This is a genomic window from Saccharothrix sp. BKS2, assembly GCF_047689505.1.
GTDB classification, from domain to species: Bacteria; Actinomycetota; Actinomycetes; order Mycobacteriales; family Pseudonocardiaceae; genus Actinosynnema; species Actinosynnema lopnurensis.
Window position 1 is genome coordinate 170126 of record NZ_JAUQOL010000006.1, and the last position, 112856, is coordinate 282981.

At 73.2% G+C, this 112856-nt stretch carries 118 protein-coding genes, 3 tRNA genes, 1 pseudogene and 1 riboswitch (2 of these 123 running past the window's edge); of the genes and pseudogenes, 58 read left to right on the forward strand and 64 right to left on the reverse strand.

The features are described from left to right. From Q5530_RS14315 to Q5530_RS14330, 4 genes are all read left to right on the forward strand, one after another. Positions 1-20 carry the 3' portion of a hypothetical protein gene (locus Q5530_RS14315; RefSeq protein WP_380636221.1) on the forward strand. 388 nt of this gene lie to the left of the window's left edge, so the window shows 20 of its 408 coding nt (coding positions 389-408); its start codon lies off the left edge, out of view; its stop codon occupies positions 18-20. Positions 21-54: 34 nt separating this feature from the next. Then, positions 55-465 carry a hypothetical protein gene (locus Q5530_RS14320; protein WP_415362665.1) on the forward strand — a complete coding sequence of 137 codons (411 nt, stop codon included), beginning with the start codon at positions 55-57 and terminating at the stop codon, positions 463-465. Beyond that, positions 462-1517 carry an anthranilate phosphoribosyltransferase gene (trpD, locus tag Q5530_RS14325; RefSeq protein ID WP_380636218.1) on the forward strand — a complete coding sequence of 352 codons (1056 nt, stop codon included), beginning with the start codon at positions 462-464 and terminating at the stop codon, positions 1515-1517. Before Q5530_RS14320 ends, trpD begins: the two co-directional genes overlap by 4 nt. A gap of 224 nt (positions 1518-1741) precedes the next feature. Continuing rightward, the gene (locus Q5530_RS14330) at positions 1742-2407 is read left to right on the forward strand and encodes a lysophospholipid acyltransferase family protein (RefSeq protein ID WP_415362666.1); all 666 of its coding nucleotides are present in this window, start codon (positions 1742-1744) and stop codon (positions 2405-2407) included. Positions 2408-2485: 78 nt separating this feature from the next. Here the strand turns inward: Q5530_RS14330 and Q5530_RS14335 are convergent, their stop codons facing one another. Both Q5530_RS14335 and coxB read right to left on the reverse strand, forming a co-directional pair. Next, on the reverse strand, positions 2486-2902 hold the full coding sequence (locus Q5530_RS14335) for a cytochrome c oxidase subunit 4 (protein WP_415362667.1): 417 nt from the start codon (positions 2900-2902) through the stop codon (positions 2486-2488). Positions 2903-2914: 12 nt separating this feature from the next. Further along, positions 2915-3850 (reverse strand): cytochrome c oxidase subunit II, encoded by a 936-nt coding sequence (gene coxB, locus Q5530_RS14340; protein ID WP_415362668.1) that lies wholly within the window; start codon positions 3848-3850, stop codon positions 2915-2917. A gap of 193 nt (positions 3851-4043) precedes the next feature. Here coxB and asnB point away from each other — a divergent pair, with 193 nt between their 5' ends. Together asnB and Q5530_RS14350 are read left to right on the forward strand one after the other, a co-directional pair. Further along, positions 4044-5972, forward strand: a complete 1929-nt coding sequence (gene asnB / locus Q5530_RS14345; protein WP_380636211.1) for an asparagine synthase (glutamine-hydrolyzing) — start codon at positions 4044-4046, stop codon at positions 5970-5972. Positions 5973-6089: 117 nt separating this feature from the next. Then, positions 6090-6260: a hypothetical protein gene (locus Q5530_RS14350; RefSeq protein WP_415362669.1), complete on the forward strand. Its 171-nt coding sequence runs from the start codon at positions 6090-6092 to the stop codon at positions 6258-6260. Between the two features lie 85 nt (positions 6261-6345). On the opposite strand, the gene Q5530_RS14355 is transcribed toward Q5530_RS14350, so the two are convergent. Next, the gene (locus Q5530_RS14355) at positions 6346-6717 is read right to left on the reverse strand and encodes a HesB/IscA family protein (RefSeq protein ID WP_380636206.1); all 372 of its coding nucleotides are present in this window, start codon (positions 6715-6717) and stop codon (positions 6346-6348) included. 87 nt (positions 6718-6804) lie between these two features. Continuing rightward, a complete protein-coding gene (locus tag Q5530_RS14360) occupies positions 6805-7821 on the reverse strand; it encodes a glycerate kinase (RefSeq protein ID WP_415362670.1) in 1017 nt (338 codons plus the stop codon). Positions 7822-7863: 42 nt separating this feature from the next. Here Q5530_RS14360 and Q5530_RS14365 point away from each other — a divergent pair, with 42 nt between their 5' ends. Together Q5530_RS14365 and Q5530_RS14370 are read left to right on the forward strand one after the other, a co-directional pair. Next, positions 7864-8505 (forward strand): DUF3043 domain-containing protein, encoded by a 642-nt coding sequence (locus tag Q5530_RS14365; RefSeq protein ID WP_380636201.1) that lies wholly within the window; start codon positions 7864-7866, stop codon positions 8503-8505. A gap of 195 nt (positions 8506-8700) precedes the next feature. After that, positions 8701-9687 (forward strand): aldo/keto reductase family protein, encoded by a 987-nt coding sequence (locus Q5530_RS14370; protein ID WP_415362671.1) that lies wholly within the window; start codon positions 8701-8703, stop codon positions 9685-9687. A gap of 230 nt (positions 9688-9917) precedes the next feature. On the opposite strand, the gene Q5530_RS14375 is transcribed toward Q5530_RS14370, so the two are convergent. Both Q5530_RS14375 and Q5530_RS14380 read right to left on the reverse strand, forming a co-directional pair. Then, entirely contained in the window at positions 9918-10409 is a 492-nt protein-coding gene (locus Q5530_RS14375; protein ID WP_415362672.1) for an XRE family transcriptional regulator, read from the reverse strand. Between the two features lie 85 nt (positions 10410-10494). After that, complete coding sequence (locus Q5530_RS14380; RefSeq protein WP_415362673.1) at positions 10495-11697, reverse strand: helix-turn-helix domain-containing protein; 1203 nt, start codon at positions 11695-11697, stop codon at positions 10495-10497. A gap of 316 nt (positions 11698-12013) precedes the next feature. Here Q5530_RS14380 and Q5530_RS14385 point away from each other — a divergent pair, with 316 nt between their 5' ends. Next, on the forward strand, positions 12014-12571 hold the full coding sequence (locus tag Q5530_RS14385) for a hypothetical protein (protein ID WP_415362674.1): 558 nt from the start codon (positions 12014-12016) through the stop codon (positions 12569-12571). Between the two features lie 7 nt (positions 12572-12578). Here the strand turns inward: Q5530_RS14385 and Q5530_RS14390 are convergent, their stop codons facing one another. Further along, the gene (locus Q5530_RS14390) at positions 12579-12779 is read right to left on the reverse strand and encodes a hypothetical protein (protein ID WP_380636194.1); all 201 of its coding nucleotides are present in this window, start codon (positions 12777-12779) and stop codon (positions 12579-12581) included. A gap of 77 nt (positions 12780-12856) precedes the next feature. Between Q5530_RS14390 and cobU the strand changes: the two genes are divergently transcribed. The 3 genes from cobU to Q5530_RS14405 all read left to right on the forward strand — a co-directional run bounded on the left by cobU (position 12857) and on the right by Q5530_RS14405 (position 15265). Further along, on the forward strand, positions 12857-13414 hold the full coding sequence (gene cobU / locus Q5530_RS14395) for a bifunctional adenosylcobinamide kinase/adenosylcobinamide-phosphate guanylyltransferase (protein WP_415362675.1): 558 nt from the start codon (positions 12857-12859) through the stop codon (positions 13412-13414). Next, entirely contained in the window at positions 13411-14448 is a 1038-nt protein-coding gene (gene cobT, locus Q5530_RS14400) for a nicotinate-nucleotide--dimethylbenzimidazole phosphoribosyltransferase (protein ID WP_380636191.1), read from the forward strand. The genes cobU and cobT overlap by 4 nt, the downstream gene beginning before the upstream one ends. Positions 14449-14554: 106 nt before the next feature. Next, positions 14555-15265 (forward strand): adenosylcobinamide-GDP ribazoletransferase, encoded by a 711-nt coding sequence (locus Q5530_RS14405; RefSeq protein ID WP_415362676.1) that lies wholly within the window; start codon positions 14555-14557, stop codon positions 15263-15265. Here Q5530_RS14405 and Q5530_RS14410 read toward each other — a convergent pair. Both Q5530_RS14410 and Q5530_RS14415 read right to left on the reverse strand, forming a co-directional pair. Next, complete coding sequence (locus tag Q5530_RS14410; RefSeq protein ID WP_415362677.1) at positions 15258-16361, reverse strand: branched-chain amino acid aminotransferase; 1104 nt, start codon at positions 16359-16361, stop codon at positions 15258-15260. The genes Q5530_RS14405 and Q5530_RS14410 overlap by 8 nt on opposite strands. A gap of 75 nt (positions 16362-16436) precedes the next feature. Then, a complete protein-coding gene (locus tag Q5530_RS14415) occupies positions 16437-17642 on the reverse strand; it encodes an amino acid permease (RefSeq protein WP_415362678.1) in 1206 nt (401 codons plus the stop codon). A 194-nt stretch (positions 17643-17836) separates the two neighbouring features. Between Q5530_RS14415 and Q5530_RS14420 the strand changes: the two genes are divergently transcribed. Then, on the forward strand, positions 17837-19333 hold the full coding sequence (locus tag Q5530_RS14420; protein WP_415362679.1) for a leucyl aminopeptidase: 1497 nt from the start codon (positions 17837-17839) through the stop codon (positions 19331-19333). Between the two features lie 42 nt (positions 19334-19375). Here the strand turns inward: Q5530_RS14420 and Q5530_RS14425 are convergent, their stop codons facing one another. Next, entirely contained in the window at positions 19376-19696 is a 321-nt protein-coding gene (locus Q5530_RS14425) for an oxidoreductase (protein ID WP_380636185.1), read from the reverse strand. Between the two features lie 175 nt (positions 19697-19871). On the opposite strand from Q5530_RS14425, the gene lpdA reads away from it, so the two are divergent. The 7 genes from lpdA to Q5530_RS14460 all read left to right on the forward strand — a co-directional run bounded on the left by lpdA (position 19872) and on the right by Q5530_RS14460 (position 27655). Next, positions 19872-21242: a dihydrolipoyl dehydrogenase gene (lpdA, locus tag Q5530_RS14430; RefSeq protein WP_380636183.1), complete on the forward strand. Its 1371-nt coding sequence runs from the start codon at positions 19872-19874 to the stop codon at positions 21240-21242. Positions 21243-21296: 54 nt separating this feature from the next. Then, positions 21297-23042 carry a 2-oxoglutarate dehydrogenase, E2 component, dihydrolipoamide succinyltransferase gene (gene sucB, locus Q5530_RS14435; protein ID WP_415362680.1) on the forward strand — a complete coding sequence of 582 codons (1746 nt, stop codon included), beginning with the start codon at positions 21297-21299 and terminating at the stop codon, positions 23040-23042. A 521-nt stretch (positions 23043-23563) separates the two neighbouring features. Continuing rightward, complete coding sequence (locus Q5530_RS14440) at positions 23564-24460, forward strand: TIGR01777 family oxidoreductase (RefSeq protein ID WP_415362682.1); 897 nt, start codon at positions 23564-23566, stop codon at positions 24458-24460. Between the two features lie 41 nt (positions 24461-24501). Then, entirely contained in the window at positions 24502-25161 is a 660-nt protein-coding gene (locus tag Q5530_RS14445; protein ID WP_415362683.1) for a phosphatase PAP2 family protein, read from the forward strand. Then, a complete protein-coding gene (lipB, locus tag Q5530_RS14450) occupies positions 25158-25901 on the forward strand; it encodes a lipoyl(octanoyl) transferase LipB (protein ID WP_415362684.1) in 744 nt (247 codons plus the stop codon). Before Q5530_RS14445 ends, lipB begins: the two co-directional genes overlap by 4 nt. A gap of 205 nt (positions 25902-26106) precedes the next feature. Then, complete coding sequence (locus Q5530_RS14455; protein ID WP_415362685.1) at positions 26107-27126, forward strand: serine hydrolase; 1020 nt, start codon at positions 26107-26109, stop codon at positions 27124-27126. A 1-nt stretch (position 27127) separates the two neighbouring features. Continuing rightward, a complete protein-coding gene (locus Q5530_RS14460) occupies positions 27128-27655 on the forward strand; it encodes an ArsR/SmtB family transcription factor (protein ID WP_415362686.1) in 528 nt (175 codons plus the stop codon). A gap of 78 nt (positions 27656-27733) precedes the next feature. Here Q5530_RS14460 and Q5530_RS14465 read toward each other — a convergent pair whose 3' ends face one another. Both Q5530_RS14465 and Q5530_RS14470 read right to left on the reverse strand, forming a co-directional pair. Then, positions 27734-28666: an LLM class F420-dependent oxidoreductase gene (locus Q5530_RS14465; RefSeq protein ID WP_415362688.1), complete on the reverse strand. Its 933-nt coding sequence runs from the start codon at positions 28664-28666 to the stop codon at positions 27734-27736. 241 nt (positions 28667-28907) lie between these two features. After that, positions 28908-29498, reverse strand: a pseudogene (locus tag Q5530_RS14470) (TetR/AcrR family transcriptional regulator); the annotation flags it as partial. 131 nt (positions 29499-29629) lie between these two features. On the opposite strand from Q5530_RS14470, the gene Q5530_RS14475 reads away from it, so the two are divergent. Genes Q5530_RS14475 through lipA form a run of 3 tightly spaced genes read left to right on the forward strand, consistent with a single transcriptional unit; the run spans position 29630 to position 32086 of the window. Then, complete coding sequence (locus tag Q5530_RS14475; RefSeq protein WP_415362690.1) at positions 29630-30121, forward strand: hypothetical protein; 492 nt, start codon at positions 29630-29632, stop codon at positions 30119-30121. Between the two features lie 18 nt (positions 30122-30139). Further along, positions 30140-31066, forward strand: coding sequence for an oxidoreductase (locus Q5530_RS14480; RefSeq protein ID WP_415362692.1), 927 nt, complete (start codon positions 30140-30142; stop codon positions 31064-31066). Positions 31067-31081: 15 nt separating this feature from the next. Continuing rightward, the gene (gene lipA / locus Q5530_RS14485) at positions 31082-32086 is read left to right on the forward strand and encodes a lipoyl synthase (protein WP_415362694.1); all 1005 of its coding nucleotides are present in this window, start codon (positions 31082-31084) and stop codon (positions 32084-32086) included. Between the two features lie 62 nt (positions 32087-32148). On the opposite strand, the gene Q5530_RS14490 is transcribed toward lipA, so the two are convergent. The 7 genes from Q5530_RS14490 to Q5530_RS14520 form a co-directional block, all read right to left on the reverse strand. Beyond that, positions 32149-33180 carry a saccharopine dehydrogenase family protein gene (locus Q5530_RS14490; RefSeq protein WP_415362695.1) on the reverse strand — a complete coding sequence of 344 codons (1032 nt, stop codon included), beginning with the start codon at positions 33178-33180 and terminating at the stop codon, positions 32149-32151. A 37-nt stretch (positions 33181-33217) separates the two neighbouring features. Next, a complete protein-coding gene (locus tag Q5530_RS14495) occupies positions 33218-33373 on the reverse strand; it encodes a hypothetical protein (RefSeq protein WP_415362696.1) in 156 nt (51 codons plus the stop codon). A gap of 438 nt (positions 33374-33811) precedes the next feature. Then, positions 33812-34405: a hypothetical protein gene (locus Q5530_RS14500; protein ID WP_415362698.1), complete on the reverse strand. Its 594-nt coding sequence runs from the start codon at positions 34403-34405 to the stop codon at positions 33812-33814. After that, positions 34393-35019 (reverse strand): NucA/NucB deoxyribonuclease domain-containing protein, encoded by a 627-nt coding sequence (locus Q5530_RS14505; RefSeq protein ID WP_415362700.1) that lies wholly within the window; start codon positions 35017-35019, stop codon positions 34393-34395. Before Q5530_RS14505 ends, Q5530_RS14500 begins: the two co-directional genes overlap by 13 nt. Before the next feature lie 315 nt (positions 35020-35334). Continuing rightward, a tRNA-Val gene (locus Q5530_RS14510) sits at positions 35335-35406 on the reverse strand. 16 nt (positions 35407-35422) lie between these two features. Then, positions 35423-35911, reverse strand: a complete 489-nt coding sequence (locus tag Q5530_RS14515) for a peroxiredoxin (protein WP_415362701.1) — start codon at positions 35909-35911, stop codon at positions 35423-35425. 69 nt (positions 35912-35980) lie between these two features. Then, complete coding sequence (locus tag Q5530_RS14520) at positions 35981-36412, reverse strand: DUF3052 domain-containing protein (RefSeq protein ID WP_415362703.1); 432 nt, start codon at positions 36410-36412, stop codon at positions 35981-35983. A gap of 261 nt (positions 36413-36673) precedes the next feature. Between Q5530_RS14520 and aceE the strand changes: the two genes are divergently transcribed. The 3 genes from aceE (at position 36674) to Q5530_RS14535 (ending at position 42851) form a co-directional block, all read left to right on the forward strand. Beyond that, positions 36674-39460: a pyruvate dehydrogenase (acetyl-transferring), homodimeric type gene (gene aceE, locus Q5530_RS14525; protein WP_415362705.1), complete on the forward strand. Its 2787-nt coding sequence runs from the start codon at positions 36674-36676 to the stop codon at positions 39458-39460. Positions 39461-39618: 158 nt separating this feature from the next. Further along, the gene (locus tag Q5530_RS14530) at positions 39619-41616 is read left to right on the forward strand and encodes a substrate-binding domain-containing protein (RefSeq protein WP_415362707.1); all 1998 of its coding nucleotides are present in this window, start codon (positions 39619-39621) and stop codon (positions 41614-41616) included. Beyond that, on the forward strand, positions 41613-42851 hold the full coding sequence (locus tag Q5530_RS14535; protein ID WP_415362709.1) for an ABC transporter substrate-binding protein: 1239 nt from the start codon (positions 41613-41615) through the stop codon (positions 42849-42851). Before Q5530_RS14530 ends, Q5530_RS14535 begins: the two co-directional genes overlap by 4 nt. Here Q5530_RS14535 and pnuC read toward each other — a convergent pair. Further along, a complete protein-coding gene (gene pnuC, locus Q5530_RS14540) occupies positions 42848-43477 on the reverse strand; it encodes a nicotinamide riboside transporter PnuC (RefSeq protein WP_380636151.1) in 630 nt (209 codons plus the stop codon). The genes Q5530_RS14535 and pnuC overlap by 4 nt on opposite strands. Before the next feature lie 50 nt (positions 43478-43527). After that, positions 43528-43651, reverse strand: a riboswitch (FMN riboswitch). A gap of 110 nt (positions 43652-43761) precedes the next feature. Between pnuC and Q5530_RS14545 the strand changes: the two genes are divergently transcribed. Beyond that, complete coding sequence (locus Q5530_RS14545) at positions 43762-45009, forward strand: phytase (RefSeq protein WP_415362710.1); 1248 nt, start codon at positions 43762-43764, stop codon at positions 45007-45009. 416 nt (positions 45010-45425) lie between these two features. Here Q5530_RS14545 and Q5530_RS14550 read toward each other — a convergent pair whose 3' ends face one another. Then, positions 45426-46937 (reverse strand): alpha/beta fold hydrolase, encoded by a 1512-nt coding sequence (locus Q5530_RS14550; protein ID WP_415362711.1) that lies wholly within the window; start codon positions 46935-46937, stop codon positions 45426-45428. A gap of 138 nt (positions 46938-47075) precedes the next feature. Between Q5530_RS14550 and Q5530_RS14555 the strand changes: the two genes are divergently transcribed. The 6 genes from Q5530_RS14555 to Q5530_RS14580 all read left to right on the forward strand — a co-directional run bounded on the left by Q5530_RS14555 (position 47076) and on the right by Q5530_RS14580 (position 53546). Further along, the gene (locus Q5530_RS14555; protein WP_415362712.1) at positions 47076-48326 is read left to right on the forward strand and encodes a PucR family transcriptional regulator; all 1251 of its coding nucleotides are present in this window, start codon (positions 47076-47078) and stop codon (positions 48324-48326) included. Between the two features lie 271 nt (positions 48327-48597). Next, positions 48598-49545: an ACP S-malonyltransferase gene (locus tag Q5530_RS14560; RefSeq protein WP_415362714.1), complete on the forward strand. Its 948-nt coding sequence runs from the start codon at positions 48598-48600 to the stop codon at positions 49543-49545. Then, the gene (locus tag Q5530_RS14565; RefSeq protein WP_415362716.1) at positions 49542-50519 is read left to right on the forward strand and encodes a beta-ketoacyl-ACP synthase III; all 978 of its coding nucleotides are present in this window, start codon (positions 49542-49544) and stop codon (positions 50517-50519) included. The genes Q5530_RS14560 and Q5530_RS14565 overlap by 4 nt, the downstream gene beginning before the upstream one ends. 61 nt (positions 50520-50580) lie before the next feature. After that, positions 50581-50820 carry an acyl carrier protein gene (locus Q5530_RS14570; RefSeq protein WP_380643295.1) on the forward strand — a complete coding sequence of 80 codons (240 nt, stop codon included), beginning with the start codon at positions 50581-50583 and terminating at the stop codon, positions 50818-50820. Then, a complete protein-coding gene (locus Q5530_RS14575; protein ID WP_415362717.1) occupies positions 50817-52052 on the forward strand; it encodes a beta-ketoacyl-[acyl-carrier-protein] synthase family protein in 1236 nt (411 codons plus the stop codon). The genes Q5530_RS14570 and Q5530_RS14575 overlap by 4 nt, the downstream gene beginning before the upstream one ends. Before the next feature lie 63 nt (positions 52053-52115). Beyond that, positions 52116-53546: an acyl-CoA carboxylase subunit beta gene (locus Q5530_RS14580; RefSeq protein ID WP_415362719.1), complete on the forward strand. Its 1431-nt coding sequence runs from the start codon at positions 52116-52118 to the stop codon at positions 53544-53546. Positions 53547-53760: 214 nt separating this feature from the next. Here the strand turns inward: Q5530_RS14580 and Q5530_RS14585 are convergent, their stop codons facing one another. Then, entirely contained in the window at positions 53761-54339 is a 579-nt protein-coding gene (locus Q5530_RS14585) for a hypothetical protein (RefSeq protein ID WP_415362721.1), read from the reverse strand. Between the two features lie 499 nt (positions 54340-54838). Here Q5530_RS14585 and lanKC point away from each other — a divergent pair, with 499 nt between their 5' ends. From lanKC to Q5530_RS14605, 4 genes are all read left to right on the forward strand, one after another. After that, positions 54839-57373: a class III lanthionine synthetase LanKC gene (gene lanKC / locus Q5530_RS14590; RefSeq protein ID WP_415362722.1), complete on the forward strand. Its 2535-nt coding sequence runs from the start codon at positions 54839-54841 to the stop codon at positions 57371-57373. 39 nt (positions 57374-57412) lie between these two features. Then, entirely contained in the window at positions 57413-57577 is a 165-nt protein-coding gene (locus Q5530_RS14595) for a SapB/AmfS family lanthipeptide (protein WP_380643305.1), read from the forward strand. Between the two features lie 127 nt (positions 57578-57704). Next, positions 57705-59297, forward strand: coding sequence for an ABC transporter ATP-binding protein (locus tag Q5530_RS14600; protein ID WP_415362723.1), 1593 nt, complete (start codon positions 57705-57707; stop codon positions 59295-59297). Further along, positions 59297-60994, forward strand: a complete 1698-nt coding sequence (locus Q5530_RS14605; protein ID WP_415362724.1) for an ABC transporter ATP-binding protein — start codon at positions 59297-59299, stop codon at positions 60992-60994. The genes Q5530_RS14600 and Q5530_RS14605 overlap by 1 nt, the downstream gene beginning before the upstream one ends. Before the next feature lie 28 nt (positions 60995-61022). Here Q5530_RS14605 and Q5530_RS14610 read toward each other — a convergent pair whose 3' ends face one another. Next, positions 61023-61526: a DUF3145 domain-containing protein gene (locus tag Q5530_RS14610; RefSeq protein ID WP_415362726.1), complete on the reverse strand. Its 504-nt coding sequence runs from the start codon at positions 61524-61526 to the stop codon at positions 61023-61025. A 489-nt stretch (positions 61527-62015) separates the two neighbouring features. Here Q5530_RS14610 and Q5530_RS14615 point away from each other — a divergent pair, with 489 nt between their 5' ends. Further along, a complete protein-coding gene (locus Q5530_RS14615; protein WP_415362728.1) occupies positions 62016-63260 on the forward strand; it encodes a hypothetical protein in 1245 nt (414 codons plus the stop codon). 93 nt (positions 63261-63353) lie between these two features. Here the strand turns inward: Q5530_RS14615 and Q5530_RS14620 are convergent, their stop codons facing one another. From Q5530_RS14620 to Q5530_RS14635, 4 genes are all read right to left on the reverse strand, one after another. Beyond that, positions 63354-63725, reverse strand: a complete 372-nt coding sequence (locus Q5530_RS14620) for a hypothetical protein (protein WP_380643312.1) — start codon at positions 63723-63725, stop codon at positions 63354-63356. A 118-nt stretch (positions 63726-63843) separates the two neighbouring features. Beyond that, the gene (locus tag Q5530_RS14625) at positions 63844-65205 is read right to left on the reverse strand and encodes a dihydrolipoyl dehydrogenase family protein (protein ID WP_380643322.1); all 1362 of its coding nucleotides are present in this window, start codon (positions 65203-65205) and stop codon (positions 63844-63846) included. 54 nt (positions 65206-65259) lie between these two features. After that, positions 65260-65826, reverse strand: a complete 567-nt coding sequence (locus Q5530_RS14630; RefSeq protein WP_415362729.1) for a TetR/AcrR family transcriptional regulator — start codon at positions 65824-65826, stop codon at positions 65260-65262. Between the two features lie 225 nt (positions 65827-66051). Then, positions 66052-66711 (reverse strand): hypothetical protein, encoded by a 660-nt coding sequence (locus Q5530_RS14635; protein WP_380643316.1) that lies wholly within the window; start codon positions 66709-66711, stop codon positions 66052-66054. 602 nt (positions 66712-67313) lie between these two features. On the opposite strand from Q5530_RS14635, the gene Q5530_RS14640 reads away from it, so the two are divergent. Beyond that, complete coding sequence (locus Q5530_RS14640) at positions 67314-69563, forward strand: HelD family protein (RefSeq protein WP_415362730.1); 2250 nt, start codon at positions 67314-67316, stop codon at positions 69561-69563. A 48-nt stretch (positions 69564-69611) separates the two neighbouring features. Here the strand turns inward: Q5530_RS14640 and crcB are convergent, their stop codons facing one another. The 3 genes from crcB to Q5530_RS14655 are packed head-to-tail and all read right to left on the reverse strand — an operon-like array spanning position 69612 to position 70721. Beyond that, positions 69612-69944, reverse strand: coding sequence for a fluoride efflux transporter CrcB (gene crcB, locus Q5530_RS14645; RefSeq protein WP_415362731.1), 333 nt, complete (start codon positions 69942-69944; stop codon positions 69612-69614). Next, positions 69941-70294, reverse strand: a complete 354-nt coding sequence (locus tag Q5530_RS14650) for a fluoride efflux transporter FluC (protein ID WP_415362733.1) — start codon at positions 70292-70294, stop codon at positions 69941-69943. The genes crcB and Q5530_RS14650 overlap by 4 nt, the downstream gene beginning before the upstream one ends. Beyond that, complete coding sequence (locus Q5530_RS14655) at positions 70284-70721, reverse strand: MarR family winged helix-turn-helix transcriptional regulator (protein ID WP_380636487.1); 438 nt, start codon at positions 70719-70721, stop codon at positions 70284-70286. The genes Q5530_RS14650 and Q5530_RS14655 overlap by 11 nt, the downstream gene beginning before the upstream one ends. Before the next feature lie 251 nt (positions 70722-70972). Between Q5530_RS14655 and Q5530_RS14660 the strand changes: the two genes are divergently transcribed. Both Q5530_RS14660 and Q5530_RS14665 read left to right on the forward strand, forming a co-directional pair. Continuing rightward, positions 70973-71779, forward strand: a complete 807-nt coding sequence (locus Q5530_RS14660; protein WP_415362734.1) for an SAM-dependent methyltransferase — start codon at positions 70973-70975, stop codon at positions 71777-71779. Between the two features lie 6 nt (positions 71780-71785). Then, a complete protein-coding gene (locus Q5530_RS14665) occupies positions 71786-73804 on the forward strand; it encodes a diguanylate cyclase domain-containing protein (protein ID WP_415362735.1) in 2019 nt (672 codons plus the stop codon). 48 nt (positions 73805-73852) lie between these two features. On the opposite strand, the gene Q5530_RS14670 is transcribed toward Q5530_RS14665, so the two are convergent. The 5 genes from Q5530_RS14670 to Q5530_RS14690 form a co-directional block, all read right to left on the reverse strand. Further along, positions 73853-75220, reverse strand: a complete 1368-nt coding sequence (locus Q5530_RS14670; protein ID WP_380636497.1) for an NAD(P)(+) transhydrogenase (Re/Si-specific) subunit beta — start codon at positions 75218-75220, stop codon at positions 73853-73855. Next, a complete protein-coding gene (locus tag Q5530_RS14675; protein ID WP_380636500.1) occupies positions 75217-75492 on the reverse strand; it encodes an NAD(P) transhydrogenase subunit alpha in 276 nt (91 codons plus the stop codon). Before Q5530_RS14675 ends, Q5530_RS14670 begins: the two co-directional genes overlap by 4 nt. Beyond that, positions 75489-76586, reverse strand: a complete 1098-nt coding sequence (locus Q5530_RS14680) for a Re/Si-specific NAD(P)(+) transhydrogenase subunit alpha (RefSeq protein WP_415362737.1) — start codon at positions 76584-76586, stop codon at positions 75489-75491. Before Q5530_RS14680 ends, Q5530_RS14675 begins: the two co-directional genes overlap by 4 nt. Before the next feature lie 86 nt (positions 76587-76672). Then, positions 76673-77836 carry a nitric oxide synthase oxygenase gene (locus Q5530_RS14685; protein WP_415362739.1) on the reverse strand — a complete coding sequence of 388 codons (1164 nt, stop codon included), beginning with the start codon at positions 77834-77836 and terminating at the stop codon, positions 76673-76675. A 170-nt stretch (positions 77837-78006) separates the two neighbouring features. After that, positions 78007-79137 (reverse strand): FAD-dependent monooxygenase, encoded by a 1131-nt coding sequence (locus Q5530_RS14690; protein ID WP_415362740.1) that lies wholly within the window; start codon positions 79135-79137, stop codon positions 78007-78009. A 61-nt stretch (positions 79138-79198) separates the two neighbouring features. Here Q5530_RS14690 and Q5530_RS14695 point away from each other — a divergent pair, with 61 nt between their 5' ends. Beyond that, positions 79199-79783, forward strand: coding sequence for a TetR/AcrR family transcriptional regulator (locus tag Q5530_RS14695; RefSeq protein ID WP_415362742.1), 585 nt, complete (start codon positions 79199-79201; stop codon positions 79781-79783). A gap of 77 nt (positions 79784-79860) precedes the next feature. Here the strand turns inward: Q5530_RS14695 and Q5530_RS14700 are convergent, their stop codons facing one another. From Q5530_RS14700 to Q5530_RS14710, 3 genes are read right to left on the reverse strand one after another with little or no spacing between them, the layout of a single operon-like run. Beyond that, on the reverse strand, positions 79861-80100 hold the full coding sequence (locus Q5530_RS14700) for a helix-turn-helix transcriptional regulator (RefSeq protein WP_380636509.1): 240 nt from the start codon (positions 80098-80100) through the stop codon (positions 79861-79863). A gap of 15 nt (positions 80101-80115) precedes the next feature. Next, entirely contained in the window at positions 80116-80967 is an 852-nt protein-coding gene (locus Q5530_RS14705) for an ABC transporter permease (RefSeq protein WP_415362743.1), read from the reverse strand. After that, a complete protein-coding gene (locus Q5530_RS14710; RefSeq protein ID WP_415363059.1) occupies positions 80964-81839 on the reverse strand; it encodes an ABC transporter ATP-binding protein in 876 nt (291 codons plus the stop codon). Before Q5530_RS14710 ends, Q5530_RS14705 begins: the two co-directional genes overlap by 4 nt. Positions 81840-82026: 187 nt before the next feature. On the opposite strand from Q5530_RS14710, the gene Q5530_RS14715 reads away from it, so the two are divergent. Together Q5530_RS14715 and Q5530_RS14720 are read left to right on the forward strand one after the other, a co-directional pair. Beyond that, entirely contained in the window at positions 82027-83226 is a 1200-nt protein-coding gene (locus Q5530_RS14715) for a cytochrome P450 (protein ID WP_415362745.1), read from the forward strand. Next, on the forward strand, positions 83223-83417 hold the full coding sequence (locus tag Q5530_RS14720) for a ferredoxin (RefSeq protein WP_380636514.1): 195 nt from the start codon (positions 83223-83225) through the stop codon (positions 83415-83417). The genes Q5530_RS14715 and Q5530_RS14720 overlap by 4 nt, the downstream gene beginning before the upstream one ends. Positions 83418-83484: 67 nt before the next feature. Here Q5530_RS14720 and Q5530_RS14725 read toward each other — a convergent pair whose 3' ends face one another. Next, positions 83485-83832, reverse strand: a complete 348-nt coding sequence (locus tag Q5530_RS14725) for a type II toxin-antitoxin system PemK/MazF family toxin (protein ID WP_415362746.1) — start codon at positions 83830-83832, stop codon at positions 83485-83487. After that, positions 83819-84049 (reverse strand): ribbon-helix-helix domain-containing protein, encoded by a 231-nt coding sequence (locus tag Q5530_RS14730; RefSeq protein WP_380636516.1) that lies wholly within the window; start codon positions 84047-84049, stop codon positions 83819-83821. The genes Q5530_RS14725 and Q5530_RS14730 overlap by 14 nt, the downstream gene beginning before the upstream one ends. Positions 84050-84177: 128 nt before the next feature. On the opposite strand from Q5530_RS14730, the gene Q5530_RS14735 reads away from it, so the two are divergent. The 3 genes from Q5530_RS14735 to Q5530_RS14745 all read left to right on the forward strand — a co-directional run bounded on the left by Q5530_RS14735 (position 84178) and on the right by Q5530_RS14745 (position 85493). Next, positions 84178-84576 (forward strand): hypothetical protein, encoded by a 399-nt coding sequence (locus tag Q5530_RS14735; RefSeq protein ID WP_415362748.1) that lies wholly within the window; start codon positions 84178-84180, stop codon positions 84574-84576. Between the two features lie 147 nt (positions 84577-84723). Next, on the forward strand, positions 84724-84993 hold the full coding sequence (locus tag Q5530_RS14740) for a DUF1778 domain-containing protein (RefSeq protein WP_380636519.1): 270 nt from the start codon (positions 84724-84726) through the stop codon (positions 84991-84993). Next, complete coding sequence (locus Q5530_RS14745; protein ID WP_415362750.1) at positions 84990-85493, forward strand: hypothetical protein; 504 nt, start codon at positions 84990-84992, stop codon at positions 85491-85493. The genes Q5530_RS14740 and Q5530_RS14745 overlap by 4 nt, the downstream gene beginning before the upstream one ends. A 296-nt stretch (positions 85494-85789) precedes the next feature. Here the strand turns inward: Q5530_RS14745 and Q5530_RS14750 are convergent. The 3 genes from Q5530_RS14750 to Q5530_RS14760 form a co-directional block, all read right to left on the reverse strand. Beyond that, positions 85790-85864: transfer RNA gene (locus Q5530_RS14750), tRNA-Ile, on the reverse strand. Between the two features lie 85 nt (positions 85865-85949). Beyond that, a complete protein-coding gene (locus tag Q5530_RS14755; RefSeq protein WP_415362752.1) occupies positions 85950-86837 on the reverse strand; it encodes an oxygenase MpaB family protein in 888 nt (295 codons plus the stop codon). A gap of 119 nt (positions 86838-86956) precedes the next feature. Continuing rightward, positions 86957-87028: transfer RNA gene (locus Q5530_RS14760), tRNA-Asn, on the reverse strand. Positions 87029-87163: 135 nt separating this feature from the next. Here Q5530_RS14760 and Q5530_RS14765 point away from each other — a divergent pair. Next, positions 87164-87427, forward strand: coding sequence for a hypothetical protein (locus tag Q5530_RS14765; protein WP_415362753.1), 264 nt, complete (start codon positions 87164-87166; stop codon positions 87425-87427). Positions 87428-87642: 215 nt separating this feature from the next. Here the strand turns inward: Q5530_RS14765 and Q5530_RS14770 are convergent, their stop codons facing one another. The 3 genes from Q5530_RS14770 to dnaG are packed head-to-tail and all read right to left on the reverse strand — an operon-like array spanning position 87643 to position 90848. Beyond that, on the reverse strand, positions 87643-88389 hold the full coding sequence (locus Q5530_RS14770) for a trans-aconitate 2-methyltransferase (protein ID WP_415363061.1): 747 nt from the start codon (positions 88387-88389) through the stop codon (positions 87643-87645). Between the two features lie 42 nt (positions 88390-88431). Then, positions 88432-88959 carry a hypothetical protein gene (locus Q5530_RS14775; protein WP_415362755.1) on the reverse strand — a complete coding sequence of 176 codons (528 nt, stop codon included), beginning with the start codon at positions 88957-88959 and terminating at the stop codon, positions 88432-88434. Continuing rightward, positions 88956-90848 (reverse strand): DNA primase, encoded by a 1893-nt coding sequence (gene dnaG, locus Q5530_RS14780; protein WP_380636561.1) that lies wholly within the window; start codon positions 90846-90848, stop codon positions 88956-88958. Before dnaG ends, Q5530_RS14775 begins: the two co-directional genes overlap by 4 nt. A gap of 34 nt (positions 90849-90882) precedes the next feature. On the opposite strand from dnaG, the gene Q5530_RS14785 reads away from it, so the two are divergent. Next, positions 90883-91797, forward strand: coding sequence for a sigma-70 family RNA polymerase sigma factor (locus Q5530_RS14785; protein WP_415362757.1), 915 nt, complete (start codon positions 90883-90885; stop codon positions 91795-91797). Positions 91798-91834: 37 nt separating this feature from the next. On the opposite strand, the gene Q5530_RS14790 is transcribed toward Q5530_RS14785, so the two are convergent. The 4 genes from Q5530_RS14790 to Q5530_RS14805 form a co-directional block, all read right to left on the reverse strand. After that, positions 91835-92881: a serpin family protein gene (locus tag Q5530_RS14790; RefSeq protein ID WP_415362759.1), complete on the reverse strand. Its 1047-nt coding sequence runs from the start codon at positions 92879-92881 to the stop codon at positions 91835-91837. Further along, on the reverse strand, positions 92860-93078 hold the full coding sequence (locus Q5530_RS14795; RefSeq protein WP_415362761.1) for a hypothetical protein: 219 nt from the start codon (positions 93076-93078) through the stop codon (positions 92860-92862). Before Q5530_RS14795 ends, Q5530_RS14790 begins: the two co-directional genes overlap by 22 nt. Positions 93079-93098: 20 nt before the next feature. Beyond that, a complete protein-coding gene (locus Q5530_RS14800; RefSeq protein WP_415362763.1) occupies positions 93099-94355 on the reverse strand; it encodes a deoxyguanosinetriphosphate triphosphohydrolase in 1257 nt (418 codons plus the stop codon). Positions 94356-94435: 80 nt separating this feature from the next. Then, complete coding sequence (locus Q5530_RS14805) at positions 94436-95074, reverse strand: YdcF family protein (RefSeq protein WP_380636580.1); 639 nt, start codon at positions 95072-95074, stop codon at positions 94436-94438. Between the two features lie 53 nt (positions 95075-95127). Here Q5530_RS14805 and Q5530_RS14810 point away from each other — a divergent pair, with 53 nt between their 5' ends. Together Q5530_RS14810 and Q5530_RS14815 are read left to right on the forward strand one after the other, a co-directional pair. Then, entirely contained in the window at positions 95128-95859 is a 732-nt protein-coding gene (locus Q5530_RS14810) for a Type 1 glutamine amidotransferase-like domain-containing protein (protein ID WP_380636585.1), read from the forward strand. A 16-nt stretch (positions 95860-95875) separates the two neighbouring features. Continuing rightward, entirely contained in the window at positions 95876-96724 is an 849-nt protein-coding gene (locus Q5530_RS14815) for a hypothetical protein (RefSeq protein ID WP_415362765.1), read from the forward strand. Positions 96725-96873: 149 nt separating this feature from the next. On the opposite strand, the gene Q5530_RS14820 is transcribed toward Q5530_RS14815, so the two are convergent. From Q5530_RS14820 to Q5530_RS14835, 4 genes are all read right to left on the reverse strand, one after another. Beyond that, positions 96874-98337 (reverse strand): SulP family inorganic anion transporter, encoded by a 1464-nt coding sequence (locus Q5530_RS14820; RefSeq protein WP_380636596.1) that lies wholly within the window; start codon positions 98335-98337, stop codon positions 96874-96876. 28 nt (positions 98338-98365) lie between these two features. Next, positions 98366-98953, reverse strand: a complete 588-nt coding sequence (locus Q5530_RS14825; protein WP_415362767.1) for a carbonic anhydrase — start codon at positions 98951-98953, stop codon at positions 98366-98368. Positions 98954-99009: 56 nt separating this feature from the next. Beyond that, positions 99010-99351, reverse strand: coding sequence for a hypothetical protein (locus Q5530_RS14830; protein ID WP_415362768.1), 342 nt, complete (start codon positions 99349-99351; stop codon positions 99010-99012). Between the two features lie 153 nt (positions 99352-99504). Next, a complete protein-coding gene (locus Q5530_RS14835) occupies positions 99505-99927 on the reverse strand; it encodes an anthrone oxygenase family protein (protein ID WP_415362770.1) in 423 nt (140 codons plus the stop codon). A gap of 174 nt (positions 99928-100101) precedes the next feature. On the opposite strand from Q5530_RS14835, the gene Q5530_RS14840 reads away from it, so the two are divergent. Then, the gene (locus Q5530_RS14840) at positions 100102-101007 is read left to right on the forward strand and encodes an AraC family transcriptional regulator (RefSeq protein WP_415362772.1); all 906 of its coding nucleotides are present in this window, start codon (positions 100102-100104) and stop codon (positions 101005-101007) included. On the opposite strand, the gene Q5530_RS14845 is transcribed toward Q5530_RS14840, so the two are convergent. Both Q5530_RS14845 and Q5530_RS14850 read right to left on the reverse strand, forming a co-directional pair. After that, a complete protein-coding gene (locus tag Q5530_RS14845) occupies positions 100994-102379 on the reverse strand; it encodes a glycine--tRNA ligase (RefSeq protein WP_415362774.1) in 1386 nt (461 codons plus the stop codon). The genes Q5530_RS14840 and Q5530_RS14845 overlap by 14 nt on opposite strands. A gap of 239 nt (positions 102380-102618) precedes the next feature. Next, positions 102619-102999, reverse strand: coding sequence for an antibiotic biosynthesis monooxygenase family protein (locus Q5530_RS14850; RefSeq protein ID WP_380636609.1), 381 nt, complete (start codon positions 102997-102999; stop codon positions 102619-102621). Positions 103000-103016: 17 nt separating this feature from the next. Between Q5530_RS14850 and Q5530_RS14855 the strand changes: the two genes are divergently transcribed. The 3 genes from Q5530_RS14855 to Q5530_RS14865 are packed head-to-tail and all read left to right on the forward strand — an operon-like array spanning position 103017 to position 104157. Further along, a complete protein-coding gene (locus Q5530_RS14855) occupies positions 103017-103283 on the forward strand; it encodes a hypothetical protein (RefSeq protein WP_415362775.1) in 267 nt (88 codons plus the stop codon). Positions 103284-103327: 44 nt separating this feature from the next. Then, positions 103328-103729 (forward strand): ArsR/SmtB family transcription factor, encoded by a 402-nt coding sequence (locus Q5530_RS14860; RefSeq protein ID WP_415362777.1) that lies wholly within the window; start codon positions 103328-103330, stop codon positions 103727-103729. Continuing rightward, on the forward strand, positions 103726-104157 hold the full coding sequence (locus Q5530_RS14865; protein ID WP_380636616.1) for a Fur family transcriptional regulator: 432 nt from the start codon (positions 103726-103728) through the stop codon (positions 104155-104157). Before Q5530_RS14860 ends, Q5530_RS14865 begins: the two co-directional genes overlap by 4 nt. 12 nt (positions 104158-104169) lie before the next feature. On the opposite strand, the gene Q5530_RS14870 is transcribed toward Q5530_RS14865, so the two are convergent. From Q5530_RS14870 to Q5530_RS14880, 3 genes are all read right to left on the reverse strand, one after another. Beyond that, positions 104170-104928: a TIGR03943 family putative permease subunit gene (locus Q5530_RS14870; RefSeq protein WP_415362778.1), complete on the reverse strand. Its 759-nt coding sequence runs from the start codon at positions 104926-104928 to the stop codon at positions 104170-104172. Beyond that, positions 104925-105935: a permease gene (locus tag Q5530_RS14875; protein WP_415362779.1), complete on the reverse strand. Its 1011-nt coding sequence runs from the start codon at positions 105933-105935 to the stop codon at positions 104925-104927. The genes Q5530_RS14870 and Q5530_RS14875 overlap by 4 nt, the downstream gene beginning before the upstream one ends. A 144-nt stretch (positions 105936-106079) precedes the next feature. Next, a complete protein-coding gene (locus tag Q5530_RS14880; RefSeq protein ID WP_415362780.1) occupies positions 106080-106517 on the reverse strand; it encodes a hypothetical protein in 438 nt (145 codons plus the stop codon). A gap of 184 nt (positions 106518-106701) precedes the next feature. Here Q5530_RS14880 and Q5530_RS14885 point away from each other — a divergent pair, with 184 nt between their 5' ends. Then, positions 106702-107211: a hypothetical protein gene (locus tag Q5530_RS14885; protein ID WP_415362782.1), complete on the forward strand. Its 510-nt coding sequence runs from the start codon at positions 106702-106704 to the stop codon at positions 107209-107211. A 44-nt stretch (positions 107212-107255) separates the two neighbouring features. Then, entirely contained in the window at positions 107256-108503 is a 1248-nt protein-coding gene (locus tag Q5530_RS14890) for a hypothetical protein (protein WP_415362784.1), read from the forward strand. 81 nt (positions 108504-108584) lie between these two features. Here the strand turns inward: Q5530_RS14890 and Q5530_RS14895 are convergent, their stop codons facing one another. From Q5530_RS14895 to era, 5 genes are all read right to left on the reverse strand, one after another. Further along, complete coding sequence (locus Q5530_RS14895; RefSeq protein ID WP_380636625.1) at positions 108585-108845, reverse strand: hypothetical protein; 261 nt, start codon at positions 108843-108845, stop codon at positions 108585-108587. Next, the gene (locus tag Q5530_RS14900; RefSeq protein ID WP_380636941.1) at positions 108845-109210 is read right to left on the reverse strand and encodes a hypothetical protein; all 366 of its coding nucleotides are present in this window, start codon (positions 109208-109210) and stop codon (positions 108845-108847) included. Before Q5530_RS14900 ends, Q5530_RS14895 begins: the two co-directional genes overlap by 1 nt. A 113-nt stretch (positions 109211-109323) precedes the next feature. Beyond that, a complete protein-coding gene (locus Q5530_RS14905; RefSeq protein ID WP_415362785.1) occupies positions 109324-110175 on the reverse strand; it encodes an isoprenyl transferase in 852 nt (283 codons plus the stop codon). Positions 110176-110214: 39 nt separating this feature from the next. After that, on the reverse strand, positions 110215-110967 hold the full coding sequence (gene recO / locus Q5530_RS14910) for a DNA repair protein RecO (RefSeq protein ID WP_380636628.1): 753 nt from the start codon (positions 110965-110967) through the stop codon (positions 110215-110217). Further along, positions 110968-111864: a GTPase Era gene (gene era, locus Q5530_RS14915; RefSeq protein ID WP_415362786.1), complete on the reverse strand. Its 897-nt coding sequence runs from the start codon at positions 111862-111864 to the stop codon at positions 110968-110970. It lies immediately after the preceding gene. A 153-nt stretch (positions 111865-112017) separates the two neighbouring features. Here era and Q5530_RS14920 point away from each other — a divergent pair, with 153 nt between their 5' ends. After that, positions 112018-112856 carry the 5' portion of a C39 family peptidase gene (locus Q5530_RS14920; protein WP_415362788.1) on the forward strand. Its footprint extends 16 nt past the window's final position, so only the first 839 of its 855 coding nucleotides appear in the window; it begins with the start codon at positions 112018-112020; its stop codon lies off the right edge, out of view.

Below are 112856 nucleotides of genomic sequence, written 5' to 3' on the forward strand. Positions count from 1 at the left end.
GTCAGCCGGATAGCATCTGAGCCACCTGCACCCGACCCGCCGGAGGACGCGCAGATGAGCACGCAGAAGACCCGGATCCTGGTGTTCAGCCACCGCCCCGAGGTGCGTGAGACGATCGTCACCGCGGTGGGCCGCCGTCCCGCGCCGGACCTGGGCCGCGTCGAGTACGTCGAGGTGGGGGCGGTGGCCGACGTCCTGTACGAGATGGACAACGGCGGGATCGACCTCGCCATCCTCGACGGCGAGGCGCAGCCGACCGGCGGCATGGGGCTGTCGCGCCAGCTCAAGAACGAGATCACGGACTGTCCCCCGATCGTGGTGGCGGTCCGGCGCAAGGACGACCGCTGGCTGGCGACGTGGTCGCAGGCGGACGCGGTGCTGGTGCACCCGCTCGACCCGCTGGCCGCCGCCGAGACCGTGGCCGAGGTGCTGCGCTCGACGGCGTTGCCGGTAGTGCGCGGTTGACCACCGTGGAGCGCACCTGGCCGTTGCTGCTGAACCAGCTCCTCGCCGGGGCCGACCTGTCCGAGGAGGACACGTCCTGGGCGATGGACCAGGTCATGACCGGGGCCGCGACCCCGGCGCAGGTGGCGGGCTTCGCGGTGGCGCTGCGCGCGAAGGGCGAGACGCCCGAGGAGGTCGACGGCCTCGCCAAGATGATGCTGCACCACGCCCGCCGGTTCGAGGTGCCCGGACGGGCGGCGGACATCGTCGGCACGGGCGGTGACCACTCCGGCTCGGTGAACATCTCGACGATGGCGACGCTGGTCGCCGCCTCCGCCGGGGTGCCCGTGGTCAAGCACGGCAACCGCGCGGCGTCGTCCCAGTGCGGGACGGCGGACGTGCTGGAGGCGCTGGGCGTGGCCATCGACCTGCCGCCGCTCGGCGTGCAGCGGACCGTGACCGAGCTGGGCATCGGGTTCTGCTTCGCGCCGGTGTTCCACCCCGGCTTCCGGTACGCGGGCGCGCCCCGCCGGGAGATCGGCATCCCGACCGTGTTCAACCTGCTCGGGCCGCTGACGAACCCGGCGCAGCCCCGCGTGGGCCTGATCGGGTGCGCGCGGGAGAACGCGGCGCCGCTGATCGCGGGCGTCATGGCGCGCCGGGGCAACACCGCGCTGGTCGTGCGCGGCGACGACGGCCTGGACGAGATCACCACCACGACCACGACCGCGGTCTGGGTGGTCGACGGCGGCGAGGTGCGGCGGGACCGGATCGACCCGTCGCGGCTGGGTGTCGCGCCGGCGCTGCCCGAGGACCTCAGGGGCGGGGACGCCTCGGTGAACGCCGAGGTCGTGCGCGAGCTGGTGGGCGGGAAGCCGGGCGCGGTGCGCGACGCGGTGGTGCTCAACGCGGCAGGCGCGATCGCGGCGCACGGCGGGCTGTCCGGCGACCTGGAGGCGGACCTGCTGGCGGCGCTGGGGCGCGCCGCCGCGGCGATCGACTCCGGCGCGGCGGCGGACCTGCTGCGGCGGTGGGCGGCCCGGTCGACGGAGCTGAAGGCGACGCTGGGCTAGGGGCGGGCCGGCGGACGACCCGTCGCCCGCGGGCCCCGACCGACAGGCCCCGGACGGCGGGACCTCGACGGCGAGACCTCGACGCCCGGCGACGCGCCCGAGTGGCGAACTCGGTGTGCACGAGTGTTCGACACGGTGCGCACGAGTGTTCGACACGCGGCGGGCGGTCGAGACGCGGAACACCTTTCGACCACGCCGCACGGGGCTGGGTCCATGCTTGGACCATGCTCTACACGGTGATGAAGCGCGTGGTGGCGCCCACGGCACGCCTGGTCTACCGACCCTCGGTCGAGGGGCTGGAGAACCTGCCCGCGACCGGCCCCGTGATCCTGGCGCCGAACCACCTCTCGTTCATCGACAGCGTGGTCATCCCCGTGGTGGTCCCGCGCCGCGTCTCCTTCCTCGCCAAGGCCGAGTACTTCGACGGCAAGGGCGTCAAGGGCGCCCTCTCCCGCTACTTCTTCGGCTCCCTCGGCCACGTCCCCGTGCGCCGGGGCGCCGGCCGGGCCGCCAGGGCCTCCCTGGACACCGCCAGGGCCGTGCTGGACGCCGGCGGCGCGTTCGCCATCTACCCGGAGGGCACGCGGTCGCTGGACGGCCGCCTGCACCGCGGGCGCACGGGCGTCGCGCGCCTGGCCCTGGAGTCCGGCGCGCCGGTCGTCCCGGTGGGGCTCGTCGGCACCGACGAGGTGCAGCCGGTGGACGCGCGGCTGCCCCGGGTCCGGCCGGTGACCATCCGGTTCGGCGAGCCGCTGCGCTTCGAGCGCTACGCGGGTCTCCAGGACTCGCTGCCGGTGCTCCGCGCGGTCACCGACGAGATCGTCTACCGGATCCTGGAGCTGTCCGGGCAGGAGTACGTGGACCGGTACCAGAACACCGCCGCGGCCTGACACCCCGCGAGCAGCCCGAACGCGAAAAGAGGGCCGCCACCCCGTCCGGGTGGCGGCCCTCTTCGCGTTCAGGGGACCTCAGTCGTGGCCCGGGCCCGTGTGGTACTCGAACACCAGGCCGCCGACCGCGATCAGGACCAGCACGATCGCGATCACCAGCAGCCAGATGTGCCAGAACGCCAGCGCCAGGCCGGCCAGCGCCGCGGCGGCCGCCAGGCCGATCGGCCAGTAGCTGCCGGGGCTGAAGAAGCCCAGCTCACCGGCGCCGTCGCTGACCTCGGCGTCCGCGTTGTCCTCCGGCCGCACCTCGATGCGGCGGGCGACGAAGCGGAAGTACGTGCCCACGATCAGCGCCAGGCCGCCGGTCAGCGCGAGCGCCACCGTGCCGGTGGGCTCGACGTAGTTGGTGTCGGCCCAGGTCCAGTAGCCGTACACGACGGCCATCAGGAACGAGAACGCCATCACCAAGTCGAAAATGCGTGCTTCGACCTTCATCGCGGCGTCCTCCTAGTTCCCGCCGCCGGACGCCTGACGCGCGTCCCGGTCGGTGTCGAAGGGCTTGGTGGTCACGGCGTACGGGGTGCACAGCTCGCCGCAGTCCAGCTCGGTCAGCGCCTCGGCCGCCGTGTACGGCTGGCCGGTCGCCTCGTTGGTCTGCTTGCGCAGGTCCATGTACCGGTCGAAGTCACCCTGCTCCAGCGCCCTGACCTCGAAGTTCATCACCGCGTGGTAGGTGCCGCACAGCTCGGCGCAGCGGCCGACGAACGAGCCCGTCCGGTCGATCCGCTCGATCTCGAACGAGTTGTCCTGGTTGTTCTTCTTCGGCTCCGGGAACACGTCCCGCTTGAAGTGGAACTCGGGCACGAAGAACGAGTGGATGACGTCCGTCGACTCCAGGTTGAACCGGATCGAGCGACCCTGCGGCAGCACCAGCAGCGGGATCTCGCCCGGCGTGCCGACGGTGCTCACCGGCAGCTCGGCGTTGTCCTCCAGCTTGTGCTCCGGGTAGCGGAACTCCCAGTTCCACTGGAAGCCGATCACGTCGACCGTGACGTCGGGGTCGTCGGTCTCCCGGATGACGTAGTTCTGCGTCACCGCGGTGAAGTAGAACAGCACGGCGACGATGATCGTCGGCACGACGACCAGGACGATCTCCAGCGGCAGGTTGTAGGCGACCTGGCGCGGCAGTTCCTCGCTCTTCTTGCGGTGGAACGCCACCGACCAGAGGATCAGGCCCCACACGATGACGCCGACCGCGAGCGCGGCGACGACGGACCACGTCCACAGCTCGCGCATCGCCTCGGCCTGGGGGGTGACCCCAACCGGCCAGCCGAAGCGCATCACCTCTTCCGTGGAGCAACCCGTGGCCCCGACGCCGACCAGGCCGACCAGCCCTCCGACCTTCGCCGGCCGGGCTGCCCTGGTGCCCTCCTTCAGGCCCACTGCTCGCCGCCTCCTCGCTACTTCCAATGCTCGCGGGCAAGGGGAAACCGCCCTTGCCGGATCATGCGGGAGCGTAACCCAGCACTACGGGGCACACCCCTCGGGGGCCGCACCCGTGCGGTGCAGTTTCGGTCACACGGAGCGGCCCCGGCATACTGGGTTCTTCTCCACACGACTCGAAAGGTGTTACGGCGTGTGCGGCCTGGTAGGACTGGTTTGCCCTGGCGAAGACGAGGCACAGCGAGCGCGCTCGGCGGTGGCGGGGGCATTGCGCTGCATGCGGCACCGCGGCCCCGACGAGAGCGGCACGTGGCAGGGCGGTGAGGTCGTCTTCGGCTTCAACCGCCTGTCCATCATCGACATCGAGCACTCGCACCAGCCGCTGCACTGGGGACCCCCCGAGGCGCAGGGCCGGTACGCGATCCTGTTCAACGGAGAGATCTACAACTACCTGGAGCTGCGGGCGGAGCTGACCAAGCAGTTCGGCGCGCAGTTCAACACCGACGGCGACACCGAGACCATCGTGGCGGCCTACCACTACTGGGGCCCGTCGGCGGTGGCGAAGCTGCGCGGCATGTTCGCCTTCCTGATCTGGGACAAGGCGCGGCGCGTGGTCTTCGGCGCGCGCGACCCGTTCGGCATCAAGCCGCTGTACTACGCCGCCGGACCCGGCGGGGTGGCGTTCTCCAGCGAGAAGAAGTCCGTGCTGGAGCTGGCGCCGGCCATCGGCATCCGGCCGGAGGTCGACAAGAAGGCCCTCCAGCACTACTTCATCCTCCAGTACGTGCCCGAGCCGGAGTCGCTCCACACCCGGGTTCACCGCATCGAGTCAGGCACCTCGTTCACGGTCACGCCGGGTGGCGAGCCGGTGGTCGAGCGGTACTTCCCGGCCACGTTCCGGCCCCGCGCGGTGCGCGGCCAGGCCGACGAGGACCGCCTGTACGACGAGATCACCGAGGCGCTGCGGGACTCGGTGGCCAAGCACATGCGCGCGGACGTGACGGTCGGCTCGTTCCTGTCCGGCGGCATCGACTCGACGGTGGTCGCGGCGCTGGCCAAGGAGCACAACCCGGACCTGATCACCTTCACCACCGGCTTCCAGCGGCAGGGCTACTCGGAGATCGACGTGGCCGCCGAGTCGGCCGCCGCGATCGGCGTGAAGCACGTGGTCCGGGCGGTGACGGCGCAGGAGATGATGGACGCGCTGCCGCTGATCACCTGGTACCTGGACGACCCGGTGGCCGACCCGGCGCTGGTGCCGCTGTGGTTCATCGCGAGCGAGGCGCGGAAGCACGTGAAGGTCGTGCTGTCGGGCGAGGGCGCGGACGAGCTGTTCGGCGGCTACACGATCTACCGCGAGCCGCTGTCGCTGGCGCCGTTCGACAAGGTGCCGGACGCGCTGCGCAAGGCCATGGGCAAGGTGTCCACGAAGATCCCGCAGGGCGTGCGCGGCAAGGACCTGCTGCGGCGGGGCGCGCTGACCCTGGAGGAGCGCTACTACGGCAACGCCCGCATCTTCATGGACGACCAGCTGCGGCAGGTGCTGCGCACCTACGACCCGGCCGTGTCGCACCGGGACGTGACCGCCCAGCCGTACCGCGAGTCGGCGGACTGGGACCCGGTGACCCGGATGCAGCACGTCGACCTGTTCACCTGGCTGCGCGGCGACATCCTGGTCAAGGCCGACAAGGTGACCATGGCGAACTCGCTGGAGCTGCGGGTGCCGTTCCTGGACAACGAGGTGTTCCGGATCGCCTCGCAGGTGCCCTCGGAGCTCAAGCTCACCCGGGAGACCACCAAGCACGCGCTGCGCCGGGCGATCCGCGACATCGTGCCCGCGCACGTGCTCAACCGGCGCAAGCTGGGCTTCCCGGTGCCGATCCGGCACTGGCTGAAGGACGAGATGCACGACTGGGCGGTGGACCACGTGCGCCAGTCGCAGACCGACCAGTACCTCGACAAGGACGCGGTGCTGCGGGTCATCGAGGAGCACCGGTCGGGCGTGGCGGACAACAGCCGCCGGATCTGGGCGCTGCTGATGTTCATGATCTGGCACGGGATCTTCGTCGAGGGCCGGATCCGCCCGGCCGTGCCGGAGCCGCACTACCCGGTCAAGCTCTGACCCGTCCCGGTGAGGGCCCCGTCGCCGCCGGGGGCTCTCACCGGCACCAGGGCCCGACGGGGGACTACCGCCCAGTAGGGCTGTTGTCAAGCGTTTTTCACGAATACGGTCGTTCGGGTGAGCATCCCTGAGGCGAACACCCTGGCCGAGCTGATCGACGACTGCACCGCGCTCCCGGAGGAGCTGACGGGGACCGGGACGACGACGCCCGAGCCGGGCGCCGCGGCCCCCTGGCGGGTGGACGAGGCGAACTACGCGCAGGTCGTCGACCTGGACGCCTACGTCTGACGGACCTCAGGGGCGTCTGAGCGGGCCCCCTGGACGAACGAAAGGCCCCCGCCGAGGCGGGGGCCTTCTCGCGTCCGGCGACGGATCAGTGGAACGAGTCGCCGCAGGCGCAGGAGCCGCCCGCGTTCGGGTTGTCGATGGTGAAACCCTGCTTCTCGATCGTGTCCACGAAGTCGATCACCGCACCCTCGACGTACGGGGCGCTCATGCGGTCGACGGCGACCTTGAGGCCGCCGAAGTCGCGCAGGGCGTCGCCGTCCAGCGCGCGCTCGTCGAAGAACAGCTGGTAACGCAGCCCCGCACAGCCACCGGGCTGGACGGCGATGCGCAGGTGCATGTCGTCGCGCCCCTCCTGGTCGAGCAGCGCCTTGGCCTTGGCGGCCGCCGAGTCGGTCAGCGTCACACCGTGGGTCGGCGGGGCGTCCGGAGTCGTGGTTGCGTCCTGAGCGGTCGACATGGCTCTCCCTCAGAGGTCCTTTGCGGGCATCTCTACCCGGGCAACACGGGCAGCACCCGCTTTGTTCCGTCACCCATGGTCCCACAGCTAGGTGGAGCGGCGGTGTGACCACTGCCTCGCGACGTGGGCGGCCAGGTCGGCGAGGGTGCCCGCCGGGTCCGCCAGGCTGCGCTCGACCGACCCGGCGTGCTCGGCGACCGCGTGGGCGTCCTGGACGCCGACCCCCGCCGCCTCCCGCCGGCCGACCGACACCTGCCCGGCGAGCACCACGCACGGCAGCCCGCGCTCGGCCGCGCCCCGGGCCACGGCGGTGACGAGCTTGCCGCGCAGCGACTGCCAGTCGAAGCTCCCCTCCCCCGTGACCACCAGGTCGGCGTGCTCCAGCGCCGCGTCGAGCCTGGTCAGCTCGCGGACCAGGCCCGCGCCGGACACGGTGGTCGCGCCCAGCGCCATCAGCGCCGCGCCGAGGCCGCCGGCGGCGCCCGCGCCGGGCCGGTCGCGCACGTCCGCCAGCTCCGCCATGGCCGCGAGCCGGGCCTCCAGGCGCTCCACCGCCTCGGGTGACGCGCCCTTCTGCGGACCGAACGTGCGGGCCGAGCCGTGCGGGCCGAGCAGCGGGTTCTCCACGTCCGAGGCGGCCACCAGCCGGGCGGTGACGGGGCCGGCGGTGGCGCGCATCCCCTCACCGCCGTCCGTGGTGCCCGAGCCGCCGAGGCCGACCACGACGGTGCGCGCCTCCCGCGCGGCGTTGAGCAGCTCGCCGACGCCCCGGGTGGTGGCGGTCTCGGCGCCGCCCGGTCGCCGGTCGGGTGGGATGAGGTGCAGGCCGCACGCCTGGGCGGACTCCAGGTAGGCGGTGTCCCCGTGCTCCAGCCACCGGGCCTCCACGGGGTCGCCCAGCGGGCCGGTGACGGTGGTCACGCGCACGACGCCGCCGAGCGCGGCGTGCAGCACGTCCACGAAGCCGGGGCCGCCGTCGGCCAGCGGCCGCAGGTGCAGCTCGTCGTCGGGCGCGGTGCGGCGCCAGCCCGCGGCCACGGCGTCGGCGACCTGGCGGGCGGTCAGCGTGCCGCCGAAGCAGTCGGGCGCAATCACAACTCGCACCTCGCGAACAGTACTGATCCGGGCATCTCCTACTCTGGTGAGGTGAGGTTCCTGCGCCGCAACGCCGACGAAGCCGCTGAGACCGCCACCACCGAGGACATCGCCCCGGAGGTGACCGCCGCGGACCCCGGGCGCACGCCCGGAAAGGGTCGGCCCACGCCCAAGCGCCGCGAGGCCGAGGGCAAGCGGCGCGGCCCGGTGCCGCCGCCGCCCCGCACGCAGCGCGAGGCGTTCAAGCGGTCGCGCGGGAGCGGGAGCAAGGTGTCGAAGGAGGAGCGCCGCGCCGCGGCCGTCGAGCGCCGTCAGCGCATGATGGCCGGCGAGGACAAGTACCTCCTGCCGCGCGACCGCGGCCCGGTGAAGGCGTACATCCGGGACGTGGTCGACTCGCGCCGCAACCTCATGGGCCTGTTCATGCCGCTGGCGATCCTGGTGTTCGTCGCGCTGCTCGTGCCGTCACCCGCGATCCAGCAGTACGCCACGCTGCTGACCACGTTCATGCTGCTCGCGATGGTCGTGGAGGGCTTCGTGCTGGGCCGGCTGGTCACCCGGCGGGTGAGGCTGAGGTTCCCGACCGACACCTCGCGCGGCCTGTCGATCGGCTGGTACTCGTTCATCCGGGCCAGCCAGCTGCGCCGCCTCCGCGTGCCGAAGCCGCGCGTGAGGCCGGGCGACAAGGTCTGAGGTCTTCACGGGGGTCGAGGCGGGCATCCGGAGCAGTTGGTCAGCCGGAACCTGGACGCGGCCCGGCAAGCGGTTCACCGGATCGCCCGGTCCCTCGGTGCGGTCCAAGGTTCCGGACCGGGCTCGGGGGCAGGGGTCCCGCTGACGCCAACAGTTAATTAGCTTGCCGAACGAATCCTCATTAGACTTGTCGGCATGGAGTTCCGACGCCTCGGCCGCAGTGGCCTGAACATCAGCGAGATCTCGTACGGCAACTGGCTCACCCACGGTTCCCAGGTCGAGGAGGAGCAGGCCACCGCCTGCGTGCACGCCGCGCTCGACGCGGGCATCACCACCTTCGACACCGCGGACGTCTACGCCAACACCAAGGCCGAGTCCGTGCTGGGCCGCGCGCTGGCCGGGCAGCGCCGCGAGTCGTTGGAGATCTTCACGAAGGTCTTCTGGCCCACGGGCCCCGGCGGCCTCAACGACAAGGGCCTGGGGCGCAAGCACATCGCCGAGTCCATCAACGGCTCGCTCAAGCGGCTCCAGACCGACTACGTCGACCTCTACCAGGCGCACCGGTTCGACCGGACCGTGCCGCTGGAGGAGACCATGCTCGCCTTCGCCGACCTGGTGCGGCAGGGCAAGGTGCTCTACATCGGCGTCTCCGAGTGGAACGCGGAGCAGATCGCCCGGGGCGCGGCGCTGGCCCGTGAGCTGAAGATCCCGTTCATCTCCAACCAGCCGCAGTACTCGATGCTGTGGCGCATCATCGAGTCCCAGGTGGTGCCGACCTCGGAGCGCGAGGGCATCAGCCAGATCGTGTGGTCGCCCATCGCGCAGGGCGTGCTGACCGGCAAGTACCTGCCGGGCCAGCAGCCGCCGCAGGGCTCGCGCGCGACCGACGAGACCGGCTCGAAGTTCATCGCGCGCTTCATGAAGGACGACGTGCTGGAGAAGGTGCAGAAGCTCAAGCCGCTCGCCGACGAGGCCGGGCTGTCGCTGGCCCAGCTCGCGGTGGCCTGGGTGCTCCAGAACCCGAACGTGGCGTCCGCGATCATCGGCGCGTCCCGGCCGGAGCAGGTGCACGAGAACGTGAAGGCCGCCGGCGTGAAGCTGGAGGACGAGCTGCTGGCGAAGATCGACGAGGTGCTGGGCGACTCCGTCGAGACCGACCCGCGCCTGACCATCACGCCGTGACCCCGGTCGGCCCCCGCCCCGCGCCTCGGGGCGGGGGCCGGCACCCCACCGCACCGGCCTCACGTCGCTCCTCGACCCGGCCGCGGTGGGTCAGCGCTCACGTCCCGGCAGGCGGGCGAGGGGCTTCCGGAGGTTCAACAACCGGCTTCCCCACGCGACCGACGAGGACCAGCCTGACCCGTCACCTCCAGCGGTCGACCGAGCCGCACAGCACCGGGGCCGCCGGGGCGTCAACTCCCCGAACCCAGAACCGGTGCCAAACGCTGGAGCAGGTAGCCCGCGCACCAGCGCGCCTCGGTATCCTTCGGGTCGACGGCCTCCTTGGCGAGCTTGGCGGCGAGCCTCCTGGGTTCCGGCGCGGTGGTGGGGTCGTCCGCGACCGCCAAGGCGACGGCCCAGGCGCACTGAGTCAGCCGGGAGACCTCGGAGGCCAGGCAGAGCCGCCGCACTGCGGCATCGGTGTCCAGCACACCGACGACGACATCGGCGTTCTCCCGGCCGGGCAGGAACCCCAGGATGCTCACCGCGTTGGCCCTTAGTGTCGAGGTCTCCCCGCTGACGGCCCACCGCCGAAAGTTCTCGACGGCTTTCGGCCCCACGACCGGAGCCACGGCCGCGTCGATGGAACTGGACGTGGGTCCCTGGGCGAAGATGTCCGGATCTCCGGCCTCCACCGCCGCCCGGATGTGCCGCAGGTGTTCGGGACCTTCGATCTTCTTCAACCTCGGGTGGTTGATGTCCGGTCGGTGCACGCCGATCCCCCAGCGCTCGGTTCGTATGCCACCACTCCAACGCCGCGAATACCCGCTAAGCGGAAATTCCGCACCACGCGGCGAAACCGCGAAGCGTTTCAGTGCTGCGTGCCTCCTGTCGGGCGATCACCCGAACGGTCTCGTGCACCATCGGGTGATAGCGGGTCTGACTCGGTGCGATCTTCTTCGCCGTCTGCAACGACCCCAGCGCCTTGGCGCGGTCACCGTGGATGAGCCACCCACGGGACAGGTCGATGTAGTGGTGACCCGCGCGTTCCCTGGGCGCGTCACGTGGAATCGTGAACGTTCCCGCGCGCTTCACCGCCTCGGTGCCGTCGTTCAACTCGACGGCCAGGCCGACCGACCAGATGTTGACGTTGGTCGGCCCGAAGCACAGGCGGTAGTCGTCGCGGTCCCGCCCGATCCGGTCCGCCGTCTCCCTGGCTTCGCCCAAGTGGTCGTCCGCCAACTCCCGGTTGCCGGCGCGGGCCGCGGCGAGAGCCGATTTCAGGTGCAGGCTCCCCCACATCGACAACAGCGGGGCATCGTTCTCGCCGACTTCTCGCTCGATGGTGGACCGCCGCTTTTCGAGGAACCGCAGCGCCGATGCGTAGTCGGCGGTGCCGATGAGTTCACCGGCCCGCTGGTAGTCGCCCGCGAGCACGGCCAACTCGTCGCCGGAACGCGCGGCGGCCCACTCGTAGCGTTCGACGGTCAACGAAGCGAGATCGGTGTACCCCAACTTGTAGACCACCTGACCCGCGGCCGCGTAGGCCTCGGCCAACAACCCGAAAGCACGCTCACGGGCCGAGTCGGTCGAGGTGAACACCGCGGCCCGCAGTTCCGCCATGATCCCCGGGATCTCAGCGCCCAGTTCGGCGAGGCTGACGGCGTGTCGCAACCTCGACGCCCTGGCCACGTCCTTCGATATCTCGCCCAGCTCCCTGACTTCGACGTCCTCCACCGGCTCGATCATGTAGGCGGCCAGTTCCCGGCGAATGGCGCTGACCGAGGCGTACATGTCGTGTTCGTCTTTGTTGGTCCGCGGATAAGGTTGACCTAGCAATTCGGCAACACTCAGGCCGAAAGCGCGAGCGCAAGCGCTCACGAACGCGGAAGATGCCGGAGCCCGACCCTGCTCGACCGCCTTCACCAGACTGATCGAAACATGCGCCCTCTGCGCGAGGGCGGCCTGCGTCCAGCCCTTCAACTTCCTCTCCTGGGCCACGCGCGAGCCCAAACCCTTCGAGTTGTCCACCGCTCGCCTGCCCTTCGCCGATGGGAAGCCACCAGTCATGAGGCTACGTCCTCCCGGCCGTGGACCGTCGACTTTTGGCACCTCCTTGGCCCTTGTGGCGCTTGATCATCCCTAGCGTGCCGGTCACGCATCGCAGTTCGACCCGGGGTCGAGAGCAGGGCCCAGAGACCGGGCGTCGGCGGTGTGGACAGTGCCGAAAGAGGCAGAGGGGCCATCGGCACGTGGTGATGCAGGAGGAAACGGAAAGATGACAACACCGATGCCATCAACACGAACAGCGCTCACGACGGAAAAGAACAAAGTCCCCTACATCGCGATGTGGAGCGGGGAAACGGCGGAGGACCCGCGACTGGTCGAACTCCCGAACGGCGCCGGCATCGCCTACGCGGACGAGATCCTCGGCGACCGCGACAGCCGGGGCGTCCTGTGGGACCGCGCGACGGTCAACCCCGGCCAAGGCACACCCCGGTTCGCGCAGATCCACGTCCACCGCCAACGCCGCGCCATGCGCAAACTCCTGTGCCAGGTCTGCGCCGGACCTGCCGACCAGGACGACCACGGCGTCCTCTGGCTCATCCCCAACCGCACCCGCCACTGGCCGGACTGGCCCGAGGGGATGCTCGTCGCCGAACCACCGATCTGCCGACCCTGCCTGAGCCTGTCGGTCCGCGTCTGCCCCGCCCTGCGCGCGGAGGGCCACCTCGTCATCCGCGCACGCGAACACCCGACCTACGGCGTAGAGGGCTTCCGCTACCGAACCGGCCCCACCCCCGTCGACCACGGCACCACGTCGTTCACCGACCCGGCCATCCGCTGGACCCTGGCCTCGAAACTCGTGCGCACACTCCACCACTGCACGGTCCCGAAAGCCTGAGGAAGACCTACTCCGCCGGCGCCAGGGACATCGGCCCGTAGACCTCCGACTCGGCCCGCAGCAGCGTCACCTGCGCCACGCCGGCCTCCCGCAACTCCTGCCACACCTCGCCGAACCACTCCTCGGCCTCGCCCTGGTCGGCGAACGCCGCGACCGGGCCGTCGACCTCCCGGCCCTCCACGTCCTGGTACCGCCACCGGTACTCCACAACGACCTCCTCCCCGGATGCCCTGCGGGTAACGTTCCCGGTCAGGCTATGGCCTCGCCGAGCGGATGGGGTGTGGTGTGACGCGTCGGACACTGGTCCTGGGCGGTGCGCGGTCGGGCAAGTCGGCCCACGCCGAGGGGCTGCTCACCGACGCGGTGGTGACCTACGTCGCCACCGCCCGCCGCTACCCCGACGACGCCGACTGGGAGGAGCGGATCGCCCGGCACGTCGCCCGCAGACCGCTCACTTGGACCACGGTGGAGGCGCCCGCGCCCGGCGACCTGCCCGCGCTGCTCACCGCCACCACCCCGGACGACCCGCCGATCCTGGTCGACGACCTGGCCACCTGGCTCACCGGCGTGCTGGACGACGCCGACGCGTGGGAGGGCCGCGGCCTGGCGCGGGCCGAGGCGGGGTGCGCCGAGCTGGTGCGCGCGGTCGGGCGCACGCGCAGCCGGCTGGTCCTCGTCTCCGCCGAGGTCGGCCTCGGCGTCGTGCCCGGGACCCGCTCTGGCAGGCTCTTCCGCGATCAGCTCGGCTCGCTCAACGCGCGGCTGGCCGAGGTGTGCGACGAGGTGCTGCTGGTCGTCGCCGGGATCCCCCTGCACTTGCGCGAAGCCGGAGGTAGTCGGTGACCATCGAGTTCCCGCCCGTCGAGCCGCCCAGCGGAAACGCGCGCCGCCAGGCGGTGAGCCGCCACGCGGTGCTGACCAAGCCCGTGGGCTCGCTGGGCAGGCTGGAGGAGCTGGGCGCCTGGGTGGCGGCCTGCCAGGGCGAGTGCCCGCCGCGGCCGTTCACCCGGCCCCGCGTGGTGGTGTTCGCCGGTGACCACGGGGTGGCGCGGCACGGCGTGTCCGCCTACCCGAGCGAGGTCACCGGGCAGATGGTGGCCAACTTCCTGGCCGGCGGCGCGGCGGTGAACGTGCTGGCCAACGTGGCGGGCGCGACCGTGCGCGTGGTCGACGTGGCGGTGGACTCCGACACCGCCGTCGGCGACGAGAAGGTGCGGCGCGGCTCCGGGTCGATCGACCGCGAGGACGCGCTGACCCCCGAGGAGGCCGAACGCGCGGTCGAGGTCGGCCGCAAGCTGGTGGACGACGAGGTCGACGGCGGCGCGGACCTGCTCATCGCCGGTGACATGGGCATCGGCAACACGACGCCGGCGGCGGTGCTGATCGCCGCGCTGACCGGGTCGGAGCCGGTGGCCGTGGTCGGCCGGGGCACCGGGGTCGACGACCGGGGCTGGATGCGCAAGACCGCCGCGATCCGGGACGCGCTGCGCCGCGCCCGGCCGGTGATCAACGACCCGGTGGCGCTGCTGGGCAGGTCCTCGGGCGCGGACATCGCCGCGATGGCGGGCTTCCTGGCCCAGGCGGCGGTGCGGAAGACGCCCGTGGTGCTGGACGGCGTGGTGACCGGCGCGGCGGCCGTGGTCGCGGAGGAGCTGGCGCCGGGGGCCCGCGAGTGGTGGGTGGCCGGACACCTGTCGGCGGAGCCCGCGCACGCGCTGGCGCTCAACCACCTGGGCCTGGAACCGCTGCTGGAGTTCGACATGCGGCTGGGCGAGGGTTCGGGCGCGGTGGCCGCGCTGCCGCTGGTGGTGATGGCCACCCGGGTGCTGGCCGAGATGGCGACCTTCGACAGCGCGGGCATCTCCGGGCCGGCGTGACGAACAGGACGGGCACGACGAGCACGACGCGCGGCACGAGCGGCACGAGCGGCACGAGCGGCACGCGCGGCACGAGCGTGGCGGCACCCACCCCGAGGCCGGCCTGATGCGCCTGGCGCTGTCGCTGCTCACCGTGCTGCCCGTCCGCGTCGTCGGCGAGGTCGACGCGCGGGCCGCCCGCCGGGCCATCGCCCTCGCCCCCCTGGTGGGCCTCCTGCTCGGCGCGGTCGCCGCGGGCCTGCTGGCCGTGCTGCCGGGCCTGCTCGGCGGCTTCCTCGTGGTCGGCTTCCTCGCGCTGGCCACCCGCGGGATGCACCTCGACGGGCTCGCGGACACCGCCGACGGGCTGGGCTGCTACGGGCCGCCCGAGCGGGCGCTGGCCGTCATGCGCGACGGCGGCGCGGGGCCGTTCGCCGTGGTCGCGCTGGTCGTGGTGCTGGGCGCGGAGGCCGCCGCCCTGCCGGTGGTCGGGTGGGGCGCGGTGGTGCTCGCGGTGACCGCCGGGCGGGCCGCCTTCGCGCTGTGCTGCCTGCGCGGTGTCCCGGCGGCCCGGCCCGAGGGGCTGGGCGCGCTGGTGGCCGGCTCCCAGCCGTGGTGGGTGGCCGCCGGGTGGTGGGTCGCGCTGGCGGTGGGCGGGTTCCTCGTCCACCCGTGGCGCGGCCCGGCCGCGGTCGTGCTCGCGGCCGGGCTCGTGCTGCTGCTGATCAGGCACACGCGCAGGCGCTTCGGCGGGATCACCGGCGACGTGCTCGGCGCGGCCTGCGAGACCGCCACGCTGGTGGTGCTGGCGGTCTGCGCCCTCCAGCCGCTCAGTTGATCTTCGTCATCCAGCCGTGCGGGTCCTCGACCAGGCCCTGCTGGATGCCGGTCAGGTGCCGGCGCAGCTTCATCGACACCTCGCCGGTGCGGCCGCCGGAGATCGAGAACTCGCCGTCCGCGTGCTTGACGTGCCCGACCGGCGTGATCACCGCGGCCGTGCCGCAGGCGAACACCTCGGTCAGCTCGCCGGACTCCGCCTTCTTCTCCCACTCCTCGGTGGAGATCCGGCGCTCCTCGACGCCGTGGCCGAAGTCCCGCGCGAGCCGGAGCAGCGAGTCTCGGGTGATGCCCGGCAGCAGCGAGCCGGTCAGCTCCGGCGTCACCACGCGCGCGTCGTCACCGGAGCCGAGGACGAAGAACAGGTTCATCCCGCCCATCTCCTCGACCCACCGGCGCTCCACCGCGTCCAGCCACACGACCTGGTCGCAGCCCTCCGAGGCGGCCTGCGCCTGCGCCACCAGGGACGCCGCGTAGTTGCCCGCGAACTTGGCCGCGCCGGTGCCGCCGGGGGCCGCGCGGACGTACTCGGTCGAGAGCCACACCGTGACCGGCTTCAGGCCACCGGTGAAGTACGAGCCGGCGGGCGAGGCGATGAGCACGTAGAGGTACTCCCCCGACGGCCGCACGCCCAGGCCCTTCTCGGTGGCGAACAGGTAGGGCCGCAGGTACAGCGACTCCTCGCCGCCGGAGGCGGGCACCCAGCGCTCGTCCACGGCCAGCAGTTCCCGGAGCGAGCCGAGGAACAGCTCGTCGGGCAGTTCGGGCATCGCCATGCGGCGGGCCGAGGCGCGGAAGCGCTCGGCGTTCGCCTGAGGGCGGAAGGAGGCGACCGAGCCGTCGGGCCGGCGGTACGCCTTGAGCCCTTCGAAGATCGCCTGGCCGTAGTGCAGCACCATGGCCGCCGGGTCCAGCTCCAGCGAGTGGTAGGGCTCGACCGCCGCGTCGTGCCAGCCCTGTTCGCGGTTCCAGCGGATCGTCACCATGTGGTCGGTGAAGTGCTGCCCGAAGCCCGGCTTCGCGAGTACCTCCGCCACGCGTTCCGGGGTCGCCGGCTGCGGGTTGGGGGTCCGGGTAAAAGGCAACGCTGTCGTCATGGCAGCACAGTAGCCGCCCCGTGGACATCGGAAAATCGCCGTCCCGACGCTCGGACGTCCGACCATCCGGTCGGGCTACCGGACGGCCTGCCGGACCCGACCCAACGCAATCGCGCCGGTACCCAGCGCGAGGGCCGCGCCGGTGACGAACAGCGCCTCCGTCGGCGCGCTCATCGCCAGCAGCACCGACAGCCCGAGGCCCAGGCACGCGGTGCGCATGGGCCACGTCCGGTCCTCCTGGAGCAGCACGCGCGCCGAGGCGTTCGTGAAGCCGTAGTAGAACGCCGTGCCGCACGCGCCGACCGCGAGCGCGGTGGCCGGCGTCAGCGCGACCACGCCGAGCACGGCCGACGCCACGCCCACCACCTCCAGCGGCCAGCTCGCGCGCACCGGCGGCAGGTCGCCGGTCTCGACCAGGCCGACGAGCGTGCGGCGGGCCGAGCCGAGCACGAAGAACAGCGAGGACACCGCGGCCACGGTGGCGCCCACGGCGAGCACGGGCAGCAGCGCGCGGCCGTCGGCGGCGACCAGGGCGTCCCGCAGCGGCGCGGGCGAGAGCGCCAGCCGCGCCGGGCCGAGCTGGTGCAGCAGCGCCGCGCCCACGGCGACGGACACCACCAGCACGACCACCACCACCGCCGGGACGGCGAAGCGCAGCACGCGGTCGGAGAACACCCGGTCGCCCGGCAGCGGCGCGGTGATCCGCTCGAACCCGGTGAACAGCACGAACAGCAGGGAACCGGCGCTCATCAGGCCCTCGAACCCCGGGCCGCCGGTGGTCCCGACCGGGTTCGCCGGCGGGGCGACCGCGAAGCACACCAGGACCACCAGCGCGAGCGTGCCGAGCACCACCGCGGCGGCGGCCACGCTCGGGCCGGTGCGCCAGCGGAAGCCCGACGCGCCGAGCGCCGCGGTCACCACGAGCAGGCCGACCGCCGCGGCGACCCGGTGGTCGGGGACGACGTAGGCGCCGAACGCGCCGGCCAGCGCGGCGGCCACCCCGGCCCGGCCGACCAGGTGGGCGCTCGCGCCGATGCGCGCGGGCCACGGGCCGAGCTGGTTGCGGATGTAGGCGTAGCCGCCGGGTGCGTCCGGGTAGGCGCGGTGCTGGTCGGCGGTGGAGAACGCGCAGCACAGCGCGGTGACCGCGGCGAGGACCAGGGCCACGGGGAACCAGGGGCCCGCCGCGGCCGCGGCGGGGGCGAACCCCGCGAGCACGCCGACCCCCAGGGTCGCGCCGAGGGCGAGCACCACGGCCCCGGCACGGGGCGTGATTGTCACCGGTACACGGTGACATACGGATCAGGTGACGGCTAACCCTCGTGCGGTTTACCCCCGAACGTGTTAATTGTTACTCGTTGCTATCGAAGGTGCGGCCGCCAAGTGCAGGAACGAGCCCCTTAGCATTCGACTCGATCTATTCCGCATCCCGACGCACGACCAGGAAGTGCCGGGAGGACCGTCGAGGAGCCGCAGTGACCGCCCCCAAACTCGTCATCACCGACAGTGATCTGAGCACCACCGACGTCGACGCCGTCGTGGTGGGCACCATCCAGGGCCCGGAGGGGCTCGTCCTGGCCGGCGGTGCGGAGGCGGTCGACGCCGCGTTCGACGGCGGCGTGCTCGGCGTGCTGGTCGCCCTGGGCGCGACCGGCAGGCAGGACGAGGTCGTGACGCTGCCGACGCTCGGCCGGATCGCCGCACCCGTGGTGGTCGCGGCGGGGCTGGGCAAGCCGGCCGCCGACGGCTCCGTCACCGAGGACCAGGTGCGCCGCGCGTCCGGCGCGGCGGCGCGGGCCCTGGCCGGCAAGAAGCGCGCCGTGACCGCGCTGTCCGCGCTGCACCTCGGCCCGGCCGTCGAGGGCACCGTGCTCGGCGCGTACTCGTTCACCGCCTACAAGTCCGACAAGGGCGACGCCCCGGTCGCGCGGGTGGACCTCGTCGCGCCCGCCCAGGGCCCCGTCCGGGCGCACCGGGCGACGGTCAAGGCGTCCACCGCGATCGCCGAGGCCGTGACCGCCACTCGCGACCTGGTCAACACCCCGCCGAACGACCTGTTCCCGGCCTCGTTCGCCGAGCGCGCCGCCGCGCTGGCCCGGACCGAGGGCCTGGAGGTCGAGGTGCTGGACGAGAAGGCGCTGCGCAAGCAGGGCTTCGGCGGCATCCTCGGCGTCGGCGGCGGGTCGAGCCGCCCGCCGCGCCTGGTCCGCGTCACCTACCGCGGCCCGAAGGCGACCAAGAAGGTCGCGCTGGTCGGCAAGGGCATCACCTTCGACACCGGCGGCATCTCGATCAAGCCCGCGCCGGGCATGGACGAGATGACCTCGGACATGGGCGGCGCGGCGGCCGTGATCGCCACCGTGGTGCTGGCCGCGAAGCTGAAGTTCCCGCTGGAGGTCACCGCGTGGGCGCCGATGGCGGAGAACATGCCGTCCGGCACCGCCTACCGGCCCGGTGACGTGCTGACCATGTACGGCGGCAAGACCGTCGAGGTGCTCAACACCGACGCCGAGGGCAGGCTCATCCTGTCCGACGCGATCGCGCGGGCCTGCGAGGAGGGGCCGGACTACCTGATCGAGACCTCCACGCTGACCGGCGCCCAGGTCGTGTCGCTGGGCAAGCGGACCGCGGGCGTGATGGGCACCGAGGAGTTCCGCGACCGGGTGGCCGCGCTGGGCCGCGCGGTGGGCGAGCAGGCGTGGGCCATGCCGCTGCCGGAGGAGCTGCGCGCCGACCTGGAGTCGCGGGTGGCCGACCTGGCGAACGTGGCCGGGCACCGGTTCGGCGGGATGCTGACCGCCGGGATCTTCCTGCGCGAGTTCGTGGCCGAGGGCGTGACCTGGGCGCACATCGACGTGGCCGGGCCGTCGTTCCACACCGGCGGCCCGTACGGCTACACCACCAAGGGCGGCACGGGCGTGCCGGTGCGCACCCTCGCCGCGGTGCTGGCGGACATCGCCGCGAACGGCTGACCGACCGCGACCGGCCGGCTACCGACCGCCGGCCGGTCGCGCTCAGCCCCGGTTCTCCTTGCGCCGCGAGTACTCGCGCATCCGCTTGGGGTAGCCGACGATGCCCGCGTCGTAGATCGGGATCTTCAGCTTCTTCGCCAACCGCCGCGCGCCGTCCTCGCCGTCGATGCGCCGGCGCGTCCACTCGCCGTCGTGGGCCACCAGCACTACCGTGGTCTCGGTCACGGTCGTCTTCGGCTCGACGTACGCCTCCACGCCCCGGCGTGACGAAGCCCACTGCTCCATGTGGGTGGTGTCGGTGGACGTGGCTGCCCGCAGCACGCCAGGACGCTGCTTCCTGCGAAAACGGTCGAAAAGACCCACCCGGCCACCTCCTGACGGCGTTCCCTCCCACCATCGTGCCGGCGCGGAGGTGAAGCCGGGGGCAAGTCCTCCGAACAGGACACCGCGTCGCCGTTGTCGGCACCGTAGTGACAAGATGGCCAGCACACGCGCGCACCCGCGCGGAGTAAGGCATCAAGCTCTCCAGGGAGATCCCGTGACCGACACCTCCGCCGACCTCGTGATCCTCGGTGGCGGCTCGGGCGGCTACGCCTGCGCGTTCCGCGCTGCGGAGCTCGGCCTGTCCGTCATCCTGGTCGAGAAGGACAAGCTGGGGGGCACCTGCCTGCACCGCGGCTGCATCCCGACCAAGGCGCTGCTGCACGCGGCGGAGGTCGCGGACAACGCCCGCGAGGGTGACCAGTTCGGGGTGAAGTCCTCGCTGGAGGGCATCGACGTCGCGGGCGTGAACTCCTACAAGGACGGTGTGGTCAGCCGCCTCTACAAGGGTCTCCAGGGCCTGGCCAAGGCCAACAAGGTCACCCTGGTCGAGGGCGCCGGCACGTTCGTCGGCGACCGGACCGTCGAGGTCGACGGCAAGCGCTACACGGGCAAGAACGTCGTGCTGGCGACCGGGTCCTACGCCCGCAGCCTGCCCGGCCTGGAGATCGGCGGCCGGGTCATCACGAGTGACCAGGCCCTGAACCTCGACTTCGTGCCCGAGAAGGTCGTGGTGCTCGGCGGCGGCGTCATCGGCGTCGAGTTCGCCAGCGTGTGGTCCTCCTTCGGCGCCGACGTCACCATCGTCGAGGCGCTGCCCCGCCTGGTCCCGGCCGAGGACGAGTACGCGTCCAAGCAGCTGGAGCGCGCGTTCCGCCGCCGCGGCATCAAGTTCAAGACCGGCGTGAAGTTCACCGGCGCCACCCAGAACGACTCGGGCGTCTCGGTCACCCTGGAGTCCGGCGACGTGCTGGAGGCGGACCTGCTGCTGGTCGCCGTCGGTCGCGGCCCCAACACCGCGGGCCACGGCTACGAGGAGGCCGGCGTCGCGATCGAGCGCGGCTTCGTCGTCACCGACGAGCGCCTGAAGACCAGCCTGGACGGCGTCTACGCGGTCGGCGACATCGTGCGCGGCCTCCAGCTCGCGCACCGCGGCTTCCAGCAGGGCATCTTCGTCGCCGAGGAGATCGCCGGGCAGAACCCCAAGGTCATCGACGAGGCGGGCATCCCACGCGTCACCTACTGCAAGCCCGAGGTCGCCTCGGTGGGCCTGACCGAGGCCGCCGCCAAGGAGAAGTACGGCTCCGCGGAGACGTTCGTCTACGACCTCGCGGGCAACGGCAAGAGCCAGATCCTGAAGACCGCCGGTGGCGTCAAGCTCGTGAAGGCGCCCGATGGCCCGGTGGTCGGTGTCACCATGGTCGGCGAGCGGGTCGGCGAGCTGATCGGTGAAGCCCAGCTGATCTACAGCTGGGAGGCGTACCCCGAGGACGTGGCGCCGTTGATCCACGCCCACCCGACCCAGACTGAAGCCCTCGGCGAAGCCTTCCTCGCCTTGGCCGGCAAGCCGCTGCACGTGCACGGCTGACCGTCGCACCCCAGTCAGCCGAACTTCGACCCACGCACGAGGAGTCAGCGAACGATGGCCTTCTCCGTCCAAATGCCCGCACTCGGCGAGAGCGTCACCGAGGGCACGGTCACCCGCTGGTTGAAGCAGGAGGGTGACCGCGTCGAGGTCGACGAGCCGTTGCTGGAGGTGTCCACCGACAAGGTCGACACCGAGATCCCCTCCCCGGCGGCGGGCGTGCTCCAGAAGATCGTCGCCCAGGAGGACGAGACCGTCGAGGTCGGCGCCGAGCTGGCCGTCATCGGCGACGGCTCGGACACCGGTTCCGACGACTCGACCTCCGGCGGCGGCGCCGCGCCCGCCGAGGAGGCCCAGCCGGAGCCGCAGTCCACCCCGGAGCCCGAGCCGGAAGAGGCCCCCCGGCAGGAGGAGGCCCCGAAGCAGTCCGGCGGTTCCTCCGACGGCACCCCGGTGACCATGCCCGCCCTGGGCGAGAGCGTCACCGAGGGCACCGTGACCCGCTGGCTGAAGTCCGTCGGCGACTCCGTCGAGATCGACGAGCCGCTGCTGGAGGTGTCCACCGACAAGGTCGACACCGAGATCCCCTCCCCGGTGGCCGGCACCCTGCTGGAGATCAGCGCCGGCGAGGACGAGACCGTCGAGGTCGGCGGGCAGCTCGCGGTGATCGGCTCGGGCTCCCCCGCCGCCGAGACCCCCGAGCCCGAGCCGAAGCGGGAGGAGCCGAAGCAGCAGGAGGCGGCTCCCCAGCAGCAGGCCCCCCAGCCCCCCGCCCCCCGGCAGGAGCAGGAGAAGGCCCCCGAGCAGGAGAAGGCCCCCGCCCAGCAGGAGCCGAAGCAGGAGGAGTCGGCCAACGGCGCCCCGTACGTGACGCCGCTGGTGCGCAAGCTGGCCTCGGAGCACGACATCGACCTGGCCTCGCTGAAGGGCACCGGCGTCGGCGGCCGCATCCGCAAGCAGGACGTGCTGGCCGCCGTCGAGGCCAAGAAGGCCCCCGAGCCCGCCCCCCAGAAGGCCCAGGCACCGGCCGCGTCCGCCCCGGCGCAGCGCGTCGCCACCCCGGCCCCCGACACCAGCGGCAAGCGCGGCACCGCGCAGAAGCTGCCCCGCCTGCGGCAGATCGTGGCCCAGCGCACCCGCGAGTCGCTCCAGGTCTCGGCGCAGCTCACCCAGGTGTTCGAGGTGGACGTCACCAAGATCGCCCGGCTGCGCAACCGGGCCAAGGCCGCGTTCGAGCAGCGCGAGGGCGCCAAGCTCACGTTCCTGCCGTTCTTCGCCAAGGCGGCGGTGGAGGCGCTCAAGCAGCACCCGGTGCTGAACGCCTCCATCGACGAGGAGAAGAAGGAGGTCGTCTACCACGGCGCCGAGCACCTGGGCATCGCGATCGACACCGAGCGGGGCCTGCTGAACGCGGTCATCGCCAACGCGGGCGACCTCAACCTGGCGGGCCTGTCGCACAAGATCGGCGACCTCGCCTCGCGGGCGCGCGCGAACAAGTTGACGCCGGACGAGCTCACCGGCGGCACCTTCTCGCTGACCAACCTGGGCAGCAACGGCGCCCTGTTCGACACCCCGATCATCCAGCAGCCGCAGGTCGGCATCCTGGGCGTCGGCGTGGTGAAGAAGCGCCCCGTCGTGATCACCGACGAGAGCGGCGACGACACCATCGCCATCCGCTCCATGACCTACCTGGCGCTGACCTACGACCACCGCCTGGTGGACGGAGCCGACGCCGGCCGCTTCCTCACCACCGTCAAGAACCGCCTGGAAGAAGGCGCCTTCGAGGCCGACCTCGGTCTCTGACACCACAACACACCCGGAGGCCGCCCCCACACCAGGGGGCGGCCTCTGGCCTTGTCACCACCCCCGCGCCAGCGCACACCCTCCCCGAGTTCGTGTCCTCCCGTATGGCCTGGGCGCAGCCCTACCGCGCTTGTCAAGGGGTCCGCACGCCCTTCGCGGACCCCTTGACAAGGGTGGTTGCCTCAGGCAGGCCATACGGGAGGACACGAGCGGACGCCCTTCCCCCCCGGCGGCCTGCCCAGCGGCGAGCGACCGCTCTTGTCTTTCCGCTCTTGTCCCTTCAGCCCGTGAACCACACGAACGCAGAACTCACCAGCCCTGAACGTTCGACACGGTGGTCCTGAACGTGCAACTCGGGAGTCCTGAACGTACGACACGCCCGACCTGAACGTACGACTCGTGAGGTCTGAACGTACGACTCGCGGGTGGGAGCGCTCCCGGGACCGGGGGACGGGCGGGCGTGGCGCGGGTGACACCCGACCCGCTGTGCAACCGGGCGGACACTGAGAGACGATCAACCCATGCGTGTCGTGGTGGCGGGTTCCTCGGGTCTGATCGGCACCAGCCTGGTGGCCGCCTTGCGCGGCGCCGGGCACGAGGTGCTGCGGCTGGTCCGCCGACCTCCCGCGGCCCCGGACGAGCGCGGCTGGGACCCGCCCGCCGGGCGCATCGACCCGGGCACCTTCGACGGCGTCGACGCGGTGGTCAACCTCTGCGGCGCGGGCGTGGCCGACAAGCGCTGGAACGACGCCCGCAAGCAGGTCCTCCTGGACAGCCGCACCGTGCCCACCGAGGTCCTGGCCGCCGCGGTGGCCGAGCACGGCGTCCCCGCCCTCGTGAACTCCAGCGCCGTGGGCTACTACGGCGACACCGGGGACGAGCTGGTCGACGAGACGACCCCCTCCGGCACCGGCTTCCTCGCCGACCTGTGCCGCCGCTGGGAGGCCGCCACCGCACCGGCCGAGAACGCCGCCCGCGTCGCCACCCTCCGCACCGGCCTGGTGATCAGCCCCTCCGGCGGCCTGTTCGGCCGCATCAGGCCGCTGTTCTCCCTCTTCCTGGGCGGCCGCCTGGGCAACGGCCGCCAGTACATGCCGTGGATCTCGCTGGACGACGCGATCGCGGGGATCAGGTTCGTGGTGGAGCACGACGTCCGGGGCCCGGTGAACCTCACCGCGCCCAGCCCCGTCACCAACGCCGAGTTCACCCGCACCCTCGGGCACGCGCTGAACCGCCCCGCCCCCTGGGTGGCCCCGCCGTTCGCGCTCAAGCTCGCCCTCGGCCAACTCGCCGAGGAGGGCCTCCTGGCCGGCCAGCGCGCCGTGCCCCGCGTCCTCGAACAGCACGGCTTCCAGTTCCTGCACCCCGCCCTGGGCGGCGCCGTGGCAACGGCCGCCCACAAGCAGGTGGGCAACTAGGCGGACAGCACAGCCACACAAACACGCAGCACAGCAGGCAGGTGGACGAATCCGATGACCGAACCCACCGGCACCCGGCCGTGATCGCGGTCCTGATCGGTCTCGCGCTGGCGCTGGCCTCGCTGGTCCTGGGCCTGTCGGTGCGCCGCGAGGTGCCCGCGCTGGACCGGGACCTGCACCTGGCGGCCGCCGACCTGGGCCCGGCCTTCACCCACGCCGCCACCGTGATCAGCTTCGTGCTCAGCCCCGGCCTGGCGACGATCGCGGTCGCCTCCCTGGCCCTGCGCGCCCTCCTGTCCCGGGACGGGCTCGTGCTGCGCGCCGCCGTGCTGCTGGCCGTGTCCTGGTCGACCGTCCTCGCCCGCTACGGCTACGAGCGCGTCCGCCCGATCGAGTACCCGAAGTGGGCCTACCCGAGCGGGCACGTCACCGCCGTCACCGCGGTCGCCTTCACCGGCGTGGTGCTGGTGGTCAGGCTCGCCCGCCGCCACCTCCGGCACGCGGTCGCCCTCGCCGCCACGGCGGTGGCGCTGACCGCCGCCAGCCGGGTGGTGCTGGAGATGCACTGGTTCACCGACACCGCGGGCGCGGTGCTCGCCGTGGTCGGGACGGGGCTGGTCACGGCCCACGTGCTGCGGCTGCTGCCCCCACCTCCGGCCGGTGCCGCCGCGACCGCCGCTGGGCGTAGGGTCGAGACGTGAGCAGTCCTGACCCCTCCTGCCGCGCCTCCTCCGACCAGGTCGAGGTGCGCGAGCTGGGCACCATCGACTACCTGGCCGCCTGGGACCTGCAACGCGAGCTCGCCGAGGCGCGCGCCGCCGGCACCACCGGCGACACGCTGCTGCTGCTGGAGCACCCGTCCGTCTACACCTGCGGGCGGCGCACCGAGCCCGAGGAGCGCCCCACGGGCGGCGACGTCCCGGTCATCGACGTCGACCGCGGCGGCAAGATCACCTGGCACGGTCCCGGCCAGCTGGTCGGCTACCCGATCATCGGCCTGGCCGAGCCGCTGGACGTCGTGCAGTACGTGCGCCGCCTGGAGCAGGCCCTGATCCACGTCTGCGACCAGCTGGGCGTGCGCACGGGCCGCGTGGAGGGCCGCAGCGGCGTGTGGCTGCCCGCCGACGACCGGGGCGGCGAGCGCAAGGTCGCGGCCATCGGCATCCGGGTGCAGCGCGGCGTGACCCTGCACGGTTTCGAGATCAACTGCAACGCCGACCTGGCCGCGTTCGCCGACATCATCCCGTGCGGCATCCGCGACGCCGGCGTGGCCTCGCTGTCGCACGAGCTGGACCGGGACGTCACGGTGGCCGAGGTGCTGCCGCTGGCCCGGCGGGCCGTGATCGACGCCCTGAACGGCGACCTGCCGCTGACCGACCGCACGCTGACGCGCCGCGACCCGGTGGCCGCCGGCGTCACCTTCGCGGTCCGCACCAGCTGAAACAACCCCCGCGACCCCGCGAGGCCGCCCCCGGCGCCACCCTCCCAGCCGCCCGCCGAACGACTCGCCGAACGACTCGCCGACCCGTTCGGCGAGCGGGTCGGCGAACAGCTCAACGAGCCACCGCCGAAACCCTACAGCTGACACGACGCACCCCTCCCCTCTAGTATTCCGGAATTACGGACCAACAGAGGGGAGAATCGTCGTGCTCCTGACCCGACGACACCTGCTCTGCGCGTGCGGCGTGGCAGGCGCCTCCGCGCTCCTGCCCACCGCCCCCGCCCGGGCACAGGCCCGACCGGACGACTGGCTGTCCTGGTTCCGCGCCCACCGCCGCCACGTCGCCGTCGCCGTGGACGACGGCCGGGGCGGCCGGGTCGCGCACCGGGCGTTCGAACCCCAACCGCTGGCCTCCGCCGTGAAGGTGGTGCACCTGGCCGGGTACGCGAAAGCCGTGGCGACCGGCGCGGCGAACCCGGACGACCGGGTCCGCGTCGGCGACTGGGAGCAGTACTACCTCGGCCTCGACGGTGGTGCCCACCAGGCGTCCCTGCGCGCCCTGGGCATCCCGTCCTCCAACGGGGTCACCGCCGACGACCCGCAGCACCGCGTCACGCTGGACGACCTGGTCACGTCGATGATCCGGTACAGCGACAACGCCGCCACCGACCTCCTGCGGTACCGGCTGGGCGAGCGCGTGCTGCGCTCGGCGGCCGCCCGGCACGGCTGGCCGGGCGCCCCGGTGCCCGAGCTCCTGGGCGACGTGCTGCGGCTGGTCCTGGGCCGCCCGGTGAGCGTCGAGCGGTACCTGCGGGACCCGCAGCTCCAACTGGAGGTGATCGGCAGGTTCCCCGACCTGCCCGCCACCTACGAGGGCCAGCGGCCGTGGGCCCGGACGACGTGGGCGGGCACGGCCGCCGGGCTGCGCCGGGCGCACCGGTCGCTGTCCGACGTCGACCTGGCCCGGGGGTACCTGGAGCAGGCCCTGGGCGGCGACCTGCCGCCGGGCGTGGCCGGGATCGGCTTCAAGGGCGGGTCGCTGCCCGGCATCGTCACCGTGGGCATGAGCGTGCGCTGGGAGGACGGGCGGGTCGGCAGCGCGGCGGTGCTGACCGAGGAGGTCGACGAGCAGGAGTTCGCCCGTGCGGCCGACCTGGTGCACCTGGTCCGACGGGCCCTGCTGGAGCCCGGCGTGCTGCGGGAATTCCAGGCGGCCCTCTCCTAGGATGGCAGCGGTGGACCTGGTGCAGCGGCTGGCGGAGCTGGAGCGGCGCGTAGCCGCCCTGGAGGGCGACGAGCGCGCCCCCGCCGAGCTGCCCGCACCCCACGGCGGCACCCGCGGCAGCACCACCACCGACGACGGCACCACCGACGACGGCGGCGCGTTCGGCTACGGCGGCCAGGTGGCGCTCGGCGACGGCCAGGTGTCCTGGCGGATCGACGTGACGCCCGAGCACGCGCTGTCGCTGGCCGACCGCCCCCGCGTCGAGGTGCTGTCCGCGCTGGCCCACCCGGCCCGCGTGGAGATCGTGCGCACCCTGCTCGGGCAGGGCGCGCAACCGGCCGCCGCGCTCCAGGAGGCGGCCCGGCTCGGGTCGACCGGCCAGCTGTACCACCACCTCAAGGCGCTGACCGGGTCCGGCGTGGTGGAGCAGGACAAGCGCGGGAGCTACCGCCTGCGGCCCTCGGCCGCGATCCCCGTGCTCGTCCTGCTCACCGCCGCCGCCGACGTGGCCGGTCAGCTGCGCGGCTGACCCACCGGCCGCAAGCCCACCCGGAACCCCGGTCGTGACCTCACCCGGAACCCCGGCCGCAATCCCACCCGCAACACCTCAGCCGCGCAGCGCGGGCGCCACCTCGGCCGCGATGAACTCGACGTGGTCGAGGTCGGCCAGGTCCAGCACCTGGAGGTAGGCGCGGGTGATCCCGGTCCGCTCCCGCCACGTGCCCAGCCTGTCCACGACCTCGGCGGGCGTGCCGGCCAGGCCGTTCTCCCGCAGCTCGTCGACCTCGCGGCCGATGGCGGCCGCCCGGCGCGCCACCTCGGCGTCGTCGCGGCCCACGCACACCACCAGCGCGGCGGAGCGGGTGATCTCCACCGGGTCCCGCCCGATGGCCGCGCACGCGGCCTCGACGCGCCCGAACTGCTCGACCGCCTTGTCCGCGTCGACGAACGGCAGGTTGAACTCGTCGGCGTACTTCGCCGCCAGCGCGGGCGTGCGCTTGGGCCCCGTGCCGCCGATGAGCACCGGGATGCGGCCCGCGGGCTTGGGCAGCGCCGGCGAGTCGGTGAGCCGGTAGTGCTCGCCCTGGAACGAGTAGGTCTCCCCCACCGGCGTGCGCCACAGGCCGGTGATGACCTCCAACTGCTCGGCGTACCGGTCGAAGCGCTCGCCGGTGGACGGGAACGGCAGGCCGTAGGCGGTGTGCTCCTCCTCGTACCAGCCCGCGCCGAGGCCGAACTCGACCCGGCCGCCCGACATCCGGTCGACCTGCGCCACGCTGATGGCCAGCGGGCCGGGGTGGCGGAAGGTGGCGGCGGTCATCAGCGTGCCCAGCCGGATGGACGAGGTGTCCCGGGCGAGGCCGGCGAGGGTGATCCAGGCGTCGGTCGGGCCGGGCAGGCCGTCGCCGTCGCCCATCTTCAGGTAGTGGTCGGAGCGGAAGAACGCGTCGTAGCCGGCGGCCTCGGCGGTGCGCGCCACGGCCAGCAGGTCGTCGTAGGAAGCCCCCTGCTGGGGCTCGGTGAAGATGCGGAGTTCCACCGCTCTTACGCTAATCGGCACAGCGGCGCGTCCGCGATCCGGCCGCCCCGGTCGGCACCGGCGAACGCGGCCCACCACCCGGGCCACACCGATCGGCCCCGGTCAGCCCCGATCAGCGCCGCCGCGAGCGCTTCCCCTCACGCCGGGAAGAACCCTCCCGGGCACCCTCCCCGTCCCGAGAGCCATCCCGCGAACCGTCCCGAGAGCCGTCCCGCGAGCCATCCCGCTCCCGCGGCAGGTCCTCGCGCACCCGCAGCCCCTCCACCACCCGGACGATGGTCCGCTCGACCTCCGCGCCGGCCTTGCGCGGATCGGCCGCGCCCGCGATCGTGCTCGCGCCCGCCGACAGCGCGCCGAACAGCAGCCGGGTCATGGTCTCCACCGGCAGCTGCTCCAGCTCCCCGGACTCCACCAGCACCTCGATCGTGGAGCGCAGCAACCCGTAGCTGAAGTGCTCCTCGGCCTCGCGCCACCGCTCCCAGCCCATCACCACCGGCGCCTCGTGGATGACGATCCGCTGGTAGCGGGGCTCCAGGCACACCCGCACGTACGCGCGCAGGCCCGCGATGGCGGTGTCCCACGGCTCGCCGGGCGCGCTGACGATCTCGGTGAGCTTGAGCATGAAGTCGTTCTCCACCGCGTCGAAGGCGGCCTCGAACAGGGCCTGCTTGCCGCTGAAGTGGTGGTAGAGCGCACCTTTGGTCAGCCGCGCCCGCTTGGTCACCTCGTCCAGCGAGGTGCCCGCGTAACCGCGCTTGGTGAACAGCTCCACCGCGGAGTCCACGAGCGCCTTCCTCGTCGACTCCGAGTACTCCAACCGCCTCGACCGCACTGTCACCACGTTCACAACCGTACGACATACCGACGGTACGTACCCGTGGTATGTTCAACGCATCGGGCATACCGGCGGTATGTGGAAGACCCCAGGTATGACCGCGATCACCACGAGCGAGGAGGCGTGAGATGAGCTGGACCGACTTCTACCGACGCCGCGACGCCCTGGACGCCGTGCTCCGCGAGGCCGCCGGCGACCCCTCGGCGCCCCTGGCCCCCGACCGCGAGCTGTTCGCCGACGAGGGCGAACTGCTCCTGGCCCTGCACTACCGGTGGATGCGGGCGCTCACCGGCCGCCTCGGGGTGGCCCTGGAGAGCGAGACCGACGACCGGGTGGAGATCGTCACCCGCACGTGGCGCGCGCTGGCCGCCGAGCAGCCGGTGCTGCGCGCCGTGCTCGACGCCCACCTGGCCGCCGCCGCGGCCGCCGGGTCGGTCGAGGCCACCGACGCCGTCGAGCGCGAGCACCGCGTGGTGGCGCTGACCGCGGGCCTGGCCGAGCTGTCCGAGCCGGCCGACGAGATCGCCCGCGTCGGCGCGGCGTTCACCCGGCTGATCCGCTCCGCGCCCCCGACCGCCGTCACCCCCGGCCGCTCCCGCCGGTTCGCCAAGAGCGCCTGACGCGGGTAGGTGTTACGCATGGCGAAGTGGACCGAAGCGGACATCCCCGACCAGACCGGTCGCACCGTCCTGGTGACCGGCGCGAACTCGGGCCTGGGCCTGCGCACGGCCGAGGTGCTCGGCGCGCGGGGCGCCCGGGTGCTGCTCGCCTGCCGGTCCCCCGAACGCGGGCAGCGCGCCCTGGAGCGGGTGCTCGCGGCGGGCGCCAAGGCCGAGCTGGTGCGGCTGGACCTGGCCGACCTGTCGTCGGTGCGCGAGGCCGCCGCGGCGGTGCGCGAGCGCACCGACGACGCGCTGGACGTGCTGGTCAACAACGCGGGCGTGATGGCGGTGCCGCTGGGCCGCACCGCGGACGGCTTCGAGCGCCAGTTCGGCACCAACCACCTGGGCCACGCCGCGCTGACGTGGCTGCTGATGCCCGCGCTGCGCACGCGGCCGGGCGCCCGGGTCGTGACCGTGTCCAGCCTCGCCCACCAGACCGGCTCGATCGACTTCGCCGACCCCGACTACGAGGTCCGCCGCTACTCGGCGTGGGGCGCGTACGGGCAGTCCAAGCTGGCGAACCTGCTGTTCAGCCGGGAGCTGGCCCGCCGCGCCGCGCTCGCCCGCCTGGACGTGACGTCCGTCGCCGCCCACCCCGGCATCACCGCCACCGAGCTGAGCGCGAACACCGCCCGCTCGCGCGGCAACGCGCTGTTCGGGCTGGGCGCGAAGGCGTTCAACCTGGTCTCCCAGTCGACCGACCAGGGGACGTTGCCGCAGCTCTACGCGGCGACCGCGCCCGACGTCGAACCCGGCGGCTACTACGGCCCCGACGGGTTCCGCGGCCTGCGCGGGCACCCGGCCCCGTCCGGGTCCACCGCGGCGGCCCGCGACGAGCTCGCGGCGAGCCGGTTGTGGGACCTGACGGCCGAGCTCACGGGCGTCGAGCCCGACCCGGCGTGACGTAAAGTCGATGTCGTGACCGTCGTACCTGAAGGTCGGAAGCTGCTGCGGCTGGAAGTCCGCAACAGCCAAACGCCCATCGAGAAGAAGCCCTCGTGGATCAAGACCAAGGCGAAGATGGGCCCCGAGTACCGGGAGCTCAAGGGCCTGGTCAAGCGCGAGGGCCTGCACACGGTGTGCGAGGAAGCCGGTTGTCCCAACATCTACGAGTGCTGGGAAGACCGCGAGGCCACGTTCCTGATCGGTGGCGAGCAGTGCACGAGGCGCTGCGACTTCTGCCAGATCGACACGGGCAAGCCCGCCGACCTGGACCGCGACGAACCGCGGCGGGTGGCGGAGTCGGTGCAGGCCATGGGCCTGCGGTACTCGACCGTGACGGGCGTCGCGCGCGACGACCTGCCCGACGGCGGCGCGTGGCTGTACGCGGAGACCGTCCGGCAGATCCACGAGCTGAACCCGGGCACCGGCGTCGAGCTGCTGATCCCGGACTTCAACGCGGTGCCGGAGCAGCTGGCCGAGGTCTTCGCCTCGCGCCCCGAGGTGCTGGCGCACAACCTGGAGACCGTGCCGCGGATCTTCAAGCGCATCCGCCCGGCGTTCCGCTACGAGCGGTCGCTGGAGGTCATCACCGCCGCCCGCGAGGCGGGGCTGGTGACGAAGTCCAACCTGATCCTGGGCATGGGCGAAACGCCGGACGAGGTGACCGAGGCGCTGTCGGACCTGTACGACGCGGGCTGCGAGATCATCACCATCACGCAGTACCTGCGGCCCTCGCCCCGCCACCACCCGGTGGAGCGGTGGGTCAAGCCGGAGGAGTTCGTGACGCACAAGGAGACCGCCGAGTCGATCGGCTTCTCCGGCGTCATGGCCGGTCCCCTGGTGCGCTCGTCCTACCGGGCCGGCCGGCTGTACGCGCAGGCCGTGCAGCAGCGCGGCGACGTGCTGCCGGAGGGGCTGCGCCACCTGCTGGAGGCGGGCGGCGCGGCGCAGGAGATCACCTCGCTGCTGTCGAACCGCTGAGGGCCCCCACCCCCGACTGAACCAACCCCGGCCCAGCCGGCCGGACCTCACCCCACCTCGGGTCACCCCACCTCGGCGGGCCCGCTGACCACCACGCCGTCCAGCGCCCGGACGTAGTCGCTCCCGAACGCGCTGGACGGCGTGTGCGCGCCCGGCGGCACCGCGGGCAGCCGGTGGACCGCCTTGACCACCGAGTCGGCGGTGAGGTCGTAGGCGTTGGGCCCGGTGAGCGCGGCCCGGACGCGCCGCCCCTCGCCGTCCCACGCCTCCCCGAACACCTCGCTGCGCGTGCCGCGCCGCGTGCGCTCGTCGGGCCCGCCGATCCTCCTGGCCAGCGCCTTGCCGACGCGCTGGGCCAGCGGCGTGCGCAGCAGGGGCGCGGCCAGCGGTTGCAGCGCGCCCAGCCCCAGGGGCACCGTGGTGAACGTGGTGACGTTCGGGATGCCGGTGGACCGGTAGGCCGTGCTGACGTCACCCCACGGGATGGCGCCGACACCGCGGGCCCGGTCGCGGAAGTGGGCGACCCGGCGCCGGTGGGCCAGCGGCACGTCCCGGATCTCCCCGCCGACCCTGGCCCGCCCGCCGAACGCGGACCCCTCCACGGCGGTCTGCGCGGTCCCCGCACTGGCGCCGCCCTGGACGACGAAGGCGAGGTCGAGGTGCGTGGCGGTCGGCAGGGCGCGCTTCAGCATCGCCGCGACGCAGTCGGTGGGCACCACGTCGAAGCCGATGCCGGGCAGCAGCACCACCCCGGCCTCCACCGCCTCCTCGTGCCGCCGACCGATGCCCTCGAAGACGTCGATCTCCCCGGTGATGTCGAGGTAGTGCGCGCCGGTCCTGAGGCAGGCGTCCACCATCGGCCGCGAGGTCGACGAGAACGGTCCGGCGCAGTGGGCGACGGCGTCGATGCCCTCCAGCCCGCGCTCGGCATCCTGGAGGCCGAAGACGCGGTGCTCCAGCCCCAGTCGCTCGGCGAGCGGCCGCACCTTCTCCGCGGACCGCCCGGCCAGCACCGGCCGTTCCCCGCGCTCGACCGCGAGCCGGGCGACGAGCGCCCCCGTGAAGCCGCTGACCCCGTAGACCATCCACCTCATACGGGGAACCTACCAACGGGTAACAACCAGCGCGACCTCAGGCCGAAGACCGCCGCCGCACCACCGCGCCGCCCACCCCGAGCAACACCCCCACCACCGCGACCGGCGCGGCCCAGGCCAGCCGCTCCGCGCGCAGCCGGTCGCAGATCCCGACGAACGCCGTGCTCTCCGCAGCGACCGTCCTGGGCGACATGGCGACACGCTACGAGCCCTGGTCACACAGGACCGCAACACCCTCCGTCACCGCAAGGAAGGAAACCAGTGGCATCGTGGCTGGATCTCGCCACCGCGACCATGCAGGCCGTAGCCGTGGCGGTCCTGCGGTCGCGCCGATCACGACCCTGTGAAGAGGATCAGCGCGGAACCACCGCTGTCGGCCGGCGCGCCGGCCGACAGCGGGATCGGGTACGCCGAGGAGTTCGAGGACGACGCGCCGGCGGCCCACCTCCGGAGGAGTTCGGAGCGACGGCCACCGCGGAGATCTCCTCCATCCAGTCCGCGGTGGGCAAGACGTCCCGCCAGTCGACCCACGCCTCCCGGCCGCGCAGGGTCAGCCGGTTGACCATCTCCCGCACGGACCCTGGTCTTTCCGCGCATGACCAATGAAGACGTCGGCCACGCCGGCTCGCTGTCACGACTCCCTGCCGCCCTCAACGCCTCCGGCGAGTACGTCGGGGTCGGGAATGCGGTAGGTCGGCAACCGGGCAGCGAGCCACGCCTGGTCGAACGCGACGCCGGTCCGCTGCTCGACGACGGCCAGCGAAGTCGCCCGCAGCTTGCCGACCTCGAACGGCACCGCAGTGGCCCAGTCCGGCACGAGGTCACCGGGGTCACCGGCGTCGACGCGCACGGGGTCGAAGTACGCGGTCACCTCGCTGCCGGCGGCTTCGGTGATGCGGAACAAACCGTTCACGTTCCAGTGCACGGAGAAGAACGTCGCGCCGTCCGCGCAGGCACGGCGGGCAATTCCGGGGACGGTGCCGCTCCAGCCGTTGTTCTCCAGGGCGATGACGTGTTCCTGGTGCTCGGAGACCTGGATGCGGAAGAAGCCGGGGTCATCGAGAGCGGCGTTCTCGGCCTCGAGGGTGGTCATGAGCCGGCTCTGGGCCGGGTCGCCACCATAAGCGCGCACGACTTCCCGCACGGTGGAGCCCTTGACGACGGCGAAGGTGAGCACCACGTCCTGGTGCTCGATCCAGTCGTAGGCGTCGATCAGCTGGTGCATGACCGGTCCTCGGCGGTGTCGTTCCCGGCGTAGGCGCCGGTAGCGATTTTCTCGGAGTCGGTGATGACGACGATGAAGGCGTCACCTTGGGCGATGTCGGCCCGACGGTACTCCTGGCGCAGGGTGCCGCCTTGGCAGTTCTGCTCGCGGAGCGGCACTTCCTCGGTGCGGACGGTGGCCCACTGACCGCCCTCGACGCTGGAGGCGAAGGCGTACTCGTCGCAGCTGCCGTCCGAGAAGGTCTTGGTGAACACGCCCGGGCCACAGACGGTGTTGCGCTTGGTCTGGTCGGTCCCGGGGGCGTCCTTGTGGAGGATGGCCGGCTTGCCCTCGCTCCAGGCGAGCTGGATGTTGCGGGCTATGTACGGCATCTTCTCGGCGCTGAACAGCACGATCTTGAGGCCGTCGCACGACCTGTCCCCCAGGAGCTGGTCCGCGGTGCACCGATCGGTGCGCGGCCTGACGGCCGGGGCGACGACATAGCCCGGCTCGGTCGAGCCGCCGAGATCGGAGACGGCATCCCGTACGTCGTCGAGCAGCGTGGGACCGAAGAGGATGACGACGACGCCGATCACGAGGACGGGTAACAGGCCGGTTGAGCGGGTCTTGGCCACGGTGAAGGCTCCCTCGTGAGGCGGTGGGACTTCACCCAGCTTGTCGACCCCGTGACCCGCGCACGGGCAGCGTCAGGGTTGGTTCACTCGTTCGTGGCCGCCACTCCCGCCGGTCGCCTGTCTCGACCGGGTCACCGCACCTCGATGGCCGCAGAATCCCCCTCCACCGGCGCTGTCGCCGTGTTGCCCCGGCCACCCAGCACCTGCCACGATCCTGCGATCGGGCGCCGAGATGATCGTATTCACTTGGATCGAGTGATAAAAAACCACGCATCGAGAAATTCTCGACGCGTGGTGTGGACGAGGTCGACGCAGTGGGCGCGGCAGGGTTCGAACCTGCGACCGCTCGGGTGTAAACCGAGTGCTCTTCCGCTGAGCTACGCGCCCCGGACGGGAACCGGGTTCAGGCCGGGGACGAGGGCTGGGACGAGGGCTGGGACAGCGCCGCCACGGCCCTCTGCCACGCCCCCTGGTCCCGGGGCTCCCCCGGCCCGTTCACTTCGGTGTACCGCAAGACCCCCGCCCGGTCCACCAGGAAAGTACCCCGGTTCGCCATCCCGGACTTCTCGTTGAACACGCCGTACGCCCGCGCCACCGCCCCGTGCGGCCAGAAGTCCGACAGGAGCGGGAACCGGTAGTCCTGCTCCCTCGCCCACGCCTTGAGGCTGAACGGTGTGTCCACCGACACACCGAGCACCTGCACGCCCTCCTGCTCGTACACCGCCAGCTCGTCCCGCAGCCGGCACAGCTCGCCGGTGCAGATGCCGCTGAACGCGAACGGGTAGAAGACCACCAGGACGTGCCGGTCACCCCGGAACGACGACAGGGTCACCGGCTGCTTGTCGTAGTCGTCGAGCGTGAAGTCCGGGGCCAGGGCGCCGACCTCGACCATGAACCAGCCTCCAGTGGGCACGACTCGGGAACGGGCCCCACCGCAGGGGAGCCCGCCGACGAGCCTAGCTCAGCGCTTGCTCTTGGCCGACTTCGGCGACACCAGCCTCGTCGCGGACCAGTCGCCGCTGATGTTGATGTTGGAGGTCTGGGCGAGCCCCGCCGTGGACACGGCCTCGGCGATGTCGCTGGGCTCCACGTGCCCGGTCCGCCCGGTCTTGGGCGTCAGCACCCAGATCGTGCCCTCGTCGGCCAGCGGCGTGGTGGCGTTGATCAGGGCGTCTGCCAGGTCACCGTCCTCGTCCCGCCACCACATCAGGACCACGTCCACGACCTCGTCGTCGTCCTCGTCGAGCAGTTCGCTCCCGATCCGCTCCTCGACCGCGGCGCGGAGGTCGTCGTCGACGTCCTCGTCCCAGCCGATCTCCTGGACAACGGCGCCCGGTTCGATCCCGAGCCTGTCGGCGACACCGATCTTGCCGGCGTCTTCCGCGGCGACCACGGCTTCCACTCCTCCAAGTACACAAGAGCGGCAGTCGGGGTACGACTGCCGCGCGATGTCACTACCAGTCGCGGCTAGGGAACACCGTCAGCACCGCCACGCGCAACCGTAAGTGCCAAGACACGCCGCATCGGGTACCCCGGGATGCGGTGCCCGGAAGCCATGAGGCACGCTCTGCACACCTCCTATTCGCGCGCGCGAGGGACACGATCCAGAACTACTCACCGGTAGCGGTGTCGGGGACGTGACCACAAGGCAACGATGGGAGCCGAGAAGACCCCGGAACGAGGAGATCCCTTGGCCCCGCAGAACCCCCCAGAGCGGGTACGCGTCATCCGTGACGGCTTGGCCGCCCACCTCCCCGACATCGACCCGGAGGAGACCGCGGAGTGGCTGGAGTCGTTCGACGCAGCGCTCAAGGGCGGCGGGCAGCAGCGCGCCCGTTACCTGATGCTGCGGCTGCTCCAGCGGGCCAGGGAGAGCCAGGTCGGCGTACCTTCGCTGACCAGCACGGACTACGTCAACACCATCCCCACCGAGCGCGAGCCGTGGTTCCCCGGTGACGAGGAGGTCGAGCGCCGGTACCGGGCGTGGGTCCGGTGGAACGCGGCGATGCTGGTGCACCGCGCCCAGCGCCCCGGCGTGGGTGTCGGTGGTCACATCTCGACCTACGCCTCCTCCGCGAGCCTCTACGAGGTCGGTTTCAACCACTTCTTCCGCGGCAAGGACCACCCCGGCGGCGGCGACCACGTGTTCATCCAGGGCCACGCCTCCCCCGGCGTGTACGCCCGCGCGTTCCTGGAGGGCCGGCTCTCGACCCACCAGCTCGACGGCTTCCGCCAGGAGCTGTCGCACGCGGGTCCGGGCGGCGGCCTGCCGTCGTACCCGCACCCGCGGCTGATGCCGGACTTCTGGGAGTTCCCGACCGTCTCCATGGGCCTGGGCCCGATGAACGCGATCTACCAGGCGCGGTTCAACCGCTACCTGCGCGACCGCGGTTTCAAGGACACCTCCGACCAGCACGTCTGGGCGTTCCTCGGCGACGGCGAGATGGACGAGCCGGAGTCGCGCGGCCTGCTCCAGATCGCCGCGAACGAGCAGCTGGACAACCTGACCTTCGTGGTCAACTGCAACCTCCAGCGCCTGGACGGCCCGGTCCGCGGCAACGGCAAGATCATCCAGGAGCTGGAGGCGTTCTTCCGCGGCGCGGGCTGGAACGTCATCAAGGTCATCTGGGGCCGCGAGTGGGACTCGCTGCTGCACGCCGACCGCGACGGCGCCCTGGTCAACCTGATGAACACCACGCCGGACGGCGACTACCAGACCTACAAGGCCAACGACGGCGCGTACGTCCGGGAGCACTTCTTCGGCCGCGACCCGCGGACGAAGGACCTGGTCACGCCCATGTCCGACGACGAGGTGTGGAACCTCAAGCGCGGCGGCCACGACTACCGCAAGGTCTACGCGGCGTACAAGGCGGCGGTGGACCACCACGGCCAGCCGACGGTCATCCTCGCCAAGACCATCAAGGGCTACGGCCTGGGCCCGCACTTCGCGGCGCGCAACGCCACGCACCAGATGAAGAAGATGACCCACGAGGACCTCAAGCTCTTCCGGGACAGCCTGCGCATCCCGATCGAGGACAAGGACCTCGACCCGTACCTGCCGCCGTACTACCACCCCGGCCAGGACTCCCCGGAGATCCAGTACCTGCTGGAGCGCCGCAAGCAGCTCGGCGGGTTCGTGCCGGAGCGGCGCGGCCGGGCCAAGCCGCTGGTGCTGCCGGGCGACAAGGTCTACGACGTGGTGCGCAGGGGCTCGGGCAAGCAGGAGGTCGCCACCACGATGGCGTTCGTCCGGCTGGTCCGCGACCTGGCCAAGGACCCGGAGATCGGCAACCGGATCGTGCCGATCATCCCGGACGAGGCGCGCACGTTCGGCATGGACTCGATGTTCCCGGCGCAGAAGATCTACAACCCGAACGGCCAGCTCTACACCTCCGTGGACGCCCAGCTGATGCTGGCCTACAAGGAGAGCGAGCAGGGCCAGATCCTGCACGAGGGCATCAACGAGGCGGGCTCCACCGCGTCGTTCACGGCCGCCGGCACGTCCTACGCCACGCACGGCGAGCCGATGATCCCGATCTACATCTTCTACTCGATGTTCGGGTTCCAGCGGACCGGCGACGGCCTGTGGGCGGCCGCCGACCAGATGGCGCGCGGCTTCGTGCTGGGCGCCACGGCCGGCCGCACCACGCTGACCGGCGAGGGCCTCCAGCACGCGGACGGCCACTCGCTGCTGCTGGCGCACACCAACCCGGCGGTGGTGGCCTACGACCCGGCGTGGTCGTTCGAGGTCGCGCACATCGTCAAGGACGGCTTGCGGCGGATGTACGGCGAGGACGCCGAGAACGTCTTCTACTACATGACCGTCTACAACGAGCCCTACCAGCAGCCGGCCGAGCCCGAGGGCCTGGACGTGGACGGCCTGCTCAAGGGCCTGTACCGGTACCGGGCGGCCGAGGGGTCGGGCGGGCCGCGGGCCCAGCTCCTATCCTCCGGCGTGGCCGGGCCGTGGGCGGTCGAGGCCCAGCGGGTGCTGGCCGAGGAGTGGGGCGTGCACGCCGACGTGTGGTCGGCGACGTCGTACTCGGAGCTGCGCCGCGACGCGGTGGAGGCCGACCGGCACAACCTGCTGCACCCCGACCGGGAGCCGCGCGTGCCGTACGTGACGCGGGCGCTGGCCGGTTCGGAGGGCCCCGTGGTGGCGGTGTCGGACTGGATGACCGCGGTGCCGGACCTGATCCGCCCGTACGTGCCGACCGACATGACCACGCTGGGCACCGACGGGTTCGGCTTCTCCGACACCCGCCCGGCGACGCGGCGGCACTTCCTGGTCGACACCGAGTCGATCGTGGTGGCCACCCTGGCGGCGCTGGCGCGGCGCGGCGAGGTCGACCGGTCGGTGGTGGTCGAGGCGGCCCGGAAGTACCGCATCGACGACGTCACCGCGGCCGGCCCGTCCACGCAGGACGCCGGCCTGGCCTGAGCGGTACCCGCCGAAGGGGGTGGTCCGAACGGGCCACCCCCTTCCGCTTGTCCGCACTACTGCGGGTCCGACCAGCGCAAACCTCGCGTCGTTCCGGGCGACGGGAAGAGCCGGCCCCCTAGACTGGGCGCACAGCCCAGGGTCCAACGAGGGGTCGGATGGGGACGCCGCAGCACGCCCTGCACCGCACGGTCCTGGTCGTCGACGTGTCCGGTTTCAGCCGGCGGAGCCGCAACCGCCAGGAGGAGGTCCGCCGGGGCCTGTACGAGGCGCTGGAGACCGCGTTCGACGAGTGCGGCCTGGACTGGTCGGCCACCCACCACGAGGACCGCGGCGACGGCGTGCTGGTGCTGATCCCGCCGAGCGTGCCCAAGAGCCGGGTGGTCCGCACCCTGCCGCACGCGCTGGCGGGCGAGCTGCGCCGGCACAACGCCTCCCGCGCCGAGGACGCCCGCATCCGGCTGCGGGTCGCGGTGACCGCGGGCGAGGTGCGGCACGACGCGCACGGCGTGGTGGGCGACGAGGTGAACCTCGCGTTCCGGCTGCTGGAGTCGGCGCCGCTGCGGGAGGCGCTGGACCGCACGCCCGGCGTGGTGGCGCTGATGGTGTCGCGCCGGTTCTTCGAGGACGTCGTCCGCGACGACCCGGCCACCGACCCGGACGCCTACCGGCGGGTCGAGGTGGTGGTCAAGGAGTTCCGCGGCGCCGCGTGGGTGACCGCGCCCGGCGGCGGCGCACCCGCGCCGAGCCCGCGCAGGCGCACCAGCCACCGCCGCAAGCGCGGCAGGCCGAAGCGGGCGGTGCCGGCCCTGGTCGTGCTGGTGCTCGCGCTCACCACCACCGACGCGTTCGCCGCCGTGCCGGTCGAGGTGCCGCCGTGCCCGGCGCCGGTGCAGCTCAACGTGCTCACCTCGGCGGAGAAGGAGCGGGTGATCACGAGCCTGGCGGTGGACTTCGAGAAGGGCTCGCGGGAGTTCACCCCGCACGGCTGCAAGGGCGTGGGCGTGCAGGTGACCACGGGCACCTCGGCGCGCGAGGCGGCCGACGCGCTCAGCCGGGGCTGGCAGGACGGGGACCACGTCGGGCAGGGCACCGAGCCGCACGTCTGGCTGCCGGACGCCTCCTTCGAGGTCGACGACGTGGACCGCGCCCTGGACCCGGGCGCCCGGATCGCGCTGGACCGGCGCGCGTCGGTCGCCCGGTCCCCCGTGGTGCTGGGCGCGTCCGCGGCGCTGGCCGAGCGGATCGAGGAGGACGACCGGGAGTTCCGGTGGCAGGGCGTCGCGCAGGTGGCGCTGGCCGCGCCGGACACCTCGTCCGGGGCGGGCCTGGCCGCCGCGGCGGCGCTGGCGCACGCCGAGCTGGGCACGCTGCGGCTGGACGCGGGCGACGTGCCGCTGCGGCTGCGCGGGACGACGCGGCGGGTGACGGACGCGCCGCCGTGCGCGGGCGACGTGGCCCTGGTGGCGTCGGAGAAGACCGTGGCGGACGACGAGGACTGCCGGCTGCTGTACCCGCGAGGCGCGGGCGTGGTCCTGGACCACCCGTTCGTGGTGGTGGAGCGCACCGACCTGCCGACCAACGAGCGCCGGCGGCGCGTCGTGCGGCGGTTCGAGGAGCACCTGCGGTCCGACGGGGCGCAGGCCGCGATGCGGCGGGCGGGCTTCCGCGACGCGAACGGCACGCCGGGGCTGGTGGGCGACCCCCGGTCCAGGCCGCCCGCCGAGGTGGTCGGGGTGCCGGACGGGCAGGCCCTGCGCCGGGCCTGGGAGGCGGCGGCGCGGCCGGCGGTGGTCGCGCTGGCCGCGGACGAGGCGGGGGCGGGGCTGGTCGCCTCGCTGGAGGGCCTGCTGACGCCACGGGACCGGCTGGTGCGGCTGCCGCTGACGGCCGGGGTGCTGGAGGAGGCCGTGCGCGCGGGGGCGCGGGTGGCGGTGCTGGCGGCGGCGGGGCCGGTCCCCCCGGCGGAGCGCGGCACGAGCGGGCCGCTGCGGGTGGTGGCGGTCGGGTTGGCCGAGGGCGCCTGCGCGCCCGCCACGGCGCTGGCCGGGGCCGCTCGGGCGCACGGGGGCCCCTGCGAGGAGGTCGCGGGGCGGGAGGGCCCGCAGATCGCCCTGGAGGGCGTCGCGCGGGGCATCTGGGGAGGACAGACGTGATCCGGTTGTTCGCGGCCCTGGTGCTGCTCCTGACGGCCTGCACGGGCGTCTCCGCCGACACGACCGACGACGAGGGGGCGATCACCTTCGTCGACGGCCTGGACACCTCGTCGGGGCGGCAGGTCCACCGGCTGGTGGAGCTCTGGAACGAGGCGAACCCGCTGGAGGAGGTGACGTTCGTGGAGATGTCGCACTCCACCGACGTCCACCGGGCCCAGCTGATGACCCGGGCGCAGGACCTGGCCGGCGAGCGCGGGGGCTACGAGAGCCGGTGCTACGACGTGATGAACCTGGACACGGTGTGGACGCCGGCGTTCGCCGAGTCCGGCTACCTGGAGCCCCTGCCCGCCGCCGAGTTCGACGCCGACCGGATGCTGCCCCAGGCGGTGGGGCAGCTCCGGGTCGGGCCCGACGGGCAACGGCTGTGGGCGGTGCCGTGGCGGGTGGACGCCGGGTTCCTGTTCTACCGCCGGGACGTGCTCGACGCCGAGGGCGAGCGGCCGCCGCGCACCTGGGCGGAGCTGCGGCGGCTCGCGGTCGAGGTGGCGCCCCGGCACGACCTGGTCGGGTACGTCGGGCAGTTCGCCGACTACGAGGGTCTCGTGGTCAACGCCATGGAGGCGATCTGGGCCAACGGGGGCGACCCGCTGCTGCCCGACCGGCCGGAGGCCAAGGCCGGGGTGGAGTTCCTGGCGCGCGGCTTCGAGGAGGGGTGGATCCCCCGGGAGGCGACGGGGTACCGGGAGGAGGACAGCCGCGAGGTGTTCCAGGCCGGGAAAGCGCTGTTCATGCGGAACTGGCCCTACGTGCGGCCCAGGCTGGAGGGGCCGGACTCGGCGGTGGCCGGCCGGTGGGGCGCGGTGCGGCTGCCCGGACCGAGCGCGCTGGGCGGGTGGAACCTCGCGGTGTCGCGGTGCTCGACCAACCAGCGGACCGCGCGCGAGTTCATCCGGTTCCTCACCCGCGAGCAGACCCAGCGGGAGCTGTTCGAGCTGGCGGGCTGGGCCCCGAGCCGCGCCGGGCTGTACCCCGGGGACGGTGCGGCCCGCCCCTGGGAAGCCGTGCTCGGGGAGTCGGTCCGCACCGCCCTGCCGCGCCCCACCTCCGCCTACTACGACGAGCTGGCCAGCGTCATGCGGGCACGGCTGCGACTGGCGCTGGCCCAGCCGTCCAGCATCGACAGCCTGATGGACGACCTCGCCGAACAGGTCCAGGAGGTGCGCAAGGGGCGTTAGGCGGCCTTCGCGACCTCGGCCGCGGACCGGTTGGCCTCCCGGTTCCAGTCGATCCAGCCGCGGATCACCAGCACCGCGAAGACCGTGTAGACGGCGGCGCTGAAGTACAGCCCGGACTGGAGCTGCAACGGCACGCCGATCGCGTCGACCACCAGCCAGACCAGCCAGAACTCCACCAGGCCCAGGCCCTGGAGGGTGAAGGCGAGCACGGTGCCGATGAAGATCGCGGCGTCCGGCCAGGGCGCCCAGCTCGCGCCGGTGGCCTGGAGGACCAGCGCGAACGCGACCGTGCCGACCACGAACGCGCCCAGCACGGCCAGCCGCTCCCCGGTGCTGCCCCGGCGGACCACGACGCCGAACACGGGGTCGCGCCTGCGGGTCCACGCCCACCAGCCGTAGAGGGTGATCAGCGCGATCACCACCTGCCGCGCGGCCGTGCCGCCCAGGTGGGCCGACACGTAGACGACGAACAGCAGCGTCACCGACACCAGCTGCACCGGCCACGTCCACAGCGAGCGCCGCTGCGCCAGCCAGACCACGACCAGGGCGAAGACCTGCCCCGCGAACTCCGCCCAGGAGACCTTCTGGCCCAGCACCGTGAAGCCCTGATCCATCAAGACGTGCACCGCGTCCTCCCTCTGCCGACAGGCCGGTCCGGGGCAGGGCACGCCAACGGCACGCGCGCCTCCCCTCCGGACTTTCACCGTCGGCCCCGGAGTCCCACCGGGTCAACCACCCTGGCGGGCGGGTCGCGGGCTGTCACCGCCGGTTCGGACTTCCACCGAGCCCCGGAGCGCATGTCTGCTCACCGCGTCGAACACCGCTCCGCACCCTCCTGTTCCCCCGGTGACCAACGGCACAGAACCCGCGGTTCGGCTGCCGTGCACCGGGGCCGCCTACCCTGCGTCGAATGCGAATCCCGCTGGTGGTCGCCCTGGTCCCGTTGCTGCTCGCCGCCGCGCCCGCCGAGGGGGTGGTGGTGCCGGTGGCGCAGACGCGCGCCTTCGCGGACGACGCGTCCGGCGCGCCCGCGAACGCCGACGCCGACGACCCGGCCGTGTGGGTGCACCCCCGCACGCCGGGGCGCAGCGTGGTGCTCGGGACGCTGAAGGAGGGCGGGCTGGCCGCGTTCGACCTGTCCGGGCGCACGCTCGGCCTGTACCCGGCGCCCGCCGCGCCCGCGCCCGGCGCCGCGCCCGGCCGGTACAACAACGTGGACGTGCTCAGCCGGGCGACCGTCGGCGGCCGGGCCCGCGACCTGGCGTTCGTCAGCGACCGCGGGCGCGACCGGGTGCGGGTCTACGAGGTCGACGGGCGCGGCTCGGCGGCGGGCGCGGGCGTGGTGCGGGACGTGACCGACCCCGCCGCGCGGCCGGTGTTCTCCGGCTCCGAGGAGGAGGTCGACGGGCAGCGCACGGTGTACGGGCTGGCCGCCGGGGTCGTCGGGCGCACGCCCGTGGTGGTGGTGAACCGGCGGAACGAGACGCGGGTGGCGCTGCTGCGCGTCGTGCCGGCCGCCGGCGGGACCGTGGGCACCTCGGTGGTGTCGACCCTGGACCTGCCCTCGTCGTTCCCGCTGCCCGGCGGCGGGGTGTGGGCGCCGTGCGGCGAGCCCGGCGAGGGCCCGCAACTGGAGGGCATGGTGGTGGACTCCCGGCACGGGGTGCTGTACGCGGCGCAGGAGGACGTGGGCGTGTGGCGGGTGCCGCTGCGGGCGTCCGGGTTCGGCGAGCCGGTGCTGGTCGACCGGGTGCGTTCCTTCGGGGTGCCGCAGACCTACGACCCCGTCGCGGAGGAGTGCGCGGTCTCCGGGCCCGACCCGGGGGTCGGCGGCCGGGTGCTGGAGGCGGACGCGGAGGGCCTGACCGTGGCGGGCGGCTACCTGATCGCCTCCAGCCAGGGCGACTCGCGGTTCGTGGCCTACGAGCGGACCGGGCGCAACCGGTACGTCGGGTCGTTCGCGGTGGGCGCGGGCCGGGGCAACGACTCGGTGGAGCACTCGGACGGCGCGCACGCGGTGACCGCCGACCTGGGGCCGCGCTACCCGGAGGGGCTGCTGGTCATGCACGACGGCGAGCGCCGGCCCGCCGCCGGGGAGTCGGACACGACCGGGTTCGCCTACGTCAGCTGGGCGGACGTGCTGGACGAGCTGGGCTGAGGCGCGATCGACCGGAGGCCCCCGCCGGACGGGGGCCTCCGGCACCGGCCGGCTTCGGGGAGCCGGCCCCCGAGAGGTCGGCCGGCGCCGGCCTGACCCGTCGGTGGTCCCGGGGCGGCGGCACGGCCCGCGCCGCGCCCCCGCGATTCGGATCGTGTCGCAGCGCCCGTCACCCGGCAACCTGAAGTGCTTGCCCGAAAGGGTGACTGGCGTGGCGGATCTTGCGCGGACAGTCCAGAGTGGAGCTACCGGTGGGGACCGGGGAGAGGGAAACGCTCGGCGCGGTCTGACCGCGCCGAGCGTTTTCACGTCACACCGGCCCGACCGCGGCGACGGGGGCCGGGCAGGCGACGAGCGGCGGCCGGGCGACCTCGTGGAGATCGCCCGGCCGCCGCGTCCGCGCGTGCCCCGGTCCGTCAGGGGCGGACGCCCACCACCAGACCGTCCAGGTAGGACTGGACGGCCGGCGGCGAGGGCTCGCCGACCTCGGCGGGGCGCGGCTCGCCGGGGCAGGTGGAGCTGCTGGGCGGCAGGATGCCGTCGACCAGGTAGCGGTTCACCGCCCGGTTCACGCACGCGTTGCCGGAGCCGTAGATGCCGTGCCTGCCCTCGTCGAGCACGGTGACGAGGTTGTGGCCCAGCGCGGTCGCCATCGCCGGACCGCTCTCGTACTGCGTCTGCGTGTCGCCCTCGGCCTGGACCACCACGCCGACCGGGTAGCCGTCGCGCTTGAGCCGCACCGCGGGCTCCGGCGGGGTGAACGTGCGGTACGCGCAGGTCGTCGGGGCGGCGCGCGCCACGCCGAAGCCGTACGGGTAGCGGTCGCGGAAGACCCGCATGTCCTCGTAGTAGGTCTCCACGTCCGTGGGCCAGTCGACCTCGCAGGTCACCGTGTTGAACACGCCCGAGACCAGCTCGTCGTGGGCGGAGCGGGCCATCATCAGCGCCGTCTCGGCGGGCGCCCCCGAGCGGAGCTTGGTCACCGCGTCCGCCAGGTCCGCCCACAGTGGACGGTAGCGGGTGCCCACGCCCATCGCCGCGTCGAAGCGGGTCCTGGTGTTGTCGGCGACGGGTTGCGCGGCCAGCGCCGCCGCCACGCCCTCCACGGTGGCCATGACCTCCTCGACCCCGGTGCCGAGCCGGAAGTGGTCGTCGCGCTGCGCCACCCACTCCGCCCAGGACTCGACGTTGCGCCGCAGCGCGACGGCCTGGGCCAGGAACTGCTTGCGCCAGATCCACTCCGGGTGCACGGCCGAGTCCAGCACGCTGCGGTCCAGGCGCCGCGGGAACAGGCTGCCGTAGACCGCGCCCAGGTAGGTGCCGTAGGAGTAGCCCAGGTAGTTGATCTTCTCCTCGCCCAGGACGGCGCGCACCACGTCCAGGTCGCGGGCGGTGTTGGGGGTGTTGACGTAGGGCCGGATGCCGCCCGCCGCGCGCTGGCACGCGTCCTCCGTGGCGCGGGCCTCCGCCGCCCACCTGGGGAAGTCCTCGTCCCTGGGCCGGGTGTCGGCGATGACCAGCGGGGGCACGTCGTTGCAGGTCAGCGCAGTGGAGCCGCCCACGCCGCGCGGGTCGAACCCGATCAGGTCGTAGACCTTCGCCACCCCCGAGTTCGCCAGGAAGGTCGGCATCCCCAGGCCCGAGCCGCCGGGGCCGCCGGGGTTGAGCACCAGCACGCCGCGCCGCCGCGCCTGGTCCTCCGCCTTCCGGCGGCTGATCACCAGCGAGATCCGCTCCGCGGCCGGCCGGGCGTAGTCCAGCGGCAGGACCAGCTCCGCGCACTCCAGGCCGTCGCGGCACGGCTTCCAGGCGGGCACCTGGGTGTGGAACTCGGTCAGCGGGTCGAGCGACGGTTTGAGGCGACCCTCCCCGGCCGAGGCGTCGACCGCGGTCGCCAGCACCGCGGCGAGCACCAGCCCTACCGACATGAACCTGCGCACGTCCACCCTCCAGACCCGAGGCCACCGACTGCCCCGAACGCCACCGAAGGTAGGACGATCGGAGCACGGTGTCCGGTCGAGTCACTCGTTGGTGTCGTCTCGCGGAGCACGTGCCATGGTGGGGTCATGACCAGCCCAGCAGCGACCGGTCCGGCGGCAGGCGGCCCGGCGGCAGGCGGCCCCGTGGCCGGCGACCCGGCGGCGGGCGACCCCGGCCCCCTGTCGCCGGACACGCTGCGCACGCTGCGGCGGGCGTCGGGCGACCTGGCCGCGGCCACCGTGGCCGAGATGGAGTCGCGCCTGCCCTGGTTCCGGCGGATGCCGGCCGACCAGCGGGCCGGGGTGCAGCTGCTGATCCAGAACGGGGTCGCCGGTTTCGTCTCCTGGCTGCACGACCCGCAGCAGGCGATCCGGCTGACCGCGGAGGCGTTCCGCGCCGCGCCCAAGGACATCTCCCGGTGGGTCAGCCTGCGGCAGACCGTGGAGCTGGTGCGGATCGCGCTGGAGCTGTTCGAGCGCCGGCTGCCGCAGCTGGCGCGCGACGAGACCGAGCGCGCCCTGCTCACCGAGGGCGTGCTGCGGTACGGGCGGGAGATCGCCTTCTCCGCCGCCACCTCCTACGCGGCCGCGGCCGAGGCCAGGGGCGCCTGGGACGCCCGGCTGGAGGCGCTGGTCGTGGACGGGATCGTGCGCGGCGACGCGGAGGAGTCGCTGCTGTCCCGCGCCACCGCCCTGGGCTGGGACCCGGCGGCCGAGGCGACCGTGCTGGTGGGCAACCCGCCGTCGGACGACCCGCCCGCCGTGGTGTTCGAGGTGCGCAGCCGGGCGGCCCGGCTCGGGCGGCAGGTGCTGCTGAGCGTGCAGGGCTCGCGGCTGGTGGTGCTGCTGGGCGGGGAGACCGAGCGGGGCGACGCGCTGGCGCGCATCGCCGAGGCGTTCGGCGACGGGCCGGTGGTCGCCGGGCCGTCGGTGGCCAGCCTGGCCGACGCGCACCGCAGCGCGAGCGACGCGCTGTCCGGGCTGCGCGCCGTGGTGGGGTGGCCCGCCGCGCCGCGGCCGGTGCGGTCGCTGGACCTGCTGCCGGAGCGGGCGCTGGCGGGCGACCCGGAGGCCGAGTGGCAGCTGGTGGACCGCATCGCCCGGCCGCTGGAGGAGGCGGGCGGCTCGCTGCTGGCGACCGTGGACACCTTCCTGGAGGTCGGCGGCGTGCTGGAGGCGTGCGCGCGGCGGCTGTTCGTCCACCCGAACACGGTCCGCTACCGGTTGCGCCGCGCCACCGAGCTGACCGGGCGCAACGCCAACGACCCCCGTGACGCGCTGGTGCTGCGCGTGGCGCTGTCCGTGGGGCGGCTGGCGAGGGCCCGCGGGCTGTGGTGAGCCTGGGTGACACCCAGCAGGGTGTAACCCAGCAGGGTGTAACCCAGCAGGGTGTAACCCAGCAGGGTGTAACCCAGCAGGGTGTCGCCCAGTGGGGTGTGACCCACGACGCAGCGACCGGGTGAGCCGCCATGAGACGCGACCGACAACACGCGACGTGCATCAACGGTCATCCGTGAGTCACTTTTGTAGGAACCCTACAAAGGGTGGGGCGTGGATTCGTCAGTGACGGCATCCCGGTGGAGCGAGTCGACCGTGTTCAGTTGGGGACGTGATCGCGCTCCTAGCCCCCGGACAGGGGTCACAGACACCCGGCATGCTCACCCCCTGGCTCGAGGTCGAGGGGGCCGTCGAGCGGGTCGAGGCGTGGTCCGTGACGACCGGTCTGGACCTCGTGCGCCTGGGCACGACGGCCGACGCGGAGGAGATCAAGGACACCGCGGTCACCCAGCCGCTGGTGGTGGCCCTGGCCCTGCTCGCCCACGAGGAGCTGCGCCGCCGCTTCGAGCTGCCCGCCGGCACGGTGGTGGCCGGGCACTCGGTCGGCGAGCTGGCCGCCGCCGCGATCGCGGGCGTGCTCGACGCCGACGACGCGGTCGCGCTGGCCGCCGTGCGCGGCGCCGAGATGGCCGCCGCCTGCGCGCTCGCGCCCACCGGCATGGTGGCGGTGCTCGGCGGCGAGCCCGACGAGGTGCTGGCCCGGCTCGACGAGCTGGGCCTGGTCGGCGCGAACCGCAACGGCGCCGGTCAGGTCGTGGCCGCCGGGCCGGTGGAGGCCCTCGACGAGCTGGTGGCACAACCACCCGGTCGGGCGAAGGTCCGCCGGCTCCAGGTCGCGGGCGCGTTCCACACCCGCTACATGGCCCCGGCCGAGGAGGCGCTGCGCGCCCGCGCCGAGGGCGTCACGACCTCCGACCCGGTGCTGCCGCTGCTGTCCAACGCCGACGGCGCGGTGCTCACCGACGGCGCCGAGGTGCTGGAGCGGCTGATCTCCCAGGTGACCCGCCCCGTGCGGTGGGACTCCTGCCAGGCGACCATGGCCGGGCTGGGGGTGTCCGCGGTGGTGGAACTGCCGCCCGCGGGCGCGCTGACCGGCCTGGCGAAGCGCGAGCTGAAGGGCACTCCCACCTTGGGCCTGAAGACCCCCGACCAACTCGACCGGGCCGCGGAGCTGTTCGCCGCCGCGGCCGAGCCCGCCGGGACCGGGGCGACGCGGTGACCGCGTTCGCCGTGCCCGCCGGCTCGACCGGCAGCCGCATCGTCGGCCTGGGCAGCTACCAGCCCGACACCGTGGTCAGCAACCACGACCTGGCCCTGCGCATGGAGACCTCGGACGAGTGGATCCGCGACCGCGTGGGCATCGCCAACCGCCGGGTCGCCAAGCCCGACGAGCTGCTCGTCGACATGGCCGTGGAGGCCGGCGCCAAGGCCCTGGCCGACGCCGGGCTGGCCCCGTCCGACATCGGCGCGGTCCTGGTGGCCACCTGCACCATGCCGTCGCAGATCCCGAACGCCGCGGCGCAGGTCGCCCACCGGATCGGGATCAGGGCCGGGGCCGCGTTCGACGTGAACGCCGCGTGCGCGGGCTTCTGCTACGCGCTGGCCACCGCCTCGGACATGGTCCGCGCGGGCACCACCGAGCACGTGCTGGTCATCGGCGCGGAGAAGCTGACCGACTGGGTCGACCCGCTCGACCGGTCCACCGCGATCATCTTCGCCGACGGCGCGGGCGCCGCGGTGGTCGGCCGGTCCGACGAGCCGGGCATCGGCCCGGTGGCGTGGGGCAGCGCGGGCGACCTGGCCGACATGATCAGCATCCAGGACCGCGACTCGTTCATCGTCCAGGAGGGCCAGTCGGTCTTCCGGTGGGCCACCACGCAGATCGCGCCGGTCGCGCTGCGGGCGGTCGAGCTGGCGGGCCTCGACGCCGCCGACGTCGACGTGTTCGTGCCGCACCAGGCGAACCTGCGCATCATCGAGGCCATCGCCAAGCGGTTGCGGGCCAAGGGTGCGCGCGAGGACCTCGTGGTCGCGCGTGACATCGTGGACTCCGGCAACACCTCGTCCGCCTCGATCCCGCTCGCGCTGGACCACCTGCGCGCGGCGGGCGAGGCCCGCAGCGGCGACGTGGCGCTGCTCGTCGGCTTCGGAGCGGGCCTGTCCTACGCCGGACAGGTCGTCCGGCTGCCGTGACCACCCAGTACCCCGGCGCGGGAGCCCCCCGCCGGGAGCAGTCAGAGGAAAGGGATTTTCAGTGAGCAACGAGGACATCTACAAGGGGCTCGCCGAGATCGTCGAAGAGGTCGCCGGTGTCGAGGCGGCCGACGTGACGGCTGAGAAGTCCTTTGTGGACGACCTGGACATCGACTCGCTGTCCATGGTGGAGATCGCCGTGCAGGCCGAGGACAAGTTCGGCGTGAAGATCCCCGACGACGAGCTGGCCAACCTCAAGACCGTGGGCGATGCGGTCAACTACATCGCCAGCAACGCATGACGAATAGCAACGACGTCGTCGTCACCGGGCTGGGTGCCACCACCCCGCTCGGTGGCGATGTCGCCTCCACCTGGGACGCCCTCCTGTCCGGCCGCAGCGGCGTGCGCACGCTCACGGCCGGCTTCGTCGAGAAGTACCAGCTGCCGGTCAAGATCGGCGCGCCGCTCGTGGTCGACCCGACCGAGGTGCTGCCGCGCGTCGAGGCGCGCCGGCTGGACCGCTGCGAGCAGGTCGCCGTGGTGGCCGCCCGCCAGGCGTGGGCCGACGCCGGGTTCGGCGAGGACGACGTCGACCCCGAGCGGCTCGGCGTCGTGGTCGGCACCGGCATCGGCGGCGCGATGACGCTGCTGGACCAGGACGACCTGATCGAGACCTCCGGCCTGCGCAAGGTCTCGCCGCTGACCGTGCCCATGCTCATGCCCAACGGCCCGGCCGCGCACGTCGGCCTGGACCTCAAGGCGCGGGCGGGCGTGCACGCGCCGGTGTCGGCGTGCGCGTCCGGCGCCGAGGCGTTGGCCTGGGCGTGGCGGATGCTGAAGTCCGGCGAGGCGGACGTGGTCGTGGCCGGTGGCGCCGAGGCGTGCATCACCACGATCACCATGGCGGGCTTCATCCAGGCCCGGACCATGAGCACCCGCAACGACGACCCCGAGGGCGCGTCGCGGCCGTTCGACGTGGACCGGGACGGCTTCGTGCTCGGCGAGGGCGCCGGGATCCTGGTGCTGGAGCGCGAGGAGTTCGCCCGCGCCCGCGGCGCGCGGATCTACGGCAGGCTCGCGGGCATCGGCACCAGCTCCGACGGCCACCACATCACCGCGGCCGACCCCGAGGGCATCGGCCAGTCGCGGGCCATCGCGGCCGCGCTGCGCACCGCGGGCGTCGACAAGGCGGACGTGGGCCACGTGAACTGCCACGCGACGTCCACCCCGGTGGGCGACGTGATCGAGCCGCAGGCCGTGCGGCGGGCGATCGGCGACCACCCGGTGCTGACCGCGCCGAAGGGCAACCACGGTCACCTGCTGGGCGCGTCGGGCGCGGTGGAGGCCATCACCACGCTCCTGTCGGTCCGCGAGGGGATCATCCCGCCGACGCTGAACCTGAAGAACCAGGACCCGCGGGTGGACCTGGAGGTCGTCACCGGCGAGCCGCGGAAGGTGGACCTCGTCGCGGCGGTGAACAACTCCTTCGGCTTCGGCGGCCACAACGTCTCGCTCGTCTTCACCCGGGCCTGAGCGCGCTCGACAGCGTTCAACCGCGATCGACCACGTTCGACAGCCCACCCGAGGAGCTTCGCGATGACCGCCCTTGCGTCCCCGCCGGTGATCCCGGAGGCGGGTGGGCACACCGATCCGCGCGATCCGGAGGTCCGGCTCGGCCTGCTGCTGGACCCCGGTTCGACCGCGCCGTTGCGGCCCCGCGACGGCAGCGGCGTGCACGCCGTGCGCGGGCGGATCAACGGCACCACGGTGGTGGCCTACTGCACCGACGCCACCCGCATGGGGGGCGCGCTGGGGTCGGAGGGCTGCCGGCGCATCGTGGAGGCGATCGACACCGCGGTGCGCGAGCGCACCCCGGTGATCGGGATCTGGCACTCCGGTGGCGCGCGGCTGCCGGAGGGCGTGGAGTCGCTGGACGGCATGGGTCAGGTGTTCGCCGCGACGATCCGCGCGTCCGGCCGGGTGCCGCAGCTCTCCGTGGTGGTCGGCCCGGCGGCCGGCGGCGGCGCCTACGGGCCCGCGCTGACCGACGTGGTGATCATGGCGCCGGCCGGCAAGGTCTTCGTGACCGGGCCGGACGTGGTGCGCTCGGTGACCGGCGAGCAGATCGACATGGACGGGCTCGGCGGCGCGGAGGCGCACGGGCGGAAGTCCGGCGTGGTGCACGTGGTGGCGGACGACGAGCCGGACGCGTACCGGCGGGCCCGGCGGATCACCGGCCTGTTCGCCCAGCCCGGCGTGTTCGACCTCCGCTCGGTGCCGGACGGGGAGGACCTGCGGGCGCTGCTGCCGGACCGGCCGCAGCGGGCCTACGACGTGAAGCCGCTGGTGCGGGAGATCCTGGACACGGGGTCGTTCGAGGAGCTCCAGGCCAGGTGGGCGCCGAACGTGGTGGTCGGGCTCGGGCGGCTCGGCGGGCGCGCGGTCGGCGTGATCGCGAACAACCCGATCCGCAAGGGCGGGTGCCTCGACTCGCTGTCGGCGGAGAAGGCGGCGCGGTTCGTGCGGATGTGCGACGCGTTCGGCGTGCCGCTGCTGGTGCTGGTGGACGTGCCCGGCTACCTGCCCGGCGTGGACCAGGAGTGGGGCGGCGTGGTGCGCCGCGGCGCGAAGCTGCTGCACGCGTTCGGCGAGGCGGTCGTCCCGCGCGTCACCCTGGTCACCCGCAAGTCCTACGGCGGCGCCTACATCGCCATGAACTCCCGCTCCCTCGGCGCCACGGCGGTGTTCGCCTGGCCCACCGCCGAGGTCGCGGTCATGGGCGCGAAGGCGGCGGTCGGCATCCTGCACCGCAAGGAGCTGGCCGCGGTGGCGGACCCGACCGAGCGCGAGGCCCTGCACGCCGAGCTGGTCGAGGAGCACGAGCGCGTCGCGGGCGGCGTGGACCGGGCCCTGGCCATCGGCGTGGTGGACGAGGTCGTGGACCCCACCAGGACCCGCCGCAAACTGGCCGAGGCCCTGGCGGCGGCCCCCGCCGGCCGTGGCACCCACGGCAACATCCCCCTCTAACCCCACCCCCGAGTGTTGAACTCGGGGGTCCTGAACGTGGGACACGGTGGTCGCGAACGTACGACTCGCGCGTTCCGAACGTACGACACGCCGGTCCTGAACGTACGACACGCGCGAGTCGTACGTTCAGACCTCGCGAGTCGTACGTTCAGGTCGGGTGAGTCGTACGTTCGCGACACCCGAGTTCTACGTTCGCGACCCCTGAGGGGCGTGGTCAGCAGGGGGTGAACTGGGAGGTTGAGCCCTCGGTGCCCAGGTCCACGCGGAGGGTGCCGTCCTCGGCCTGGAGCGGGTAGACGACGCGCCAGTGGATGCAGTCGGCCTGGAGTTCGGCCGGGGCCTTGGCCACGTCCTGGGTGCTGGTGAAGGTCATGAGGACGCGCAGGCGGTCGGGGGACACCGATTCGACGCGGTGGACGAGGATCGTGCCGTCGCGCGAGCTCTCGTAGTCGGACAGCCAGCGGGACCTGGGGGTCTCGTCCACGCGGCGGCGGGTGACGGTGCCGGTCCACAGCTCGTAGTCGAGGTCGTTGATCGCGTCGAAGAACTGCTGGAGCACCTCGCGCACGCGCGGGCCGTCGGGGTGCATCGAGGCGTCGATGCTCAGCTGCACGACTCCGCCGCCCGGCTGGTCCTCGCGCGGCACCGGGGCGGACGAGCCGGCGCTCGGCACGGCGATCTGGTCGCCCTGCGCCGGCGCGGGCCGCTGGTACACCTCGCGCGTGAGCATCCCCACACCCGCGGTGACGGCGGCGACCACCAGCACGAGGGGCAGCAGCAGGCGCGGTTGCACGCCCCGAGCCTGCCACAGGGCGCTCCCCGGGCGACCATCACCCGGAAGTCGCAGCACCTTCCCCGAAGTTTGCGGTTTGAGAGCACCGAAGCACGTACTGGTAATGACTCGGACCCGAAAATTTTCAACCTATTCGCACCCTATCGGGTCATTACCGCAGTTATTGCGCGCCCCCTCCCCCGGACGGAGCAGCCGACAACCCTGGGTAAACCGACCCGCAATACAGCGGAGACAGGGGTGAAACACCAGGTTAACCGGTCAACATGACGAAACCTCACGGTTCCGTTTGACAACGGTCGGGTGACCTTCTCCGCTTTCAGGTGATGCCAAACCTGGCATACGGGTGAACCGAGTGGGGCAATGACCACCCGAGGTGCATAAACACGCGGAAGGGTAGGACACGGATGGAAGCACCAACTCCCCGATTCGGTGGATTGTTGGCCGCCGGCCAACGTGCGGGAATATGCCGGTCGAATAAATCGTGGGGAGGCGAATTCCTGTGGATCTCCGCTATGAGGCTTACTGCTTCGCGGACCGCCTCTTCTACGACGTGCAAAGTCAGGACGAAACGGGCCGGGATGATTTTTCCCACCTGCTGCCCCCGCTGCCGGAGGGCTGGACCCAGGCCGACCGGAACATCTGGCGGCACCTGCACCCGAACGGCGTGGTGCTGCCCAAGCAGGGCTGGAAGATCCACGTTTCGGCGACCGTGCTGAACGCCGGTGAGGTGCTGCGGGCGGCCCACGCGTACCTGACGGAGCGCCGGATCCCGTTCAAGTACCTGCGCACCCACTCGATCGTCCTGGCCCGCAACTCCAAGTACGCCCCGCGCGAAGGCAGCGGCAAGCTGATCACGATCTACCCCGCCGACGAAACCGAGCTGGAGCGCACGCTCACCGAGCTCTCGGAAATCCTCCGGGGACAGGCGGGCGCGTACATCCTCAGCGATCTCCGCTACGGCGCCGGCCCGCTCTTCGTCCGCTACGGCGGGTTCGTCGAGCAGTGGTTGGAAATGGACGGCAAGCGCGTGCTGGCCATCGAGGGCCCGGACGGCGCGCTCGTCCCCGACCAGCGCAAGCCCGTGTTCTGGGTGCCCGACTGGGTGAAGGTGCCCGCGTTCCTGGAGGAGCACCTGGCCGCGCGCCGGGCGGGCGGCCAGGACGGGTTCCCCTACCGGGTGCTGCGCTCGCTGCACTTCTCCAACGGCGGCGGCGTGTACCAGGCGACCCGCAAGTCCGACGACCGGCAGGTGGTGCTCAAGGAGGCCCGCCCGCACGCCGGCCTGGACCGCGAGAACGTCGACGCGGTCGCCCGGCTGCACCGCGAGCACGACATCCTGACCAGGCTCGCCGGCGTCCACGGCGTGCCCGAGGTGTTCGAGCGCTTCACCGCGTGGGAGCACGAGTTCATGGCCATGTCCGAGGTGCCCGGCCGCCCGCTGGGCCAGTGGCTCGGCGTCAACTACCCGCTCACCCACCACGAGGTCACCGACGAGGCGGTCACCGCCTACACCGAGCGCGCGCTGAAGCTGGTCGCCGAGGTGGAGCGGATCGTCGACGAGGTGCACGGGCGCGGCGTGGTGTTCTGCGACCTGCACCCGCTCAACGTCCTGGTGGACGACGACGACCGGGTCTCCCTGATCGACTTCGAGCTGGCGTTCCCGGTCGAGGAGGACCGCAAGCCCACGCTGGGCTCGCCGGGCTTCCAGGCGCCGCCGGACCGCAGCGGCTTCGAGATCGACGAGCACGCCCTGGCCGCGCTGCGCCTGTACCTGTTCCTGCCGCTCAACGCCGTGATCGAGCTCGCACCGGTCAAGCTGCGCTCGCACGTGGACTTCATCCGCCGCCGGTTCGACCTGCCCGACGAGTACTGCGCCGGCATCCTCGACGGCCTGGCCCGCCGCGTCGACCCGCCGACCGGCCCGACGACGACCTCGCTGGACGGCCCGGGGCCCGACCTGCCCGTGGTGCTCAAGATGATCGCCGCGGGCGTCCTGGCCAGCGCCACCCCGCACCGCACCGACCGCCTGTTCCCCGGCGACGTGGAGCAGTTCGAGACCGGCGGCGCGACCTTCGGCCACGGCGCGGCGGGCGTGCTGCACGCGCTGGACACCGCCGGCCAGGGCCGGTTCCCCGACCACGAGCGGTGGCTGCTCGACTCGGTGCGCCGCGACCCGCCCAAGGAGCCCGGCTTCTTCACCGGCGCCCACGGCGTCGCGCACGTGCTGGAGAACTTCGGCCACCGCGACCTGGCGGGCGAGATCGTCGGCTCCTACGCGGCGATGCTGCCCGACACCGAGGACCACAGCCTCGGCGCCGGTCTGGCGGGCATCGGCCTCAACCTGCTCCACTTCGCCGGCACGCGCGGCGAGGAGACCTACCTCGCGCGGGCGGTGGAGCTGGGCGAGCGCCTGGACACCGCGCTGGCGCAGGTCGAGCCGCCCGGTGACAAGGCCCGCGCGGGCCTGGAGCACGGCTGGTCCGGTCCCGCGCTGCTGTTCCTGCGCCTGTTCGAGCACACCGGCGACCGGCGCTGGCTGGAGTCGGGCGTCACGGCGCTGGAGCGCGACCTGGCCGAGACGATGATCGCGCTGGACGGCTCGACGCAGGTCCGGGACGGCAACTTCCGCACCCTGCCCTACATCGGCATCGGCAGCGCCGGCATCGCCCTGGTGCTCAACGAGTTCCGCCTCGTCGACCCCGACCTGCCGGTCGTGGGGCGGCTGCCGGAGCTGGTCTCCGGCACGACCGGCGAGTTCGTCGTGCAGCCCGCCCTGATGCTGGGGCGCTCGGGCCTGCTCGCCACCCTCGTCCACACCGGCGGACCGAGGCACGCGATCGACCGGCACGTGGCCGGCCTGTCCTGGCACGCCGTGCCCTACCAGGACGGCCTGGCGTTCCCCGGCATCCAGCTCCGGCGGCTGTCGATGGACCTCAACACCGGCGGTGCGGGCGTGCTCGCGGCGCTCAGCACCCTCGTGAACGGCACCCCCGTGCTGCCGTTCCTCACAGCCCCGGCCCTTCCGGGCCGGTAGCAGTAACCCTTTCCGAAATCCCCCGAAAAAGGAGTCATCATGGACTTCATCCTCGACCTGCAGGACCTGGAGACCCCCGAGGCCCAGTCCAACGCGATGGCGTCGGGCGGCAGCAGCGGCGGTGGCGGCGGCAGCACGACCGCCTCCAACCTCTCCCTGCTGGGTGTCTGCAGCCACTCCACCCTCAGCGTGCTGGCCTGCTGACCAGGCTCGACACGGTAATGCCCACCGGGTGGGCGGCGCAGGCGAAGTGCGCCGCCCACCCGGTCACCGCGGGGGCTCGACGGCACGCCGTCGGGCCCCCGCACACATGATGCGCCGAGGAGCCGAGATGTCGCTTCCCCCGGTCGTGCGCCGCGACCCGCGCTGGCTGCTGCTGGCGGTCAACGCGCTGCTGGCCACCACCGCCGGGCTGCTGCTGCCGACCGCGCTGGCCGCCGCGGTGGACGCGGCGCTGGCCGGCCGCCCGGCGGGCGCCGCCGTGCTGTGGCTGATCGGGCTGGCGGTCGTGGAGCTGGTGGGCGACGCGATCGGCGTGGTGCTGGCCGCCTCGATCACCGCGCGCGGCGCGGCGTGGCTGAGGCGGCGGCTGACCGGGCACCTGCTGGCGCTGGGCCACCCGGCGCGGTTCGAGGCCGGTGACGCGGTGAGCAGGCTGACCGGTGACAGCGCGATGGCGGGCGGGATCGCGGTGCCCGCGGTGAACGTGGGCGTCTCGGTGCTGACCGCGGTGGGCGCGGTGGTGGCGCTGGCGCTGATGGACTGGCGACTGGCCGCGGTGTTCCTGCTCAGCGTGCCGCTGGCGACCCTGCTGGTGCGCTCCCACCTGCGGCTGACCGCCTCCGACGTGGCGGCCTACCAGGAGGTCTCCGGCGAGCTGTCCGCGCGGCTGGTCGACGCCGTCGGCGGCCTGCGCACGATCGCCGCCTCCGGTCGCGCCGACCAGGAGGCCGAGCGGGTGCTGCGGCCGCTGCCCCGGCTGGCGAGCGCCGGCGCGGGCATGTGGCGCACCCAGGCCCGGATGATCTGGCGGGCCGGCCTGCTGCTGCCCGCGGTGGAGCTGGCGGTGCTGACCGCCGCCGGGTTCGGCCTGGTCGCGGGCCGGTTGAGCATCGGCGACGTGCTGGCGGCGCTGGGGTACGCGGCGCTGGGGATGGCGGTGGTCGGGCAGGCCACCGTGCTGACGAGCCTGCAACGCGCCCGCGCTTCGGCGGCCCGCCTGCAGGAGGTCTTCGACACGCCCGTGGACGAGGCCCGGCCGCCCGGGTCGACCGCCGCCGGCGAGGTGCGGCTGAGCGGGGTGTGCGTGCCGGACGCGCTGCACGACGTGGACCTGGCCGTGCCGGCGGGCGCGTTCGTGGCCGTGGTGGGCCGGTCCGGGGCGGGCAAGTCCGCACTGGCCGCGGTGATCGGCGGGCTGGCCCGGCCGGCGTCGGGGCAGGTGCTGCGCGGCGGGTCCGTCGGCTACGCGTTCGAGCGGCCGGCGCTGGTGGGCGGCACGGTCCGGGACGCGGTCCGCTACGGCACGTCGGCCGGCGAGGACGAGGTGCTGGCGGCGTGCCGGGCCGCGCAGGTGCACGACGTGGTGGTGCGGCTGCCGCACGGCTACGACACGCCGATGTCGGCGGCGCCCATGTCCGGCGGCGAGGCGCAGCGGCTGGGGCTGGCGCGGGCGTTCGTGCGCGACCCGGCCGTGCTGGTGCTCGACGACGCCACCGCGAGCCTGGACATGGTCACCGAGTCCACTGTGGAGCGCGCGGTGGAGTCGGCGCTGCCGGGGCGGACCCGGGTGGTGGTGACGCACCGGGCGGCGACCGCGCGGCGCGCGGACGTGGTGGTGTGGCTGGACGGCGGCCGGGTGCGCGCGGTGGCGCCGCACCGCGAGCTGTGGGACGACGACGAGTACCGGGCGGTGTTCGGCTGATGGCCTACCTGCGGGCGTTGCGGGAACAGCGGCGCGGCGTCGCGGTGCTGCTTGGCTGGTCGGTGCTGGAGGGCGTGCCGGCGCTGCTGTCCGGCCGGCTGGTGGCCCTGGCCGTGGACCGCGGCTTCGCGGTCGGCGAGCCGTGGGTGGGCGTCGGCTGGCTGCTGGCGTTCGCCGGCGTCGCGGTGCTCGGCGGGTTCGGGCTGCGGCAGGTGTTCATGCGGCTGGGCGCGGTGGTCGAGCCGCTGCGGGACGCCCTGGTGCGCGAGGTGGTGCGCGGCGTGCTGCGCGGCGGTTCGCACACCCGGCAGCCCGACGCGAGCGCGGTCGCCCGGATCACCCGGCACGTCGAGGTGGTGCGCGACGCGACCGCCGGTGTGCTGGTGCAGGCGCGGGCGCTGCTGGTGACCACGACCGCCGCGCTGGTGGGGCTGGCCGCGACGGTGTCCTCGCTGGCCTGGCTGGTGATCCTGCCGGTGGTGGCGGCGCTGGTGCTGTTCGGGCTGATGCTGCCGTCGCTGGCGCGCGGGCAGCGGCGGCTGGTGCTGGCCGACGAGGACACCGCGGCCGTGGCCGGGACGGTGTTCCTGGGCGTGCGGGACGTGGTGGCGGTCGACGGGGCCGCGCACGCGGTGGCCGACGTGTCGACGCAGGTCGAGCGGCAGGCGGCGGCGGCCGTGCGGATGGCGTGGGCGACCTCGCTGCGCGGCGTGGTGGTCGCGCTCGGCGGGTTCGCGCCGCTGGCCCTGCTGCTGGTGCTGGCGCCCGCGATGGTGCGCTCCGGCGAGCTGAGCGCCGGCGAGGTGCTGGGCGCGGTGGTGTACCTGGGCACGAGCGTGCAGCCCGCGCTGCGGCGGTTGGCCGACACCGTGAGCACGGTGGTGCTGCGGCTGGTGGTGGCGCTGCGCCGGTTGGCGGAGGCCGCACCGCCCGTCGACGAGCCCACCGGCGACGCGGTGCCCGACGGGCAGGACGTGGAGCTGCGCGGGGTGACATTCGGTTGGGGCGCGGGCGCCGAGCCGGTGGTGCGATCGCTGGACCTGGTGCTGCCGGGCGGCTCGCACCTGGCCGTCGTCGGGCCGAGCGGGATCGGCAAGTCCACGCTGGCCGGGCTGGTCACCGGCCTGGTGGCGCCGCAGGCGGGCGAGGTGCTGTTCGGCGGGGCGCCGGTGCGGTCGGTGGCGGCCGAGGTGCGGCACCGGAGGATCGCGCTGGTGCCGCAGGAGACCTACCTGTTCACCGGCACCGTGCGGGAGAACCTGGCGCTGCTCGCACCCGACGCCTCGGACGCCCGGCTGCTGGCGGCCGCGGCGGCGGTGGGCGCCTCCGAGGTGCTGGCGCGGCTGGGCGGCCTGGCGGGCGGGATCGGCCACGCGGGCGGCGGGCTGTCGGCGGGCGAGGCGCAGCTGCTGGCCGCGGCGCGGGTGCACGCCTCCGACGCGGACGTGGTGATCCTGGACGAGGCCACGTCGTCGCTGGACCCGGCGGCCGAGGCCGTGGTGGAGCAGGCGTTCGCGGCGCGCGGCGGCACGCTGGTGGTGATCGCGCACCGGCTGTCCTCGGCGCTGCGCGCGGACCTGGTGCTGGTGATGGACGGCGGCGCGCCGCTGCTGGGCCGCCACGACGAGCTGATGGCGGCCTCCGGCGCCTACCGGGACCTGATGGCGGCCTGGCAACCCGCGCCGACCGTCCACTAGAGACGGTCGGCGGGCGGTCGGCCTGCTCTCAGCCCACGCGGTGCAGCCAGGTGACGGGAGCCCCGTCGCCCGCGCGCCGGAAGGGCTCCAGCGCGTCGTCCCACGCCGCGCCCAGGATCTCGTCCACGCCGTGCGCGAACGACTCCCCGCCGCGGCTGCGCGCGGCCAGGGCCCGGAGCTGGTCCTCGGACACGACGATGTCGCCGTTGGCGCTGGTGCGCGCGTGCCACAGGCCGAGCACGGGCGCGAAGCAGTACCGCACGCCGTCCACGCCCGGACTCGGGTCCTCCGTCACCTCGAACCTGAGCATCGGCCACGCCCTGAGCGCGGACACGAGTCTGGCCCCGGTGCCGGCCTCACCTGTCCAGTTGCACTCGGCGCGCAACTGCCCTGGCGCAGCGGGCTGCGCCGCCCACTTGAGGTCCGCTCGCTCACCGAGGGTGCCCGAGATCGCCCACTCGACGTGCGGACAGACCGCAGACGGCGACGAGTGGACGTAGACCACGCCACTGGTCCTGCCACGGGTGCTCACAGCTGACCTCCGCTACTCGACGAGGGACGTCTTCCCCTACGACCTGCCGAGTCCCGCGGCGATCTTGTGAAATCCCGACTTGGTCATTCTGCCCGCTCGGGCAGCGGTCCGCCAGAAGAACCAGCCCGTTCCTCACTCGGGCGGGTCAGATACAGGGCTTTCGACCCTTATTCGCAACCACGGGGCCACACCCGCGGGGCCGCGAGATCACTTTCCGAGATCATCCGGACACGGTCACGTGATCGGCACGAAGATCCTCTCCACGATCGACCGCGGTGGTCGGTCCTCCGTCGACGGCGCGGCGGGGGCGCGGCCGGCGCCGGTGCCCGCCCCACCCAGGGGACACCCTGCCACGGCGGGACCGTTCGGCCCAACGCGCCACGGCCGATCAGGTGATGACAGTCACGCGTGGTCAACACTCCTGGCGGGGCGCGCCGCCCGGCCGCCGGCGGCGCTACCGTGTCTGCCCGTGGGGAACGGTGGAATCTCGTGCGGCTGATCAGGCTGGGGTCGGAACCCTCCGGGGTGGGCGCGGACGTGCGCGCCGCGCTGAGCACCTGGGGCAACGGCGACGCGGTGCTCGGCGGTGTCGCGCTGCTCGGCGTGCGGCCGCCGGACTGCCCGCGCGAGCTGGACGCCGTGGTGGTGCTGCCGCGGGGCGTGCTCGTCGTGGTCGGCGTGGACCTGCCCGACCCGGCGGTGCGGCTGGAGGCGCCGCTGAACGGCCAGTGGCGGATCGACGGCTGGCCGCTGACCCGGCCGGACGGCGCGCTGAGCCCCGCGGCCGAGGCGCTGGAGGCGACCACCGCCGTCGCCCGGCGGATCCAGGACATGCGCGGCGAGCCGCTGCCGGTGACCACCGTGGTGGCCGTCGGCCCGTACGTGGGCCAGGTCGTGCAGCCCACCGTGGACCTCAACCGGGGCGTGCGCGTGCTGCACCCCAAGCCGACCACGCTGCTGGCCGCCGCGCGCGAGCTGGCCACCAGCGACCGGCCCTGCTCGGCCGAGCACGCCGCCAAGCTGGTGGCCGTGCTCGCGCCGACCGGCCCGCCGCCGCCCCGGGCGCAGCTGCTGGCCGAGGGCTTCTCCGACGCCGCCGCCGACCTGGCCTCGGCCAACACGGTGCTGCTGCCGAGGATCACCGTCGCGCCCCGCCGCCCGGCCCTGCCCTACCTGGTCGCGTCGGTGGTGGGCGTGCTGCTGGTCATCGCGCTGGTCGTGGCGCTGTCCCCGGACGGTTCCTCGGACAGCTCCTCGGCGGCCACCTCGACCGCGCGGCCGACCACGGTCGTGGTGGACGGCCGCAACTTCTCGCCGCGCGGCGCGGACCGGACGGACGACTGCGCCGGGCACGCGTTCGGGGACGTGCAGGCGTGGTTGTCGGAGCACATGTGCATGCAGCTGCGGCGCGCCCAGTACGAGACCGCGGTGGACGGGCGCCGGGTCGGCGTGGCGGTGGCCGAGCTGAGCCTGCCCGACGCGCAGCGCGCGGGCGAGCTGCACTCGGTGGCCACGACCGCGGGCGCGGGCGGGGTGATCGCGCTGGTCCGGGAGGGCCGGGGTTGGCCCGGTGGGCCGGTGTCGTTCGACCGGTCCGCGCTCCGCTCGACGACCAAGGGCGGGCAGGTGCGCATCGCGCAGGCGGTGTGGGCGGAGGGCGAGTCCGACGGGGGCGACCCCGCGCTGGGGCAGGTGGCGGAACAGGCGTTGCGGTTGCCGGCCGCGCAGCAGTAGCGGGGTCGGGGTCTCGGCGGGGCAGGGGTGTCGGCAGAGCAGGGGTCCGGCGCCGCAAGGGTGTCGGCAGAGCCGAGGTCAGTGCCGCCGGGGTCAGCGCCCGGTGCGCACCATGCCGACGGCGATCAGGCCGAAGGCCGCGTGCAGCACGATCACCAGCCCCGCGATCCCGCTGAGCGACTCGGTGCCCGGTTCGCCCACCACCACGCCCCACGCGAACAGCCACCCGCCGAGCACCGCCGCGATCCCCGGCACCAGCACCGGCACCGGCACGTGGGCCAGGCAGAACAGCGCCGCCGACCGCGCGCGCAGCAGCGTGTGCAGGAACACCGGCAGCACCAGGAAGCCCGGCAGGTGCACCGCGATCGGCGTCCACCGGGGACCGCCGGGCAGGAACGTGGTGGTGATGACGAAGGCGCACCACAGCACGGCGGCCGTCGTCAGGACCACGGTTCCTCTGCTCACCGGCGCAGTCTAATGAGACGTGAGGCCCGCTCTCCCGTCCAGCCGACCGATGGCGGCACGGCGTTGCGGCACTCGGACCAGGGCGAACACGGTGCGCCGACCGGTGTCGCACCCAGCGTCAGAGCCCGTAGGACTCCAGCAGCCTCAGCCACACCTCGCTGATCGTCGGGTACGCCGGGACCGCGTGCCACAACCGGTCCACGGTGACCTCCCCGACCACGGCGACGGTGGCCGCGTGGATCATCTCGGCCACGTCGGGACCGGCGAACGTGACGCCGACCAGGGTCCGCGTGCGCTCGTCGACCACCATGCGCGCCTTGCCGCGGTAGCCGTCGGCGTGCAGGGACGAGCCGGCGACCGCGATGTCCACGTCCACCACCCGCACGTCCAGGCCGGCCTCGCGGGCCTGCGCCGCGGTGCGGCCGACCGAGGCCACCTCCGGGTCGGTGAACACCACCTGCGGCACGGCGGTGTGGTCGGCCGTGGACACCGGGGCGGTCCACGGCTCGGGGTCCACCGCGCCGGTGACGATGGCCGTGCCGACCGCGCGGGCCTGGTACTTGCCCTGGTGCGTGAGCAGCGCGCGGCCGGTGACGTCGCCCGCCGCGTACAGCCAGTCCACTCCGGACACCCGGCCGGTGTCGTCGACCGGCAGCGGGTCGCCCGCCCCGAAGCCGAACTCCTCCACGCCCAGGTCGAACGTCGCCGGCTGCCGGCCCGTGGCCACCAGCAGGTGCGCGCCCTCGACCGACGAGCCGTCCGACAGCGCGAGCGAGATCCCGGCGTCCGCTGTGGACACACCGGTGGCCCGGACCCCGGTCAGCACGCGCACGCCGTCCTCGCGCAGGCCGTCGGCCACCAGGTCGCCCGCGAAGTCCTCGAACTTCGGCAGCGGCCGCTCGCCGGACGCCACCAGGGTGACCCGCGAGCCCAGCCGCGCCCACGCCTGCGCCATCTCGACGCCGACCACGCCGCCGCCCAGGACCACCAGGGAGGTGGGCACCTCCTGGGCCGAGGTCGCCTCGCGGGAACCCCAGTGCGGCACGTCCGACAGGCCGGGCAGGGGCGGCACCCGCGGCACGCTGCCGGTGCACACCACCACCGCCCTGGCCGCGGTGAGCACGCGACCGCCCACGTCGACCCGGCGCTCCCCGACCAGCCGACCGCGACCGCGCAGCACGGTCAGGCCCGCGCCCTCGGCCCACTCGACCTGGCCGGCGTCGTCCCAGTCGGAGGTGAAGCCGTTGCGCCGCGCCAGCACCGCCGCCGCGTCGAGGCGGTCGCCGACGGGCACGCCCGGCAGGCGACGAGCGGCGGCGAGCGCGTGACCGGGGCGCAGCAGAGCCTTGCTCGGCATGCACGCCCAGTACGAGCACTCGCCGCCGACCCGCTCGAACTCCACCAGGGCGGTCCGCAGACCGCCGGCGGCGGTCCGCGCGGCGGCGTTCTCACCCACCGGCCCGCCGCCGATCACGATCACGTCGAAGTCGTCGCTCACCGGTCCACCCCACACCACCCGGACCGACCCGGCAAGTCACGCCGGGTCGAACACGCCCGCCAGCATCTCCAGGATCACGTTGTCCGCGGTGCGGAGCACGACCGGGCGTTCCTCCTCCTCGACCCTCTCGGCCAGCTTGTACATCGCGTCGGCGGTCTGGGCGGCCATCCGGAAGGTCAGGGTGACGGGGGCGTCGCCCCGCACCTCGAAGCGGCGCACGAACAGGTCGCGCAGCCGCTCGGCCATGAGCTCGTACTGGTCGACCGACGAGTCGAGGCGGTGCCCGTCGAGCAGGTCGCTGAACCGGACCCGGCCGAAGCCCGGGAGGTCGGACAGCATCTTCAGGTAGACGGCGACGACCTGCTGGACCGCTCCCCGCCAGTCCCCGGCCAGGCGACCCTCTGTGAACAGGGATTCCACCCGTCCGAGGTACTCCTCCATGCCGCGCAGCGCCAAGGCGTGCACAACAGAACGCTTGTCCGGGAAGTATTGGTAGAACGATCCAATTGGCACGCCTGCGAGCTCGACGATCCGGGCGGTGGTGATGTCGTCGTAGTCGTACTCGTTGAGCAGCGTCGCGCAGGCATCGACAATGGCGGTCACCGTGGCGGCACCGCGCTGCTGAACGGGCTGACGCCGCATCACCTTGGCTAAGCGGTTTTCAGCGGGATTTTCATGCACGCGCTCATCTTGATGGATACGGACCGGTAAGCCCAACCAGACGATTCCGGAATGTGATGTGAGGTCTGCTCGGTTACCGCGTCGGGATTGTTGGCGAGCAAAACTATTCCCGCCGAAAACGCCCTGACCACGAAAAACCCGTCGGCGTCACCGCGCGACCCGCTGGGCGGGCACCGGGTTCACCCCCTCGGGTGATGGCGGCCGTTCGGCCGACCGGGGGCGGACGATCGGGTCCGAAGCCGGTCGGGGCGGTCGGGTGAGGTAGGGGGAGACCAATCGGGCGAGCACCAGACCGGGCGCCAGGAGGGGCACGACCGCCGACAGCGCGGCCGCCGTCGCGCCCGCCCGCGCCACGTCCCGGGGGATGACCGCGACCCGGTCCACCACGAAGGCCCGGCGCCCGGTGAGCGACACCAGCCCCATCACGACGAGGAAGGCCGCGAACGCCGACAGCGCCCACTTGACCGCGACGTAGCCGACGTCCTCGGCCGCCGCCATCACCGCCAGCCACCCGAGCAGCGCGGGCAGCTGCCTGCCGGGGCCCGTCATCGCCCACAGCAGGCCGCCGGCGAACGCCAGGGGCCCGGTGCGGTCGACCGCCCACGCGCCGGCGGCGTCCGGCAGGCCGGTCGGCAGGCCGGCCCAGCGCGCGGGCAGCACGTCCAGCGGACCGGGCGCGCCGAACGCCTGCCCCAGCACCCAGGCCAGGGACCAGGCGGAGACGACGACCGCGAACGCGAGCTCCCACCTCGGCCGGTCCACCGCGAGGCGGCAGAGCCTGGACAGTTCCCGGCGATGTTCCCTCACACCCGCCAGCCTGCCGGGGCGGTTGGTCACCGCTGTCCGGTTTCACCCGGCTGCCCGGGAGGGCCGCTCGTCTGGTGGTCGAGTCCTCCCGGGGTACTCACGTGGTGTGGTGGGCGGGTGCGGCAGGTGTACCCGGTGGGCGGGAAGACAGTGGGGGCGCGCGGGCGGCCGCTCGGGGGCGGTGAGCGGTGGCGGGGCGGCACCGGCGCTGGCCGCTCGGCGGTGGCGGGGCGGCGGTGGCGAGGCGGCACCGGCCGCGCACCGGCACCGGTTCGGGGGTGGCAGCACTGGTCGCGGGTGGCCGGCACCCGGTTGGGCCACGGCGGCACCGGGCGCGCGGCCGCGGAACCGGTTGCGCGACAGCGGATCGCCGCCCCACCACCCCGACGCACCTCAGCGCAAGCCCCACCGCTCAACGGGTTCGGGCACTCGGCCGAACGGACGCGGCAACCCCACCGTTGACGAAGTCGGGGCGGCACCACGAGCGGGCGCGTGTAGTAGATTGGACGTTCTGCGCAGCAGGGAAGGGCGCAGGGCGCAAACAACTGTCAGCCGCAATGCCACGCAGGCTGATAATCCACGCTATCCAGAAAAGAGGCACGTTGTCAAGCCCCTCCGATGACCTCCGGCTCGCGGAAACCGAGGCGGAGCAGGAATACGTGTCGATGCTGTACGGCAGGCTGGACGACCTCCGCGAGCAGAGCTCGAAGCGCCTGGCCGGCGCGCTGAGGCAAACCGGGGGGACGCACCAGATGCGCTCCGAGCGGGACACCGCGGTGGCGCTGTACTCCGATCAGCTCGCCCAGTACAGCGCCGTGGAGAACGGGCTGTGCTTCGGTCGGCTGGACTTCCACACCGACGGCCGTTTCTACATCGGCCGGATCGGCTTGTTCGACGAGGACAAGGAGTACGAACCGCTGCTGATGGACTGGCGCGCGCCCGCCGCCCGCCCGTTCTACCTCGCCACCGCCGCCGCCCCGGAGGGCGTGCGCAGGCGCCGCCACCTGCGGACCAAGCAGCGCAAGGTCGTCGGCATGGACGACGAGGTGCTCGACATCAACTCGGTCGACCCCCACCGGTCCTCGGAGGGCCTGACCGGTGAGGCGACCCTGCTGGCCGCGGTCAACGCGAGCCGCACCGGGCAGATGGGCGACATCGTCGCCACCATCCAGGCCGAGCAGGACCGGATCATCCGCACCGAGCTGAACGGCGTCGTGGTCGTGCAGGGCGGTCCGGGCACGGGCAAGACCGCGGTGGCCCTGCACCGCGCCGCCTACCTGCTCTACACGCACCGGCGGCAGCTGGCCAAGCGCGGCGTGCTGGTGGTCGGGCCGAACGCGACGTTCCTGCGCTACATCGGGCAGGTGCTGCCCTCGCTGGGCGAGACGGGCGTGCTGCTGTCGACCGTGGGCGAGCTGTTCCCGGGCCTGACCGCGGTGGGCCGCGAGCCCGCCGCGGCCGCGGCGCTCAAGGGCCGCGCCGAGATGGCGGACGTGGTGGCGCGGGCGATCAAGGACCGGCAGGAGGCGCCGGGCCTGGTCGAGGTCCCGTTCGACCAGGACGTGCTGCGGCTGGACCGGCGGGCCATCAGCGACGCCCGCGGCCGGGCCCGCCGCACCCGGCGGCCCCACAACGAGGCGCGGCGCACGTTCCAGCGCGAGATCATCTCGACGCTGGCCGCGCAGGCGGTGTCCCGGCTGGGGCGCCACCTGCTGGACCAGGCCGACATCGACGACATCCGGCGGGAGCTGCGCGAGGAGCCGTCCGTGCAGCGGGTCGTCGAGCGGCTGTGGCCGACGCTGACCCCGCAGCGGCTGCTGGAGGACCTGTACGCGTCGCCGAAGCTGATCGCCAAGGCCACGCCCAAGCTCTCGCCCGCCGAGCGCGAGCTGCTGCGCCGGCCGCGCGGGGCGGAGTGGACGCCGGCCGACGTGCCGCTGCTCGACGAGGCGGCCGAGCTGCTGGGCGAGGACGACACCGAGGCCAAGGCGCGGACCGAGCGCCGGCGGCGGCAGGCGATCGACTACGCGCAGGGCGTGCTGGACATCCTGGACCTGGAGGACGACGCCGACCCGGACATCCTCATGGCGACCGACCTGGTCGACGCCTACCGGCTGGCCGAGCGGCACGGCGCCGAGCGCTACGAGACCGCGGCCGAGCGCGCCGCGGCGGACCGGACGTGGACGTTCGGGCACGTCATCGTGGACGAGGCGCAGGAGCTGTCGGCGATGGCGTGGCGCACGCTGATGCGGCGCTGCCCGTCCAAGTCGATGACCGTGGTGGGCGACATCGCGCAGACCGGCGACATCGCGGGCGCGTCGTCGTGGGACCAGGTGCTCTCGCCGTACGTGATGGACCGGTGGAAGCTCACCGAGCTGACCGTGAACTACCGGACGCCGTCGGAGATCATGGCCGTGGCGGCGGACGTGCTGGCGTCGGTCGACCCGGCGCTGAAGCCGCCGACCTCGGTGCGGGACAGCGGTTTCCCGCCGTGGGCGCTCGGGGTGGACTCGGTGGCCGAGACCCTGCCGGCGCTGGTGGAGAAGGAGGTCGCCGGCGTCGGCGACGGCAAGGTGGCGGTGATCGTGCCCGCGGCGTCGGTGGCGGAGCTGCGCGCGGTCGTGCCGGGCGCGTCCGACGACCTGGACGCGCAGGTGGTGGTGCTGGGGGTGGTCGACGCGAAGGGGCTGGAGTTCGACTCGGTGCTGGTCGTGGAGCCGGCGGGGATCCTGGCCGAGTCGCCGCGCGGGGCGAGCGACCTGTACGTGGCGCTGACCCGGGCCACGCAGCGGCTGGGCGTGGTGCACACCGGTGAGCTGCCGGAAGTGCTGGGGAGGCTGACCACCGGGTGACCGGCGCGCGGGCGGCGGCGGGGTCGCGCCCGGACCGGCGCGCGGGCGTCACCGGCCGAGCCGGTACCCCAGCCCCGCCGCCGCGACGCCGACGACCACGCTGATCGCGACGTTCGCCAGCGCCCGCCCCGCGCGGCCCTCCTCGACCAGCGCCACGGTCTCCCAGCTGAACGTGCTGAACGTGGTCAACCCGCCGCAGAAGCCGGTGCCGACCAGCGCCGCCACCGCGGGGGCGGACCCGGCCACCAGGCCCAGCACGAACGACCCCACCACGTTCACCAGCAGCGTCGCCCACGGGAACGAGCGCCGCAGCGCGCGACCGACCAGGTACCGCAGCACCGCCCCGACCGCCGCCCCGGCGAACACCAGCACCGGCGTCACGGCACGACCCGGCGGGTGAGCGCGGCGGCCCCGGCGGTCGCGGACAGGCCCAGCAGGACCGACGCCACGAGGTACGCCGCGGCCCGCCAGTCCCCCAGCTCCACCGCGTCCAGCGCGCAGGCCGAGAACGTCGTGAAGCCGCCCAGCACGCCCACGCCGAGGAACGGCCGGGCCAGCGGGTGCAGCCGGGGCGCCACCACCAGCAGCGCCCCGATCAGCGCGCACCCGACCACGTTGACCAGGAGCACGCCCGCGACACCCGGCACCGCCGGCCCCACCCCGTAGCGCGCCGCGCCGCCCAGCCCGCCGCCCAGGGCCACGGCGGCGACCACGCGGTTCTCAGTGGTCACGCAGGTGGTCCACCAGCCGGTCCAGGGCGGCCAGGGCGCGCACCACGTCGGCCCGCTCCCCCGGTTCGAGCTTGTCCAGCGCCGAGCCGATGCGCTTCTCGTGCGCGGCCTGCCACACGGCCAGCTGCTCGTGCCCCCGGGGCGTGACCGACAGGCGCGCGACGCGGCGGTCCGCCGGGTCGCCGCCCCGCTCGACGAGGCCGCTCTCGATGAGCTGGCCGACCAGCCCGCTGACCGTGTTGGGCGCGAGGCGCAGCTCCGAGGCCAGGTCGCCCACGCGCATCGGGGGCCGCTCGGCGAGGGTCTGGAGGAGTTCGACCCGGGCCATCGGCAGCGCGTCCCACGGCCATTCGGAGCGGATGCTGGTGCGCAGCGCCCGGCGGAGCCTGGTGACCACGTCGGTGAGCGTGCGGGCCTCGTCTGACATGGGCGAAGGGTACTGGCCGGCGACCCCCCGGCGGGTGGTCGCGACGCTCGCGGCGCCCCGGTGCCCGGCATGTGGGACGGCTCGCCGGACGGCACGTCTCCCGGGCACCGGTCGTGGTCCTCGTCACTCCGACGGCCACACCGACGAGTGGTGTCTAGGCCGATCGGGGACAAGCGGGCTCACCCCCTGCCAACGCACGGATCATGTCAGTACTGTCGCCCCGCGGGGGCGAGGCGGATGGGTGAGGTGCGGTGGCGGATCGGCTGAGCTGGGTCCCTGACGACGTCGACACGGGGCTGCCCAGCGCCGCCCGGCTCTACGACTACCTGCTGGGCGGCGGCCACAACTTCGCCGCCGACCGGGCGTTGGCGGAGAAGTTCATCCTGGCCCAGCCCAACGCGCGCACGATCGCCCGGCTCAACCGGTCCTTCCTCCGGCGCGCGGTGCTGCACCTGGTCGACGCCGGCGTGCGGCAGTTCCTGGACCTGGGGTCCGGCATCCCGACCGTCGGCAACGTGCACGAGGTCGCCGGCCGGGCCGCGCCCGGGTCGCGCGTGGTCTACGTGGACTTCGAGGACGTCGCCGTCGCGCACAGCCGGATGATGCTGGAGCGCGAGGAGTCGGCCACGATCCTCCAGGAGGACATGACCGACCCGGAGGCGGTGCTGGCCGCCGCCCGCGGCACCGGCCTGCTGGACTTCGCCGAGCCGGTCGGCGTGCTGGCCGTGGGCGTGTTCCACTTCGTGCCGCCGGAGGCGGACCCGGCCGCCGTGGTCGCCGCCTACCGCGACGCGGTGGCGCCCGGCAGCCACCTGGCGCTCTCCCAGTTCACCTCGGACCTCCAGCCGGAGGAGATGGCCCGGGTGGTCGAGGTGATGAAGAAGAGCGCGAACCCGATGTACCCGCGCACCCACGCCGAGATCACCGCGCTGTTCGCGGGCTTCGACCTGGTCGAGCCCGGGGTGGTGCCGCTGCCGCGGTGGCGCCCGGAGGAGGGCGCCGCCGAGGAGGACGCCGAGCGGGCCGGGATCTTCGCCGGGGTGGGCCGCAAGGGGTGAGCGCCCGTGCCACCACCCGCTAGGACCCGTCGCAGGGAACTGGCCCGCGCGTGGATGCGCGCGATCTACCCGACCGCGTACGTGCCCCGGTCGCCGGTCGAGATCGAGCTGTACCTGCTCGACCTGGTGGACGTGGTCGTGGACGCGGTGCGGGCCGAGCCGTTCACGCCCGAACCGGTCGTCGCCGTCGGCCGCGGGCTGGTCGAGGCGCACTTCACCGGGCCGGACACGTTGCGGCGGACCACGGAGGTGCTCGGGCACGCCCTGCTGTTCAGCCCGGAGTTCGACGACGTGCCGGGGCTGGTGGAGCGGGCGGTCGCGATCCTGGGCGCGGTGGGCGCCGGCTTCGCCACCGCGATGCGGCTGGACGCGTTCGACCAGCAGGAGGAGGTCAAGCAGGCGCTGCTGCTGGCCAAGCGCCGGGCCGAGCGCGGGCTGCGGGTCAGCGAGGCGCGGTTCCGCGAGGTGTTCGACTCGTCCGGGTTCGGCATGGTGATCACCGACGCGCGCGGCACGTGCGTGGAGGTCAACGAGTCGATGGCCGAGATGGTCGACCGGGACCCGGGCTGGTTCGCCGGGCGGCGGCTGGCCGAGCTGTTCCACCCCCGGGACGCGGAGCACCTGACCGTCGCGTACCGGTCGGTGGGCGAGGGCCGGGTGGAGCGGTTCCGGGAGCAGCGGCGGCTGCTGCGCGCGGACGGCGAGCCGGTGTGGGCGCACCTGGCCGTGTCGCTGCTGCGCGACGACGCCGGCGCGCCCGCCTACCAGGTGACGATGGTGGAGGACGTCAGCGAGCTGCACCTGCTCCAGAAGAACCTGGACTTCCAGCTGGTGCACGACTCGCTGACCGGCCTGGCGAACCGGCCGAGCTTCATCAGCCGGTTGGAGGCGCTGCACTCGCGCGGCGGGATCACCCTCTACCACCTGGACCTGGACGGTTTCTCGGTGGTCAACAACGGCCTGGGCCACGAGGTGGGCGACCGGCTGCTCAAGGAGGTGGCCCACCGGTTGGAGGCGGTGGTCGTCGGCGAGGAGGCGCTGGTCGCGCGGATGGGCGGCGACGAGTTCGCCGTGGTGGTGGTCGACTCGCCCACCACGCCGACCGTGCCCGACCTGGTGGAGCGGATCAACGAGGCGCTGGAGCGGCCGATGGACGGCGGCGTGGCGCTGTCGTGCGGCATCGGCGTGGTGGACCGGCCCCCGGCCGGCTGGGACGTGGCCGAGCTGCTGCGCGCCGCGAACGCCACGCTGCGCCGGGCCAAGGAGGCGGGCAAGCGGCAGTGGCTGCCCTACGACCGGCACGAGGACCAGCGGTCGCGGACCCGGATGGCGCGGGCGGCGCGGATGCCCGGCGCGCTGGCCGACGGTGAGCTGGAGGTCGAGCACCAGCCGGTGGTGGACCTGGCGACCGGGCGGGCGCTCGGGCACGTGGCGCGCCTGCGGTGGGACGACCTGGACCACGACGAGTGCGTGGAGCTGGCCGAGGCCAACGGGTTGTCGCTCGCGCTCGGCCAGTGGGCGCTGCGCGAGGCGGCGGGCGAGGTGACCGGCGTGCTGTTCTTCGAGCTGTCGCCCATGCAGTCGCGCGACGAGGACCTGGTCCGCGCGGTGAAGCGGACCCTGGACGAGACCGGCCTGCCCGCGTCGCGGCTGCGGATCTTCCTGGACACCAGGTCGATGTTCACCGAGACGGGGCAGGACAACGCGCGGGTGCTGCGCGACAGCGGCATCACCACCGGCCTGAGCCGCTTCAACGGCGGGCAGGCCGAGCTGTCGCTGCTGGCCGAGCTGCCGGTGGGCTCGCTGGTGCTCGACCCGTCGGTGGTGACCAGGCTGGCGGACCTGCCGCGGGGCTTCCTGCACGACGCGATCACCCGCATGGTGGAGCTGGTGCGGCGGTCCGGCGTGGCCGTGCTCGTGCCGGACGTGCGCGACCGGGAGCGGGCCGACTGGTGGGCGCGGGTCGAGGCGGACGCCGCGTTCGGCGACCACTTCGGACCGGCCGTGCCGGGCTACGAGCTGTAGCGCGGTCGTTTCCCGGCCGGGAACCGCCCCGGCCGGGAAACGACCGCGCTACACCTGCTTCACCGCCGCCAGCAGCTTGGTCAGCGAGTCCTTCGCGTCACCGAACAGCAGGGTCGTCTTCGGGTTGTAGAGCAGGGTGTTGTCCACCCCGGCGAAGCCCGGCCGCATCGACCGCTTCATGAACACCACGGCCTTGGCCCGGTCCACGTCGAAGATGGGCATCCCGTAGATCGGGCTGCTCGGCTCGTCCCGCGCGCCGGGGTTGACCACGTCGTTCGCCCCCACCACCAGCACCACGTCGACGCTGCCGATGCCGGGGTTGACGTCGTCGAGCTCCTTGAGGTGCTCGTAGGGCACGTCGGCCTCGGCGAGCAGCACGTTCATGTGCCCCGGCATCCGGCCCGCGACGGGGTGGATGCCGTACGCCACGTCGATGCCGCGCTGCTCCAGCAGCTGCGCCAGCTCCCGCGCGGCGTGCTGGGCCTGCGCCACGGCCAGGCCGTAGCCGGGGACCACCAGCACCGAGTGGGCGTAGCCGAGCAGGATCGCGACGTCCTCGACGGTGCCCGACCGGACGGTGCGCTGCTCGCCGGTCGCCGCCGCGGTGGCGGTGGTCTTGAAGGCGCCGAACAGGATGTTGGTCAGCGGGCGGCCCATGGCCTGCGCCATCAGCCGGGTCAGGATCGTGCCGGACGCGCCGACGAGCGTGCCGGCGACGATCAGCAGCGTGTTGGCCAGCACGTAGCCCGACGCGGCCACGGCCAGGCCGGTGAACGCGTTGAGCAGCGAGATCGCGATCGGCACGTCCGCGCCGCCGACCGGCAGCACGAACAGCACGCCCAGCGCGAGCCCGGCCACCGCGAGCAGCACCAGGAGCGTGCCGCTGCCGGTGAGTACGACACCCAGCGCCAGCAGCGCGCTCGCCACCGCCGCCGCGACGCCGACCACCTGGCCGGCGGGCAGCAGCACGGGCCGCGTGGTCATGACCTCCTGGAGCTTGAGGAAGGTGACCACGCTGCCGGAGAAGCTGACCGAGCCGATCAGCACGGTGAGCACGGTGGCGACCTGGAACAGCACCGAGCCCTCGGCGACCTCCAGGAACTCGGTGAGCGCCACCAGCGCCGCCGCCGCGCCGCCGACGCCGTTGAACAGCGCCACCATCTGCGGGATGGCGGTCATCTTCACCGACCGCGCCGCCGGGATGCCGACCGCGACGCCGGCGGCGATCGCGACCAGGATGAGCAGTCCGTTGTGGACCGCGCCGTGGACGTAGGCGGTGACCACGGCCAGCGCCATGCCCGCCGCGCCGACCAGGTTGCCCGCGCGGGCGTACCTCGGCGTGCTCAGGCCCTTGAGCGCCAGCACGAAGCACAGGGCGGCGGCCAGGTAGGCGAGCTGGACCCAGGTCGGGCTCACCGCCGGTGCCCCTTGAACATCTCCAGCATCCGGTCGGTGACCACGAACCCGCCCACCACGTTGACCGTGGCCAGGAAGACCGCCGCCAGGCCGAGGGCGACCTCCAGTGCGTGCTCGGCGCGGCCGGTGATGAGGATCGCGCCGACCAGGATCACGCCGTGGATGGCGTTCGCGCCGGACATCAGCGGGGTGTGCAGGATGGTGGACACCTTCGACACGACCTCGAAGCCCACGAACACGGCGAGCACGAAGATCGTCAGCAGGTCGATCACGACAGCTCCCTCCTCAGCTCGCCCCGGTGGGTCAGGCAGCAGCCGGCCAGCACCTCGTCGTCGAGGTCCGGCGCCACCCGGCCGTCGGCGGTCATCATCACCAGGAGGTTGGCCACGTTGCGGGCGTAGAGGCGGCTGGCGTGCACCGGCATGGTGCTGGGCATGTTCCGGGCGCCGACGACGAGCACCTCGCCGAGCCAGGTGTCCTCGCCCGGCTGGGACGCGGCGACGTTGCCGCCGGACTCGGCCGCCAGGTCGACCACCACCGAGCCGGGGGTCATCGCCTTGAGCATGTCGTTGGTGACCAGCACCGGGGCCGTCCGGCCGGGCACGGCGGCGGTGGTGATGACGATGTCGGAGGCCGCGACGCGCTCGGCGATCAGCTGCCGCTGGCGTTCCAGGAACTCCTCGGACTGGGCCTGCGCGTAGACGCCGCCCTGGGTCTCCAGGTCCAGTTCGAGGAACTTCGCGCCGAGGCTGCGGACCTCCTCCTTGGCCGCGGCGCGCACGTCGTACGCCTCGACCACCGCGCCGAGGCGGCGGGCGGTGGCGATGGCCTGGAGGCCGGCCACGCCCGCGCCGAGGATGAGCACCTTGGCGGGCGGGACCGTGCCCGCGGCGGTGGTGAACATGGGCAGGAACTTCGGCAGCCGCCGGGTCGCCTCGACCACGGCGCGGTAGCCCGCCACCAGGGCCTGCGACGACAGGGCGTCGGCCGACTGGGCCCTGGTCACCCGGGGCAGCAGGTCGAGGCTGAAGGAGGTGACCCCGTTGGCCCGGAGGACCTCGACCAGCTCCGGCTCGGCGTTGGGCTGGAGGAAGCTGATCGTGATGTCGCCCTCGCGCAGGCGGGCGGCCTGCTCGGGGGTCGGTGGTTGGACGGAGACCAGGACCTCGCACCGCCCGGCGGGGTGGTCTGGGACGACGTTCGCACCGGCTGCGCGGTAGGCGGCGTCCGAGGCGTGGGCGTGTCTGCCCGCTCCGGCTTGCACGTCCACCGTGAGTCCGGCACCGATCAGCGTGGTCACCGTTTCCGGCAGACCGGCTACGCGGCGCTCGGCGGGCCGCGACTCCGCGGGTACACCCACTCTCACGGTGATCACGGTAGACCGCTCGAGGTGATCTACGCCACAGTTGACCCTTCACTTCAACCGTATGTACGTCTTGTTGCGCCGAACGGTCAGTGGATGACCGGGCAGACGCCCGTGGTGTCGCCGGGGAAGAAGTTCGGCACCAGCTCGCGCCGGTCGTAGTAGCGGTGGAAGACGCCGGTGATGCCGCTGGACATCGGCGGCACGATCCAGGTCCAGTCGGCCGGGCACGACCGGCCCGCCGCCTCCTCCTTCTCCAGGTGCGCGAGGAACCGGTCGGACTCGGTGTGGTGGTCGGTGATGGTGACGCCCGCCCGCGCGAACGAGTGCAGCACCGCCCGGTTCAGCTCGACCAGGACCCGGTCCTTCCACAGCGTCCGCACGCTGGAGGTGTCCAGCCCCATCCGCCTGCCCAGGTACGGCAGCAGGTCGTACCGGTCGGCGTCGGCGAGGTTGCGCGCGCCGATCTCGGTGCCCATGTACCAGCCGTTGAACGGCGCGGCCGGGTAGTCGACCCCGCCGATGCGCAGGCGCATGTTGCTGATCACGGGCACCGCGTGCCAGCGCAGCCCCAGCCGGGCCAGCCACGGCAGCTCGGGGTGCTCGATCGGCACCTCCAGCACGGCCTCGCCGGGCAGCTCGACCAGGCAGGACTCGGCGCCCTCGCGCGTCACGACCAGCGGCAGCACGTCGAACGGGCCGCGCCGGGCCGGCGGCCGCCACCCCAGCTCCAGCGCCTCCTCCGTCAGGCCCAGGTTGCGCCGGTCGCCCAGCACGCCGCCGTCCGAGCCGAGGTAGCCGGCGTAGCGGATCAGCTGCTCGTTGCGGATGCGCGGTCCCGGCCGGCCCGGCTCGTCCGGGGCGAACACGCTGATCACCGGGCGCACCTTGCCGCCGTTGCCGGCGAGCTTGAGGTGCTCGACGCACTCGTCGGCCACCTCCTTGGGGTCGCGCAGGTCCCGCAGGTCGCGGACCCTCAGGCTGCGCCAGTACAGCCGGCCGATGCAGCGGGCGCTGTTGCGCCACGCGACGCGCGCGCCGAACACCAGCTCGTCCGCCGTGTGGCGGTACGTGCCGGTGGCGGCGACCTCGGCGTGCACCTCCGCGAGGCGGTGCTCGACGGGGCCGAGCTCCGGGTGCTCGCCGTGGTGCAGGCGGACGAAGTCCTCCGCCTCGGCCAGGTCGACGGACGGGGCGGCGGACGGGGCGTGCGGGGACATGGCTTCAGCCGGGCACGAGGGGACGGGGGCCATGGCGGGACACCGTAGTTGCCCCTGCACGCACCGTGCACCGCGGTGTTCGGCACCGGGGGTGGGCACCCCCCGCGTCGAGGGATACACGGTGCGTGCTTGATCGCGCGAAAGAGTGACCCATCCTGGGAAAACGAGTGATATTTGATTGTTATCCGAGCGAGGCTCGGCAGTTACTTGTGATGTACGTCACCGGCGATGTGCCCCCTATCGGGTGACAGCTCGGGCGGGGTCCAGCCGGTGAACCGGTTCATGCCCCGCAGCCCGACCCCGGCGGGCACGGCGCGCATGACCGCGTTCCGCGCCTTCACCACCAACGGGTGACGGACCCGGTGCCCCACCCGGCCCAACAGTCGGGAGGCCCGAGCGACGGCCTGCGTGCGCGGCCGGCGCTGCCGGTCGTACTCGGCCAGCGCGGTCGGCAGGTCGTGCCGCGCGCACATCGCGGCCAGCACCACCCCGTCCTCCACCGCGGTGCACGCGCCCTGGCCCAGGTAGGGCGTCATCGCGTGCGCGGCGTCGCCCAGCAGGGCCACCCGCCCGCGCACGTAGGTCGGCAGCGGCGTGGCCAGCTCGTGGATGTCGTGCCGCAGCACGGTCCCTGGCGGGGTCGCGTCCAGCAGCGCCGCGACCGGGTCGTGCCACCCTCCGACCAGCCGCCGGACCTCCGCCAGCTCGTCGGCGGCGCGGGCGCCCTCCGGCGCGGTGGTCGCCGCGTACCAGCACACCCGGCCGTCGCCCAGCGGCAGCACGCCGAACTCCGCGCCCGGCCCCAGCGTCTGCCCGATCTCCAGGTCGCGCGGGAACCCCGCCCCGGTCACGCCGCGCCACCCCGTCGTGCCCGCGTAGACCGGTCCCGGGTGGTCGGGGAACAGCTCGCGCCGGATCCCGCTGCGCAGGCCGTCGGCGGCCACCACCAGGTCCGCGTCCACCTCCTCGACCGACCGCACCTCGGTCGCGGTGACCAGGCACTTCTCCGGCAGCGCGGAGCGCAGCACCCGGTGCAGGTCGGCCCGGTGCACGGCCACCACGCGGTCGGACCCCGCCTCGGCGACGCGCACCAGCGCCCGCCCCCTCGGGTCGCGGATCAGGCCCGCCACGCGCGGGGTGCCGATCCGCCGCACCTCGTCGGCCAGCCCCAGTCGCGCCAGGGCGCGCAGGGCGTTCGGCATCACCCCCACCCCCGCGCCGACCTCGCCGAACTCGGGCGCCCGCTCCAGCACGGTCACCTCCCACCCGACCGCGCGCAACGCCACCGCGGCGGTGATCCCGCCGAGACCGCCACCCACCACGACCGCCTTCATCGCCTACCCCTTCTACACCTGTAGATAGCGGTACTCTACAGGTGTAGAAGGGAGACGCACCGTGACGGACCGCACGGCGGCACTGGCCGACGCCGCCATCCACCTCGTGGCGACCCGGGGGATGCGCGGCCTGACCCACCGCGCGGTGGACGCGGAGGCCGGCGTGCCGCTCGGCTCGACGTCCGCGTACTTCCGCACGCGGAAAGCCCTGGTGGAGGGCGTGGTGCGGCGGCTGGCGGAGCTGGATGCGGCGGAGGTGGAGGCGGCGGGCCTGACCGCGCCCCGGGACCCCGACGAGCTGGCCGAGGGCGCCGCGCACGTCCTGGACCGGTGGATGAGCGCCACCCGCGAACGCACCCTGGCCCGCTACGCCTGCCTGCTGGAGGCCACCCACCACCCCGAGCTGCGCGACGTGCTGGCCCACGGCGAGGTGTCGCGCGCCCAGGCGCGGGCGGTGCTCACCGCGTGGGGCGCGCCCGAGCCCGAGCGGCAGAGCCGGGAGCTGGTGGCCTTCCTCGACGGCCTGCTGTTCGACCGGCTGGTGGGCGCGGGCGCCCTGCACGCGCCCGATCCGGGGACGCCGGAGAGCCGGGCCGAGCTGACGCAGGCGGTGCGCTCGGCGCTGCGGGCCGTCCTCGGGCGCTGAAGCCCGGGTGCCCAAGCTCGGGCGTTGAAGCTCAGGCGTTGAAGCCCGGGGCGGGGGTGGCGCGGCGCCACCCCCGCCTACGCGGACCGCTCCGAGCTGCCCAGCCGGGGGAACGGGTCGGTGGAGAACACCACCTCCACCGGCACCTCGAAGTACTGGGCGAGGCGCAGCGCCAGGTACAGGCTCGGGCTGTACTCGCCGCGCTCCAGGTAACCCACCGTCTGGTAGTGGATGCCGAGGGCCTCGGAGAGCTGCCGGCGTGACACCCCGCGTTCCGCGCGCAGCATCGCGATCCGGTTGTAGACGCTCTCGCTCACACCAAACCCCCCGGCTCAGGAGCCCCTCTGCAACGCCGCCTGGCGGCGCTGCTCCATGTCCGTGCCCGACTCCCGGCGGGCCATCCGCCGCAGGATCGTAGGCGCAAGCAGGAACCCGACCACCGCCCACGTCGCCAGCACCAGCGCCATCAGCGGCAGCCGCCAGGTCCCGCCCACCTCCGCGGCCGCGGCGGCGTCGGGCAGCAGCGCCCACCTCGTGCCGTGCCCCACCCAGTACACGGGGAACACCTGCGCGACCCCCTGGAGCCACCCGGGCAGGGCGGTGATCGGGTAGAAGATGCCCGAGATCGCCGTGATGCCCATGATCGGCAGCATGGTGATCCCCATGGCGCCGCCGGGGCTCTTGGCGATCGAGCCGGCGACCGCGCCCCACGGCAGCGTGGCGGCCATGCCCAGCGCCAGCACCCCCGCCATGGACAGCAGGCCGCCGATCCCCGCGTCGGCGATCACGTCCACCAGGAACAGCGCCGGCAGGACGACCACCGCCAGGCTGAACACGGTGTCCAGCGAGGTCTGCACGACCCGGCCCACCAGGTAGCCGACCATCCCGTTGGGCACGGCCTTGGCGCGCAGCAGCGTGCCGTCCTCGCGGTTCATCGACAGCGAGCCCGCGGGTCCCACCAGGCCGCTGAAGGCCACCGACATGCCGATCATGCCCGGCAGCGTCAGCGAGGCGAGCGACATGCCCGTGCCCTCCACCTGCGAGTCCCGCTGGAACCACAGCACGGTCAGGAAGGCGATCGCGGAGAAGAGGTTGAACCCCTGGTCGGCGCTGCGCAGGCTGTGCTTGAACTCGCGCCACCCCCGGTCCAGGCCCAGTCGGGCCCCGTACAGCGTGGCGTTCACAGCGCGGCCACCTCCTCCTCCTGCTCCGCCCGGCCGCCCTCGTGCCGCTGCACGAGGGCCATGTAGGTGTCCTCCAGGGTGCTGCGCCGCACCTCCAGCTCGGAGATGCCGCTCTCGTGCCGGCGGAACAGGTCGCGGACGAACGCGGTCGCGTCGTCGGTGGTGTGCACGTGCCGGTGGCCGTCGTGGGTCCAGATCACCTCGGACTTGCCCGCGACGTGGCGGCTGAGCTGGTCGGGGCTGCCGTTGGCGATGATCCGACCGCCCGCGAGCACGAGGATGCGGTCCGCGAGCCGCTCCGCCTCGGCCAGGTCGTGCGTGGTGAGCAGGATCGTCATGCCCTCCAGGTCCGACAGCCGGTGCACCAGGTCGTGGAAGTCGCGGCGCGCGTGCGGGTCGAAGCCCGCGGTCGGCTCGTCGAGGAACAGCAGCTCGGGCCGGCCGACGATGCCGATCGCCACGTCCAGCCTGCGGCGCTGGCCGCCGGACAGCTTGGCGACCTTCTTGTGCGCGTGCTCGGCCAGGCCGACGGTCCCGATCAGCTCGTCGGTGTCGAACGGGCGCGGCCGGTCCGGCGTGCCGTAGGGCCGGTAGTAGCGGCCGACGTGGTCCAGCAGTTCGCGGACGCGCCAGCGCGAGTGGTCGCGCCACGACTGGAGCACCACGCCGAGCTTGGCGCGCCACATCTCGTCGCCCCGGCCGGGCTCCTCCCCCAGGACCCGGACGTGCCCCGCCGACGGCAGCCGGAAGCCCTCCAGGATTTCGATCGTGGTGGTCTTGCCCGCCCCGTTGGGCCCGAGCAGGGCCACCACCTCGCCGGGCGCCGCGCTGAAGGCGACGCCGCGCAGCACGTCCGTCGTGCCGTAGCGCATCCGCAGATCACGCACCTCGATGACCAAGGACCCTCACCTCCCCCTCGTCAGAGTTCTCCCGCGCTTTGTAGCACACCTGCTATCACCCGTACTACGGATATCTCCTTACGGCTTATTTACTTCACGGGTTCGTGAATTTTCTGTAGCTTGCGAAGGAGGTTCGTGAACGCACTGGGAGGTGTGCGGAATGACCGAAACCCTGACGACCGGCCTGCCCGTCGAGAGGCCCGACCCGTTCAACCCGCCCGCGGAGCTGGGGATCCTCCGCGAGACGGAGCCGATCAGCAGGCTCCGGTTCCCGGACGGCCACCTCGGGTGGCTCGTGACGAACTACGCGCTGGCCCGGGAGGTGCACGCGGACCTGCGGTTCAGCAGCCGCAGCGAGCTGCACCACATCCTGCGGGAGGTGGGCGGCCAGGCCGTGCCGCAGCAGCCGCCCGCCCAGCCGGGCATGTTCATCGGGCAGGACGCGCCCGACCACACCCGCTACCGCAAGCTGCTGACCGGCCAGTTCACCGTGCGGCGGATGAACCAGCTGATGCCGCGCGTCGAGCAGATCGTGGCCGAGCACCTGGCGGGGCTGCGGGCGCACGGCTCGCCGGTGGACCTGGTGGAGCACTTCGCGCTGCCGGTGCCGTCGATGGTGATCTGCGAGCTGCTGGGGGTGCCCTACGAGGAGCGGGAGGGGTTCCAGCGCGACACGGGCGCGGCGCTGAGCCTGAACAGGCCGTTCGAGGAGATCAGGGCGGCGTTCGACCGGGTGCTGGAGTTCGTCGCGGACCTGGTGGCGCGCAAGCGCGCCGAGCCCGGCGACGACATGCTCAGCGGCCTGATCGCCACCGGCGAACTCGACGACGAGGAGGTGGCCAACATGGGCCTGCTCCTCCTCGTCGCCGGGCACGAGACGACCGCGAACATGCTGGGCCTGGGCACGTTCCTGCTGCTGACCAGGCCCGACCAGCTCCGGCTGCTGCGCGACGACCCGGCGTTGGTGGACAACGCGGTCGAGGAGCTGATGAGGTACCTGTCGATCATCCACTTCGGCACCACGCGCACGGCGCTGGAGGACGTGGGGATCGGCGGCGTGGTGGTCCGCGCGGGTGAGACGGTGTCGATCTCGGTGACCGCCGCGAACCGCGACCCCGAGCGCTTCGAGCGGCCCGACGAGTTCGACGTGACGCGGTCCGCCTCGGGGCACCTCGGGTTCGGGCACGGGGTGCACCAGTGCCTCGGGCAGCAGTTGGCGCGGATCGAGATGAGGGTGGGGTACGCGGCCCTGTTCCGGGAGTTCCCGGACCTGCGGCTGGCGGTGCCCGCGGCGGAGGTGAGGATGCGGACGGACATGGCGATCTACGGTGTGCACGAGCTGCCGGTGGCGTTCTCGTGAGGGTCGAGGTCGATCAGGAGCGGTGCGTGGGGTCGGGCATGTGCGCGCTGACCGACCCGGTCGTGTTCGACCAGGACGAGACCGACGGGACGGTGCTGCTGCTGGAGCCGTCGCCGACCGGCGCGCACGCGAAGGCGGCGCGGGAGGCCGAGCACCTGTGCCCGGCGGGGGCGATCAGGGTCGTCGGATGACGGGAGCCGCCGGGGCCACGCGCCCCGGCGGCGCAGCCCTGCACGGCTTGGGGCGCGGTGGCTCCCCTCAGAGCGCGAGGTGCAGCCGCAGCGCCTCGTCCAGCTGCTTGAGCACGGTGGGCGGCAGACCGCCGATGCGGGCGCGGAGCCTGGCCGCGGCGACCGTGCGCACCTGCTCGGCCTGCGCCTTGGAGTCCGTGCCCAGCCCGCAGTCCCTGGCGGGCAGCAGGACCTGGAACGGGTACACCTTCGCGGTGTTCGAGGTGATCGGCACGATCGTCACGACCCCTCGGCCGCCCCGCCCGGCGGCCCGGTTCGCCGCGTCGTTGCTCACGACCACGGCCGGGCGGACCTTGTTGGCCTCGGCGCCCCGCACGGGCTCCAGGTCCACCCAGTAGATGTCACCTCGCCGCATCGAGGACACCGTCCGGCGCGGTCACGTCCCACATGTCGGCTTCACCCTCCGCTTCCCACTCCTCCCACGCGCCGGCGTAGGCGTTCTCCAGCCCGGCCTCGCGCAACAGGGTGATCGCCTGGTGGATCACCGAGGACCGCGAGGCGCTGCGGTGTTGCCGCAGGTAGCGATCAACGAACTCTACGTCCTCCTCGGGGAGGCTCACACTGATTTTCACACCCCTGATGCTACCCACGTTCCTACCGCCCGAACACGGCCCCGACCGGACGCAGGTGCCGGCGGCGGGCGGCGGTGTGGGGTAGTACGAGAGGCGTCGAGGTGAAGGCAGCCACCGGGAGGACCCACGTGAAGATCCGCTCAACCGCCCTGTTAGCCGGCGCGGCCCTGCTCGTCTCCTGCTCGCCCGAACCCGGCGCCCCGACCGCACTCGTCCCCGAACCGACCCCGGCTTTAACCGCCGCACCCCTGACCACCACGCCCCCGCCGGTCACCACAGCGGAAGCCGCACCGGCCACCCCGAAGACGTGCACCGTCCCGAACGTGGTCGGCCTGGTCCACCAGACCGCGCAGGACACCATGCAGGCCGCCGGCCTCTTCTTCCTCCACGAGGAAGACGCCACGGGCCAGGGCCGACTGCTCGTGGTGGACCGCAACTGGACCACCACGGCCCAGAGCGTCGCGGCGGGCGAGGTGGTCGACTGCGCCACCAGGATCGTCCTGTCGGCGAAGAAGATCGGCGAGTAGACCTGCGCCTCGGCATCCGCGAACGACCGCTGTGGATCATGCTTCGCGGCGGTCGAAGTCCACGATCATGAGCCTTCCCTCGCCTTCTCCGTACAAACGCCGTACGCTGGACTCGTCGGCGGGGAAGACCGACGGAGAGGTGGGGACATGTCGATCAAGCAAGCTCGCTTGGACTTTCGGCTCGACCAGGCCCAGAAGGGACGGATCGAGAGAGCCGCAGAACTGAGCAAGAAGTCGACCAGTTCATTCGTCGTGGAGGCGGCCGTAGACGCCGCAGACAAGGTACTCGCCCGTGCGGATGTAACGATCATGCCGGCGGAGCAGTTCGACGCACTCATGTCCGCCCTTGACGCGGCAGACGAAGCTCCCGGCTTGGCAAAGCTCAAATCAGCTCATCGGGGGTATGTGCGCAAGTGACGGACTGGGCCTCTTCCGCGCTGGACGAACAGCACGAACTCGCCAATTTTGATTGCGGCGTGCCCGTACTGGACGATTGGCTGAGGAATCAAGCGGTCAACGCCGCCAAGCGCGGAACCGCGAAAACATATGTTTGGACGTCGATCGGAGGTGATCGCGTTGTCGCGTACTACGCGATCACACCCCACCAGGTCGCGAGAGAAGAGGTGTCGTCCAGCCTCGCAGGAGGACTGACCGGCCCGGTACCCGCATATCTCTTGGGGAAGCTGGCACTGGATCGCTCCCTGCACGGCGGGGGACGCGGCGCGGAGTTGCTCCACGATGCCCTCACCAGACTGGTCGAGGCAGCAGAAGTCGCATCCGGACGACTGATCGTGGTGGATGCCATCGACGACAAGGCCGCAGCCTTCTACCGCAAATATGATTTCAAGCCGGTAATCGGAAACTCACGACGACTGGTCATCAAGGTCGCAACGGTACGAAAGGCCTTGGGACTTTAGCACCACCTCGCAGGCGAACGAACCGCCAACTCCTTGCCTCAACCACCGCGAAACCGTCCTGGCTCATGACGCAGAGCACGGGCGGCCTTCCCCGGCCGTCAACCGGGCAGCGGGAAGCTGAAGATCCATTAGACGCGACCGGTCACGTGGACGCCGTACGCGAACTTGATCGGCTGTCGTGCTCGCGGACACCGCCCCGCTTGCGGCGCTCCGCCGCCGTTCCGTTGACGGGCAGAGGCATGGACAGACGATCCTCAGTGGATCTTGCTAAGCCCTGTTCCGCCTGGTAGAGCGAGTAGGGCGGGTGGGGTTCGAACCCACGACCTGACGGATTATGAGTCCGCTGCTCTGACCGGCTGAGCTACCGCCCCCTGACGTGCGGTTCTGGAGGGTACAGATCAGCTTCCGGCGCGTCTCGGCAACCCGGCACGGCGTGACCAAGCTGTGCACTGCGACCTACGGGGCCCCGATGTCGGACGGTCGGTAGCCGGTCGGGTAGTTCGGGTACGTGCGGTTCGGGCGGCTGGTCAGGCTGGGTTCCCGGCGTGGCGGGAGGAGGCGGACGGCGTGTGCCCGCAGGCGCAGGGCCTGACGCGCGGAGGCGGCCAGCCAGGGCGGTTGGCGCGGGAAGCCGAAGGCCGACAGCATCCGGTCGTCCAGCATGGCCAGGACCGCGCGGGTCGTCAGGGACCTCGGGATCGGGTGGTACCAGGAGCAGAACAGGTCGAGCGTGTACCGGCCGATGCGGCGGTTGCTGTCGCTGTAGGCGAAGTGCTCGGCCTCGTAGTCCCGCTTGAACTCCCGGAACGCCTCGTAGGTCCCCGGCACCTCCCTGATCCCCATCCGCGCCCCCACGGCCCGGTAGAAGTGGAACGCGGCCAGGCGCTCGTGGTCGGTCAGCGGCCGCCAGCCGTAGCGGGTGATCCACTCGATCGGGTCGAACACGAACGTGGACAGCACGTACCTCATGTCGTCGTCGGAGATCGGGTGGCGCCCGTGCAGGCGGTTGACCACGCGCAGCGCCTCCCGGCCCCGCGGCGAGTCGTACCCGTGCTCGACCAGCTCCGCCATGAGCAGCGCGGTGTCGTCGTAGCGCTGCTGGGGCCGCCGCTCGAACTCTCCGGTGCGGGCGAGCAGCGCCGAGATCGACGGCACGCAGTACGTCCGGAACAGGGCGAACTCCAGCGCCCGCACGTAGTCCCAGGGGAACTCCTGGCCCGACGAGATGCGCAGGATCTCCACGTGGTCGCGCTCGGGGTCCAGCGACGTGATGCGGCGGCGGAGGGCGAAGCGGTCCCAGCGGTCCGGGCGGTACGTCCTGTCCGGGGGCGAGGCGGAGGGCATGGGATCAGCTTGCCGGAAGAAACCTGCCCCGAAGGGGTGACGAACGGGCCGGTTGGGGGTACCCCGGCCCCATGAGACGACAAAGCCCCAGGTCCGCCGGACCTGGGGCTGCCATCGCGCTCCCCCAACTGGATTCGAACCAGTAACCCTTCGATTAACAGTCGAATGCTCTGCCGTTGAGCTATGGGGGATTGTTCTGTTGTGCGCCTGGCCTCTGCGGCCTGACGGGACACAACTCTAGCGCATCCGGAACAGTGCCGGCGCACACCCCCCTCCCAACGGGATCAAGAGGGGCGTGACCAGGCACGATGGGAGGAGAAGACCTGATGAAGGGCATTCTGTTGGGCGCGGCGGTCGGCTACGTGCTCGGCGCGCGCGCCGGCCGTCACCGGTACGACCAGATCGCGCGGGTCTACCGCTCCCTGGCCGAGCACCCGGCGGTGCAGGGCGCGGCCGGGGTGGTGCGGGCCAAGGTGGGCGAGAAGACCGGTTTCGGTCGCCGGGTGACGCGGACGGCGCGGACGACACCGACGACGAACCCGAACGCCAACGGTTACCACCGCGACCCGGTCATCCCGCGCACCAACTGAGGCACCGACCGGAAGTCGGAAGAACGCCGCGGCCGCCCCCTCGGATCGACAGCGAGTCGACGGCGAGGGGGCGGCCGCGGCGTTCGGCGACGGTTGCGGCAGCCGGGAACGGCAGCCGGCGGGCGGGAATCGTCGCGGCGGGCGGGGACGGTCACGGCGCCCAAAACGGCCGCGGCGGTCGGCAGCGCCCACCGCGGACCGCCGGGCAGCACCGCTCAGAGCACCCGCGCCACCGCGAACACCCGGCGGAACGGGAACCACGTCGTGCCGTCCGCCCGAGGCGGGTAGACCTCCCGCAGGCGGGGTGCCAGCAGCGCCCGGAACTCCGCCCACCCCGCGTCGTCCAGCGCGGCCCGGACGGGGCGCAGCGCCGTCCCGGTGATCCACTCCAGCACGGCGTCCTCCCCCTCCAACCGCTGGAGGTACGTCGTCTCCCACGCGTCCACCGCCGCCCCGGACAGCACCTCCGCGTACCCGGCGGGGTCCAGCACCGGCGACTCCCGCAGCAGCCCCCTCAGCGCGGGCCGGCGCCGCTCCACCAGTTCCCGGACGAGCCGGTGCGACGGTCCGGCGAAGTTCCCCGGCACCTGCACCGCCAGCCACGCGCCCGACGGCAGCGCGCGCACCCACCCGCGCAGCAGCTCCTCGTGCCCCGGCACCCACTGGAGCACCGCGTTGGTCACCACCACGTCGACGTCGGGCCCCGGCTCCCACGAGGCGACGTCGGCCACCCGCGCGTCCACGCCGCGCGCCCGCGCCTCCGCGACCATCTCCGGCGACGAGTCCAGCGCCTCCACCACCGCCGACGGCCAGCGCTCGGCCAGCTCCAGGGTCAGGTTGCCGGGCCCGCAGCCCAGGTCGACCACCCGGCGCGGCGAGGTCGCGCCCACGCGCGCCACCAGCTCGCGGAACGGTCGCGACCGGTGGTCGGCGAACGCCAGGTACCGGGCCGGGTCCCACATGCGCACCCCCGAGCAGTACGGACGTACTGCTAGCCTACGCCGCTAGGGCTCTTCGCGCAGCGCGGCGATCTTGGCCGCCACCGACGCCGCGATCCCCCGCAGCTGCTCCACGTCCGAGTCCGGGTCCGGCCGCACCTGGAGCACCACGCCGTCGCGCCCGGCGACCTTGCGCTGGAGGAACCAGGCCCCCGGCGACTCGTGCCGGTGCCTCGACCTGATCGACCCCGTCACCCGCTCGTGCACGACCTGCGGCACCTTGCCCGGCGACTCCAGCGGGAACCGCTGCGGCACGAGGTCGCGCAGCACGACCGCCTCCCCCGCCGCGCCGTCCTCGACCGACTCCACCACCGACAGCACGTTCCCGCTCCAGGTCGCCTTGCTGACCAGGTGCCACCCGACCCGCCGCGGTCCGGCACCCTGCGCTCCCGGCAGCCACAGCCCGTGCGAGGTCGCGACCAGCCACGACGACCCCAGCGCCGCGGACGCCAGCACGTGCTCGTCCGCCACCAGCTCGCCGGTGAACCCCTCGGGCGCGCCCGAGCCGAACAACCTCCGCAGCAGTGCCCTCACAGTCCGCCCACCGCCTGTTCGCCCAACGCCTTGTGGTACTCCTCCAGCGCGACGAGGTCGCCGAACAGGTGCCGGTACTCGTCGGGCTCCTCCAGCGGCGAGACCCGCCGCAGCCGCGACTTGATGTCCGCGATCTGCTTGGCCACCAGCGACTTCTGCAAGCCCGCGAGCACGCCCTGCACGTACCGGTACTCGTCGTTGGTCTTCACCCGCAGCGGCTCGACGGACAGCTCCGTCAGCAGCGACCGCACCGCCTGGTGCGGGCAGCCCTGCGCCACCGCCTCGTAGTACTGCGGACCGGCCAGCCCCGCGGCCGCGCCGCCCGCCTTGCGGATGCCCTGGTGGACCTCCAGGTACGCCGGGTTGGTGAACGCCTCGTCGGGCACCGAGTCGTAGTACGGGCCGGCCATCTCCGGCAGCTGGAGGGCCGCCTTCACCGCCTCCCGCTCCATCAGCAGCGCCGGGTCGCGCGGGTTGGGCCGGACCGGGCCGTCCACGTCGACCGCCAGCGCGCCCTGGTCCGGGTCGACCGGGCGGCGGCGCGCGGGCGCGGGGGCCTTGCCGCCGGCGGTCTCCCGGACCCGCCGGACCACGGCGGCCTCGTCGTCCCAGCCCACCCACCACGCCAGGCGCGTGGCGTAGCCGTCGCGCTTGGCCCGGTCCTTGATCTGGGCCACGAACGGGACCATGGTCCTGAGCGCCTCGGCCCGGCCGTCCACCGAGTCCAGGTCGTAGTCCTTGAGCCGGGTGCGGATGGCGAACTCGAACAGCGGCGTGCGCCGGGCCACCAGGTCGCGCACCGCCACGTCGCCCTTGGCCTGCCGCAGCTCGCACGGGTCCATGCCGTCCGGCGCGACGGCGATGTAGGTCTGCGCGGTGAACTGCTGCTCGCCCTCGAACGCCTTGAGCGCCGCCTTCTGCCCCGCCGAGTCGCCGTCGAAGGTGAAGATCACCTCGCCGTTGAGCGAGTCGTCGATGAGCAGCCGCCGCAGCACGTTCATGTGGTCGGCGCCGAACGCCGTGCCGCAGGACGCGACCGCGGTGGGCACGCCCGCCAGGTGCATGGCCATCACGTCGGTGTAGCCCTCGACCACCACGGCCTGCCGCCGCTTGGCGATCTCCCGCTTGGCCTGGTCCAGCCCGAACAGCACGTGCGACTTCTTGTAGATCATGCTCTCGCTGGTGTTCAGGTACTTGGCCTGGATCTGGTCGTCCTCGAAGATCCGGCGCGCGCCGAACCCGACCACGTCGCCGCCGAGGTCCCGGATCGGCCACAGCAGCCGCCGGTGGAACCGGTCGATCGGCCCCTGGCGGCCCTCCTTGCTCAGCTGGGCCTTGATCAGCTCGGTCAGCTCGAACCCGCGGCCGAGCAGGTGCTTGGTGAGGCGGTCCCAGCCGGCGGGCGCGAAGCCGCAGCCGAACTGGCGGGCGGCGTTCTCGTCGAAGCCGCGCTGCGCCAGGAACTCGCGCGCGGGCATGGCGTCCGGGGTGGCGAGCTGCTCGGCGTAGAACTCGGCGGCGGCCCGGTGGGCCTCGATGAGCCTGCTGCGGGTGCCGCGGTCGCGCTGGACCGTCGCGCCGCCGCCCTCGTAGGTGAGCTGGATGCCCGCCCGGTCGGCCAGCCGCTCGACCGCCTCGACGAACCCGAGGTGCTCGATCTTCATCACGAACGCGATGACGTCGCCGCCCTCGCCGCAGCCGAAGCAGTGGAAGGTGCCGTGCGAGGGTCGGACGTTGAACGACGGCGACTTCTCGTCGTGGAACGGGCACAGGCCCTTCAGCGCGCCGCCGCCGGCCCCGCGCAGCGACACGTGGTCGCCCACGACGTCGTCGATCCGGCTCCGGTCACGGACCAGCGCGATGTCGCTCTCCCGGATGCGTCCTGCCACAGCAGCCGAGTCTAGTGCTGGTTGACTGGAGGCCATGACCGCCGCCGAGCAGACCCTGGCCGCCACGTTCACCGGTCACCGCTCGCACCTGGTCGGGGTCGCCTACCGGCTCACCGGCAGCGTCGCGGACGCCGAGGACGCGGTGCAGGAGGCGTGGCTGCGGCTGACCGGGCTCGACGAGGGGGCCCGCGCCGGTATCCGGGACCTGCGGGCCTGGCTGACCACGGTGGTGGGCCGGATCTGCCTGGACCGGCTGCGGTCGGCGGCCGTGCGGCGCGAGCGGTACGTGGGGCAGTGGCTGCCCGAGCCGCTGGTCACCTCCGGCGCGGACGACCCGCTGGACGCGGTGGTGCGCGACGACGGCGTGCGGATGGCGGCGCTGGTGGTGCTGGACCGTCTCACGCCCGAGCAGCGGGTGGCGCTGGTGCTGCACGACGCGTTCGGCGTGCCGTTCGCGGAGATCGGCGAGGTGCTCGGCGTCACGGTCGACACGGCCCGCCAGCACGCCTCGCGCGGCAGGCGGGCGGCGGCCGCGGCCGAGCCGCCGCCCCGGGTGGCCCTGGAGGAGCAGCGCGAGGTGCTGGAGCGGTTCCTCGCGGCGCTGGCCGCCGGCGACGTGAACGCGGTCATCGGCCTGCTGCACCCGGACGCGGTGGTCGTGGGCGACGGCGGCGGCAAGGCGCGGACCGTGCTCAACGTCGTCGGCGGCCGCGAGAAGGTGGCGCGCCTCCTGCTCGGCCTGCTGCGCAAGTACGGCGGGCACCTGTCGTGGGGCCGGCCGGTGCTGGTGAACGGCGACCCCGGGCTGCTGATCACCGCGCCGCCGGACGCGGACGCGGACCTGGACCCGCACGTGGCCGCGTTCGCGGTGCGCGACGGGCTGGTCGTCGGGGTCTACGACATCGCCAACCCCGACAAGCTGCGCCACGTGCCCTTCGACCTCGGCTAGGTCGGCTCGACCACCCCGGCGCGGGGGAACGTGCCGGCTACGGCCTGGCCACCTGGGCGAGGAAGTAGACCGCGCCGGTCACCGCGTGCCGGACCAGCAGCAGGTACGGGCGGTCGACGCGGACCACGCGGGCGGGCTCGTCCGGGATGAACGAGGTCATCCGCATGACCACGGCGGTCGCCGCGGCGCCCTCGAAGCCCTGCTCGTCCAGCCGCAGCACGGCCTCGTGGACCACGTCGTCCACCCGCAGCCGCGGGTCGGGGCTCAGGCCGCTCAGGTCGGCCTCTCGGGTGAACATCGTGCGCACGCCCACCGCGCGCAGCGCGTCGGCCAGGGAGGTGTTCACGTCCAGGTCGAGCCTGGGCAGGTGCAGCTCGACGCGGTCGTGGTCCAGGGCCTCCAGCACCTCGGGCACGCCGTCCGTGGCGCCCAGCTCGTCGTCGGGCAGCAGCACGACCGCCTCCACGCCGCCGCGCGCGGGCACGCCCACGGCCTCCCACCCGGCGCGCCGGGCGTAGCGCATCCCGCCCGTGCGGCGCATGGTCGGCACCTCGCCCGCGCCCCGGAACGGCTGGTCGGAGGTGTCGTGCCCGGGGAACTCCTCGGTCCAGGCGCACCTCAGGTACAGCGCGTTGACCAGGGTGGCCGCGGTGTCGGGCTTGATCGTGCCGGGGGCGAGCAGCTCGGGGATCAGCCGGTGGGTCGTGTCGGCCACGTCGGCGTTGATCAGCTCGCGCGCGCCCTCCGGGTCGCGGCTGAACGGCGCGGAGCGGGCCTTGGCGCCGGGCCAGTCCGCCAGCCCGGCCAGGAAACCGTCCTCCAGCGGCAGCTCGTCGGCGGCCCACAGGGTGTTGGCCACGGCGAACTCGGCCTCGCCGTCGACCAGCGAGGTCCTCACCAGCTCGGCGTGGTCCTCGCCGAGCAGGTCCAGCAGCTCGGCCCGGGTGTCGCCGCGGGCGGCCCGCGCGGTCAGGCCGAGGGCACTGGCCACCGAGTACGGGGACCAGCAGGCGTTCTGCGTGCGATCGGGCGCTACGGCGTCGTGCAGGGTGAGGGCGAACGTCAGGTGCGCTCGATCCGGCACTGGGTCTCCTCGATCGGGGTCGGGTCCTGCGGGAGCGGTCGCTCCCCCGCGCCGCCGTTCGGTCCGAGCGGCCGGGGCCGGCGTGGTTCGCGCACCCCGGCGGAGCCGTCGTCGAGGCCGTCGTCCGGCCCGTCCGACCCGCCGCGGGCCCCGCTCCGGGCGACGCGCACCGCTGTGCGCGACCGTCGTCCGCTCATGGGTCCGAGTGTGCCACCGATCAGCGCGGTCCGGGGTTCGCCAGCGCCCGGCGCCACGCCACCGCCTGGGCGTCGGTCAGGGTGGCGACCTGGTCGATCACCACCCGCAGCCGTCGCGCGTCGTCGGCCGCGGCGGCCCACGCGGGGTGGAACGCGGGGTCGAGCGAGTCCGGCGCGCGGCGCAGCAGCAGGTCCACCAGCTCGGCGACCAGCTCGCGCTGGCGGGCCTGCATCGCCAGCCGGGCCGGGTCGCTCATCACGTACCGCACCGCGACCGCCTTGAGCAGCGCCACCTCGGCCTGCGCGCGCGGCGGCACCACCAGGTCGGCCCGGTAGCGGGACAGCGGGCCGTCGCCGTGCTCGCGGCGGGTGCCGCCGACCGCGGCCGAGGCGAACCGGCCGACCAGCTCGCTGGTCAGGCGCTTGAGGGCGACCTGGGCGCGCAGCGAGCCGTCGTACTCGGCCAGCTCGGCGATGACCGGCAGCCGGATCAGCTCGGTCGCGGCGGCCTCCAGGGTGGAGACCGGCTCGGCGCAGAAGTGCTTGGCGGCCAGCCCGGCGATCGCGGCCCGCTCGGTCGGGTCGCCCAGCGCGGCCAGCCGGATGCGGTGGGCCAGCACGCCGTCCTCCACGTCGTGCACGGAGTAGGCCACGTCGTCGGCCCAGTCCATGACCTGGGCCTCCAGGCACCGCCGGTGGTCGGGCGCGCCCTCGCGGAGCCAGCCGAACACCGGCAGGTCGTCCGCGTAGGCGCCGAACTTCGCCACGCCGGGGCGCCGCGGCCACGGGTACTTGGTGGCGGCGTCCAGGCACGCGCGGGTCAGGTTGAGGCCGTGCTCGGTCTTGGGCTCCAGCCGGGTCAGGATGCGCAGGGTCTGGGCGTTGCCCTCGAAACCGCCGCACGGGCCGGCCAGCTCGTTGAGCGCGCGTTCCCCGTTGTGCCCGAAGGGCGGGTGGCCGATGTCGTGCGCGAGGCCCGCGGTGTCCACCACGTCGGGGTCGCAGCCCAGCTCCTCGCCGATGCCGCGCCCGATCTGGGCCACCTCCAGCGAGTGGGTGAGCCGGGTGCGCGGCACGCCGGTCACCTCGGCGCCCTCGCCGGGGCCGACGACCTGCGTCTTGCCCGCCAGCCGCCGCAGGGCCGCCGAGTGCAGCACCCGCGCCCGGTCCCGGGAGAACGGCGAGCGGCGCTCCGGGCGGGCGCCCGGCAGCACGGCCTGCTTGGGCTCCTCCTCGACCAGCCTCGCCGCGTCGTGTCCGGTGTAGCCCTGGCGCATCCGTCCAGCCTAGGTGAGCGCCCGGCGGGCGAGCAGGTGCCCGGGTGCGCCGGGCCGGGTGGGCGGAGCGGTCGGAGCGGTCAGAGCGAGATGCCGTCGAACGCGCCCGCCGGCGCCTTCATCAGGTGGTAGTACAGCAGGCCGCCGGTCTCGCGGCGGATGTAGTAGAGCTGGGTGGCGCGGGTCTGCACGTTCGGGCCGCTGCGGGTGGGCGAGGTCCAGGCGTCCAGCCCCTCGTCCTCGGCCATGGTGCGGGCGCGCAGCGAGTGCCACGGGTCGCTCACGATCACGGCGGTGCGCAGCGACTTCTCCCGCGCGGCGGCGGCCACGGCGCGGATGCTGCCCAGCGTGTCCGTGCCCTCCCCGACCTCCAGGATGCGGTCGGTCGGGACGTCGTGGGCCTCCAGCCAGAGCCGGCCCGCCTCGCCCTCGGTGTAGTTGTCGCCCGGCTGCCGCCCGCCCGTGGTGGCGATGTAGCCGACCACGCCCTGGGCGTACAGGCGCCGGGCGTGCTCCAGGCGCGCCTCCAGGACGTCGGAGGGCACCCCGTTGTACTGGGCGGCGCCGAGCACCACGGCCATGTCGGCGTGGGTGCGGTCGTCGTCGCGGGCCACCTGCCACACGCGGAAGGCGGTGCCGCCGACGACGAGGAACCCGACGACCAGGGTGCCGAGGACGATGCGGGTCGCCAGCCGGCGGAGCCACGGCAGGAACGTCACGTGGTCGATGATTCCACACGCGCTCCCCGGCCCCCGCTGCCAGGATCGCGCCCATGGCAGCAGACCAGCCCACGATCGTGGCCACGTCCGGCGGTTTCCGCGCGGGTCGCCGCACGCACCTGGAGTTCCACCGGCTCGTCCACCACGCCGTCGACCTGTCCGGCGCGCACGGCCGCAAGCCCCGGCTCTGCTACGTCGGCACCGCGTCGGGCGACCAGCGGTGGTGGCACGCGGACGTCGACGAGGCCGGCCGGCTGGCCGGGTGGGAGGTGTCGCAGCTCAACCTGTTCACCATGCCGCCGACCGACGACCTCGCGGGCTGGGTCGGCGAGCACGACGTGGTGTGGGTGGGCGGCGGCTCGGTGGCGAACCTGCTGGCCGTGTGGGAGGTGCACGACCTGGGTGGCGCGCTGCGGGCGGCGTGGCGCGACGGGGTCGTGCTGGGCGGGGTGTCGGCGGGGTCGATCTGCTGGTTCGTCGGCGGCGCCACGGACTCGTTCGGCCCGGAGCTGCGCGTGGTGACCAACGGCCTGGCGTTCCTGCCCTACGGCAACGGCGTGCACTACGACAGCGAGGCCCTGCGGCGGCCGACGATCCACGCGGCGGTCGCGTCGGGCGTGCTGCCGGAGACGCACTGCACCGACGACGGCGCGGGGCTCGTCTACCTCGGGACGGAGTTGGCGGAGGCGGTGTCCGAGCGGGCCTCGGGCGGGGCCTACGTGGTGGTGCGTGACGAGTCTTCAGGAACCCCACAGGAGGAACCTCTCGACATCAGGCGGTTGTGAAACGGACCTTTGACGTGTGGGAAGACGTCGGTGGGTGGTCGTGTCGGCGCTGGTGGGCGTGGTGGTGGGCTGCGGCACGGGGACGCCGGCCACCTCGCCGCCGTCGACCCCCTCGGCTGTCGAGACCCCGCACCCGGCCGCGCCGCGGGCCACCGCCCCGGACCTCCCGGACCTCCCGGGGGCGGTGGCGCGGGCGGTCGAGGCCGCGGGCGGGATCGACCTCGGGCTGACCGCGGTGGACCTCGACACCGGGGCCGGGGCGGGCCACGACGCCGACGTGCCGTTCCGCTCGGCGTCGCTGAGCAAGCTGCTGGTGGCCGTCGACCTGCTGCTGTCGGGCGAGGTGCCGCAGGAGGACGTGCGGCGGCTGGAGCGCGCGCTCGGCCTCAGCGACGACGAGGCCATGAACGCCCTGTGGACCCTGCACGACGGCGTCGGCGCGATCCGGCGGGTGGTCGAGCGGGTCGGCCTGACCGCCACGGGCGCGCCCGCGGACGCCACCCAGTGGGGCGACGTGGAGATGTCGGCCGCCGACGTCGCGCGGCTCTACCGGTTCGTGCTGACCGAACTGCCCGCGGACGACCGGGACTTCGTCGTGGACGCGCTGTCCGGGGCGGGGGAGATCGCCGCGGACGGCTTCGACCAGGCGTACGGCCTGATGGCGCCAGGCACCGACGCCTACGCCAAGCAGGGCTGGATGTGGTACCTGCCGGCGGACCTGTACCTGCACACCGCGGGGGTGGCGGGGGGCCGGTACGTGGTGGTGGCGCTGTCGCGCCAGTCCGGGGTGGCCGAGCGGGAGGCGAAGGACCGGCTGACCGGGGTGACGGGCGCGCTGCTGTCGGCGCTGTCGCGGGCCGGGTGAGGCGGCGGCACGCGCCGCGCCACTCCCCGGCGCGAGGGGCGGGCCCGCGCCGGGAGGGTGGTCGAGCGGAAGGTGATCAGGACGGGAGGGTGGTCAAAGCGGGAAGACGGTCAAGGACGGGAAGGCGGTCAGGCCGGGAAGGCGGCCGCTCAGTCCGCGGCCACCGGTTGGATCAGCTCCACGCCGTCGCGCCGGGCGGCCCACTGGTCGATCGCCTGACCGCACGCCTGGTCGAGGTGGCGGACACCGCTGAGGTCCACGCGCACGTGCCGCCCCTCCCCGTCCGGCAGGGCCTCCAGGGTCTCCAGCAGCCTGGGCAGCTTGAGGAACGTGGCGTTGCCGCGCACCGCGACGTGGTGGTGGTCCTCGCCGTGCTGGGTGACGGTGACCGACAGGCGGGACATGTCCCACGCCGTCTTCACCACCGCCGCCAGCAGGCCGACGAGCGTGCCGGTCAGCAGGTCCGTGAGCACGATCAGGCCCGCGGTGAGCACCAGCACGGCGGCCTCCGCGCGGTCGGTGCGGGCCAGCGCCAGCACCCGGTCGGGCGCGAGGAGCTTCCAGCCCGCCTGCACCAGCAGCGCCGCCAGCACGGCCAGCGGCACGTAGGCCAGCACCCCCGGCAGCAGTACGACGAACAGGAGCAGCCACGCGCCGTGCAGGACGCGGGACAGGCGGGTGCGGGCGCCCGCCTCCACGTTGGCCGAGCTGCGCACGATCACCGCCGTCATCGGCAGCGCGCCGAGCGCGCCGCACAGGGTGTTGCCGACGCCCTGCGCCACCAGCTCGGTGTCGTACCTGGTCCGCGGCCCGTCGTGCATCCGGTCCACCGCCGCCGCGCTGAACAGGCTCTCCGCCGACGCCACGAGGGCGAACGTCAGCATCGCGCCCAGCACACCGGCGTCGAACAGCGAGAAGTCCACCAGCGCGACCACGTCGCCCAGGGAGCCGACCGAGATGCGCGGCAGCGGGAACAGCAGCCCGACCGCGCTGGCGACCACGGCGGCCACCAGCATCCCGGGCACCGCCCTGAACCGGGTCCGCTTCCACAGCGAGGCGACGACGAGCGTGAGCACGCCGACGGCCACGCCGCCCAGGCCGGCCGGGGTGGTCAGCGCGGCCACCAGCAGGTCGGGCAGGCCGGAGATCTTCTCGCCGGTGGTCGCGGGCTGGTCCTGCCCGGCGAACGGGTAGAGCTGGCCGAGCACCAGCACCAGGCCGATGCCGGCGAGCATCCCCTGCACCACGGCGGGCGAGATGGCGCGGAACCAGCGGCCCAGGCGCAGCAGGCCCAGGGCGACCTGGAGCAGGCCGGCGCCCAGGACGATGAGGCCCAGCGCGCGCGGGCCGTGCGCCGCGACGGTGTCGGCGACCAGCACGGTCAGACCCGCCGCCGGGCCGCTGACCTGCATGGTGCTGCCGGGCAGCAGGCCGACCACGAGGCCGCCCACCACGCCGGTGATGATGCCCAGCTCGGCGGGGACGCCGGAGGCGACGGCGATGCCCACGCACAGCGGGAGCGCCACCAGGAACACCACCAGCGAGGCGCCGACGTCGGGCCAGAAGGTCGTTCTCCACCCCGGTGGGGCGGATCGTGCGATGTGGGTGCTCACGCGAAGACTCCGAAGTCGTTCGGGCCGCTCACAGCGGCTGGAAGAGGTCGGCGCGGTGGGTGAGGACCTCGCCGGTCTCGATGTCGTAGAACCAGCCGTGCAGGCGCAGGGCCCCGGACTCGACGCGTTCGCGCACGAACGGGTAGTCGCGCAGCGCGGCCAGCTGGGCCAGGACGTGCCCCTGCCCCTCGGCGCGCAGGGCCGCGTCGGGCTCGGCGTACGGGCGGAAGCGGGCGTGGGAGCTCAGCCAGCGCCTCATGTTGGGCAGGTGGTCGAGCGCGGCGCGGTCCGAGTTCAGGGCCCGGACGGCCCCGCAGTGCGAGTGGCCGCAGACCACGACCTCCGCCACGCCCAGCTGGACGACCGCGAACTCGATGGTCGCGATCTCGCCGGAGGCGGAGCCCTGGTCGTAGGCGGGGATGACGTTGCCCGCGGTGCGCAGCTCGAAGAGGCTGCCTGGCTCGGCGCCCGTGATGGCGGTGGTCACGATGCGTGAGTCGGCACACGTGATGAACAGCGCGGTCGGCGATTGACCGCCGGCGAGCCTGCGACCCGTTTCCGGGGGTCTGCGCAGTGAATGCGTGCGTGCTTGCTGTTCCAGGTGTCGGAATTCCACGGAATTTCCCCACTCGTCGGTCGGCGGGACTGCGATCGGCGGCGGAAAGCCGCCGATCAGTTCCGGAACACCTGGAGCGCGGCGGGTCTGGTCCAACTCCTGAGGTGCTCGGCGCGGCCGCGCTCGACGCGCGGGGAGCCGGGCGGGGCGGGCCGGCGGGTGATCGGTGAACCGCCCCTACATGAAGGCGGTTTCATGTTCCTGGCCGGCGCAAACCGGGTCGACCAAGATCGCGTCTCGACCGACTGGCGCTGCTCGCGCGGGGGCTCCTCCTCGGTCACCGCGACCGTGCCGTGACCGACCGGGACCGCGGCGACGAGGGGGGCGGAACCGGTCGGGGAGGGGGTGAAGACGGCGACGAGCAGCAATGCGACCAGTGCGGTGACAACGCGCGCCATGACACCCCCTGATGAAGTCGGCCCTGGATCAAGTGTCACAAAACGGGGTGACGCACTGGTTAATGATGAACCTTCTTGGGAAAGTTTTAAGACACGTTCACCCGAACGTCTGTGATCCAGGTCATCCAAAGGGTGATATATAACCGAGGGTAATCACCAGCGGAGGGCCGACAGGAGGAACGCCGCGCTCGCGGCGAGCGAGGCCAGGGCGCGGACGTGGTTCGCGGGCGCCCACTCGCGCAGGTACCGGGCCCAGTAGTCCGGCGTGGCCACCCGCTCCAGCTCGTCGTTGCGCGGGACGTGGAAGGCGATCGTGAGCCCGAGGCCGCCCAGGAGGTACAGCGCCGCGCCCGCCCACGCCCACGGGTCGCCCCCGAGGGCGGCGAACCCCGAGAGGAGCGCGGTGCCGAGGAAGACGCCGAGGAACGCGGGGGTGAGCGCGGCGGCGTTGACGGCGCGCATGGCGGCGATGCCCTCGGCCGGGGTGGTCCGGCGCAGGCCGGGCAGGACCAGGGCGGAGAACGCGAAGAAGACGCCCGCCACCACGCCGCAGCCCAGGGCCGCGAGGATCGTCACCGTGGGGAACATGGCCACAGTCAAGCCACCCGGCGGGGCGTTCTCCATGGCTCGCGCGCTCGGGCGCATACGCGGCCGTCCACGCAACCCGCCCCGGTGGGCCCGCCCCGGTGGCCGGGTCGACCGCGGCGGTGAGCGCCGTCGCGCACCACCGCGCCGCCTACGCTGGACCGCGTGGACGAGTTGGCGGCGCTGCTGGACGGCCCGCGGGCGCGCGGCGCGTTCGTGATCCGCTCCGTGCTCGACCCGCCGTGGTCGGTGCGGGTGGAGGACCGGGCCCCGCTGTCGGTGATCGTGATGGTGCGCGGCGACGGCTGGGTGGTGCCCGACTCCGGCGCGCCGGTCCCCTTCCACGAGGGCGACGTCGTGGTGGTGCGCGGTCCCGGGCACTACACCGTCGCGGACGACCCGGGCACCGCGCCGCTGGCCGTGATCCACCCCGAGGAGCGCTCGACCACGCCGGAGGGCGACGAGCTGTGCGAGGCGTGGGACCAGGGCGTGCGCACGTGGGGCGCGAACCCCGACGGCGCCGTGGTGATGATCAGCGGCACGTACCGGTTCGACGGCGAGGTGGGCGGCCGGCTGCTGAGCGCGCTGCCGCACGTGGCCGTGGTGTCCGGGGACGCGCTGGTGCCGCTGCTGGCCACGGAGGTCGCCAAGGACCTGCCGGGCCAGCAGGCGGTGCTCGACCGGCTGCTGGACCTGCTGCTGATCTCCGCGCTGCGCGCCCTCCTGGCGCGGGAGACCTCCTGGTACCGGGCGCACCTGGACCCCGCGGTCGGGCGGGCGCTGCGGCTGCTGCACGAGGCGCCCGCGCGGCCCTGGACCATCGCGGCCCTGGCCGGGGAGGTGGGCGTGTCCCGGGCGGCGCTGGCCAGGCGGTTCACCGAACTCGTCGGCGAACCGCCGATGGCCCACCTGACCTCGTGGCGGCTGTCGCTGGCCGCCGACCTGCTGCGCGAGCCCGGCACCACGCTGGAGGCGGTGGCCCGCCGGGTCGGCTACGGCAGCGCCTTCGCGCTCAGCTCGGCGTTCAAGCGGGTCCGGGGCGAGCGCCCCAGCGCGTTCAGGCGCCGATGAGGCGGGCGGCCAGGTAGGACTCCAACTGGTCCATGGCCACGCGCTCCTGGGACATGGTGTCGCGCTCCCGGACCGTCACGGCGTGGTCGGTCAGGGTGTCGAAGTCCACCGTCACGCAGAACGGCGTGCCGATCTCGTCCTGGCGCCGGTAGCGGCGGCCGATCGCGCCCGCGTCGTCGAACTCGACGTTCCAGTTCCGGCGCAGCGCGGTGGCCAGGTCGCGCGCCTTGGGAGAGAGGTCGGCGTTGCGCGACAGCGGCAGCACGGCCGCCTTCACCGGGGCCAGCCGGCGGTCCAGGCGCAGCACGACGCGCTTGTCCACGCCGCCCTTGGCGTTGGGCGCCTCGTCCTCGGTGTACGCCTCCAGCAGGAACGCCATCATCGGCCGGCCGACACCGGCCGCGGGCTCGATCACGAACGGGCGGTAGCGCGAGTTGGTGGCCTGGTCGAAGTAGGACAGGTCCACGCCCGAGTGGTTGGAGTGCGTGTTCAGGTCGAAGTCGGCGCGGTTGGCGATGCCCTCCAGCTCGCCCCACTCCTGCCCGCCGAACCGGAAGCGGTACTCGATGTCGACGGTGCGCTTCGAGTAGTGCGACAGCTTCTCCGCCGGGTGCTCGTACTGCCGCAGGTTCTCCTTGGACACGCCCAGGTCGGTGTACCAGCGGGTGCGCTCGTCGATCCAGTACTGGTGCCACTCCTCGTCGGTGCCCGGCTCGACGAAGAACTCCATCTCCATCTGCTCGAACTCGCGGGTCCGGAAGATGAAGTTGCCCGGTGTGATCTCGTTGCGGAAGCTCTTGCCGATCTGGCCGATGCCGAACGGCGGCTTGCGGCGCGAGGTGGTCTGCACGTTCAGGAAGTTGGTGAAGATGCCCTGCGCGGTCTCCGGGCGCAGGTAGTGCAGGCCCTCGTCGGTCTCCACCGGGCCGAGGTGGGTCTTGAGCAGGCCGTTGAACATCTTCGGCTCGGTGTACTGGCCGCGGGTGCCGCAGTTCGGGCACGGGACGTCGCCGACCTCGCCCTCGGCGACCTGCTTGCCGGTGCGCTCGGCGTACTCCTCGACGAGGGTGTCCTGGCGGAACCGCTTGTGGCAGGAGTTGCACTCGACCAGCGGGTCGACGAACGCCTCGACGTGGCCGGACGCGACCCACACCTCGCGCGGCAGGATCACCGACGAGTCCAGGCCGACGACGTCGTCGCGGCCGCGCACCACGGCGTTCCACCACTGGCGCTTGATGTTGTCCTTCAGCTCCACGCCGAGCGGGCCGTAGTCCCACGCCGACCTGGTGCCGCCGTAGATCTCGCCGCACGGGTAGACGAACCCCCGGCGCTTGCAGAGGCTGACGACGGTCTCGATGCGATCGGCTGCCACGGACACTCCATCGGGAATGCAGGAAGGGATGCGGATACGGGGTCGTCAGGGTAGCCCTCGTCACCTCGCCCCCATCGGGGGACCGGGGCGGGGATCACCTCGGCGCGGGGTCGGTTCGACGCGGCTCGGCGCGGGCTGTTCGGTGCGGGCTGTTCGGCGCGGGGTCGGTTCGGCGCGCTGGTTCGCCGGCATGGGTCCGGCACCGCACGGGTTCAGCGCGGGTCCAGCGCCGAGCAGGTTCAGCGCGGGGTGGCGGGACCGGCGGCCTCGCCCAGGCGCACGGTGCCCGCGTCCCGGGCCAGCAGGCTGGTCTCCCGGCGCACCGCGCCGCCGTCCGCGACCAGCAGCGGCTCGTAGGCGGCCGGTTCGTCGGCGATCGCCTCCGACAGCAGCGGCACCACGTGCTCGCGCACCTCGAACGGCGACAGGGCGCGGCGGTAGGCCACCACGGAGTCGAACTCGGCGGTCAGCACGTACCGGTCGGCCTCGTCGGTCGAGCGGGACAGCTGGGCCCGCCGGCAGCCGGGCTGGGCGGTCAGCAGCGCCAGGGCCCGGTCGACGCGCCCGGTGAACGCCTCGGCGGAGGCTTCGGGGACGGTGAAGCGGCACACGAGCAGCACGGTGCAAGGATGCCACGGTGGCTGGTGACTCCAAGCGGACCCTGATCCCCGGCTCCGGGCCGCTCGCCCGGGTGCCCGCCCCGGCGGTGTTCCTGCTGGTCCTCGTGCTTTTCGGGCTCGGGGTGTGGCTCCGGGGCACGGTCGGCGCCGCGCTGCTGGGCGTGCTGGCGCTGGGCGGAGGGGTCCTGCTGGCGACGGCCTGGCGGTTCCTGGACCCGCGCGGCCGCGTGCTGAGGGTCCTGGTCCTCGGGGTCGTGGTGCTCATCGCGGTGTCCGTGCTCTAGCGCCGTACTATTGGTGCTGAAAATCCATACCACCGGGAGGCACCGTGGCCGTCGGAGTGCGGGGCGAGCACGTGCACTCCCCGGAGCGCGTCGTCCCGGCCCCCGCCCCAGCCCTGCCCGCGCGCACCCTGGCCGCCGCGGGCGAGCTGCTGCGCGCGCTGGCCGCGCCGGTGCGCATCGCGATCGTGCTCCAGCTGCGGGAGGCCGACCGGTGCGTCCACGAGCTGGTGGAGGCGCTGGGCGTGGCCCAACCGTTGATCAGCCAGCACCTGCGGGTGCTCAAGGCGGCGGGCGTGGTGCACGGCGAGCGGCACGGGCGCGAGGTCGTCTACCGGCTCGTCGACGAGCACCTCGCGCACATAGTGGTGGACGCGGTGACCCATGTCGACGAGGGTCCGCGTGGTATCAACGAGACCGACCGGACCACCCGGACGGAGGAGATGTGACCACTAGCGAGCGCCCGACCTCGGTGCCGGGGCTGCGTTCCACCAAGCAGCGGACCGCCGTGTCCAAGCTGCTGGACTCGCTCGGCGAGTTCCGCTCGGCCCAGGAGCTGCACGAAGAGCTGCGCAAGCGCGGCGAGGGCATCGGTCTGACCACGGTCTACCGCACGCTCCAGTCGCTGGCCGACGCCGGCGAGGTGGACGTGCTGCGCACCGACTCGGGCGAGGCGATCTACCGCCGCTGCTCGGCCCACCACCACCATCACCTGGTGTGCCGCAACTGCGGCCGCACCGTCGAGGTGGAGGGCCCGGCCGTGGAGAAGTGGGCCGACCGGGTCGCCGCCGAGAACGGGTTCGTCGAGGTCAGCCACACCGTGGAGATCTTCGGCACCTGCCGGGGGTGCAAGGAGAAGGCCGACCGGTCCTCCTAGGCGTCCCCCGGCTCAGCCCTCGTAGGGGTCCTCCGGCGCGGCGATCGGCACGACCCGCGTCACGGTGAACGTGGGCACGAACCGGCTCTCCTGGTTCGCCGAGCCGGGCACCACGCGCCCGACGGCCTCGATCCACTGGTCGTCGGGCAGCGTGCGGAGGTCAAGGCCCGCCATCCGCGCCTTGACCGGGCGGGCGTCCGCGGCGCAGCAGCCGATCATCAGGCGGGCGATGAACACGTCCGGGTCCTGGCGGACCACGAACCCGGTCAGCCGGACCGTGCGGTCGTCCAGCGAGCCGGAGTCGTCCCACGCGGTGCGGGTGACGAACTCGCCGATGGTCAGCGGGACGACCTCGTCGGGCGGCAGCGGGGCGAACCCGTCGGACGCCGCGGCCTCCTGCGCCGCGTTGACGCTGGAGCGGTTCACCGTGTCCGCGCCCAGCGCGGGCGGGCTGATCAGGAACACCGCGAGCACGGGCAGCAGCAGCATCCAGGGGCTGCGCGACGAGCCGTGGTCGTGCCCCTCGTGCGTCTCGTGCCCCTCGTGCGTCTCGTGCCCCTCGTGCGTCTCGTGCTCCTCGTCGGGTTGCCGCGCGCCGCGGATGTCCCGGACGATCGAGACCGCCGCCAACCCGACCATGACCGCGCCGGTGGCGACCAGCCACGGCTGGAGCGACTCCTTGACGTAGCGCAGGTAGGTGCCGGTCAGCGCGAGCTTGAGCAGCGCGCCGCCGAGCAGCACCAGCAGGATGTTCTGGGTCTCGCGCCTCACAGGAACACCGCTCCCGCCGCCAGGGCGCACACGATCGCCACCACGAACGTGGCCGGGGCGAAGCGCGCCGCGAAGGACTTGCCGAACGCGCCCGCCTGGAGCGCGATGAGCTTGACGTCGACCGCCGGGCCGACCACCAGGAACACCAGCCGCGGCAGCAGCGGCAGCGCGGTCATCGAGACCGCCACGAACGCGTCGGCCTCGCTGCACAGCGCCAGCACGACCGCCAGCAGCGCCATCACCAGCACGGCCAGCACCAGCTGCCCGCCCAGCGCCTCCAGCCAGGACTGCGGCACCAGCACGTTGAACGCCGCCGCGAACACGCCGCCGAGCACCAGGAACCCGCCCGCGTCGACCAGGTCGTGCCGCGCGGTCTCGGCGAACACCGCCCACCGGGACCTGCCGTCGCGGTCGGGCAGGCGGCGCAGCGCGCGTTCGGCGATCCACCCGGCCTTGCCGAACCGCGTCCAGAGCCAGCCCATGACCACCGCGGTCAGCAGGGACCCGGCGAACCGGGCGGGCACCATCGCCGGCGCGTCCCGGAACGCCACCGCCGTGGACACCAGCACGATGGGGTTCACCGCGGGCGCGGCCAGCAGGAACGTCAGCGCCACGGCCGGCGGCACGCCCTGCTGCATCAGCCGCCGCGAGACCGGCACCGAGGCGCACTCGCAGCCCGGCAGCGCCACGCCCGCGATGCCCGCGACGGGCACGGCCAGCGCCGTGCGACGGGGCAGCAGCCGCCGCAGCGCGCTCGCCGGCACGAACGCCGCGATCACGCCGCTGATCAGCACCCCGAGCACCAGGAACGGCATGGCCTGCACGCAGACCGCGACGAACACGGTGGAGGCGGTCCGCAGCACCGGCACGTCGAGCACGCCGACCAGCCAGTCCTGGAGCAGCAGCGCCAGGACCAGCAGCCCGCACAGCACCTCCAGGGAGGTGACCCGCCACCGGGGCGGGGTGCGGCGCGGGCGCGGCCCCCGGATTTCGCCAGTGATTGTCACTTTCGAAATGATGCCAGAAGGCCCCCTCGGCGCATCACCGCCTCCGCCCGGCCAGAGGGGAACCGCGCCGCCTCGGTCACGCCGCTCACCACGAGTGGAGGCGTGCGGGCCCGGTTCCCGTCGTGGTTCCCCCGGCCGGGCGGATCAGGTCGGGAACGGCCCGAGCACGGACGCCTGGGACACGCCGCCCACCAGCACGTTCGCCATGACGGTGGCGACCGACCCGGCCATGAAGCAGCGCTGCCCGAGCATCATGGGCGGGGGCGGGGAGCAGGTCCCGATGGCCGGCTGGCCCAGCTGCGCGGACCAGTGGGCGGGCTGGGCGGCGCACGAGATGGTGGTGCTGCCCCAGGCGTTGGCGTGGTGGAGCACGAGCTGGAAGGCGGAGACGTCGATGGTGGCCGTGCCGGTGGTGGTGGCGCAGGTCGCGGTGCCGAAGACCTGGAGCTCGCCGTAGGGGTAGCCGGCGGTCTGGACGCCGGAGACGGTGATGCTCGCCGCCGCCAGGGCAGTGGGGGTGACGACGAAGGTGGCGGCGGCGATCATGGTCGCGCACAGGGCGGCGCGGGCTCCGGCTCTCACGACGGGCTCCTCTCGACGGCGGTCCGGGCACCGTAGCCCCGCGCCGCGCCCGACCGTCAGTTCCGATCGGGGGACAAGCCCGCCGCGGACGTGCCGCACCCGGCGACCGCAGATCTGCGTATGGCCGGCCGCACCGCCGGGGCAGGATGCCTGCATCGAAAACGACGAGCGAACCGGCAACAGGATGCACGGCCACATCAACGGCCAGGCGAACGTGCTGGCCGGGAAAGTGGAACAGGTCAACACGGGCGGCCACGACCGCGGGGGTGTCGTCGCGCTGACCGTCGTGGGTCTGGCGCTGGTGGCCGCGGTCGTCCTGGTCGTGGCGCTGATGGTCGGGCACGGAGACCCCGCGTCCGGGGGGACGACGGGCACGTCGGTCACCACGAGCGGGGAGCGGCCCCCGGACCGGGAACGGATCGTCGAGACGGCGGCCAACCGCAACGGCAGCCCCACGTTCGCCGACAACCTGGGGAAGGCGTCCACAGTCGGCGACATCCCCTACGGCACCGAGGTGGAGGTCTCCTGCGTGACGCCCAACCTCTCCGCGATGACCAGCGTCAACGCGTTCTACCGCATCGAGACGGCTCCTTGGCAGGGGCAGTTCTCCCCCGCGAACACGTTCCTCAACGGCGACGAACCGGGGCAGCCCGGCACGCACGACATCAACGAGGCCGTGCCGCCCTGCGCCTGAACGCGGACCGCCCACCCGTTCCGCCCGACGAACAAGGGACAGGAATGACAGGACGCACCGCCGCGCGAGGACCACTCGTCACGGTCCGCGCGCTCTTGATCGCGATCGCCGCGCTGTCGACGGCGTGCGCCTCGCCGCCGGCAACCGATCCCGGGGAACTCGCGCTCCACGCGGGCGCGCCCGCCCCGACGGACCGGACCGGGGTGACCCGCACGTCGGGGGACAGCCGCGTGGTGATCCCGAAGTCACCCGAGGTCACCGCCCCCGCGGCCGCGCTCCGGTCGTGCGCGCGTCAGCTCCCCTCCGGCGCCGGCGACGGTTCGGTCATCACCTGCGGGGTCCTGGACGAACTGCCGGACGGCACGATGGTGACCATGCGGTGCTACGAGGACGGCACCGTGCCCCGACGTGAGGACGGGTCCCCCTTCACGCTGCCGGGCTGGGACTCGCCCCGCTGGTTCCTCGTCACCTCCCGCGGAGGCCGTCATCCCGGCCGGCACGGGTACGTCTACTCCGGCAACATCCCGGTCGACCAGCAGGTGCGCACCCCCGTGTGCGACGACGCGCACCTCGGGTACGAGATCGGGGACCCGAACGCGCACCTCGACCTGGAGTTCGCCGTGGTGGGTTCCTGCACCAGCGACGGTGGGGTGTTGCGGGCCAGGTCCGCGCACTTCTCCGCCGGGAAGCCCTACTCCCTGCGCGTCGCCGGTCCCGACGGCGCACCGGTGCCGGTGAGCGACCGGCCGCCCGTCGGCGACGACGGCTCGGTCGACTTCGCCTGGGACTGCCGCGGCGACCGACCGGGCGTCTACACGGCGGTGATCCGCGACGAGGCCACCGCCCGCGAGGTGCGCGACGTGCACTTCGTGGTCGGCAACCCGGTGCGGGCCGAGCCGCCCGCCCCGACGACGCCCGACCCGACGCCGCCGCCGGTGGAGCCGGATGTGGTGGTCACCGTGTTGAACCAGGTCACCGACGGTCCGACGCGGATGGAGGACGACACACCCGCCTACCTGTCGACGGAGAAGCGCGGGTCGTGCCGCAGGCACGGTTGCGTGGTCGAGAACACCGAGGTCGGCCGCGGTGCCCGACTCGTGGCCCTGTGCCGCACCACCGGCGAGGAGCTGACCAACGGCAACGACCAGGACCCGGCGGACGACACCAACCCCGGGCGCGTGGTCAGCGAGGTCTGGTACGAGGTGCGGTCCCCCGCCGGCGCGCGGGGCTACATCTCGGTCGTCTGGCTGGTCCCGGCGGACCGCGACCGGCACGACCTGCGGGAGTGCTGACGCCGCCCGCCCCGACACCCCCGCACCGATACCGCGGCCGGGCCGCTCGGCAAGGCTCCCCGATCGGGGGAACCGCCCCGGTCAGTCCTCCGAGCGCAGCTCCTCGATGGTGGCCAGCACGTCCGCCGCCTCCTCCACCGGCAGCAGCGGCTCCACCACGGCCGTCACGCCGCGACTGCCCGCCAGCACCTCCTCGGCCAGCTTCACCGCTTCCTCGCGCTCGTACGGCCCGCACACGAACGAGGCCCAGTCCTCACCCGCGGACGCCTCGAACGTCACCGCCCACGGCAGGCCGTCGACCTCGTCCTCGTCGTCCGGCTCGTACACCACCACACCGGCCATCAGGCACCCTCCCCAGCGCTCGCCAGCAGCTCGTTGCGCAGCTGCGAGGCGGTGGACACGACCAACATCAACAACGTGCTCAGGGGCTCGGGCTTCAACCCCTCGGCGGGGAACGCGTACCGCAGCGTCACGTCCATCCCCCGCTCGGTGTGGACCACGCCCAGCGTGCCGAACAGGCCCTGGCCGGCGCGCTCGGCCGCCGACACCGCCAGGCTCGGGTCGCTGGGCAGGTCCCACGCCACCACGCAGGTCAGGCTCAGCACGGTCAGGCCCTCGGCCAGCCGCATCGCCTGCACCGCGCACGGCACCTCGCCGTGCCGGAAGCTCAGCGCGCCGTCGTCGTCCACGTGCACCTCGTGGAACATCTCCAGCGCCTCGCGGGCCGCGGTCAGCAGCCCGCCGGTCACCTCGGCGTCGTCGCTCACCGCGTCGTCGCCCACCACGTCACCCACCGCGTCGTCGCTCACCGCGTCGTCACTCACCGCGCACCCTCCACGTCGACACCCTCCACCTCGGGACCCTCCACATCCGGCCTGTCCACGGCGCCGCCGAAGCGGCGGTCCCGCCTGGCGTACGCCTCGCAGGCGCGCCACAGGTCCAGCCGGTCGAAGTCGGGCCACAGGATGTCCTGGAACACCAGCTCCGCGTACGCCGACTGCCACAGCAGGAAGTTCGACGTGCGCTGCTCCCCCGACGGCCGGATGAACAGGTCCACGTCCGGCATGTCCGGCTGGTACATGTGCCGGGACAGCGTGCGCTCGTCGACCTTCTCCGGGTTGATCTTGCCGGCCGCGGCCAACCGGGCGATCTCCCGGGCCGCGTCGCCGACCTCGGCGCGCCCGCCGTAGTTGATGCACATCGCCAGGTTCAGCACGTCGTTGCCCTTCGTGCGCTCCTCGGCGACCTCCAGCTCCTTGATCACGCTGCGCCACAACCTCGGCCGGCGGCCCGCCCAGCGCACCCGCACGCCCAGCTCGTCCAGCTCGTCGGTGCGGTGGCGGATCACGTCGCGGCTGAAACCCATGAGGAAGCGCACCTCCTCGGGGCTGCGCCGCCAGTTCTCGGTGGAGAACGCGTACAGCGATATCCACTTCACGCCCAGCGCGATGGCGCCCTTGGCCACCTCGACCACCACGGCCTCGCCGCGCTTGTGCCCCTCGATCCGGGACAGCCCGCGCTGGTTGGCCCAGCGGCCGTTGCCGTCCATCACGATCGCGATGTGCCGGGGCACCAGGTCGGCCGGGATGTCGGGCGGCGTCGCGCCGGTGGGGTGCGGTTCCGGGGGTCGGGCGACGCGCTCGACGCGATCCGCCCGCCGTCGGCGAAGCATGGCTGTCCTCTCGGGGTGCTCAGGTGGGGACGGGCGAGCCTAACCCTCCACCGGCCGGGCCTTGCGCTCGACCAAGGGCAATGAGCGCAGCTGCCGCTCCAGGTGCCACTGGAGGTGCGCGGCGACCAGACCGCCCGCGTCGCGGCGGGCGACGGCCGGGATCTCGTCCACCGCGTCCCAGCGGCCGTGCAGGAGCGCCGAGAGCAGGCGCAGCGTGTCACCCGACGGGGTGGCGCTGCCCGGTGGGCGGCACCGCGCGCACACCATGCCGCCGGCGTGCACGTTGAACGCCTTGTGCGGACCGGGGTCGCCGCAGCGGGCGCACTCGTCCACGGCGGGCGCCCAGCCCGCGAACGCCATCGCCCGCAGCAGGAACGCGTCGAGCACCAGCGCGGCGTCCCGCTCCCTGGCCGCCAGCGCCCGCAGCGCGCCCGTGACCAGCAGGTACAGCCGCAGGGCCGGTTCGCCCTCCTCGGCGGTGAGCCGGTCCGCGGTCTCCAGCACCGCGCACCCCGCCGTGTAGCGCGGGTAGTCGTCCACCAGGACGACGCCGAAAGCGTCCACCGTCTGCACCTGGGTCACCACGTCCAGCGACCGGCCGGGGTAGAACTGCGCGTCCACGTGCGCGAACGGCTCCAGCCGCGCGCCGAACCGGGACGAGGTGCGCCGCACGCCCTTGGCGACCGCGCGCACCTTGCCGTGCCGCTGGGTGAGCAGGGTGATGATGCGGTCGGCCTCGCCGAGCTTCTGCACCCGCAGCACCACGCCGGTGTCCCGGTAGAGGTTGGCCACCTAGAACCCCAGTCGGCGCAACTGCTTCGGGTCGCGCTGCCAGTCCTTGGCGATCTTGATGTGCAGGTCCAGGTAGACGCGCGTGCCGAGCAGCTTCTCGATCTGGCGGCGGGAGTTGATGCCGACCTGCTTGAGCCGCTCGCCCCGGTGCCCCAGGATGATCGCCTTCTGGCTGGGGCGCTCCACGAACACGTTGGCGTGGATGTCCACCAGGTCGTCGCGGCCCTCGCGCGGCAGCATCTCCTCCACCACGACCGCGATCGAGTGCGGCAGCTCGTCGCGCACGCCCTCCAGCGCGGCCTCCCGGATCAGCTCCGCGACCAGGGTCTGCTCCGGCTCGTCGGTCAGCTCGCCGTCCGGGTACAGCGGGGGCCCCTCGGGCAGCTTGCCCAGCAGCAGCCCGGCCAGGGTGTCCACCTGGTAGCCGTCCACCGCCGACACCGGGATCAGCTCGGCGAAACCCATCACGGCCTGGAGCGCGAGCAGCTGCTCGGCCACCTGCTGCTGACCCACCAGGTCCGTCTTGGTGACGATGCCGAACACCGGGGTGCGCTTGGCGATCTTCTCCAGCTCGGCGGCGATGAACCGGTCGCCGGGACCGACCTTCTGGTCCGCCGGCACGCAGAACCCGACTACGTCCACCTCCGACCAGGTCTCCCGGACCAGGTCGTTGAGGCGCTGGCCGAGCAGGGTGCGCGGGCGGTGCAGGCCGGGCGTGTCCACGAGGATCAGCTGGCCGTCCTCGCGGTGCACGATGCCCCGGATGGTGTGCCGGGTGGTCTGCGGCTTGCTGGACGTGATCGCGACCTTGGTGCCGACCAGCGCGTTGGTCAACGTCGACTTGCCTGCGTTGGGGCGGCCGACGAAGCACGCGAACCCGGAGCGGTAACCATCCATCCCCCCATTGTCCCCGGTCCCGCCGACAGCGCCGTGCCCGCCCTCCCGCTCCCGCGCGCTTCGCCACCACGAAGCGTCCCGGCGGGCCGGGAACCGCTCCCCGCCCCGCCGACTCCGAGGTGGTGAACCAACCACCACCCCGGAGGCATCCCCGTGAAACGCCTGCTCCGCTCGCTGCTGTTACCCGTGCTCGTCACCTCCGCCCTGCTCGGCGGCGCGACCACGGCCACCGCCGCGCCCGCCACCGTCGGCAACACCGACGGCGACGGCCTCACCGTCCGCTCCCGCCCCACCAGCGCGAGCACCTCGCTCGGCCTGGTGTTCGACGGGCGGCGCGTCGACATCTCCTGCCAGGTCCGCGGCCAGTCGGTGACCAACACCCGCGGCTTCACCAGCGACCTGTGGGACCACGTGCCCGCCCTCGGCGGCTACCTCGCCGACGCCTACATGTCCACCGGCCACGACTACCGCATCCCCGGCGTACCCGACTGCGGCGGCCAGGGCGGCTCGCCGGTGCCCGTCTCCCAGTTCCACGGCCAGCCCAACCAGGGCGAGGACTGCGGTCCCGCCAGCGTGGTGTCCGCCCTGCTCGCCGCGGGTGTGACCCCGCGCGGCTGGAACGCCTCCCGCCCCGTGACCGCGATCAACCAGGCCCGCGCCGACATGGGCTACGACCCGTCGTGGAACGACCCGAACAAGTTCGGCACCAACGAGGGCGACGTCAAGCGCGCCCTCGCCCGCAACGGCGTCACCGCCACCGTGGTCTTCAACGACCTCAACCGGACCCTCGCCCACGTGCGCGGCGGCCGGCCCGTCGTCCTCGCCGGCAACATGGTCAGCCTGCCCTGGTCCGGGCGCAACGTGCCGCACTTCCTGACCGTGGCCGGCTACGACGGCGCCTACCTCGTGCTCGACCCGGCGTCCCAGGCGATCGTCTACCGCGCCTCCGCCGCCACCCTCTCGGCCTACTACGACCACGACCTCGGCCGGGC

Bases quoted from the DNA above. Each gene is read 5' to 3' on its own strand.
- Q5530_RS14320 (WP_415362665.1), top strand. From the start codon at position 55: ATGAGCACGCAGAAGACCCGGATCCTGGTGTTCAGCCACCGCCCCGAG.
- Q5530_RS14330 (WP_415362666.1), top strand. From the start codon at position 1,742: ATGCTCTACACGGTGATGAAGCGCGTGGTGGCGCCCACGGCACGCCTG.
- Q5530_RS14335 (WP_415362667.1), bottom strand. From the start codon at position 2,902: ATGAAGGTCGAAGCACGCATTTTCGACTTGGTGATGGCGTTCTCGTTC.
- Q5530_RS14355 (WP_380636206.1), bottom strand. From the start codon at position 6,717: ATGTCGACCGCTCAGGACGCAACCACGACTCCGGACGCCCCGCCGACC.
- Q5530_RS14370 (WP_415362671.1), top strand. From the start codon at position 8,701: ATGGAGTTCCGACGCCTCGGCCGCAGTGGCCTGAACATCAGCGAGATC.
- Q5530_RS14385 (WP_415362674.1), top strand. From the start codon at position 12,014: ATGTGGAGCGGGGAAACGGCGGAGGACCCGCGACTGGTCGAACTCCCG.
- Q5530_RS14405 (WP_415362676.1), top strand. From the start codon at position 14,555: ATGCGCCTGGCGCTGTCGCTGCTCACCGTGCTGCCCGTCCGCGTCGTC.
- Q5530_RS14410 (WP_415362677.1), bottom strand. From the start codon at position 16,361: ATGACGACAGCGTTGCCTTTTACCCGGACCCCCAACCCGCAGCCGGCG.
- sucB (WP_415362680.1), top strand. From the start codon at position 21,297: ATGGCCTTCTCCGTCCAAATGCCCGCACTCGGCGAGAGCGTCACCGAG.
- Q5530_RS14440 (WP_415362682.1), top strand. From the start codon at position 23,564: ATGCGTGTCGTGGTGGCGGGTTCCTCGGGTCTGATCGGCACCAGCCTG.
- Q5530_RS14460 (WP_415362686.1), top strand. From the start codon at position 27,128: ATGGCAGCGGTGGACCTGGTGCAGCGGCTGGCGGAGCTGGAGCGGCGC.
- Q5530_RS14475 (WP_415362690.1), top strand. From the start codon at position 29,630: ATGAGCTGGACCGACTTCTACCGACGCCGCGACGCCCTGGACGCCGTG.
- Q5530_RS14480 (WP_415362692.1), top strand. From the start codon at position 30,140: ATGGCGAAGTGGACCGAAGCGGACATCCCCGACCAGACCGGTCGCACC.
- Q5530_RS14490 (WP_415362695.1), bottom strand. From the start codon at position 33,180: ATGAGGTGGATGGTCTACGGGGTCAGCGGCTTCACGGGGGCGCTCGTC.
- Q5530_RS14495 (WP_415362696.1), bottom strand. From the start codon at position 33,373: ATGTCGCCCAGGACGGTCGCTGCGGAGAGCACGGCGTTCGTCGGGATC.
- Q5530_RS14500 (WP_415362698.1), bottom strand. From the start codon at position 34,405: ATGCACCAGCTGATCGACGCCTACGACTGGATCGAGCACCAGGACGTG.
- Q5530_RS14515 (WP_415362701.1), bottom strand. From the start codon at position 35,911: ATGGTCGAGGTCGGCGCCCTGGCCCCGGACTTCACGCTCGACGACTAC.
- aceE (WP_415362705.1), top strand. From the start codon at position 36,674: ATGGGAGCCGAGAAGACCCCGGAACGAGGAGATCCCTTGGCCCCGCAG.
- Q5530_RS14530 (WP_415362707.1), top strand. From the start codon at position 39,619: ATGGGGACGCCGCAGCACGCCCTGCACCGCACGGTCCTGGTCGTCGAC.
- Q5530_RS14545 (WP_415362710.1), top strand. From the start codon at position 43,762: ATGCGAATCCCGCTGGTGGTCGCCCTGGTCCCGTTGCTGCTCGCCGCC.
- Q5530_RS14550 (WP_415362711.1), bottom strand. From the start codon at position 46,937: ATGTCGGTAGGGCTGGTGCTCGCCGCGGTGCTGGCGACCGCGGTCGAC.
- Q5530_RS14555 (WP_415362712.1), top strand. From the start codon at position 47,076: ATGACCAGCCCAGCAGCGACCGGTCCGGCGGCAGGCGGCCCGGCGGCA.
- Q5530_RS14575 (WP_415362717.1), top strand. From the start codon at position 50,817: ATGACGAATAGCAACGACGTCGTCGTCACCGGGCTGGGTGCCACCACC.
- Q5530_RS14580 (WP_415362719.1), top strand. From the start codon at position 52,116: ATGACCGCCCTTGCGTCCCCGCCGGTGATCCCGGAGGCGGGTGGGCAC.
- Q5530_RS14595 (WP_380643305.1), top strand. From the start codon at position 57,413: ATGGACTTCATCCTCGACCTGCAGGACCTGGAGACCCCCGAGGCCCAG.
- Q5530_RS14600 (WP_415362723.1), top strand. From the start codon at position 57,705: ATGTCGCTTCCCCCGGTCGTGCGCCGCGACCCGCGCTGGCTGCTGCTG.
- Q5530_RS14605 (WP_415362724.1), top strand. From the start codon at position 59,297: ATGGCCTACCTGCGGGCGTTGCGGGAACAGCGGCGCGGCGTCGCGGTG.
- Q5530_RS14655 (WP_380636487.1), bottom strand. From the start codon at position 70,721: ATGTCAGACGAGGCCCGCACGCTCACCGACGTGGTCACCAGGCTCCGC.
- Q5530_RS14685 (WP_415362739.1), bottom strand. From the start codon at position 77,836: ATGGCCCCCGTCCCCTCGTGCCCGGCTGAAGCCATGTCCCCGCACGCC.
- Q5530_RS14690 (WP_415362740.1), bottom strand. From the start codon at position 79,137: ATGAAGGCGGTCGTGGTGGGTGGCGGTCTCGGCGGGATCACCGCCGCG.
- Q5530_RS14710 (WP_415363059.1), bottom strand. From the start codon at position 81,839: ATGCGCTACGGCACGACGGACGTGCTGCGCGGCGTCGCCTTCAGCGCG.
- Q5530_RS14715 (WP_415362745.1), top strand. From the start codon at position 82,027: ATGACCGAAACCCTGACGACCGGCCTGCCCGTCGAGAGGCCCGACCCG.
- Q5530_RS14725 (WP_415362746.1), bottom strand. From the start codon at position 83,832: ATGCGGCGAGGTGACATCTACTGGGTGGACCTGGAGCCCGTGCGGGGC.
- Q5530_RS14740 (WP_380636519.1), top strand. From the start codon at position 84,724: ATGTCGATCAAGCAAGCTCGCTTGGACTTTCGGCTCGACCAGGCCCAG.
- Q5530_RS14755 (WP_415362752.1), bottom strand. From the start codon at position 86,837: ATGCCCTCCGCCTCGCCCCCGGACAGGACGTACCGCCCGGACCGCTGG.
- Q5530_RS14765 (WP_415362753.1), top strand. From the start codon at position 87,164: ATGAAGGGCATTCTGTTGGGCGCGGCGGTCGGCTACGTGCTCGGCGCG.
- Q5530_RS14770 (WP_415363061.1), bottom strand. From the start codon at position 88,389: ATGTGGGACCCGGCCCGGTACCTGGCGTTCGCCGACCACCGGTCGCGA.
- Q5530_RS14785 (WP_415362757.1), top strand. From the start codon at position 90,883: ATGACCGCCGCCGAGCAGACCCTGGCCGCCACGTTCACCGGTCACCGC.
- Q5530_RS14795 (WP_415362761.1), bottom strand. From the start codon at position 93,078: ATGAGCGGACGACGGTCGCGCACAGCGGTGCGCGTCGCCCGGAGCGGG.
- Q5530_RS14800 (WP_415362763.1), bottom strand. From the start codon at position 94,355: ATGCGCCAGGGCTACACCGGACACGACGCGGCGAGGCTGGTCGAGGAG.
- Q5530_RS14810 (WP_380636585.1), top strand. From the start codon at position 95,128: ATGGCAGCAGACCAGCCCACGATCGTGGCCACGTCCGGCGGTTTCCGC.
- Q5530_RS14830 (WP_415362768.1), bottom strand. From the start codon at position 99,351: ATGGCGCGCGTTGTCACCGCACTGGTCGCATTGCTGCTCGTCGCCGTC.
- Q5530_RS14885 (WP_415362782.1), top strand. From the start codon at position 106,702: ATGCACGGCCACATCAACGGCCAGGCGAACGTGCTGGCCGGGAAAGTG.
- Q5530_RS14890 (WP_415362784.1), top strand. From the start codon at position 107,256: ATGACAGGACGCACCGCCGCGCGAGGACCACTCGTCACGGTCCGCGCG.
- Q5530_RS14895 (WP_380636625.1), bottom strand. From the start codon at position 108,845: ATGGCCGGTGTGGTGGTGTACGAGCCGGACGACGAGGACGAGGTCGAC.
- Q5530_RS14900 (WP_380636941.1), bottom strand. From the start codon at position 109,210: ATGTTCCACGAGGTGCACGTGGACGACGACGGCGCGCTGAGCTTCCGG.
- Q5530_RS14905 (WP_415362785.1), bottom strand. From the start codon at position 110,175: ATGCTTCGCCGACGGCGGGCGGATCGCGTCGAGCGCGTCGCCCGACCC.
- era (WP_415362786.1), bottom strand. From the start codon at position 111,864: ATGGATGGTTACCGCTCCGGGTTCGCGTGCTTCGTCGGCCGCCCCAAC.